Source organism: Mycobacterium sp. NGS67 (assembly GCF_059812185.1).
Map to the genome: position 1 here is coordinate 1 of NZ_JCALCF010000017.1, position 113,670 is coordinate 113,670.

General features: G+C 66.7%; 104 protein-coding genes and 1 pseudogene (1 of these 105 only partly in view). 63 read left to right on the forward strand and 42 right to left on the reverse strand.

The features are described from left to right. Positions 1 to 38: 38 nt before the first annotated feature. Genes AC5Y4D_RS16715 through AC5Y4D_RS16745 form a run of 7 tightly spaced genes read left to right on the forward strand, consistent with a single transcriptional unit; the run spans position 39 to position 6,780 of the window. On the forward strand, positions 39 to 1,004 hold the full coding sequence (locus AC5Y4D_RS16715) for an MlaD family protein (protein ID WP_500037647.1): 966 nt from the start codon (positions 39 to 41) through the stop codon (positions 1,002 to 1,004). Beyond that, a complete protein-coding gene (locus tag AC5Y4D_RS16720; RefSeq protein WP_500037648.1) occupies positions 1,001 to 2,005 on the forward strand; it encodes an MlaD family protein in 1,005 nt (334 codons plus the stop codon). The genes AC5Y4D_RS16715 and AC5Y4D_RS16720 overlap by 4 nt, the downstream gene beginning before the upstream one ends. Next, positions 2,002 to 3,015, forward strand: a complete 1,014-nt coding sequence (locus tag AC5Y4D_RS16725) for an MlaD family protein (RefSeq protein WP_500037649.1) — start codon at positions 2,002 to 2,004, stop codon at positions 3,013 to 3,015. The genes AC5Y4D_RS16720 and AC5Y4D_RS16725 overlap by 4 nt, the downstream gene beginning before the upstream one ends. 1 nt (position 3,016) lies before the next feature. Next, positions 3,017 to 4,144 (forward strand): MlaD family protein, encoded by a 1,128-nt coding sequence (locus AC5Y4D_RS16730; protein WP_500037650.1) that lies wholly within the window; start codon positions 3,017 to 3,019, stop codon positions 4,142 to 4,144. Then, the gene (locus AC5Y4D_RS16735; protein WP_500037651.1) at positions 4,144 to 5,151 is read left to right on the forward strand and encodes an MlaD family protein; all 1,008 of its coding nucleotides are present in this window, start codon (positions 4,144 to 4,146) and stop codon (positions 5,149 to 5,151) included. The genes AC5Y4D_RS16730 and AC5Y4D_RS16735 overlap by 1 nt, the downstream gene beginning before the upstream one ends. Next, positions 5,148 to 6,113: an MlaD family protein gene (locus tag AC5Y4D_RS16740; RefSeq protein ID WP_500037652.1), complete on the forward strand. Its 966-nt coding sequence runs from the start codon at positions 5,148 to 5,150 to the stop codon at positions 6,111 to 6,113. The genes AC5Y4D_RS16735 and AC5Y4D_RS16740 overlap by 4 nt, the downstream gene beginning before the upstream one ends. A gap of 43 nt (positions 6,114 to 6,156) precedes the next feature. After that, a complete protein-coding gene (locus tag AC5Y4D_RS16745; RefSeq protein WP_500037653.1) occupies positions 6,157 to 6,780 on the forward strand; it encodes a hypothetical protein in 624 nt (207 codons plus the stop codon). Between the two features lie 80 nt (positions 6,781 to 6,860). On the opposite strand, the gene AC5Y4D_RS16750 is transcribed toward AC5Y4D_RS16745, so the two are convergent. Further along, positions 6,861 to 7,322, reverse strand: coding sequence for a hypothetical protein (locus AC5Y4D_RS16750; protein ID WP_500037654.1), 462 nt, complete (start codon positions 7,320 to 7,322; stop codon positions 6,861 to 6,863). 108 nt (positions 7,323 to 7,430) lie between these two features. On the opposite strand from AC5Y4D_RS16750, the gene AC5Y4D_RS16755 reads away from it, so the two are divergent. Next, the gene (locus tag AC5Y4D_RS16755; protein ID WP_500037655.1) at positions 7,431 to 8,267 is read left to right on the forward strand and encodes an arylamine N-acetyltransferase family protein; all 837 of its coding nucleotides are present in this window, start codon (positions 7,431 to 7,433) and stop codon (positions 8,265 to 8,267) included. On the opposite strand, the gene AC5Y4D_RS16760 is transcribed toward AC5Y4D_RS16755, so the two are convergent. The 5 genes from AC5Y4D_RS16760 to fadD3 are packed head-to-tail and all read right to left on the reverse strand — an operon-like array spanning position 8,232 to position 13,945. Beyond that, positions 8,232 to 9,398 (reverse strand): pyridoxal phosphate-dependent aminotransferase, encoded by a 1,167-nt coding sequence (locus tag AC5Y4D_RS16760; protein WP_500037656.1) that lies wholly within the window; start codon positions 9,396 to 9,398, stop codon positions 8,232 to 8,234. The two genes, AC5Y4D_RS16755 and AC5Y4D_RS16760, sit on opposite strands and share 36 nt — an antisense overlap. Further along, positions 9,395 to 10,351: an acyl-CoA dehydrogenase IpdE2 gene (ipdE2, locus tag AC5Y4D_RS16765; protein ID WP_500037657.1), complete on the reverse strand. Its 957-nt coding sequence runs from the start codon at positions 10,349 to 10,351 to the stop codon at positions 9,395 to 9,397. The genes AC5Y4D_RS16760 and ipdE2 overlap by 4 nt, the downstream gene beginning before the upstream one ends. Further along, the gene (locus AC5Y4D_RS16770; RefSeq protein ID WP_500037658.1) at positions 10,348 to 11,283 is read right to left on the reverse strand and encodes an acyl-CoA dehydrogenase family protein; all 936 of its coding nucleotides are present in this window, start codon (positions 11,281 to 11,283) and stop codon (positions 10,348 to 10,350) included. The genes ipdE2 and AC5Y4D_RS16770 overlap by 4 nt, the downstream gene beginning before the upstream one ends. Continuing rightward, on the reverse strand, positions 11,283 to 12,416 hold the full coding sequence (locus tag AC5Y4D_RS16775) for an acyl-CoA dehydrogenase family protein (protein WP_499943227.1): 1,134 nt from the start codon (positions 12,414 to 12,416) through the stop codon (positions 11,283 to 11,285). The genes AC5Y4D_RS16770 and AC5Y4D_RS16775 overlap by 1 nt, the downstream gene beginning before the upstream one ends. Continuing rightward, positions 12,416 to 13,945: a 3-((3aS,4S,7aS)-7a-methyl-1,5-dioxo-octahydro-1H-inden-4-yl)propanoate--CoA ligase FadD3 gene (fadD3, locus tag AC5Y4D_RS16780; RefSeq protein ID WP_500037659.1), complete on the reverse strand. Its 1,530-nt coding sequence runs from the start codon at positions 13,943 to 13,945 to the stop codon at positions 12,416 to 12,418. The genes AC5Y4D_RS16775 and fadD3 overlap by 1 nt, the downstream gene beginning before the upstream one ends. Positions 13,946 to 13,993: 48 nt before the next feature. Here fadD3 and ipdE1 point away from each other — a divergent pair, with 48 nt between their 5' ends. Together ipdE1 and ipdF are read left to right on the forward strand one after the other, a co-directional pair. Next, positions 13,994 to 15,142, forward strand: a complete 1,149-nt coding sequence (ipdE1, locus tag AC5Y4D_RS16785) for an acyl-CoA dehydrogenase IpdE1 (RefSeq protein ID WP_500037660.1) — start codon at positions 13,994 to 13,996, stop codon at positions 15,140 to 15,142. Continuing rightward, complete coding sequence (ipdF, locus tag AC5Y4D_RS16790; RefSeq protein WP_500037661.1) at positions 15,139 to 15,927, forward strand: (5R,7aS)-5-hydroxy-7a-methyl-1-oxo-2,3,5,6,7,7a-hexahydro-1H-indene-carboxyl-CoA reductase; 789 nt, start codon at positions 15,139 to 15,141, stop codon at positions 15,925 to 15,927. The genes ipdE1 and ipdF overlap by 4 nt, the downstream gene beginning before the upstream one ends. 16 nt (positions 15,928 to 15,943) lie before the next feature. Here ipdF and AC5Y4D_RS16795 read toward each other — a convergent pair whose 3' ends face one another. Further along, positions 15,944 to 17,650, reverse strand: a complete 1,707-nt coding sequence (locus AC5Y4D_RS16795; protein ID WP_500037662.1) for a PPE family protein — start codon at positions 17,648 to 17,650, stop codon at positions 15,944 to 15,946. A 176-nt stretch (positions 17,651 to 17,826) separates the two neighbouring features. Here AC5Y4D_RS16795 and kstR2 point away from each other — a divergent pair, with 176 nt between their 5' ends. From kstR2 to AC5Y4D_RS16810, 3 genes are all read left to right on the forward strand, one after another. Next, positions 17,827 to 18,429: a TetR family transcriptional regulator KstR2 gene (kstR2, locus tag AC5Y4D_RS16800; RefSeq protein WP_499943223.1), complete on the forward strand. Its 603-nt coding sequence runs from the start codon at positions 17,827 to 17,829 to the stop codon at positions 18,427 to 18,429. A gap of 2 nt (positions 18,430 to 18,431) precedes the next feature. Beyond that, positions 18,432 to 19,592 (forward strand): steroid 3-ketoacyl-CoA thiolase FadA6, encoded by a 1,161-nt coding sequence (gene fadA6, locus AC5Y4D_RS16805; RefSeq protein ID WP_499943222.1) that lies wholly within the window; start codon positions 18,432 to 18,434, stop codon positions 19,590 to 19,592. Positions 19,593 to 19,739: 147 nt separating this feature from the next. Then, positions 19,740 to 20,612: a DUF559 domain-containing protein gene (locus AC5Y4D_RS16810; protein ID WP_499943221.1), complete on the forward strand. Its 873-nt coding sequence runs from the start codon at positions 19,740 to 19,742 to the stop codon at positions 20,610 to 20,612. Positions 20,613 to 20,672: 60 nt separating this feature from the next. Here AC5Y4D_RS16810 and AC5Y4D_RS16815 read toward each other — a convergent pair whose 3' ends face one another. Genes AC5Y4D_RS16815 through echA20 form a run of 5 tightly spaced genes read right to left on the reverse strand, consistent with a single transcriptional unit; the run spans position 20,673 to position 26,167 of the window. Next, positions 20,673 to 22,727 carry a fatty acid desaturase gene (locus AC5Y4D_RS16815; protein WP_499990029.1) on the reverse strand — a complete coding sequence of 685 codons (2,055 nt, stop codon included), beginning with the start codon at positions 22,725 to 22,727 and terminating at the stop codon, positions 20,673 to 20,675. Then, positions 22,724 to 23,791 carry a (3aS,4S,5R,7aS)-5-hydroxy-7a-methyl-1-oxo-octahydro-1H-indene-4-carboxyl-CoA dehydrogenase gene (gene ipdC / locus AC5Y4D_RS16820; RefSeq protein ID WP_499943219.1) on the reverse strand — a complete coding sequence of 356 codons (1,068 nt, stop codon included), beginning with the start codon at positions 23,789 to 23,791 and terminating at the stop codon, positions 22,724 to 22,726. The genes AC5Y4D_RS16815 and ipdC overlap by 4 nt, the downstream gene beginning before the upstream one ends. Next, on the reverse strand, positions 23,788 to 24,534 hold the full coding sequence (gene ipdB, locus AC5Y4D_RS16825) for a cholesterol ring-cleaving hydrolase subunit IpdB (RefSeq protein WP_500037663.1): 747 nt from the start codon (positions 24,532 to 24,534) through the stop codon (positions 23,788 to 23,790). The genes ipdC and ipdB overlap by 4 nt, the downstream gene beginning before the upstream one ends. After that, a complete protein-coding gene (ipdA, locus tag AC5Y4D_RS16830) occupies positions 24,531 to 25,415 on the reverse strand; it encodes a cholesterol ring-cleaving hydrolase subunit IpdA (protein ID WP_499943217.1) in 885 nt (294 codons plus the stop codon). The genes ipdB and ipdA overlap by 4 nt, the downstream gene beginning before the upstream one ends. After that, positions 25,412 to 26,167 (reverse strand): (7aS)-7a-methyl-1,5-dioxo-2,3,5,6,7,7a-hexahydro-1H-indene-carboxyl-CoA hydrolase, encoded by a 756-nt coding sequence (echA20, locus tag AC5Y4D_RS16835; RefSeq protein ID WP_500037664.1) that lies wholly within the window; start codon positions 26,165 to 26,167, stop codon positions 25,412 to 25,414. The genes ipdA and echA20 overlap by 4 nt, the downstream gene beginning before the upstream one ends. Positions 26,168 to 26,224: 57 nt before the next feature. On the opposite strand from echA20, the gene AC5Y4D_RS16840 reads away from it, so the two are divergent. Continuing rightward, positions 26,225 to 27,016, forward strand: coding sequence for an SDR family oxidoreductase (locus AC5Y4D_RS16840; RefSeq protein ID WP_500037665.1), 792 nt, complete (start codon positions 26,225 to 26,227; stop codon positions 27,014 to 27,016). A gap of 17 nt (positions 27,017 to 27,033) precedes the next feature. Then, positions 27,034 to 27,954 (forward strand): SDR family oxidoreductase, encoded by a 921-nt coding sequence (locus tag AC5Y4D_RS16845; RefSeq protein WP_500037666.1) that lies wholly within the window; start codon positions 27,034 to 27,036, stop codon positions 27,952 to 27,954. Here AC5Y4D_RS16845 and AC5Y4D_RS16850 read toward each other — a convergent pair. The 3 genes from AC5Y4D_RS16850 to AC5Y4D_RS16860 are packed head-to-tail and all read right to left on the reverse strand — an operon-like array spanning position 27,951 to position 30,825. Then, a complete protein-coding gene (locus tag AC5Y4D_RS16850) occupies positions 27,951 to 29,174 on the reverse strand; it encodes a class I SAM-dependent methyltransferase (RefSeq protein WP_499943213.1) in 1,224 nt (407 codons plus the stop codon). The genes AC5Y4D_RS16845 and AC5Y4D_RS16850 overlap by 4 nt on opposite strands. A gap of 3 nt (positions 29,175 to 29,177) precedes the next feature. Next, a complete protein-coding gene (locus tag AC5Y4D_RS16855; protein WP_499943212.1) occupies positions 29,178 to 29,630 on the reverse strand; it encodes a nitroreductase family deazaflavin-dependent oxidoreductase in 453 nt (150 codons plus the stop codon). Between the two features lie 31 nt (positions 29,631 to 29,661). Then, the gene (locus AC5Y4D_RS16860) at positions 29,662 to 30,825 is read right to left on the reverse strand and encodes a steroid 3-ketoacyl-CoA thiolase (protein WP_500037667.1); all 1,164 of its coding nucleotides are present in this window, start codon (positions 30,823 to 30,825) and stop codon (positions 29,662 to 29,664) included. Between the two features lie 121 nt (positions 30,826 to 30,946). Between AC5Y4D_RS16860 and AC5Y4D_RS16865 the strand changes: the two genes are divergently transcribed. The 7 genes from AC5Y4D_RS16865 (at position 30,947) to AC5Y4D_RS16895 (ending at position 38,350) form a co-directional block, all read left to right on the forward strand. Then, a complete protein-coding gene (locus tag AC5Y4D_RS16865; RefSeq protein WP_499990038.1) occupies positions 30,947 to 32,185 on the forward strand; it encodes a cytochrome P450 in 1,239 nt (412 codons plus the stop codon). Between the two features lie 7 nt (positions 32,186 to 32,192). Continuing rightward, on the forward strand, positions 32,193 to 33,197 hold the full coding sequence (locus AC5Y4D_RS16870; protein ID WP_500037668.1) for an acyl-CoA dehydrogenase family protein: 1,005 nt from the start codon (positions 32,193 to 32,195) through the stop codon (positions 33,195 to 33,197). Next, on the forward strand, positions 33,197 to 34,360 hold the full coding sequence (gene fadE29 / locus AC5Y4D_RS16875) for an acyl-CoA dehydrogenase FadE29 (RefSeq protein WP_499943208.1): 1,164 nt from the start codon (positions 33,197 to 33,199) through the stop codon (positions 34,358 to 34,360). The genes AC5Y4D_RS16870 and fadE29 overlap by 1 nt, the downstream gene beginning before the upstream one ends. After that, positions 34,357 to 35,301 (forward strand): bifunctional MaoC family dehydratase N-terminal/OB-fold nucleic acid binding domain-containing protein, encoded by a 945-nt coding sequence (locus AC5Y4D_RS16880; protein ID WP_500037669.1) that lies wholly within the window; start codon positions 34,357 to 34,359, stop codon positions 35,299 to 35,301. The genes fadE29 and AC5Y4D_RS16880 overlap by 4 nt, the downstream gene beginning before the upstream one ends. Continuing rightward, complete coding sequence (locus AC5Y4D_RS16885; RefSeq protein WP_499943206.1) at positions 35,298 to 35,699, forward strand: MaoC family dehydratase; 402 nt, start codon at positions 35,298 to 35,300, stop codon at positions 35,697 to 35,699. The genes AC5Y4D_RS16880 and AC5Y4D_RS16885 overlap by 4 nt, the downstream gene beginning before the upstream one ends. After that, positions 35,699 to 36,856, forward strand: a complete 1,158-nt coding sequence (gene ltp2 / locus AC5Y4D_RS16890; protein ID WP_499990041.1) for a 17-hydroxy-3-oxo-4-pregnene-20-carboxyl-CoA lyase — start codon at positions 35,699 to 35,701, stop codon at positions 36,854 to 36,856. The genes AC5Y4D_RS16885 and ltp2 overlap by 1 nt, the downstream gene beginning before the upstream one ends. Positions 36,857 to 37,480: 624 nt before the next feature. Further along, positions 37,481 to 38,350 (forward strand): hypothetical protein, encoded by an 870-nt coding sequence (locus tag AC5Y4D_RS16895; protein WP_500037670.1) that lies wholly within the window; start codon positions 37,481 to 37,483, stop codon positions 38,348 to 38,350. 168 nt (positions 38,351 to 38,518) lie between these two features. Here AC5Y4D_RS16895 and chsH3 read toward each other — a convergent pair whose 3' ends face one another. Both chsH3 and kstD read right to left on the reverse strand, forming a co-directional pair. Beyond that, complete coding sequence (chsH3, locus tag AC5Y4D_RS16900; RefSeq protein WP_500037671.1) at positions 38,519 to 39,379, reverse strand: enoyl-CoA hydratase ChsH3; 861 nt, start codon at positions 39,377 to 39,379, stop codon at positions 38,519 to 38,521. Position 39,380: 1 nt separating this feature from the next. Next, positions 39,381 to 41,063 (reverse strand): 3-oxosteroid 1-dehydrogenase, encoded by a 1,683-nt coding sequence (kstD, locus tag AC5Y4D_RS16905; RefSeq protein ID WP_500037672.1) that lies wholly within the window; start codon positions 41,061 to 41,063, stop codon positions 39,381 to 39,383. 72 nt (positions 41,064 to 41,135) lie between these two features. Here kstD and AC5Y4D_RS16910 point away from each other — a divergent pair, with 72 nt between their 5' ends. From AC5Y4D_RS16910 to AC5Y4D_RS16940, 7 genes are all read left to right on the forward strand, one after another. Next, positions 41,136 to 41,921: a 2-keto-4-pentenoate hydratase gene (locus AC5Y4D_RS16910; protein WP_500037673.1), complete on the forward strand. Its 786-nt coding sequence runs from the start codon at positions 41,136 to 41,138 to the stop codon at positions 41,919 to 41,921. Between the two features lie 21 nt (positions 41,922 to 41,942). Next, complete coding sequence (locus AC5Y4D_RS16915; RefSeq protein ID WP_500037674.1) at positions 41,943 to 42,857, forward strand: acetaldehyde dehydrogenase (acetylating); 915 nt, start codon at positions 41,943 to 41,945, stop codon at positions 42,855 to 42,857. Beyond that, positions 42,854 to 43,897, forward strand: coding sequence for a 4-hydroxy-2-oxovalerate aldolase (gene dmpG / locus AC5Y4D_RS16920; RefSeq protein ID WP_499943199.1), 1,044 nt, complete (start codon positions 42,854 to 42,856; stop codon positions 43,895 to 43,897). Before AC5Y4D_RS16915 ends, dmpG begins: the two co-directional genes overlap by 4 nt. A gap of 51 nt (positions 43,898 to 43,948) precedes the next feature. Beyond that, positions 43,949 to 44,230 (forward strand): hypothetical protein, encoded by a 282-nt coding sequence (locus tag AC5Y4D_RS16925; protein WP_499943198.1) that lies wholly within the window; start codon positions 43,949 to 43,951, stop codon positions 44,228 to 44,230. A gap of 91 nt (positions 44,231 to 44,321) precedes the next feature. After that, positions 44,322 to 45,449, forward strand: a complete 1,128-nt coding sequence (locus tag AC5Y4D_RS16930; RefSeq protein WP_500037675.1) for a hypothetical protein — start codon at positions 44,322 to 44,324, stop codon at positions 45,447 to 45,449. After that, positions 45,446 to 46,228 carry an SDR family oxidoreductase gene (locus tag AC5Y4D_RS16935; protein WP_499943196.1) on the forward strand — a complete coding sequence of 261 codons (783 nt, stop codon included), beginning with the start codon at positions 45,446 to 45,448 and terminating at the stop codon, positions 46,226 to 46,228. The genes AC5Y4D_RS16930 and AC5Y4D_RS16935 overlap by 4 nt, the downstream gene beginning before the upstream one ends. After that, positions 46,228 to 47,373: a sulfotransferase family protein gene (locus AC5Y4D_RS16940; RefSeq protein WP_500037676.1), complete on the forward strand. Its 1,146-nt coding sequence runs from the start codon at positions 46,228 to 46,230 to the stop codon at positions 47,371 to 47,373. The genes AC5Y4D_RS16935 and AC5Y4D_RS16940 overlap by 1 nt, the downstream gene beginning before the upstream one ends. A gap of 16 nt (positions 47,374 to 47,389) precedes the next feature. Here AC5Y4D_RS16940 and AC5Y4D_RS16945 read toward each other — a convergent pair whose 3' ends face one another. Together AC5Y4D_RS16945 and AC5Y4D_RS16950 are read right to left on the reverse strand one after the other, a co-directional pair. Then, on the reverse strand, positions 47,390 to 47,836 hold the full coding sequence (locus tag AC5Y4D_RS16945) for a hypothetical protein (RefSeq protein WP_499943194.1): 447 nt from the start codon (positions 47,834 to 47,836) through the stop codon (positions 47,390 to 47,392). Positions 47,837 to 47,841: 5 nt separating this feature from the next. Then, positions 47,842 to 48,999, reverse strand: a complete 1,158-nt coding sequence (locus tag AC5Y4D_RS16950; protein ID WP_499943193.1) for a 3-ketosteroid-9-alpha-monooxygenase, oxygenase component — start codon at positions 48,997 to 48,999, stop codon at positions 47,842 to 47,844. Between the two features lie 114 nt (positions 49,000 to 49,113). Here AC5Y4D_RS16950 and AC5Y4D_RS16955 point away from each other — a divergent pair, with 114 nt between their 5' ends. Then, the gene (locus AC5Y4D_RS16955) at positions 49,114 to 49,641 is read left to right on the forward strand and encodes a gamma carbonic anhydrase family protein (RefSeq protein WP_500037677.1); all 528 of its coding nucleotides are present in this window, start codon (positions 49,114 to 49,116) and stop codon (positions 49,639 to 49,641) included. A gap of 84 nt (positions 49,642 to 49,725) precedes the next feature. On the opposite strand, the gene AC5Y4D_RS16960 is transcribed toward AC5Y4D_RS16955, so the two are convergent. From AC5Y4D_RS16960 to AC5Y4D_RS16975, 4 genes are read right to left on the reverse strand one after another with little or no spacing between them, the layout of a single operon-like run. Next, positions 49,726 to 50,607, reverse strand: coding sequence for a TIGR03619 family F420-dependent LLM class oxidoreductase (locus AC5Y4D_RS16960; protein WP_500037678.1), 882 nt, complete (start codon positions 50,605 to 50,607; stop codon positions 49,726 to 49,728). An 8-nt stretch (positions 50,608 to 50,615) separates the two neighbouring features. Then, positions 50,616 to 51,794 carry a thiolase family protein gene (locus AC5Y4D_RS16965; protein ID WP_499943190.1) on the reverse strand — a complete coding sequence of 393 codons (1,179 nt, stop codon included), beginning with the start codon at positions 51,792 to 51,794 and terminating at the stop codon, positions 50,616 to 50,618. Continuing rightward, on the reverse strand, positions 51,794 to 52,855 hold the full coding sequence (locus tag AC5Y4D_RS16970) for a thiolase family protein (RefSeq protein WP_500037679.1): 1,062 nt from the start codon (positions 52,853 to 52,855) through the stop codon (positions 51,794 to 51,796). The genes AC5Y4D_RS16965 and AC5Y4D_RS16970 overlap by 1 nt, the downstream gene beginning before the upstream one ends. Before the next feature lie 15 nt (positions 52,856 to 52,870). After that, complete coding sequence (locus AC5Y4D_RS16975; RefSeq protein WP_500037680.1) at positions 52,871 to 53,860, reverse strand: Zn-ribbon domain-containing OB-fold protein; 990 nt, start codon at positions 53,858 to 53,860, stop codon at positions 52,871 to 52,873. Positions 53,861 to 53,921: 61 nt separating this feature from the next. On the opposite strand from AC5Y4D_RS16975, the gene AC5Y4D_RS16980 reads away from it, so the two are divergent. Next, positions 53,922 to 54,953 (forward strand): LLM class F420-dependent oxidoreductase, encoded by a 1,032-nt coding sequence (locus AC5Y4D_RS16980; protein WP_499990059.1) that lies wholly within the window; start codon positions 53,922 to 53,924, stop codon positions 54,951 to 54,953. Between the two features lie 57 nt (positions 54,954 to 55,010). On the opposite strand, the gene AC5Y4D_RS16985 is transcribed toward AC5Y4D_RS16980, so the two are convergent. Next, entirely contained in the window at positions 55,011 to 55,721 is a 711-nt protein-coding gene (locus AC5Y4D_RS16985) for an acetoacetate decarboxylase family protein (protein ID WP_499990061.1), read from the reverse strand. A gap of 45 nt (positions 55,722 to 55,766) precedes the next feature. Between AC5Y4D_RS16985 and AC5Y4D_RS16990 the strand changes: the two genes are divergently transcribed. The 3 genes from AC5Y4D_RS16990 (at position 55,767) to AC5Y4D_RS17000 (ending at position 59,416) form a co-directional block, all read left to right on the forward strand. Continuing rightward, positions 55,767 to 56,984: a cytochrome P450 gene (locus tag AC5Y4D_RS16990; protein WP_500037681.1), complete on the forward strand. Its 1,218-nt coding sequence runs from the start codon at positions 55,767 to 55,769 to the stop codon at positions 56,982 to 56,984. A gap of 87 nt (positions 56,985 to 57,071) precedes the next feature. Continuing rightward, entirely contained in the window at positions 57,072 to 58,721 is a 1,650-nt protein-coding gene (locus AC5Y4D_RS16995) for a serine/threonine-protein kinase PknH/PknJ (RefSeq protein ID WP_500037682.1), read from the forward strand. Continuing rightward, positions 58,718 to 59,416 carry a sensor domain-containing protein gene (locus AC5Y4D_RS17000; RefSeq protein ID WP_500037683.1) on the forward strand — a complete coding sequence of 233 codons (699 nt, stop codon included), beginning with the start codon at positions 58,718 to 58,720 and terminating at the stop codon, positions 59,414 to 59,416. The genes AC5Y4D_RS16995 and AC5Y4D_RS17000 overlap by 4 nt, the downstream gene beginning before the upstream one ends. On the opposite strand, the gene AC5Y4D_RS17005 is transcribed toward AC5Y4D_RS17000, so the two are convergent. After that, on the reverse strand, positions 59,353 to 60,270 hold the full coding sequence (locus AC5Y4D_RS17005; RefSeq protein ID WP_500037684.1) for a type IV toxin-antitoxin system AbiEi family antitoxin: 918 nt from the start codon (positions 60,268 to 60,270) through the stop codon (positions 59,353 to 59,355). The genes AC5Y4D_RS17000 and AC5Y4D_RS17005 overlap by 64 nt on opposite strands. 407 nt (positions 60,271 to 60,677) lie before the next feature. Further along, a complete protein-coding gene (locus AC5Y4D_RS17010; protein ID WP_499943181.1) occupies positions 60,678 to 61,517 on the reverse strand; it encodes a crotonase/enoyl-CoA hydratase family protein in 840 nt (279 codons plus the stop codon). A 4-nt stretch (positions 61,518 to 61,521) separates the two neighbouring features. On the opposite strand from AC5Y4D_RS17010, the gene AC5Y4D_RS17015 reads away from it, so the two are divergent. Genes AC5Y4D_RS17015 through AC5Y4D_RS17030 form a run of 4 tightly spaced genes read left to right on the forward strand, consistent with a single transcriptional unit; the run spans position 61,522 to position 66,365 of the window. Next, positions 61,522 to 63,204 (forward strand): acyl-CoA synthetase, encoded by a 1,683-nt coding sequence (locus AC5Y4D_RS17015; RefSeq protein ID WP_500037713.1) that lies wholly within the window; start codon positions 61,522 to 61,524, stop codon positions 63,202 to 63,204. Beyond that, a complete protein-coding gene (locus tag AC5Y4D_RS17020) occupies positions 63,201 to 63,968 on the forward strand; it encodes a fructosamine kinase family protein (RefSeq protein ID WP_500037685.1) in 768 nt (255 codons plus the stop codon). Before AC5Y4D_RS17015 ends, AC5Y4D_RS17020 begins: the two co-directional genes overlap by 4 nt. Positions 63,969 to 63,981: 13 nt before the next feature. Next, the gene (locus AC5Y4D_RS17025; RefSeq protein ID WP_500037686.1) at positions 63,982 to 64,821 is read left to right on the forward strand and encodes an amidohydrolase family protein; all 840 of its coding nucleotides are present in this window, start codon (positions 63,982 to 63,984) and stop codon (positions 64,819 to 64,821) included. Next, positions 64,818 to 66,365, forward strand: a complete 1,548-nt coding sequence (locus tag AC5Y4D_RS17030) for an acetolactate synthase large subunit (protein WP_500037687.1) — start codon at positions 64,818 to 64,820, stop codon at positions 66,363 to 66,365. Before AC5Y4D_RS17025 ends, AC5Y4D_RS17030 begins: the two co-directional genes overlap by 4 nt. On the opposite strand, the gene AC5Y4D_RS17035 is transcribed toward AC5Y4D_RS17030, so the two are convergent. The 5 genes from AC5Y4D_RS17035 to AC5Y4D_RS17055 all read right to left on the reverse strand — a co-directional run bounded on the left by AC5Y4D_RS17035 (position 66,351) and on the right by AC5Y4D_RS17055 (position 75,305). Then, positions 66,351 to 67,028: a hypothetical protein gene (locus tag AC5Y4D_RS17035; protein WP_500037688.1), complete on the reverse strand. Its 678-nt coding sequence runs from the start codon at positions 67,026 to 67,028 to the stop codon at positions 66,351 to 66,353. The two genes, AC5Y4D_RS17030 and AC5Y4D_RS17035, sit on opposite strands and share 15 nt — an antisense overlap. Then, positions 67,025 to 71,245, reverse strand: a complete 4,221-nt coding sequence (locus tag AC5Y4D_RS17040; protein WP_500037689.1) for a PE family protein — start codon at positions 71,243 to 71,245, stop codon at positions 67,025 to 67,027. Before AC5Y4D_RS17040 ends, AC5Y4D_RS17035 begins: the two co-directional genes overlap by 4 nt. A 165-nt stretch (positions 71,246 to 71,410) precedes the next feature. Then, positions 71,411 to 72,940: a long-chain-fatty-acid--CoA ligase FadD17 gene (fadD17, locus tag AC5Y4D_RS17045; RefSeq protein WP_499943667.1), complete on the reverse strand. Its 1,530-nt coding sequence runs from the start codon at positions 72,938 to 72,940 to the stop codon at positions 71,411 to 71,413. Between the two features lie 62 nt (positions 72,941 to 73,002). Then, positions 73,003 to 74,100 (reverse strand): acyl-CoA dehydrogenase family protein, encoded by a 1,098-nt coding sequence (locus AC5Y4D_RS17050; RefSeq protein ID WP_499943666.1) that lies wholly within the window; start codon positions 74,098 to 74,100, stop codon positions 73,003 to 73,005. 23 nt (positions 74,101 to 74,123) lie between these two features. Continuing rightward, positions 74,124 to 75,305 carry an acyl-CoA dehydrogenase gene (locus AC5Y4D_RS17055; protein ID WP_499943665.1) on the reverse strand — a complete coding sequence of 394 codons (1,182 nt, stop codon included), beginning with the start codon at positions 75,303 to 75,305 and terminating at the stop codon, positions 74,124 to 74,126. Between the two features lie 238 nt (positions 75,306 to 75,543). Here AC5Y4D_RS17055 and AC5Y4D_RS17060 point away from each other — a divergent pair, with 238 nt between their 5' ends. The 12 genes and pseudogenes from AC5Y4D_RS17060 (at position 75,544) to AC5Y4D_RS17115 (ending at position 87,332) form a co-directional block, all read left to right on the forward strand. Continuing rightward, positions 75,544 to 75,735 carry a ferredoxin gene (locus AC5Y4D_RS17060; RefSeq protein ID WP_499943664.1) on the forward strand — a complete coding sequence of 64 codons (192 nt, stop codon included), beginning with the start codon at positions 75,544 to 75,546 and terminating at the stop codon, positions 75,733 to 75,735. Between the two features lie 15 nt (positions 75,736 to 75,750). Beyond that, positions 75,751 to 76,665, forward strand: a complete 915-nt coding sequence (locus AC5Y4D_RS17065) for a 3-oxoacyl-ACP reductase (protein WP_499943686.1) — start codon at positions 75,751 to 75,753, stop codon at positions 76,663 to 76,665. A 196-nt stretch (positions 76,666 to 76,861) separates the two neighbouring features. After that, positions 76,862 to 77,626 (forward strand): MlaE family ABC transporter permease, encoded by a 765-nt coding sequence (locus AC5Y4D_RS17070; RefSeq protein ID WP_500037690.1) that lies wholly within the window; start codon positions 76,862 to 76,864, stop codon positions 77,624 to 77,626. Between the two features lie 54 nt (positions 77,627 to 77,680). Further along, the gene (locus AC5Y4D_RS17075) at positions 77,681 to 78,523 is read left to right on the forward strand and encodes an MlaE family ABC transporter permease (protein ID WP_500037691.1); all 843 of its coding nucleotides are present in this window, start codon (positions 77,681 to 77,683) and stop codon (positions 78,521 to 78,523) included. Positions 78,524 to 78,528: 5 nt separating this feature from the next. Next, positions 78,529 to 79,732: pseudogene (locus AC5Y4D_RS17080) on the forward strand (virulence factor Mce family protein). Then, positions 79,732 to 80,784, forward strand: a complete 1,053-nt coding sequence (locus AC5Y4D_RS17085) for a virulence factor Mce family protein (protein WP_500037692.1) — start codon at positions 79,732 to 79,734, stop codon at positions 80,782 to 80,784. Before AC5Y4D_RS17080 ends, AC5Y4D_RS17085 begins: the two are co-directional and overlap by 1 nt. Further along, entirely contained in the window at positions 80,774 to 81,835 is a 1,062-nt protein-coding gene (locus AC5Y4D_RS17090; protein WP_500037693.1) for an MCE family protein, read from the forward strand. Before AC5Y4D_RS17085 ends, AC5Y4D_RS17090 begins: the two co-directional genes overlap by 11 nt. Next, positions 81,832 to 83,262 carry a virulence factor Mce family protein gene (locus tag AC5Y4D_RS17095; protein WP_500037694.1) on the forward strand — a complete coding sequence of 477 codons (1,431 nt, stop codon included), beginning with the start codon at positions 81,832 to 81,834 and terminating at the stop codon, positions 83,260 to 83,262. Before AC5Y4D_RS17090 ends, AC5Y4D_RS17095 begins: the two co-directional genes overlap by 4 nt. Then, positions 83,259 to 84,416, forward strand: coding sequence for a virulence factor Mce family protein (locus AC5Y4D_RS17100; protein WP_500037695.1), 1,158 nt, complete (start codon positions 83,259 to 83,261; stop codon positions 84,414 to 84,416). The genes AC5Y4D_RS17095 and AC5Y4D_RS17100 overlap by 4 nt, the downstream gene beginning before the upstream one ends. A 12-nt stretch (positions 84,417 to 84,428) precedes the next feature. Then, entirely contained in the window at positions 84,429 to 86,111 is a 1,683-nt protein-coding gene (locus tag AC5Y4D_RS17105; RefSeq protein WP_500037696.1) for a virulence factor Mce family protein, read from the forward strand. A gap of 10 nt (positions 86,112 to 86,121) precedes the next feature. Further along, on the forward strand, positions 86,122 to 86,841 hold the full coding sequence (locus AC5Y4D_RS17110; protein ID WP_500037697.1) for an Rv1363c family protein: 720 nt from the start codon (positions 86,122 to 86,124) through the stop codon (positions 86,839 to 86,841). After that, on the forward strand, positions 86,841 to 87,332 hold the full coding sequence (locus AC5Y4D_RS17115) for a mammalian cell entry protein (RefSeq protein ID WP_499943652.1): 492 nt from the start codon (positions 86,841 to 86,843) through the stop codon (positions 87,330 to 87,332). Before AC5Y4D_RS17110 ends, AC5Y4D_RS17115 begins: the two co-directional genes overlap by 1 nt. Positions 87,333 to 87,339: 7 nt before the next feature. On the opposite strand, the gene AC5Y4D_RS17120 is transcribed toward AC5Y4D_RS17115, so the two are convergent. The 3 genes from AC5Y4D_RS17120 to AC5Y4D_RS17130 form a co-directional block, all read right to left on the reverse strand. Then, a complete protein-coding gene (locus tag AC5Y4D_RS17120; protein WP_500037698.1) occupies positions 87,340 to 87,918 on the reverse strand; it encodes a hypothetical protein in 579 nt (192 codons plus the stop codon). 68 nt (positions 87,919 to 87,986) lie between these two features. Then, positions 87,987 to 89,477, reverse strand: a complete 1,491-nt coding sequence (locus AC5Y4D_RS17125) for an alpha,alpha-trehalose-phosphate synthase (UDP-forming) (RefSeq protein ID WP_499943650.1) — start codon at positions 89,475 to 89,477, stop codon at positions 87,987 to 87,989. Continuing rightward, positions 89,477 to 89,641: a hypothetical protein gene (locus tag AC5Y4D_RS17130; protein ID WP_499943649.1), complete on the reverse strand. Its 165-nt coding sequence runs from the start codon at positions 89,639 to 89,641 to the stop codon at positions 89,477 to 89,479. Before AC5Y4D_RS17130 ends, AC5Y4D_RS17125 begins: the two co-directional genes overlap by 1 nt. A 212-nt stretch (positions 89,642 to 89,853) precedes the next feature. Here AC5Y4D_RS17130 and AC5Y4D_RS17135 point away from each other — a divergent pair, with 212 nt between their 5' ends. Genes AC5Y4D_RS17135 through AC5Y4D_RS17145 form a run of 3 tightly spaced genes read left to right on the forward strand, consistent with a single transcriptional unit; the run spans position 89,854 to position 92,410 of the window. Then, entirely contained in the window at positions 89,854 to 90,789 is a 936-nt protein-coding gene (locus AC5Y4D_RS17135) for an enoyl-CoA hydratase (protein WP_499943647.1), read from the forward strand. Positions 90,790 to 90,808: 19 nt separating this feature from the next. Then, positions 90,809 to 91,642, forward strand: coding sequence for an SDR family oxidoreductase (locus AC5Y4D_RS17140; protein WP_499943646.1), 834 nt, complete (start codon positions 90,809 to 90,811; stop codon positions 91,640 to 91,642). Further along, positions 91,643 to 92,410 carry an SDR family NAD(P)-dependent oxidoreductase gene (locus tag AC5Y4D_RS17145; RefSeq protein ID WP_500037699.1) on the forward strand — a complete coding sequence of 256 codons (768 nt, stop codon included), beginning with the start codon at positions 91,643 to 91,645 and terminating at the stop codon, positions 92,408 to 92,410. A 190-nt stretch (positions 92,411 to 92,600) separates the two neighbouring features. On the opposite strand, the gene AC5Y4D_RS17150 is transcribed toward AC5Y4D_RS17145, so the two are convergent. The 4 genes from AC5Y4D_RS17150 to AC5Y4D_RS17165 all read right to left on the reverse strand — a co-directional run bounded on the left by AC5Y4D_RS17150 (position 92,601) and on the right by AC5Y4D_RS17165 (position 96,553). Then, positions 92,601 to 94,154 (reverse strand): LCP family protein, encoded by a 1,554-nt coding sequence (locus AC5Y4D_RS17150; RefSeq protein ID WP_499943643.1) that lies wholly within the window; start codon positions 94,152 to 94,154, stop codon positions 92,601 to 92,603. Positions 94,155 to 94,404: 250 nt separating this feature from the next. Continuing rightward, positions 94,405 to 94,788, reverse strand: a complete 384-nt coding sequence (locus AC5Y4D_RS17155) for an integrase (RefSeq protein ID WP_500037700.1) — start codon at positions 94,786 to 94,788, stop codon at positions 94,405 to 94,407. Further along, positions 94,785 to 95,024 (reverse strand): hypothetical protein, encoded by a 240-nt coding sequence (locus tag AC5Y4D_RS17160; RefSeq protein ID WP_500037701.1) that lies wholly within the window; start codon positions 95,022 to 95,024, stop codon positions 94,785 to 94,787. Before AC5Y4D_RS17160 ends, AC5Y4D_RS17155 begins: the two co-directional genes overlap by 4 nt. A 128-nt stretch (positions 95,025 to 95,152) precedes the next feature. Then, positions 95,153 to 96,553: an amidohydrolase family protein gene (locus tag AC5Y4D_RS17165; RefSeq protein ID WP_499943640.1), complete on the reverse strand. Its 1,401-nt coding sequence runs from the start codon at positions 96,551 to 96,553 to the stop codon at positions 95,153 to 95,155. A 135-nt stretch (positions 96,554 to 96,688) separates the two neighbouring features. On the opposite strand from AC5Y4D_RS17165, the gene AC5Y4D_RS17170 reads away from it, so the two are divergent. The 6 genes from AC5Y4D_RS17170 to AC5Y4D_RS17195 all read left to right on the forward strand — a co-directional run bounded on the left by AC5Y4D_RS17170 (position 96,689) and on the right by AC5Y4D_RS17195 (position 102,802). After that, positions 96,689 to 97,378 carry a GAP family protein gene (locus tag AC5Y4D_RS17170; RefSeq protein ID WP_499943639.1) on the forward strand — a complete coding sequence of 230 codons (690 nt, stop codon included), beginning with the start codon at positions 96,689 to 96,691 and terminating at the stop codon, positions 97,376 to 97,378. A 148-nt stretch (positions 97,379 to 97,526) separates the two neighbouring features. Continuing rightward, positions 97,527 to 99,770 carry a serine/threonine-protein kinase gene (locus AC5Y4D_RS17175; protein WP_499943638.1) on the forward strand — a complete coding sequence of 748 codons (2,244 nt, stop codon included), beginning with the start codon at positions 97,527 to 97,529 and terminating at the stop codon, positions 99,768 to 99,770. Between the two features lie 86 nt (positions 99,771 to 99,856). After that, positions 99,857 to 100,009 (forward strand): hypothetical protein, encoded by a 153-nt coding sequence (locus AC5Y4D_RS17180; RefSeq protein ID WP_500037702.1) that lies wholly within the window; start codon positions 99,857 to 99,859, stop codon positions 100,007 to 100,009. Positions 100,010 to 100,041: 32 nt separating this feature from the next. After that, complete coding sequence (locus AC5Y4D_RS17185) at positions 100,042 to 100,200, forward strand: hypothetical protein (RefSeq protein WP_499943637.1); 159 nt, start codon at positions 100,042 to 100,044, stop codon at positions 100,198 to 100,200. A 99-nt stretch (positions 100,201 to 100,299) separates the two neighbouring features. Then, positions 100,300 to 101,913: an MFS transporter gene (locus AC5Y4D_RS17190; RefSeq protein WP_500037703.1), complete on the forward strand. Its 1,614-nt coding sequence runs from the start codon at positions 100,300 to 100,302 to the stop codon at positions 101,911 to 101,913. 19 nt (positions 101,914 to 101,932) lie between these two features. After that, positions 101,933 to 102,802: an alpha/beta fold hydrolase gene (locus tag AC5Y4D_RS17195; protein ID WP_500037704.1), complete on the forward strand. Its 870-nt coding sequence runs from the start codon at positions 101,933 to 101,935 to the stop codon at positions 102,800 to 102,802. Positions 102,803 to 102,841: 39 nt separating this feature from the next. On the opposite strand, the gene AC5Y4D_RS17200 is transcribed toward AC5Y4D_RS17195, so the two are convergent. Continuing rightward, positions 102,842 to 103,873, reverse strand: a complete 1,032-nt coding sequence (locus AC5Y4D_RS17200; protein WP_500037705.1) for an MAP_0585 family protein — start codon at positions 103,871 to 103,873, stop codon at positions 102,842 to 102,844. 43 nt (positions 103,874 to 103,916) lie between these two features. Next, entirely contained in the window at positions 103,917 to 104,384 is a 468-nt protein-coding gene (locus AC5Y4D_RS17205) for a lipoprotein LpqH (protein ID WP_499943634.1), read from the reverse strand. Positions 104,385 to 105,048: 664 nt separating this feature from the next. Between AC5Y4D_RS17205 and AC5Y4D_RS17210 the strand changes: the two genes are divergently transcribed. The 3 genes from AC5Y4D_RS17210 to AC5Y4D_RS17220 all read left to right on the forward strand — a co-directional run bounded on the left by AC5Y4D_RS17210 (position 105,049) and on the right by AC5Y4D_RS17220 (position 109,036). Next, positions 105,049 to 106,509, forward strand: coding sequence for a WS/DGAT/MGAT family O-acyltransferase (locus tag AC5Y4D_RS17210; protein ID WP_499943633.1), 1,461 nt, complete (start codon positions 105,049 to 105,051; stop codon positions 106,507 to 106,509). Positions 106,510 to 106,511: 2 nt separating this feature from the next. After that, a complete protein-coding gene (locus AC5Y4D_RS17215) occupies positions 106,512 to 107,270 on the forward strand; it encodes an enoyl-CoA hydratase (RefSeq protein WP_499990105.1) in 759 nt (252 codons plus the stop codon). A 77-nt stretch (positions 107,271 to 107,347) separates the two neighbouring features. Further along, a complete protein-coding gene (locus tag AC5Y4D_RS17220) occupies positions 107,348 to 109,036 on the forward strand; it encodes a PE domain-containing protein (protein ID WP_499990106.1) in 1,689 nt (562 codons plus the stop codon). Between the two features lie 31 nt (positions 109,037 to 109,067). Here the strand turns inward: AC5Y4D_RS17220 and AC5Y4D_RS17225 are convergent, their stop codons facing one another. Then, positions 109,068 to 110,051, reverse strand: coding sequence for an alpha/beta fold hydrolase (locus AC5Y4D_RS17225; protein WP_499990107.1), 984 nt, complete (start codon positions 110,049 to 110,051; stop codon positions 109,068 to 109,070). A gap of 178 nt (positions 110,052 to 110,229) precedes the next feature. Then, positions 110,230 to 112,251 (reverse strand): serine/threonine-protein kinase, encoded by a 2,022-nt coding sequence (locus AC5Y4D_RS17230; RefSeq protein WP_500037706.1) that lies wholly within the window; start codon positions 112,249 to 112,251, stop codon positions 110,230 to 110,232. 338 nt (positions 112,252 to 112,589) lie between these two features. Here AC5Y4D_RS17230 and AC5Y4D_RS17235 point away from each other — a divergent pair, with 338 nt between their 5' ends. After that, positions 112,590 to 113,670, forward strand: the 5' portion of a protein-coding gene (locus AC5Y4D_RS17235) for a cytochrome P450 (protein ID WP_500037707.1). Its footprint extends 134 nt past the window's final position; the window shows 1,081 of its 1,215 coding nt (coding positions 1–1,081); the start codon lies at positions 112,590 to 112,592; its stop codon lies beyond the right edge, outside the window.

Consider the following 113,670-nt stretch of genomic DNA (forward strand, 5'->3'; position numbering starts at 1 on the left):
ACTGTAACAACCCGGGCCTACGGTTGTCGGGTTGACGGATGAGTGGTACGAGAACGCTGCGTATTCGGGGCCTGTTGGTCAGTGTGGTGCTGACCGTGGCGGGGGCCTTGCTGTACCAGACCGCCCGAGGGACCTTCGACGACACATTCGAGTTGACCGTCGTCGCCGACGCGATCGGCGAAGGCATGGCACCGGGGGCCGAGGTCAAGTTCCACGGACTGTCCATCGGTTCGGTCAAGACGCTGGAATCGATCGGCTACAACAGGCAGAAGATGACGGTGGTGCTCGAACCGCGTCAGGCCAGAGCATTGACCACCGACACCAAAGCCAGGTTCACCTCGTCGAACGTATTCGGCACCGCCGCAGTCGAACTCGTCAGCGCGGGTAGCGGGTCGCCGCTGCGGTCCGGCCAGACACTGGTGATGAGCGCCGACGTGCAGGCGGCCTCCATCACCGGGCTGCTGCGCCAGGGCCAGAAGCTGAGCCGAAGCTTCGACACCCCCGATTTCGACCACGTCATCGAGGTGTTGCGCCGCCACGCCGACATCGTCGAGCCGGTGGCCCGGGCCGGTTCCGACCTGGCCAGGATGGTTGCGGACACCGACACAATGCCGGTGGCCCAGTCGCTTTCGGTGTTGGCGACGTTCGTGGGCGGACTGAGCGACGTGCTCCCGGCCGTGGGATCGAGCACCGGGCTGCTCGACGGCCTGAACCCGTTGACGGCGCCCGGCGGCGTGGACCGCACCGACCTGGTGTTCCGCCAGACCGGTCAGCTGCTGGCCGATGTCGGCCAGATCCCGGCCCAGCACCACACCTGGATCGCGCAGTTGGTCAACGCCATCATGAACCTCAGCATCCCCGCTTCGTTCGCCGCCGGCAGCCTCGCCCCCGCCTACGACCGGCTTTCCGGCCTACTCGACCGCGCCGACGGCGCCTTCACCGAGGTGGATGGCCGGTTGCGGCTGCGCACCGAGGTCATTCTGGACGGCGGCACCCGGAGATGAGAGAGCTGTTCCGGCCGCTGTTCTGGCTGACGGTGTTCACCACCGTGGCCACGGTGTGCGCGGTGCTGCTGCTCAGCGCGTTGCGCAGTCCGGTCGACGGCCCGGTGGCGCACTACACGGCCACGTTCACCGACGTGTCCGGACTCGACGTCGGCAACGACGTCCGCATCTCCGGGGTCCAGGTCGGCAAGGTGGCCGGCATCCGACTCGACGGCCGCACCGCCACAGTCGATTTCACCGCACTGGCCGCACACCCCCTGTACCGCAACACCATAGCGGCCGTGCGCTATCAGAACCTGTTGGGCCAGCGCTACGTGGAACTCGTGCAGACCGCGGCCGCGGGTCAACGATTGCCGGCCGGATCCGGCATCCCGGTCGGGCAGACGCTGCCGTCGTTCGACATCACCAAGCTGTTCAACGGATTTCGTCCGGTCTTCCAAACATTGGACGCCGCGCAACTCAACCAGTTCGGCGAGAACCTGCTGCGGCTGATCCAGGGCGAGGAGACCGGAATCGGCCCGCTGCTGCGCGATCTCGACGTCATCACCAAATACGCCGTCAACCGTCAGGCGGTCATCACCGTGCTGCTGCGCAATCTCGGTGAACTCTCCCAGGATCTGGGCGGCAAGTCGCAGCAACTGTTCAACCTCATCGGCGCGCTGAACGACGCCCTGGCGACGTTCACGTCCAAGGCCGAAGAATTCCGGACCTCGATCGACATCGAGCTGCCGATGATGCGCAGCCTCGTCCGGGTACTGCAGACCGCCGAGCAGGGGTTCGACGGGGCGACCTCGCCGCTGTACGGGCTGGCGACGCGACGGTTCCCGCAGACACCGACGGTGATCGCCGGCCTGTCCCTGACTCCCACGTTGATCCAGGGGTTGCGCGACTCCGTGGTCGACGACCAGCGGCCGGCATTCACCTGCTCCAACGGTGAAGTGCACCTTCCCGGAATCGGCGAAGTGTCCTTCGCGCAACAGGGTCTGGTGGTGTGCAGATGACGGCGATCGGGTTCCGCGGCCGCCGCGCGCTCGACGACCGGGGCGAAGCGAGACGGAGCCGGCGACTGGGCATCGTCGGGATGCTGGCGATCGTGGTCGCACTGGTGTGCACCGGCCTGGCCTACGTCAATCCGGCCGGACAGGCCGGTTACACAGCGCATTCGGGCACCTCCGGCGGGCTGCGCAGCGGCGACGAGGTCCGTATCGCCGGCGTGACGGTCGGGAAGGTCACCGGTGTCCGGCTCGACCGGACCCTGGTCGAGATCACTTTCGACGTCAAGCGGTCGGTGCTGGTCGGAACTGATTCCGCGGTGGACATCAGGCTGCTGACGCCGCTGGGCGGCCACTACCTGGCTCTGGACCCGCGGGGCGGTGTTCCGCTGGGCCGCAACGTGATTCCGCCGCAGCGCGTCAAGACGCCGTTCGAAGGCAACGACATCATCCAGTCGGTGACCCCGTTCGTCAGAGAGGTCGACGGCCGGGTCATCCACGACACGTTCACCGAGCTGGCCCACGCCACCAACGAACACCCGAACGCGTTGCGTGAAATCATGCAAGCGGCAAAGGAATTGACCCGCTCGCTCAGCAAGATGAGCGGAGACTTCCACCGCGGTCTGGACTTCGTCGGCGACGCCGCCGGCGCGTTCGCTTCCGGCCGCGGGCAACTGACGTCGTTGCTGGAGCAGTTCGCCCTGGTCGGGCGTCGCTACACAGCCAAATCGGTCGACATCGTCGAGTTCTTCACCCTGCTCGGCGAACTGACCCGCATCGTCGACCGGGTCGTGGTGTTCTACCACCGCGAGTTGGCGCCGTCGGTCAACGGCATCGACGACATCGTGACCGCCTTAGTGGCACACCCCGAACGGGTCGGCAAAGCCGCGGAAGGCCTGAATCAGATCGTCAACGTGCTGCTGCCGATGTTGCAGGGCAAGGGCGTGGTCGTGGATTACGGCAACCGTGCCGGCGCCGTGCCGATCATCTGTCTGCCGAACATGGTGAAGCAGTGCTGATATGAAGAAGTCGATATGGGTCGGTGTGGCGGTGGCCGCCGTCGGTGTCACGGCCGTGACCGGCGCCAAACTGATTACACCGAGACTCGGTGACACCAGGGCGATGTGCGCCGAGTTCGCCGACGCGGTGGGGCTGTACCCGGGCAACAAGGTGCAGTTGCTGGGCATCGAGGTGGGTGCGGTCACGGCGATCGCCAACAAGTCCGATCACGTGCAGGTGGATTTCACCGTGCCCGGGGATCTCGAACTGCCGGCCGACGTCGGGGCACTCACCTATTCGCAGTCGATCGTCGCCGACCGGCACGTCGAACTGACCAAACCCTATGCCGGCGGGCCCAAATTCTCCGGCGCGCACTGCATCAAGCGGGACTCGACCAGGACCCCGATCAGCGTGAGCGAAACCTTCTCTGCGGTAGACAAACTCACCGGCGTCATCTTGGGCTCCGGCCAAGGGCAGGACCCGCAACGGGCACCGGGTGTCCGGGCCATCAACGACAGCCTCGCGGCGTTGAGTCACGCGCTGGAAGGCACCGGGCCCGAAGTCAACCAGACCCTGCGGGATCTGGTCACGTTGGTCGGCGACCCCGGCCACGCCGACGCCGAGTACCGGCAACTGCTGGCCAACAGCGAGATCCTCACTTCCGACCTACTGGCGCACTGGGACACATTCACCGAGGTGATCTCGACGTTGCCGCAGAGCCTGCGGATGATCGAAGGCCTGTCAGCCGGTTTCGGGTCGGCGTTGCACAACCTGGCGCACTCGCTGCCGCTGCTCGTCGACGCGCTGAACCGGTTCGGGCCCCGGGCGTACGACAACATCGGCGGCAAGCTCATCCCCTGGCTCCGAGACGTTCTCACCGCCTACACCCCGCAGATCGTCGGCCTGATCAATGCTCTGCCGCCGGTGACCAACTGGGTCGCGTCCCAGTACCGGCCCGAGTGGGGTAGTCACAACGTCACCTACCTACCACCGCAGCTGTCGGTTTCGCCGTCCCAGGCCGGCGCGATCTGTGCGGTACTGCAACAGCGCGATATTCCCGGCGCGACGGCGGCATGCCGGGATGGTGCGCCATCCGACGCGGTCACGCTGGGACTGACCGATCTGTTGCTCGGGGCGGCGGTGTCATGATGCGGCGCAAGCTTTTCGGCGCACTGCTGGCCGTGCTGGCGATCGGACTGCTAACCGGCTGCTCGCTCGACCCGAGCCGGTTGCCGGTGCCCGGCGCCTACGTCCCGAAGGGCGGATACACCGTCAAGATCGAGTTCTCCAGCGTGCTCAACCTGCCGGCCAGGGCCAAGGCGGATCTGGGCGGCGTTCAGGTGGGCGTGCTGGACCGGGTCCGGCTGGTGGGCAGCACCGCGGTCGCCTACGTCGAGATCGACGCCGACGTCAGGCTGCCGCTAAACACCCACGCCGAACTGCGACAGGCGACGGTGCTGGGCGACATCTACATCGCGTTGCTACCCGCAACGAACCCCGGACCCGGATTCTTGCGCGACGGCGACACGATTCCGTTGCGCGATACCGTTCCGGCCGACAACGTCGAAGACATCCTGCGTTCGGTATCCACACTGGTTTCCGGGGGATCGCTCGGCACGCTGGAAGAGTCGGTGACCAACTTCAACCGGGCGTTCTCCGCAGATCCCGCCGCGCTGGACCGGATGCGCCAGAAGCTTTCCGGTGCATTGCGCGACCTGGCCGCAAACCAGGACACCGTCGACCAGATCCTGGCCCACACCGAGAATGTCAGCACCGAATTACTGGCCGACACCGCAGCGTTCGACCGATTGACCGCGGAAGGCCCGGCCCGGCTCAGGGCGATGGCCGCAGTGCTGCCCAACATCATCGCCCTGCTGGTCTGTGCACAGGACCTCGGCCGCTACGGCGGAGAGTTGTTGGTGCCCAATGCTGCTGACTTCGTGCAGATGTTGTCCTACATCACGCCGACGGTCCGGACCATAGCGTCCGCCGACACCACGCTGCCGGTCATGGCCGACAAGATCGTCGCCCTGGTGCGAGACAAACTGATCCCGTTCTACAGCAACGGCGGCCCGCGGCTCAGCGTCACCGTAAGCCCCGAAACACATGCGGACGCAACAGTTTCGGTGTTACGGACGATGGGGATGCTGCCATGAAATTCAACGCCGCCGTCACCGCGGCGATCCTCGCGGTCGTGGCGCTGCTCACTGCGGGTTACCTGACGTTCGGAGTGCTCGACGTGCATCCCGCGGCGCACCCCACCCGGCTCACACTGTTGCTGGACAACTCCGGGGGCCTGATGCCCACCTCACAGGTGACCATGCGGGGGATCCGGGTGGGCAAAGTGGCGGGAATCCAAACCACCGCCACGGGATTGAAGGTCGCGATCGATCTCGACCGGGACCATCCGATACCCGCCGACAGCGCGATCAGCATCCAGAACCTGTCGCTGGTCGGGGAGCAGTACATAGACTTCAAACCCAAACACATTGCGCCGCCGTACTTCAGCAGCGGCGCCGTGATTCCCGCGGATCGCGTCGCGCCCGCCGTCACGGTGAGCGACCTGCTCAGCAAGGCCAATGCGGTGCTCTCGGCGCTCAACCCGACTTACGTGAACAACATCGTCAGCACCGTCTCGCAAGTCTTCTTCGACAACGATGCCGCACTGGATTCGTTGGCGGCCACGGCGAGTCGGGCGGCCGGCATGGAGCGGGACAACAAGCAGGTCCTGGCGATGCTGATGCGCAATCTGGCGACGTTGACAATCGACATCGCCGCTCAGGACGTCGGCGGCGTGCTGACCGAGAGCGGCAGGATGCTGCCGAGCTCGTTGGCCGCGCTGGCCCGACTGACCCGTGACGTCGACGAGTACGCGCGCACCGGCGACGGGGCCTTCGCGCCCGGCGCACCAGTTACCACCCTGGTCGCCAACCTCAGACAGTACTTCGACATGCTGTCGGGTCCGCTGAGCACCTTCGCGGCGGCATTGGAGCCGGCAACCGCGCCGCTACGCGGATTCAAAGTCGACGCAGGGCATTTCGTCGATATGTGGGAATCAGCCTTCAACGACGCGGGCGCAGTCCGCGTGCAGGTGACCGTACCGGAAGGACACCGATGAGTACTGACACGTTGATCGAGGTGACCGTACCGGAAGGACACCGATGAGTACTGACACGTTGATCGAGGACAGGGTCGACGAGGACGCCGCAGCCGATACGGTCGGCGACAGCGCGGCGCGGCCCAAGAGGTGGCGATGGCTTTATGCCGTCGTCGTCCTGGCGGTGCTCACGGCGGGCTGGGCCGGAATCAACAAGTACCGCAGCGTGTCTGGGGATCTGGCCGGGCTGCGTCAGACCGCGTCCGATCGCGACACCGCGGTCAGAATCGCCAAGGAATACGCGCTGAAGTCGTTGACCTACAGTTTCGAGGATCCCGAGGCGTTCTTCCGCAACGTCGAAGACGGTGTCTCGCAGGCGCTCAAGGACAAGTACGTCAACGCCAGCTCATTGCTCAAGGGCATCATGACGCAGGCGCAGGTCACCTCGTCGGGCGAAGTGTTGGCCACCGACGCGCTCGCGCAGCCCGGCCACGGGTATCAGGTGGTGGTGTCGGCCGCGCAGACCACCCGAAACCTGCAGAACCCCAAGGCGCGGGTGGCGCTGATCCTGCTGCAGATCACCATCGACCGAGTCGGCGACAATTGGCAGGTCTCCGACATCGGCCCCAAGACGGGCAGCCACCCGGACCCCGACCAGCTGGTGCCGCCGCCCGCCGGGGCGCGGTAGCCGGGTCGGAACACGGGGTAACGCTGCTGCGAAAGGAGTTGGAGGGAGTTTCGCAGCAGCGTTACGGGTTCGTGCCGGTCTCAGGTACGCGCTCCGCGGGAGTGGTCGTCGTCGCGGTAGTTCCCTGACTCGGTGCCCCGTCCCCCGTCGGTCACGGTGTCGGCGCCTTCCGCACGGTCCGCGGAATCCACTTTGTCCGTCGGGTGCAGATCTTCGGCACGCTGCCATTGCTCGTCGAGTTTCTCGCGCGAGGTGGCCGCTTCGCTCTGATGCGCTGCGGCGCGGTCCTGCAACCGGGCCGCTTCGGCGGCTTTCGCCTCGGCTTCGGCCTGAGCGGCACGTGCCCTGGCCGCGGTCTCGTCGGCCAGCGCTTCACGGCGTTCGACACGGGCCTGTTCGAGCTTGGCCTGCTCGCGTATCTCTTCGGCCTGTTGAATCCGCTTGCGGCGTTTGCTCCGGTTGGCGAGCATGGCCAGCGCGGCGATCACGGCGAGGACCACCAGCGCGGCGATCACGATCCAGACGACGTTGTCGGTACTCATGATGAGCTCCATCGATTCTTCGGTTTGCGGCTGTGCGGTAGCCGTGTCTGTATCGAGTCCCCACATTCGACAGAGATAAAACAAGCGAGTCGGGTCAGAATGGCTGCTATGGCTCTGGATCTCGGCGCATACTTCGACCGCATCGGCTACCACGGGCCGGTAGAACCGACCCTGGATGTCCTGCAGGCACTGATAACCGCCCACTCTCGGACCATCCCCTTCGAGAACATCGACCCGCTATTGGGCGTGCCCGTCGACGACCTGAGCCCAGAGGGATTGGCCGACAAGCTGATTCACCGACGGCGTGGTGGCTACTGCTACGAACAGAACGGGTTGATGGGTTATGTGCTGGCCGAACTCGGCTTCCAGGTGCGCCGGTTGGCCGGCCGGGTGGTCTGGTCGTTGTCGCCGCAAGCGTCGACACCGGCGGAGACGCACACGGTGCTCGCCGTGACGTTTCCGGGCAGTGCTGGTCCGTATCTGGTCGACGTCGGATTCGGCGGCCAGACACCGACGTCGCCGTTGCGCCTGCAGACCGGCGGCGTGCAGCAGACCGCCCACGAGCGGTATCGCCTGGAGGACCACGGCGACGGGTTGGTCCTGCAAGCCCAGATCCGCGGTGAGTGGCAAGCGCTCTATGAGTTCACCACGGTGACCCGCCCGCAGATCGACCTGACGGTGGGCAGTTGGTATGTCTCGACGCACCCGTCGTCGCACTTCGTCACCGACCTGATGGTGGCACTGGTCACCGAGGACGGGCGGATGAACCTGGCCGGACGCAACCTCGTCATCCACCGCGCCGACGGCAGCGAGAAGGTCGTGCTCAACGACGCGGCCGCGGTGGTCGCCGCCCTCGACGAGCGGTTCGGGATCAACCTGGCTGATGTCGACCGCGCTGCGCTCGAAGCGCTACTGGCGAGGCAGCCAGGCACCGATCCGGCGTAGCGCCTCTTCGATGTCGCCCGTCGGCCCGGCGAACGACAGCCGGACATAGGAGTGGCCGCGCGCGGGGTCGAAGTCGATGCCCGGTGCAATGGCAACGCCGGTGTCGCGCAACAGCTGCGAGCAGAACCCCAGCGAGTCGCTGGTGAAGTCGGAGACGTCGGCGTAGACGTAGAACGCGCCGTCGGTGGGCGCCAGTCGTTCGACGCCGATGCCGCGCAGCCCGTCCAGCAGCAACGCGCGGTTGATCGAATAGTGCTTCAGGTTGGCCTCGGCCTCGGCGGTCGATTCCAGGGTGAACGCCGACACCGCGGCAACCTGCGACAGCACCGGGGGACAGATGGTGAAGTTGCCGGTCAGGCAGTCCACCGCGCGGCGCAACTCGGTGGGCACCACCAGCCAGCCCAGCCGCCAGCCCGTCATCGCGTAGTACTTGGAGAAGCTGTTGACCAGCACCGCGTTTCGCGAGGTCTGCCAGGCGCAGCTGGTCGGCGGCGCTTGGTCGTAGACCAAGCCGTGGTAGACCTCGTCGCTGATCAGCCGCACACCGCTGTCGTCGCACCACTGCGCGATGGCCGCGAGTTCCTCCGGCGGGATGACCGTGCCGGTCGGGTTGGCCGGGCTGGCGACGATGACGCCCTGCACCGGCGGGTCGAGTTCGGCCAGCAGCTGCGCGGTGGGCTGGAACCTGGTCTCCGGGCCGCACGGGATCTCGACCACCTCACATCCCAACGCCGACAGGATGTTCCGGTAACACGGGTAGCCGGGACTGGCCATCGCGACCCGGTCACCCACGTCGAAGCACGCCAGAAATGCCAGCAGAAATCCCCCGGAGGACCCGGTGGTCACGACCACGGCATCGGGTTCGACGGAAATGCCATGCTGGCGTTCATAGTTCGCGGCGATCGCGGCCCGCAGCTCCGGAATGCCCAGTGCCACGGTGTAACCGAGTTCGTTGAGATGCAGCGCCGAAGCGGCGGCGGCGCGCACCGGCTCCGGCGCACCGACGCTCGGCTGGCCCGCCGACAGGTTCACCAGGTCGCCGTGGGTGCGTTGGCGTTCCGCGGCCGCTAGCCAGACATCCATCACATAGAACGGGGGGATGCCTGCGCGCAGTGCGACGTGACCGGTCACGGGGTCGGCAGCACCTCAGCTTCCAGCCGGCGCAGCACGTCTCGGGTGGAGTCGAGCAACTGCGCGCTGCCGTGGGCGCGCTTGAAGTACAGGTGCATGTCGTGTTCCCAGGTGATCGCGATGCCCCCGTGCAGCTGAATAGCCTCGGCCGCAACGACATTCAGCGCTTCGGTGGCGGCCAGTCGCGCAGTGGCGGCATTGACGGGTCCGGGTTGGTCGCACGCGTCGTCGACGACGGCCCGGGCCGCGGCAACTGCGACATACAAATCCGCCATCCGGTGCTTGAGCGCCTGGAAGCTGCCGATGGGGCGGCCGAACTGCACCCGGCTCTTGGCGTACTCGACGGTGAGGTCCAGGCAGCGTTCGGCGGCGCCGATCTGCTCGGCGGCCAACAGAATCGCCGCGAAGTCCGCCAATCCGGGGTCGTCGCCCAACGGTTCGGTGTCCTCGGCGCGGACCCGCGCCAGCCGGCGGGTCAGGTCCATGGCGGCGACGGGCTCGGCGCTGAATCGGGTCCATCTGCTCAGCTGACCGTCGGTGGCAGCCACGACGACGTCGGCGATGTCGCCATTGATCACGTAGTCCGGGTCGAGCACCAGCGCTCCGATCGAGCTGCCTTCGGCCAGAGCCTCCAGTGTGGCGCCGTCGGGTTCGGGTGCGGCCAGCAACGCGAGTTCGGCGAGCGTGGTGCCCAGTAGGGGAGACGGGACCAAACCGCGGCCCAGCTCCCGCAAAACCGTTGCCGCGTCGGCCAGTTCACCGCCGGCTCCGCCGAGCTCCTCGGGTACCACCAGCGCGGCCGCACCGACCTGCTCGCACAGCAGCCGCCACAGCGACTCGTCGTAGCCGCGTTCGGACTCGATCGCCGCACGCACGGCAGCGGGGCCGGCGTGCTTGGTCACCAGCGCTGCCACGCTGTCGCGCAGCATCTCCCGTTCTTCGGTGGACGTCATAGCGCCTCCAGTACTCGTCGCCGATGCTGCTCCGGTGTACCCCAGGCCGAGCGCAGCGCCTGCACCCGCAGCAGCAGCAGCGACAGGTCGTGCTCCTGAGTGAAGCCGATCGCCCCGTGCGTCTGCAACGCAGAACGTGCGGCCAGCAGACCCGCCTCGGCGGCCGCGGCTTTGGCCGCGCTCACATCCCGCGCGTCCAGCGTCAACGCCGCGCCGTACACCAACGGCCGGGCCAGTTCGATCGCGATGTGCACGTCGGCCAGCTTGTGCTTGATCGCCTGGTACGAGCCGATGACCCTGCCGAACTGGGAGCGCTGCTTGGCGTAGTCGACACTGCCGGACAGCAGGGCCTCGGCCGCCCCGACGAGCTGTGCGGCGGTGGCCAGCGCGCCGAACTGGTAGGCGCGCGCGGTGTCGGCCTGCCAGGTGTCCCCGGTTGCCGTCACGTCGAAGAGCCGACGGCTGGGGTCGACGGACTCGCGACGCTCACCCGGGGTTGCCTCGCTGACACCATCCGGACCGGCCAGCAACACCAGTCCGGCGACGTCGGCGTCCAACGCCCGGGGAATGTCCGGCGGTAGCGCGAGGGTGGCGATCAGCTCGCCGGACGCCAGAGCACCGCTACGGTCGTCGTCAGCGAGCAGAACCGGTGCGACGGCGATGGATTCGGTGACCGGGCCGGGCACACACCAGCGACCGAGGCGCTCGAGGGCAACCACCAGATCGACCGGCGAGGCGTCGATGCCGTCGAACTTTTCCGACACCATCAGCGCCGTGACGCCGAGGTCGGCCAGTTGCTCCCACACCTTGCGACCGGGTGCGTTGTCTCCGGCGGCCCAGGCACGAACCGCGCCGGGCAGATCGGCGGCGCCCAGCGCCGCGTCGATACTGGCAGCGAAATCACGCTGCTGTTCGTCTAATGCGAAGTCCATTACCGCTTCTCCCGGGGCAGGCCGAGCAGTCGTTCGGAGATGATGTTGCGCTGAATCTCGTTGGTACCGGCGTAGATCGGTCCGCCCAGCGCGAACAGCAGGCCGTCGGTCCAGGGTCCGGCGAGCTCGCCGTCGGCGCCGCGGATATCCAGCGCGGTCTGGTGCAGTGCCACGTCCAGATCAGACCAGAACACCTTGGTGACCGAGGATTCCGCGCCGAGTTCACCGCCGCCGGCCAGCCGGGTGACGGTGCCGAAGGTCTGCAACCGGTAGGCCTGCGCCTTGATCCAGCCGTCGGCGACCCGGTCGGCGAACTCCGGCGGCGAACCGGCGTCCTTCCAGAGCTGCACCAGCCGCTCGGCGGCGGCCAGGAAACGAGCCGGGCTGCGCAGGGACATGCCGCGCTCGTTGCTTGAGGTGCTCATCGCCGCGCGCCACCCGTCGTTCGGGGCGCCGATCACGTCCTGGTCGGGAACGAAGACGTCGTCGAGGAAGATCTCGCCGAATCCGGTGTCACCGCCGAGCTGGACGATCGGGCGCACCGTGACACCCTTGGCTTTCAGGTCGAACATGAAGTAGGTCAAGCCTTGGTGGCGTTGGGATCCGGGGTCGGAGCGAAACAACCCGAAACCCATTTCGGCGAACGGCGCCCTCGAACTCCATATCTTCTGGCCGTTGAGCAGCCAGCCGCCGTCGGTCTGAGTCGCGGTGGAGCGCAGCGACGCCAGGTCGCTGCCGGACTCCGGTTCCGACCAGGCCTGGGCCCAGATCTGTTCACCGCTGGCCATTTTCGGCAGGATACGGTCCAGCTGCTCCTCGGTACCGTGCGAGAACAGGGTGGGGGCCAGCATCGAGGTGCCGTTGGCGCTGGCCCGACCGGGCGCCCCGGCCCGGAAGTATTCCTCCTCGTAGACCACCCAGTGCAGCAGCGGAGCATCCCGGCCGCCGTACTTCTCCGGCCAGGTGATCACCGACAGACCGGCGTCGAACAGGACCTTGTCCCAGTCACGGTGCTGGGCAAAGCCTTCGGCGTTGTCGTAGGACTTCGTCGGGATCGTGCCCCGGTTGGCTTCGAGGAACTCGCGCACCTCGGACTGGAAGGCCAACGTCTCTTCGTCGAAATGTAGATCCATCAAGCCAACTCTCGCAGTTGTGGTTTGACCACCTTGCCGCCGGGATTGCGCGGCAACGCGTCGACGAACCGCACCGAACGGGGTGCTTTGAAGTTCGCCAAATGCTCACGGGTGTAAGCGATTACCGATTCCTCGTCCAACTCGGCACCGGGCCGGGTGACGACGAACGCGCGGCCCACCTCGCCCAGCCGCTGGTCGGGGACTCCGATCACCGCGGCATCGGCGATTCCGTTCATCCGGGCCAGCACCTGCTCGATTTCGGCGGGGTAGACGTTGAAGCCGCCGCAGATGTACATGTCCTTGAGCCGGTCGGTGATCCGCAGGTTGCCTGCGGCGTCGACGGTGCCGATGTCGCCGGTGTGCAACCATCCGTCGGTGTCGATCGCGGCGGCGGTCGCCTGCGGGTCGTCGAGATAGCCCAACATGACGTTGGGTCCGCGCAGCAGCACCTCACCGTCATCCCCGATGCGCAGTTCGAAGTCGGCGAACGGGCGTCCGCAGGTGGTCGCGACCGTCACCGCGTCGTCTTCGGGCCGGCACGCCGTTCCCATCCCGTTGGCCTCGGTCAGGCCGTAGGCGGTCAGCACGATGTCGATGTCGAGTTCGGACTGCATGCGCTCCACCAGGACCACCGGCACGGTGGCCGCGCCGGTCACCGCGAACCGCAGCGAGCTCAGGTCGTAGTCGCCGCGCGCCGGGTGGTCGAGCAAGGTCTGATAGATGGTTGGCGGCCCGGGCAGCACGGTGATGCGGTGCTGCTCGATGGCCTGCAGCGTGCGCAGCGGGTCGAAGGTCAGGTGCGGGATCAGCGTCGCACCGGTCTGCAGGCAGGCCAGGATGCCGGCCTTGTATCCGAAGTTGTGGAAGAACGGGTTGATGCACAGGTAGCGGTCGTCGCTGGTGATCTTGCCGTTGGCGGCCCAGGCCGCCGACGCGGCCAGCGACTGCCGGTGCGCGCACAGCACGCCTTTGCTGCGGCCGGTGGTGCCGGAGGTGAACAGGATGTCGCTGACGTCGTCGGGGGTGACCGCGGCGGCACGCGCGCGCACGGTCTGGGCGGCCGCGGGATCGTCGCCTCGGGCGATGAACTCGTCCCAGTTCCCGTCGCGTTCGTCGATGCCGATCCGCACGATGTGCCGCAGCGCGGGCAGGGCGGCGCGGTCCAGGTCGGCGGTCCGGTCGGCGCCCAGGAAGCGGCCCGCGGCGAACAGCACCGGGGCATCGGTGCGCGCGATGATGTCCGCGGCTTCGGCTGCGGTATAGCGCGTGTTCAGCGGCACCATGGCCGCGCCGACGTGGTGGATGGCCAGGCACGCGACCACCCAGTGCCAGGTGTTCGGCGACCAGATGGCGACCCGCTGTTGCGGTTCGACGCCGAGGCTGACCAGTGCGGCGGCGGCGCGGTGCACCTCGTCGCGCAGGGTGGCGGCGGTGAAGCTGCGCTCCTCGGTGATCAGGGCGGCGTGATCGGGGTGGCGGCGCGCGAATTGATCCAGCGCCGCGGGAACGGTGCGGGGATCGGTGGTCACGGGGATACTCCTAACAAAGCAAGTGCTTGGTAGGTTAGCCTACAGGTCATGCAGGACGTCGAAGAGTTCCGGGCAGAGGTCCGTCAGTGGCTCGCCGACAATCTGGTCGGCGACTTCGCAGCACTCAAGGGTCTGGGCGGGCCCGGACGCGAGCACGAAGCGTTCGAAGAACGCCGGGCCTGGAACCAGCACCTCGCCAAAGCCGGGCTGACCTGTCTGGGCTGGCCGGTCGAACACGGCGGACGCGGACTTTCCACCGCGCACCGGGTGGCGTTCTACGAGGAATACGCGCTGGCCGACGCCCCGGACAAGGTCAACCACTTCGGCGAGGAGCTACTCGGGCCGACGCTGATCGCTTACGGGACGCCCGAGCAGCAGCAGCGTTTCCTGCCGCGCATCCTCGACGTCACCGAGCTGTGGTGCCAGGGATATTCCGAACCCGGCGCCGGCAGCGACCTCGCCAACGTCTCCACCACCGCCGAGCTGGATGGCGACGAATGGGTAATCAACGGGCAGAAGGTGTGGACGTCGCTGGCGCATTTGTCGCAGTGGTGCTTCGTCGTCGCGCGCACCGAGAAGGGTTCCAAGCGGCACGCCGGATTGTCGTATCTGCTGGTGCCACTGGACCAACCCGGTGTCGAGGTGCGCCCGATCGTCCAGATCACCGGCACCGCGGAGTTCAACGAGGTGTTCTTCGACGACGCCCGTACCGAAGCCTCGCTGGTGGTCGGCCAGCCCGGCGACGGTTGGCGGGTGGCGATGGGAACGCTGACCTTCGAGCGGGGTGTTTCCACGCTGGGGCAGCAGATCGTCTATGCCCGTGAGCTTTCCAACTTGGCCGACCTCGCCCGGCGCACCGGCGCGGCCGAAGACCCGGCCATTCGGGAACGGCTGACCCGAGCGTGGACCGGGTTGCGGGCGATGCGTTCGTATGCGTTGGCGACGATGGATGTCGAGCAGCCGGGCCAGGACAACGTGTCGAAGTTGTTGTGGGCCAACTGGCATCGCAGCCTGGGCGAGCTGGCGATGGATGTGCTGGGCAAGCCGGGACTGACGCTGACCGACGGCGATTTCGACGAATGGCAGCGGTTGTTCCTGTTCACCCGCGCCGACACCATCTACGGCGGATCGAATGAGATCCAGCGCAACATCATCGCCGAGCGGGTGCTCGGCCTGCCTCGGGAGGTCAAGGGATGAGCTTGTCGGAAGCGCCGAAAGAGATTGCCGGACACGGTCTTCTGGACGGCAAGGTGGTGGTGGTGACGGCGGCGGCCGGCACCGGCATCGGTTCGTCCACCGCTCGCAGGGCCCTGGCCGAGGGTGCCGATGTGCTGATGTCCGACCACCACGAACGACGGTTGGGCGAGACGGCTGCGGAGTTGGCGGCGCTCGGACAGGGCCGGGTGGAGAGCGTGGTGTGTGACGTAACTTCCACCGCGCAGGTCGACGCGCTGATATCCACCGCCACAGCACGATTCGGCCGGTTGGACGTGCTGGTCAACAACGCGGGCCTGGGCGGTCAGACGCCGGTTGCCGACATGACCGACGAAGAGTGGGACCGGGTCCTGGACGTGTCGTTGACGTCGGTGTTCCGCGCCACCCGGGCCGCGCTGCGGTACTTCCGGGACGCCCCGCACGGCGGGGTGATCGTCAACAATGCCAGCGTCCTGGGCTGGCGGGCCCAGCACTCGCAGTCGCACTACGCCGCAGCCAAGGCCGGCGTGATGGCGTTGACCCGTTGCAGCGCAATCGAAGCCGCGGAATACGGAGTGCGGATCAACGCTGTGTCACCCAGCATCGCGCGGCACAAATTCCTGGACAAGACGTCGTCTTCGGAGTTGCTGGACCGGCTATCGGCCGGGGAGGCGTTCGGGCGGGCCGCCGAACCGTGGGAGGTGGCGGCCACCATCGCGTTCCTGGCCAGTGACTACTCCAGTTACCTGACCGGTGAAGTGATTTCGGTGTCCAGCCAGCACCCGTAGAGTACTGCGGTGCGTATCACGTCAATTCTTGCAGCAACCGGGCGATGCTGAACAAGCCGGACAATCCGGTGCCGTAGTTCAGTACACCTGAGCTGAGACCGGTGAGACCGGGCGACAAACTAACCGGGACGCCAATGTTGAAAAAGCCTGACTGGAATCCGGATAAATCGACCGGACTGCTGGCACCGCTAGACGAATTGAAGAAACCCGACGTGTAGCCGTTGAGTCCGCTCCCCTCGGTTGGATTGTTGAAGAAGCCTGACGTTATCAAACCGCTATTCCCGAAGCCGGAGCTGGTGGCACCGCTGTCCGTGGTGAATCCGAATCCGGTGTTGAAATTGCCCGAATTGAAGAACCCGGTGTTGCCGATACCGGAATTCCCGTCAAAAGTGTTCCAGCTCCCAGAATTGTTCATACCCGTGTTGGTGGTGCCGCTATTGAAAAATCCGGTGTTGGTGTCGCCGTTATTTCCGATACCGGTGTTCAGTCCGCCCGTGTTACCAAAGCCGAAGTTATTATTGCCGCTGTTGCCCACGCCCATGTTGCCAATACCTGAGTTTCCGACCCCGAGAGTTTGGATTCTACCGAGATCAGCAGGTGACACATTGGCGCCCGAGTTGAAGAGGCCGACGTTACCGTCGCCCGAGTTGAAGAATCCGATGTTGCCCGTGCCGGAGTTGCCAAAGCCTATGTTGCCGGCGCCCGAGTTCAGGCCGTCGAAGTGGAATTGGCCGGCCACGGTGTCGTAGTAAGCGCCGCCCACACCGACCAAATTGTTACCGGTGAGGCCCAAGCCGATGTTGTTGTTACCGGTGTTACCGGCACCATAATTCGCGTTGCCGCTGTTGGCGATGCCGACGTTGTTATTGCCGGCATTGCCCAAGCCGACATTGTTAAACCCCGGGATCTGCGAGATGCCATTATTGCCGAGACCGCTGTTGCCCAGACCGATGTTGCCGTCGCCGCGGTTGCCGACGCCGAAGTTGCCGTTGCCCCAGTTGCCGCTGCCGAAGTTGCTGTTGCCGAGGTTGCCGCCACCGACGTTGCCGTTGCCGAGGTTGCCATCGCCGATATTGCCGCCACCGGTGCCGCTGTTGTTGCCGTTGCCGATGTTGCCGCCGCCGGTATTGCCGACGCCGAAATTGGGATCTCCCGGGGCTGCCGCGCCGACACCCTGGATCAGCTGACCGATCCCGGGCAGGCCCTGCAATGTTTGTTGCCAAGACGACAACTGTGCGGCTGCCGCCGAGGCTCCGGAGTGATATCCGACCAGCGCCTCGACGTCGGCGGCCCAGAACTCGTTGTACAAACCTTCCAGCGAAGCCAGCACGTGGGTGTTCAATCCGAAGATGTTGGTGCGCGCGGCCTGCAGGAAGGCATTGCGGTTGGCGAAGATTGCGGCCGGATTGATTGTGGCCTCGCGGGCTGCCTCGAAGGCGGCGGCCACTGCTCTGGCCCCACCGGAGGCGCTATGAGCGCGGGCGGAGGCGGCCTGGAGGAACGCGGAATACGGGGCCGCTGCGGTGGCCATTGCCCTTGCGGCCGGACCCTGCCAGAACTGGCCGGCTAGGTCTTCGGTCACCGAAGAAAACGATTGCGCCGCCGCCGCCAATTCCTCGCCCAGCCCCGACCAAGAAGCCGCGGCGGCAAGCATGGGCTCCGAACCCGCGCCCGCGAACATCCGCAACGAGTTGATTTCCGGGGGAAGAGTGAAAAAGCTCATGGTGTTAGACCCTCCATCTGCACCAATGCCCGCGAACCTGCGGACTCATGGGGTGGACGCTACGACTAGGATCGGCCCGCGGTGGGGCGTTTCGATGAATTGGATCGGTGACAATCAGCGAGTCGCCCCATCAGCCCACCTTGGCCGAGCAAGCGCTTGGTTGATACCCTGATGCAGTGGACCGAGTGACCGGTCAGGCAAACAGCCGCCGAGACGAGTTGTTGGAACTCGCCGCGGTGATGTTCGCCGAGCGCGGGTTGCGCGCCACGACGGTACGTGACATCGCCGACGGCGCCGGCATCCTGTCGGGCAGCCTGTACCACCACTTCGCGTCCAAAGAGGAGATGGTCGACGAGTTGCTGCGCGGGTTCCTGGACTGGCTCTTCAGCCGCTACCGCGAGATCGTCGACAGTCAAACCAATCCGCTGGAACGGCTCAAGGGCCTGTTCATGACGTCATTCGAGGCCATTGAGCACCGGCACGCGCAAGTCGTCATCTATCAGGATGAGGCGCAACGACTTTCGTCGCAGCCGCGGTTCTCCTACATCGAAGACCTGAACAAGCAGCAGCGGAAAATGTGGGTCGACGTCCTGCACCAGGGCATCGAGGAGGGCTACTTCCGGCCCGATCTGGACGTCGACCTGGTCTACCGCTTCATCCGGGACACCACGTGGGTGTCGGTGCGCTGGTATCAACCCGGCGGACCGCTCACCGCGCACGAGGTCGGTCAGAAATACCTCGCCATCGTGCTGGGCGGGATCGCAAAAGAAGGAGTCTGAAAATGCCGGAAGCGTACGTCATCGACGCTGTGCGGACCGCGGTTGGCAAGCGCGGCGGCGCGCTGGCCGGGGTACATCCCGTCGACCTGGGCGCGCTGGGCTGGCGCGGGTTGTTCGACCGCAACGACGTCGACCCGGGTGCGGTCGACGACGTGATCGCCGGCTGCGTCGACGCCATCGGCGGCCAAGCCGGCAACATCGCCCGGCTGTCGTGGCTGGCCGCCGGCTACCCCGAAGAGGTGCCCGGCGTCACCGTCGACCGGCAGTGCGGCTCCAGCCAACAAGCGGTTTCGTTTGGCGCACAGGCGATCTTGTCGGGAACCGCCGACCTGATTGTGGCCGGCGGCATGCAGAACATGAGTCAGATTCCGATCTCGTCGGCGATGACCGTCGGCGAGCAGTTCGGCTTCACCTCGCCGACCAGCGAATCCAAGCAGTGGCTCCACCGCTACGGCGACCAGGAGATCTCGCAGTTCCGCGGCTCGGAGCTGATCGCCGAGAAGTGGAACCTGTCGCGCGAAGAGATGGAACGCTACTCGCTGACCAGCCATGAGCGCGCCTTCGCCGCCATCCGCGGCGGCAACTTCGACAACGAAATCCTCACCGTGGAAACCGAAACCGGGCCGTTCCGGGTCGATGAGGGGCCGCGCGAATCGTCCCTGGAGAAGATGGCCGGCCTCAAGCCCCTGGTCGAAGGTGGCCGGTTGACGGCGGCGATGGCCAGCCAGATCTCCGACGGAGCGTCGGCGGTGTTGCTGGCCTCCGAGCAGGCGGTCAAGGATCACGGACTGACCCCCCGGGCCCGCATCCATCACATCAGTGCCCGGGCCGCCGACCCGGTGTTCATGCTGACCGGTCCCATTCCGGCCACCCGCTACGCGCTGGAGAAGACCGGCCTGTCCATTGACGACATCGACACCGTGGAGATCAACGAGGCATTCGCACCGGTAGTTCTGGCCTGGCTCAAGGAGATCAAGGCCGACCCGGAGAAGGTCAACCCGTCCGGCGGCGCTATCGCGCTCGGGCATCCGCTGGGCGCCACCGGAGCCAAACTGTTCACCACGATGCTGAACACGTTGGAGCGCACCGGGGGTCGCTATGGTCTGCAGACCATGTGCGAGGGTGGCGGCACCGCCAACGTCACCATCATCGAACGGCTCTGACCCCTCACCGCCGAGCGTGAATCTCCCGACGTCCACGCGGCGTGTCGGGTCGTAAACTTCACACTCGGGCGGGCCCCGCCGGGCGGCGGTTTAGGGGCTGTGGATCAGTGGTGACGAGCCGCCGCACATTGTTGGCAGCATGCCCGCATGGACTGGCCGTTTCTTGGCGCCGAAGCACTGGCCTGCGGGGTGATTCCAGAGCGGGCAATGCGACTGCTCTACGAACCCGTCTATCCCGGGGTGTACAGCCCGGCGGGTATCGAACTGACGGCGGTTCAGCGTGCCGAGGCGGCTTGGCTATGGTCGCGCCGGCGTGCGGTCGTTGCCGGCAACTCGGCGGCGGCACTGCTCGGTACGAAGTGGGTCAGCTCGAAGCTTGATGCGGAATTGGTCCACGACAACCGAAAACCACCGGCCCGCATCACTGTTCATTCGGACAGGTTGGCGCTCCACGAGACGATGACCAGGGCGGGGATTCCGGTGACCAGCCCGGCGCGCACCGCCTTCGATATCGGACGACGAACCACCGTCCGGTTACACGCCGTCCAGCGACTCGACGCGTTGGCGAACGCGACCGACGTCAAGATCGCCGACATCGAAGCCGTGATCTCCGAACATCGCGGTGTGCGCGGGCTGACCAGGCTGCGACGGGTGTTGCCGCTTGTCGACGGGGGTGCGGAATCGCCCCAGGAGACGCGGCTCCGATTGGTGTTAATCGATGCGGGCCTGCCGAAACCGCAGACGCAGATCAGGGTTTACGACGAATACGGGGATTTCGTCGCCCGCGTCGATATGGGCTATCGGGAGTTTCGGGTCGCCGTTGAATACGACGGGCCGCAACACTGGACGGAGCCCGACCAGCAGGCCCGCGATATCGAGCGGCAAGTCGCGTTGACGGAGCTCGGGTGGACAGTCATCAGGGTCAGTCGTGATCTCCTGCGTTACCGGCAGGGCACCATCATCTCCCGCGTCTACCGGGCGATGCACGCCGCCGGATGGCAGGCATCACAACGAGTGTGAACGGCGCGACACCGAATCGGCGTGTCGCGTCGTGTAATTCACGTTCGGCCGGGAAGGAAATCAAGCGTCGAAGTCGACCGCCACGAACGGCGTCGTCGGATGCGACTGGCACGTCAGAATGTAGCCGGCGTCGAGTTCGGCCTGCCCCAGCGCGAAGTTGTGATCCATCTCCACCTGCCCCTCGACCAGCCGCGCCCGGCACGTCCCGCACGCCCCGCCCATGCAGGCGTACGGCGCGTCGTCGCGCACCTGCAGCGTGCCTTCCAGAATCGAGTCGCCGGGGGCCAGGTCGTAGCTGTACTGCTCGCCGGACAGCGTGAAAGTCACTGTCGCCGAGCCGTATTCGTGTTCGGCCGGCGATGCGGTGCCGAAGCCGTGGAACAGTTCGAGGTGGATCCGTTCGGAGTCCACGCAATGCTCGAGCAGCACCTCACGGACCGTCGTCGTCATCTCCATCGGTCCGCAGATGAACCACTCGTCAACGGCATCCGGCTGCAGGTTTCCGGTCAGCCACAGGTTGAGCTTGTCGCGGTCGATGCGGCCGCGCAGTGCGGGCGTGTGCATCGACTCACCCGACAGCACGTGCAGGATCTCCAGCCGGTCGGCATAGCGCGCCTCCAGCCGATCCAGCTCGGCGCGGAACATCGTCGATTCCTTGGTGCGGTTGCCGTAGATCAGCGTGAACCGGCTTTCGGTCTCGACCTCGAGGGTCGTCGCGAGGATGGACAGCACCGGCGTGATCCCGCTGCCGGCCACCAGGCCCACGTAGTGCTTGCGGTGCAACGGATTCAACGCCGTGCCGAACCGCCCGGTGGGTGTCATCAGCTCCAGGACGTCACCGGCCTGCAACCGCTCGGCCACGAACGTCGAGAACGCCCCGCCGCCAATGTGTTTGACCGCGATGCGCAACTGGGCACGGGTCGCGGCGGCGCAGATCGAGTAGTTACGGCGTACCCCCTGACCGCCCAGGTCGGTGCGCACCGTCACGTGCTGGCCCGGCTCGAACCGGAACGCGTCCCGCAATGCTTCCGGCACGGCGAAGGTGACCAGGGTGCTGTCGGCGGTGATCGGATCGACGGAGGCCACCGGGATGCGGTGGAACACCCCGTGCGGAGAGCTGGACCGGCTCGGCATCCGCACCGGCAGCAATTTCGCCAGCCGGCCGTTCAGTTCCTTCCACTCCCGGAACTCGTCCGGATTCAGCTGCTGACCGAAGACCGTGGAGATCGCCGCGTTGCGTTCCAGGTAAGCCTCTTCGTTGCGCTTCCACGTGCGCACGTAGCGGTAGAACGGCACCGACGGGTGCAGGTGGTGCACCAGGTGGTAGTTCTGCGACAGCAGCACCGGGGTGAACAACCATTCGGCGCCGACCCGGTTGCGGGTGGCACGGTAGCGGTTGGTGCGCTGGGTGTCGGCCAGTCCGTGGTGCGGCAGCCAGTCGAACCACCACGCCAGGACGGTGAGCCCGATGCGCTGCGGGATCAGGAAGACGACGGCTAGTGCCCAGAAGTTTCCGGTGACGATCGCGACCACCAGCCCGGTCACGCTCAAAGCCATCATCGCCAGCGTCTCGGCGACCTCGCCGACCGGTCGGCTGCGCGCCCGCGGCAGGTAGTACCGCAGATAGAAGTACTCGACCAGCGACCACCGCAGCGGCAGCTGCCACCACTTGCCGTGCGAAGCGAAGGTGTCCGGGTCCTGGTCGTCGTCGTTGGAGTGCCGGTGATGCTGGATGTGGATGTAGCCGAACGACGGGAAGGCGACCACCGGACCGACGAAGAGCCAAGCGAGTCGTCCCATCAGCCCGTTCACCCAGCGCGTCGAGCTGATCGAGTAGTGCGACGCGTCGTGCACGACGGTGAACATTACGAATGTCACCGCCGCGTTGACTGGGATGGTCACCCACCAGGGCGCCCAGCCGTGCAGATAACCGACGGTCGCCACCACGAACGAGGTCAGTGCGGCGAAAAAGATTCCGACCGTGGGCAGCGCCAGCTTGGGTACCGCTTCACCCGGGTCGGGCAGCGCGTGGTGGGTAGCTTCTGGGGCCGCTGGTTCCATCTCGACGGTCGCCATAGCTGCGATAGCGTAGCCTATTTGACACGCGCCACTCACTCGACCAGCGCAGATGCCTTTTGTAAATGCGTGATCGCGTCGCGCACGATCGTGTCGATCAGCTCCGCACAGGACGGCAGGTCGTCCAAGATCCCGGCCACCTGCCCCGATGCCAGCACCCCGGCTTCCGTGTTGCCCTCGACCAGCCCGGCCTTGAGCAGCATCGGGGTGTTGGCCGCCATCACCACCTGCGACCAGGTCAGTTCCTTGCCGTGGCGCATGGCCAGCCCGTCCTGGATCATCGAGCGCCAGGTCATCTGCGACATCTGCTTGAACTTCCCCGCATTACGCACTGCCGCGGTGAAACCCCTTGCCCGCGAGCCACTTTCCAGCTTCTCGACGAGTCCGGTGCGCAGCACCCGGTGCGGCATGCCGTCGACCCGCGTGGTGACTACGGTGCCGTCCAGCGCTGACTCCAGGTACCGCTGCTTGACGGCGTCGGGCACGGTGGAGTCCGAGGTGAGCAGGAACCGGGTGCCCATGGCAACACCAGCGGCGCCGTAGGAAAGCGCTGCGGCCAGACCGCGTCCGTCGAAGAACCCGCCCGCGGCGATCACCGGTATCCCGCTGTCCTTCACCGCATCCAGCACCGACGGCAGCAGCAGCGTGGTCGCGACGGGACCGGTGTGCCCGCCGCCCTCCCCACCCTGCACGATCATCGCGTCCGCACCCCAGGCGGCGACCTTGCGTGCGTGCTTGGCGGCGCCGATCGACGGAACCACCACGGCGCCGGCTTCTTTCAGCCGGGCGATCAGCTCCTGTTTGGGCGCCAACGCGAACGAGGCCACCTTGACACCTTCGCGGATCATCAGCTCGACCCGATCGCCGGCGTCGGCCGCGTCGGCGCGCATGTTCACCCCGAACGGCTTGTCGGTGGCGGCCTTGACCTTCTTGATGGCCACTGCCAGTTCGTCCAGTGTCATGGTCGCCGACGCCAGGATCCCCAACCCGCCGGCATTGGCCGTCGCAGAGACCAGCCGCGCGCCGGCCACCCAGCCCATCCCGGTCTGCACCACCGGATGCTCGATGCCGACCAGCTCGGTCAGCGGGGTACGCAGCCTCACTGCCGGATCTCTCTGTCGCGCAGCGCTTTCGGGTCGATGACCTCGCGGATCAGGCGAAGTTCGTCGTCGCTCGGCAGCCTGGACTCGCCGGCCTCGTCGAGCCCTTGCACCTCGAACGAGGTCGCCTCCCGGACGTCGTCGGGGGCAACGCCGGGGTGCAGGCTCAACGCGCGCATCGTGCCGTCCGGGCCGCCGAAGTCGAACACGCCGAGGTTGGACACCACGCGGTAGACGTTGACGAACCGGAACGCCGGGTTGCTCGCGTCGACCTTGTCGTAGCCGATGCCGGAGACGACGTCGACCGTATCGGTGAAGACCCGCTTGGAGTGGTTGCCCACCCAGTAGCTGGTCGCGTGGTTGATGGTGTTGCCTGGCGAACCGCGGACGCCGAACATCTGCCGGGTCGGCTGTTGCAGCGGCCCGAACGCCGAGATGTTCTGATTGCCGTACCGGTCAACCTGATTGGCGCCCATCACCACGTGCCGCCGGCCCCAGGCCAGGGTTTCGAAAACCCGGCCGAACGGCATCCAGCCCTCGACGGCTCCCGTCTTGCCCAACGGCGGGGTGTCGGCCAACAGTTGGGCCTCACCGTCGGTGAGCAGGATGTCGGGGGAGAAGGTCAGCCGCGCCAGCCGGGCGCCCACCGACGCCATGTTGGTCATCGGGCTGATCATGATTTCGCCTGCGTCACGGAACAATTCGGCGCACGCGATCGCGCAGACCTCGGCTCGGGTGGTGCTCACTTACCCGCCTCCTCACCGAACTTGCGTACCGCCGCCTGGTAGTCCTCTTCGCTGCCGGACAGGTAGGTCTGCACGAACTGCTGCCAGCCCTCGTCGGTCGAGGCGGCCTCGGCGTAGTGCCGCTGGAACTTCTCGTCCCGTCCGTAATCGGGTGCGGCGGTGGTGAAGTGGGCACCGCCCGGCGCTTCCACGACGCCGTCGACCATCATCCGGTTGATCAACAGTGCCTGCGGCGGAACGGCTTTGACCAGTTCTTCGGTGGACACCACGCGTTCCACCGACAGGAAGCGCTGCTGCGCGGCCATCAGGAACAGGTCGTCGAAGTACGGGTCGATGCCGGTGTAGGCCGCATTGCCCGCTGCGTCACCGAGATTGAGGTGCGCAAAGGCGACGTCCAAGGTCAGCGCGGGCATGGCGATCAGCGTCTCGTGCCCGCTGCCCGCCGACGGATACGGGCTGGTGACGGTCTGGAGTTCACCTTCCCAGAAGTCGAGCACCGAGCTGCCCAACCCGGCGCGAATCGGCAGGAACGGCAGCCGCTGGGCCGCCGCCTGCAGTCCACAACGCAGCATGCCTTCGTCCATCTCGCGGGCCTCGATGGCGCCGGTGGTACGCGCCTTGGCGAACCACGGGTCGTAGAACGGCGGAGAGTCCAGCGAGACGAATCCGTAGTAGACGCGCTTGACCTTGCCGGCCGAGCACAGCAGGCCCAGGTCGGGTCCGCCGTAGGTGACGACGGTGAGGTCGGTGACGTCGGTGCGCAGCAGGGCGCGGACGAAGGCCATCGGCTTGCGCCGGGATCCCCAGCCGGCGATGCCGACGGTCATGCCGCTTTCGACCTGCGCGACGGCCTCGTCCAAGGTGGTGCGCTTGTCGCTCACTTCTTGCCCTTCGCCGTGCCGGCGAACGCGTCGCGGTGCTCGTCGGCGACTCCGGCGAGGTTGAGTTCGAAGGTAAACCCTTGCTCCATGCGGTAACTCGAGTTGACCCGTTGCACGTCGATGAGGTTCAACGCCTCCTTGGCCGCGCGAATGACGCGGGTGTCCTTGGCGGCGATGTCGCGGGCCACCCGTAGCGCGGCTTCGTCCAGCTCGGAGCGCGGCACCACCTCGTGCACCGACCCGAAATGGTGCAGGGTGGCGGCGTCCACGGTGGCCGCGGTGAAGAACAGTCGCCGCATCAGGTGCTGGGGCACCAGGCGGGACAGGTGGGTGGCCGCGCCGAGCGCGCCGCGTTCCACCTCCGGCAGTCCGAAGGTCGCGTCGTCGGAGGCGACGATCACGTCGGAGTTGCCGACCAGGCCGATGCCGCCGCCGACACAGAATCCGTTCACCGCGGCGATCACCGGCACCTCGCATTCGTAGACCGCGCGGAATGCAGCGAAGCAGCCCCGGTTGGCGTCGATAAGCGCGGTGAAACCCTCGGTACGCTGCATTTCCTTGATGTCCACGCCGGCGTTGAAGCCTCGGCCCTCGGCCCGCAGGATCACCGCGTGGGTCTCCAGATCGGCGCCCGCGGCCGTGATCGCGTCGGCCAGTTCGAACCATCCTTTCGACGGGATGGCGTTGACGGGCGGGTAGTCGACCGTGACGGCGACTATGCCCGGTTCGAGGGTAGAAGAGGTGATCGTCATGGCACTTCCTGCTGGGGTCGATTACCTAAGCAAGCACTTGCTTGGTACGCTAGCACAGTGCCCCATCCGCGATCAGCCCCCCCGAACGGCGACGGGATCAATCTCGGCCTGACCGGGCGGGTGGTGCTGGTGACCGGCGGAGTCCGAGGTGTCGGCGCCGGGATCAGCGCGGTTTTCGCCGAGCAGGGCGCGACGGTGATCGCCTGCGCGCGCCGGCCGGTCGAGGGATACCCGCACGAATTCCACAGTTGCGACGTCCGCGACGAGGATTCGGTCAAGCGGCTCGTCGACTCGATAGCCGAGCAACACGGCCGCCTCGATGTCGTGGTCAACAACGCCGGAGGGTCGCCGTACGTGCTGGCGGCCGAAGCTCCGCATAATTTCAGCCGCAAGATCGTCGACCTGAATGTGCTTGCCCCGCTGCTGGTTTCGCAGCACGCCAACGCGCTGATGCAACAGCAGGACGGCGGGGGATCCATCGTGAACGTCTGCAGTGTCAGTGGCCGGCGGCCCACTCCTGGCACGGCGGCCTACGGCATCGCCAAGGCCGGCCTGGAGAACCTCACCACCACCCTGGCGGTGGAGTGGGCGCCCAAGGTCCGGGTCAACGCCGTCGTGGTCGGCATGGTGGAGACCGAGCAGGCCGACCTGTTCTACGGCGATGCCGAGTCGATCGAACGGATCTCGGCCACCGTGCCGCTGGGACGGCTCGCACTCCCGGCCGACGTCGGTTGGGCCGCAGCGTTTTTGGTGTCCAATGTGGCTTCCTACGTCAGCGGTGCCACGCTCGAGGTGCACGGCGGAGGGGAGCCGCCGCAGTACCTGAACACCTCGAGTGCCAACAAATAACGAAAGGTGTAATGGGTATGGGCGTGGTGGACGGCCGGGTTGTCATCGTCACCGGTGCGGGCCGCGGGATCGGTCGCGCGCACGCGTTGGCCTTCGCGGCCGAGGGTGCGCGGGTGGTGGTCAACGACATCGGGGTGGGCCTGGACGGGTCGGCCGGCGAGAGCCCGGCACAACAGGTCGTCGACGAAATCACCGCGGCCGGGGGCGAAGCGGTCGCCAACGGTGACGACGTCGCCGACTGGACGGGCGCGCAGAATCTGATCGACACCGCCGTCGACACCTTCGGTGGCCTGGACGTGCTGGTCAACAATGCCGGCTTCATCCGCGACCGAATGTTGGCCAATACCAGTGAAAGTGAGTGGGACGCGGTGATCCGCGTCCACCTCAAGGGGCACTTTGCGACCCTGCGGCACGCCGCCGGTTACTGGCGCCGCCAGATCAAATCCGGTGCGGTGGGCCCGGACACGCTCAACGCCCGCATCATCAACACCAGTTCGGGCGCCGGTCTGCAGGGCAGCGTGGGGCAGGGCAACTACTCGGCCGCGAAGGCCGGCATCGCCGCGCTGACCCTGGTCGGGGCCGCCGAACTCGGCCGCTACGGGATCACCGTCAACGCGATCGCCCCTGCGGCCCGCACCCGGATGACCGAGGCGGTGTTCGCCGAGACCATGGCGGCTCCCGAGGACGGCGGCTTCGACGCGATGGCCCCGGAGAACGTCTCGCCGCTGGTGGTGTGGTTGGGCAGCGTCGAATCCCGCGACGTCACCGGCAAGGTGTTCGAGGTCGAAGCCGGCCTGATCCGGGTCGCGGAAGGGTGGGCGCACGGCCCGCAGATCGATAAGGGCGCTCGGTGGGATCCGGCTGAGCTGGGGCCCGTCGTCACCGACCTGCTGGCCAAGTCGCGCACGCCGGTACCGGTTTACGGAGCCGGTTCCTAGCGGACCGCTTCCAGGCTCATGTCGACGAAGTCGAGCCGCCACAGCGACTGAAACAGCCCGCGGCCGAACTTCTCGTACAGTTCGAGCTTGATGCTGTCGGTCCCGTCGCCGGCGACGGCGGCCGCGATCTCGCGAATTGTGCGCTGCCCGTTGATGTATTGGACGAATGGCAACTCGGCGGCATTGAGGGTCATGTCCCACTGCGGGCGATGGAGCTCGGCGCCGGTCAAGCGGCAGCTCAGCCGCATCCGCGGCACGTAGTCCAGGGCGTCGGGCGACGAAAAGTCAATGGTGTAGCTCTGTTTCGGCCGGTCGGGGTGCGCGGCGATGAAGAAGTGGCACGAATTGGCCGTCCTGAGTTTTTCCAGCAGAGCCCACATTTGATGCTCCGGCAAAGCGCTCATCGTTGCGAAGAATTCGGTGGCCGGGTTGGACAGGGAATTGAGGTCGTGCGGGTAGTACGGCGCGTTGTGGAACCACCGCTGAAACACCAGTCCGGCCGAGGTGACCAGATCGATGCAGTCTCCGGTGGTGAAGCTGCGGTCGCGGCCGTGCAGACACGTATCGACAAGGCCCGCATCGTAATACAGGTCCGGAGCCGTGTCGCGGTATGCCAGGAACGGATGATTGGGATCGAGCATCGAGATGGTCGCGTTGACCATCCGGATCCCGTCCTCGTCCTGACCCAACCCCAGATCGCGGAAGACCGATTGCAACAACTCGACGCCGACCCGGCCGTAGCGCGCATACAGCATCAGTGCCACGGCGCCGCCGGGCCGCAGGCAATCGGCGAGCGCCTTCATCCCCAGCGCCGGATCGGCCAGGTGGTGCAGCACCCCGGTGGACATGATCAGGTCGAAATCGCGCCCGAGCGTCGACACCTCTTCGATGGGCAGCCGGTGCAACTCCAGGTTGGACAGCCCGTGCCGGTCTTTGAGGTACTGCTCGTGATCCAGTGACCGTTGGCTGACGTCGATCGCCACCACCCTGGCGGAGCGGTTGTTGTAGGCGATGATCGCGGCCTGATTGCTGCCGCAACCGGCGATCAGAATGTCCGAGTCGGGTTGGTACTCACGGTCCGGCCAGAGTTGCAGGTGTGCGTGACTCGGGTCGAACCATTGCCAGCCATCGACAAGCCATTCGGTGATGTCCTGAATGGGTTCGGGATATGTCCACTTCTCGTATTGCGCGGACACGACATCGTTCAACCGATCAGTCATTTGTCACTCGCAGATGACGATGGGGATCGTGCGGTCGGTCCAGGCTTGGTAGTCCTCGTAGGTCGGATACATGTCGACCAGTTTCGGCCAGTACTTGCCGCGCTCCTCGTCGGTGGCGTCGCGAGCGGTCAGGTCCAGCACTTCTTTCTTGATCTGTACTTTCACCTTCGGATTGGCCTTCAGGTTGAGGTACCACATCGGGTTCTTCGCCGACCCGCCCCGCGAAGCCGCCACGACCACCCGGTCACCGTCGCGCAGGAAATACAGCGGACTCACCCGCTCCTCGCCGGTCTTGCGGCCGATGGTGGTCAGCAGCGCGACGGGGATGTTCTGGAAGGTGCCGCCCAGACCTTCACCGCCATTGCGGCGATACATCCAGGTGTTCAGTCGCGACATCCATTTGATGAAAAAAGTGCTGAATGGCGAATTCAGAAACCGTGGCGGTGATTTCGGCATGGGCACATCTTATGGGTGTCGCGCGCAAGTGCTAGATGCGTTCGATGATGGTCCCGGTCGACAGGGCGCCGCCGGCACACATGGTGATCAGCGCGGTGCTCTTGTCGGTGCGCTCCAACTCGTGCAGCGCGGTGGTGATCAGCCGGCTGCCGGTGCTGCCCACCGGGTGACCGAGTGCGATCGCGCCGCCGTTGACGTTGACCCGGTCCATGTCGGGCTCGTGCACCCGCGCCCAGGACAGCACGACCGACGCGAACGCCTCGTTGATCTCGACCAGGTCGATGTCGCCGATCTTCATGCCGGCTTTCTCCAGCACCTTCTCCGTCGACTGCACCGGGCCGTCGAGGTGGTAGTAGGGCTCGGCGCCGACGAGCGCCTGGCTGACGATCCGCGCCCGCGGCTTGAGGCCCAGCGCCTTCGCCTTGTCCTCGTCCATCCACAACACCGCTGCGGCGCCGTCGGAGATCTGCGACGACGTGCCCGCGGTGTGAATGCCGCCGTCCAGCACCGGCTTCAGCGTGCTCAGCCCCGACAGCGACGTCTCCCGCAGCCCCTGGTCGCGGTTGATCGTGACGCGCTCCGCCGTCGGCTGCTTGTTCTCGTCGAGCGCGGGGGCCTCGAGCGGCGAGATCTCGCGATCGAAGCGGCCTTCGGCCCAGGCCTGTTTTGCCTTGGCTTGGGACTGATAGCCGAACTCGTCGAGTTCGTCGCGGGTGATGCCGCGCCGCTTGGCGATCCGCTCGGCGGCGGTGAACTGGTCAGGCAGGTCGATGTCCCACGACGCCGGTCGCAGGATGCTGCGGTCGGGACCGGCGTTGGCGCCCAGGCCGACGCGGCTCATGGCCTCGATGCCGCAGGCGATGCCGATGTCGATGGCGCCGGCCGCGATCAGCCCGGCCACCAGACCGTTGGCCTGCTGGCCGCTGCCGCACTGGCAGTCGACGGTCATGGCGCCGACGTGCTCCGGCAGCCCGGCGACCAGCCAGCTCACCCGGGTGATGTTGTTGGACTGCTCGCCGAATTGCGTCACGCAGCCGCCGACGATCTGTTCGACGTCGCCCGCGTCGATGCCGGCCTTATCCACCAGCGCCTTCTGGGTGGCGCCCAGGAGCTCGGTGGCGTGCAGTCCAGACAGCCATCCATTGCGCTTCCCGATCGGGCTGCGGGTGGCTTCGACGATTACCGGGTTACCCATGGAGCCAGGCTAGAACACGTTTCATTACTATGACAAGCGAGGATGCCGGACCGCCTTTTGTCTGCGGTGGAGCCGTGTTTTACTGGCACTAGAACTCGTTGCAATTTAGGAGAGCACCCGAATGGCACACTCGGAAATTCCGGCGGACTTCGACTTCCTCGACCCCGACATTAACCTTGCCGGGCTTCCCGTCGCGGAACTCGCCCAGCTTCGCGAGTCGGAACCGATCCACTGGGTGGAAGTGCCCGACGGCTGCGCGGGCTTCGAGGACAACGGCTATTGGCTGGTGACCAAGCACGCCGACGTCAAGGAGGTGTCGCGGCGCAGCGACGACTTCTCGAGTTGGGAGAACGGCGCGATCCCGACCTGGCCCAAGGAGATGACCCGCGAGAGCGTCGAGCTGCAGCGCAACGTCATGCTCAACATGGACGCTCCGCATCACACCCGGCTGCGCAAGATCATCTCGCGCGGGTTCACCCCGCGCGCGATCGGACGGCTGGAGGACGAGCTCTCCCGCCGGGCCCAGAGCATCGCCGAGGAGGCGGCAACGGCGGGTTCCGGCGACTTCGTCGAGCAGGTGTCGTGCGAGCTGCCGCTGCAGGCCATCGCCGGGCTGCTGGGCGTGCCGCAGGACGACCGGGACAAGTTGTTCCGCTGGTCCAACGAGATGACCGGCGGAGAGGATCCCGAATACGCCGACATCGACCCCGCGCAGTCGTCGCTGGAGCTGATCACCTACGCCATGGCGATGGCCGCGGAGCGCAACGAGAACCCGACCGACGACATCGTCACCACCTTGATCCAGGCCGACATCGACGGAGAGAAGCTGTCCGACGACGAGTTCGGCTTCTTCGTGATCATGCTGGCGGTGGCCGGCAACGAGACCACCCGTAACTCGATCACGCACGGAATGATCGCCTTCGCGGACAACCCCGACCAGTGGGAGCTTTTCAAGAAGGAACGGCCGTCCACCACGGCCGACGAGATCGTCCGCTGGGCCACGCCGGTGTCGGCATTCCAGCGCACTGCCAATAAAGACTTGGAGCTCAACGGTGTTCAGATCAAGAAGGGCCAGCGGTTGGTGATGTCCTACCGGTCGGCCAACTTCGACGAGGACGTCTTCGACGACCCTCACACGTTCAACATCCTGCGCGACCCCAACCCGCACGTCGGCTTCGGCGGCACCGGAGCGCATTACTGCATCGGTGCCAACCTGGCCCGGATGACGATCAACTTGATCTTCAACGCGATCGCCGACCACATGCCGAACCTCAAGCCGGTCTCCGAGCCCGAGCGGCTGCGGTCCGGCTGGCTCAACGGCATCAAGCACTGGCAGGTCGACTACACCGGCGCCCGGTGATCCTGGCATGGACTTCGATCTCAGTGCAGAGCAAGAGGCCGTCGCCGACGTCGTCACCTCCGTGTTGGACCGCGAATTATCGTGGGAGGCTTTGGTTTCCGGTGGCGTGACGGCGTTGGCGGTGCCGGAACGTCTCGGCGGTGACGGGGTCGGCCTGACCGAGGTGGGCACCGTGCTCACCGAAGTGGGCAGGCATGGCGCGATCACACCGGCGTTGGCCACCTTGGGATTCGGTGTGGTGCCGTTGCTCGAGTTGGCGTCCGACGAGCAGCAGGATCGTTTCCTGGCCGGCGTCGCCAAAGGCGGGGTGTTGACCGCCGCCCTGAACGAACCCGGTCGCGCGCTGCCGGAACGGCCGTCGGTCGCATTCGACGGTGGTCGGCTCTCGGGTGTGAAAGTCGGTGTGGGATACGCAGAATCGGCAGAATGGTTGCTGGTGACCGCCGACAACGCGGTGGTCGTCGTCTCGCCCAAGGCCGAGGGCGTCGGCTTGGTTCGTACGCCCACGTCCAACGACGCCGAGGAATACACCGTGACGTTCGACGACGTCTCGGTCGCTGACGGTGACGTCCTTGCCGGTGCTTCAGCGACACGGGTAAATCAGCTGGCGCTGGCCATGATTGGCGCCTACGCCGACGGGTTGGTGGCCGGCGCGTTGCGGCTGACCGCCGACTATGTCGCCGAACGCAAGCAATTCGGCAAACCGTTGTCGACGTTCCAGACTGTAGCCGCACAGTTGGCCGAGGTCTACATCGCCTCGCGCACCATCGATTTGGCTTCCAAGGCGGTGATCTGGAAGCTCGCCGAAGGGCTGGATGCGGCGTCGGATCTCGATGTGCTTGGCTACTGGCTGGCGTCGCAGGCACCTCCGGTGATGCAGATCTGTCACCATCTGCACGGCGGCATGGGCATGGACGTCACCTATCCCATGCACCGGTACTACTCCACGATCAAGGATCTGACCCGGTTGCTGGGTGGCCCTTCGCATCGTCTCGATCTGGTGGGAGTCTGATGTACATAGACTTGACTCCGGAGCAGCGTCAGCTGCAAGCGGAGCTGCGGGAATACTTTTCCAACCTGATTTCGTCCGACGAAGCCAAAGCGATGGAGTCCGACCGGCACAACGCGGCCTACCGCGCGGTGATCCGCCGGATGGGCAAGGACGGCAAGCTCGGCGTCGGATGGCCGAAAGAGTTCGGCGGCTTGGGTTTCGGGCCGATCGAACAGTCCATCTTCGTCAACGAGGCGCATCGCGCCGACGTGCCGTTGCCGGCGGTGACGTTGCAGACGGTCGGTCCGGTGCTGCAGCAGTTCGGCAGCGAGGAGCAGAAGAAGAAGTTCCTGCCCGCGATCCTGGCCGGCGAGGTGCACTTCGCGATCGGCTACACCGAACCGGATGCGGGCACCGACCTGGCGTCGCTGCGGACCACCGCGGTGCGCCAGGGTGACGAGTACATCGTCAACGGACAGAAGATCTTCACCACCGGCGCCCATGACGCCGACTACATCTGGCTGGCCTGCCGCACCGACCCGGAAGCCGTTAAGCATAAGGGCATTTCGATCCTGATCGCCGATACCAAGGATCCCGGCTACTCGTGGACGCCGATCATCCTGTCCGACGGGGCGCACCACACCAACGCCACCTACTACAACGACGTGCGGGTACCGGCCGACATGCTGGTCGGCGAGGAGAACGGCGGGTGGCGGTTGATCACCACGCAGCTCAACAACGAGCGGGTGATGCTCGGACCGGCCGGCCGCACCGCCGGCATCTACGACCGCGTGCACGCTTGGGCCTCCAAACCCGGCGGCGACGGCGTCACCCCGATAGACCACCATGACGTCAAGCGCGCCCTCGGCGAGATCTATTCGCTTTGGCGGATCAACGAATTGCTGAACTGGCAGGTGGCCGCGGCCGGTGAGGACATCAACGTCGCCGACGCCGCGTCGACGAAAGTCTTTGGCACCGAGAAGATTCAGTACATCGGTCGGCTCGCCGAGGAAATCGTCGGCAAGTACGGCAACCCGGCCGAGCCGGAAACGGCGGAGCTGCTCGAGTGGCTGGACTCCCAGACCAAACGCAATCTGGTGATCACGTTCGGTGGGGGCGTCAACGAGGTGATGCGGGAGATGATCGCGGCTGCCGGTCTGAAGGTGCCGAGGGTGCCTCGATGACCGACCTGAAAGAAGCCGTCGCGGAGGTGATCGCGACGGTCGTCGCCAAGCCGCGCGAAGCGCGGGATCCGGTGAACCAGCCGATCGTGAACAACTGGGTCGAAGCGCTGGGTGACCGCAATCCGATCTATGTGGACGAAGACGCGGCTCGTGCGGCCGGTCATCCCGGAATCGTGGCCCCGCCGGCCATGATTCAGGTGTGGACGATGTTCGGCCAGGGTGGCCAGCGTCCGACCGACGATCCCATGGGTCCGATCATGCAGCTGTTCGACGACGCCGGATACATCGGTGTGGTGGCGACGAACTGTGAGCAGACCTACCACCGTTATCTGCGCCCCGGCGAGCAGGTCAGCATTGTTTCGGAGATGCGCGATGTGGTCGGGCCCAAGCAGACCGCGCTCGGTGAGGGCTACTTCATCAACCAACTCATCACCTGGCGGGTGGGTGACGAAGATGTAGCCGAAATGAATTGGCGCATCCTCAAATTCAAACCCACCGACTCCGCTTCGGCTGTTCCCGAGGACCTCGACGCCGACGCGATGATGCGTCCGGCCTCGTCGCGCGACACCGCGTTCTTCTGGGAAGGCGTCAACGCGCACGAGTTGCGGATCCAGAAGCTGGCCGACGGTTCGTTGCAGCACCCGCCGGTACCGGCCGTGTGGCAGGACCCCGCTGAGCCGGTCGCGTATGCGGTGGCCAGCGGCCGCGGCACCGTGTTCAGTTTCGTGGTGCACCATGCACCTCGGGTCCCGGGCCGGACACTGCCGTTCGTGATCGCGCTGGTGGAACTGGAGGAGGGCGTGCGGATGCTCGGCGAGTTGCGGGGCGTCGACCCGGCGGCCGTCGAGATCGGAATGCCTGTGCGGGCAACGTATATCGATTTCCCGGTCGGCGATTCCGGGCCGTCGTGGACGCTCTACGCGTGGGAGCCGGAAGCATGAGCGCGCCCGCTGTGGAAGTGGGTTTGCAGCTGCCCGAGTTGAAGCTGGAAGGGACCCCGACGTTCATCATCTCGACTGCGTTGGCCACCAGGGATTTTCAGGATGTGCACCACGATCGGGATCTGGCGCAGGCCAAAGGGTCCAAGGACATCTTCGTCAACATCCTGACCGACACCGGGTTGGTGCAGCGTTACGTCACCGACTGGGCGGGGCCGTCGGCGTTGATCAAGTCGATCGGGCTGCGGCTCGGTGTGCCGTGGTACGCCTACGACACGGTGACCTTCTCCGGTGAGGTGACCGCGGTGCAGGACGGCTTGATCACGGTGAAGGTGATCGGCGCCAACAGCCTTGGCAATCATGTGATCGCGACGGTGACGCTGACGATTGGGGACGTGTGATGCTGTCGGGCAAGGCGGCCATTGTCGGGATCGGCGCCACCGACTTCTCCAAGAACTCCGGTCGGTCCGAGCTGCGGCTGGCGGCCGAGGCGGTGCAGGACGCGCTTGACGACGCCGGGCTTTCGCCTGCCGACGTCGACGGTCTCACAACGTTCACGATGGACACCAACACCGAGATCGCGGTGGCGCGGGCGGCTGGGATCGGCGATCTGAAGTTCTTCTCCAAGATCCACTACGGCGGCGGCGCGGCGTGTGCGACGGTGCAGCAGGCGGCAATTGCCGTCGCGACCGGTGTCGCCGACGTCGTCGTCGCGTACCGCGCCTTCAACGAGCGCTCCGGGATGCGGTTCGGCCAGGTGCAGACCCGGTTGACCGAGAACGCCGACTCCACCGGCGTGGACAACTCGTTCTCCTACCCGCACGGGCTCTCGACGCCGGCCGCGCAGGTCGCCATGATCGCCCGGCGTTACATGCACTGGTCGGGTGCTACCAGCCGGGACTTCGGTGCGGTGTCGGTGGCAGACCGTCGACATGCAGCGAAAAATCCCAAGGCGTACTTCTACGAGAAGCCGATAACCATTGAGGATCACCAGAATTCGCGCTGGATCGCCGAACCGCTGCGGTTGCTGGACTGCTGCCAGGAAACCGACGGCGCGGTGGCGATCGTCGTGACGTCGGCGGAGCGGGCACGCGACCTCAAGCACCGGCCCGCGGTGATCGAGGCGGCGGCGCAGGGCTCCAGTCCTGACCAGTACACGATGGTCAGCTATTACCGGTCCGAGCTGGGTCTGCCCGAGATGGGTCTTGTCGGCCAACAACTTTGGGCGCAGTCGGGTCTTACCCCTGCCGATATTCAGACCGCGGTGCTCTACGACCACTTCACGCCGTTCACGCTGATCCAGTTGGAGGAGTTGGGATTCTGCGGTCGGGGTGAGGCCAAGGACTTCGTCGCCGACGGTGCGATCGAGATCGGCGGGCGGTTGCCCATCAACACCCATGGTGGTCAACTCGGTGAGGCCTATATCCACGGCATGAACGGCATCGCGGAGGGTGTGCGTCAGCTGCGGGGGACCTCGGTGAACCCGGTGCCTGACGTCGAGCATGTGCTGGTTACCGCTGGGACGGGTGTGCCGACGTCGGGGTTGATCCTGGGGTAGCCCCCGGGCCCTCGCCTGGCCTGGCCTTCCCTCGCCGCGCCTCACCCCTCGCCTGGCCTGGCCTCGCCGCGCCGCCTCGCCGCGCCTCACCCCTCGCGCCGATCTCTCGCCGAGCGTCACGCTAGCGTGGCCGTCGACGCCGAGCGTCACGCTAGCGTGGCTCGCGACGGGGACCGCCGCGGCTCCGCCATGCCCCCTCGCGCCGATCTCTCGCCGAGCGTCCATGAGCGCCGAGCGTCACGCTAGCGTGACTCGCGACGGGGACCGCCCCGGCGCCGCCATGCCCCCTCTCACCGATCTCTCGCCGAGCGTCCATGAGCGCCGAGCGTCACGCTAGCGTGGCCGTCGACGCCGAGCGTCACGCTAGCGTGGCTCGCGACGGGGACCGCCGCGGCTCCGCCATGCCCCCTCTCACCGATCTCCCGCCGAGCGTCCATGAGCGCCGAGCGTCACGCTAGCGTGGCGGTCGACGCCGAGCGTCACGCTAGCGTGACTCGCGACGGGGACCGCCGCGGCTTCGCCATGCCCCCTCTCACCAGAGCGTCCGAGCGCCGAGCGTCACGCCAGTGTGGCGCTGTGGATGAATGAAGTGACGTTGACGCCGTCGCGTGTCACCTTGCGGCGATGGGTGACCCGTTTATCGGCAGCGAAGCCGTCGCGAGCGAGGATTTGATCAAGAGTGTTCTGCGCACGCGGTACCGGAAGCTGCTCCGTGACGTGTATGTCGACCCGCACGCTGAGCTGACGCCGGAAATGCGGGCCAAAGCGGCATGGCTGTGGTCGAGACGACGAGGAATTGTCGCAGGGTTGACAGCCAGTGCGGTACACGGCGCCAAGTGGGTCGATCCTTGCGGGCCGATGGAGATTCTCCATACCAATCGAAATCCGTTGCCAGGGATCAGAGTTCACGGCGATGCCGTCGGGGCCGACGAGATCGTCCGTCGCGCCGATATACCTGTGACGAGTCCGGCCCGGACGGCACTCGACCTGGGCTGCTGGTACCCGACCGACGATGCCGTTGCGGCGATTGACGCCCTGCTCGCGGCCGGCAATCTGCAGGTTGCCGAGGCAAACGTGCTCGCCGAGCGGTACCCGATGCGGCGCGGAATACGCCGAGCGCGGTCCGCCCTCGCACTGGCAGACGGCGGATCCCAATCACCCAAAGAAACATGGCTTCGCTTGCTGCTGATCAGGGCGGGATTCCCGCGTCCGCAAACACAGATCCCAGTCGTCGACGAGTATGGCGACGAGTTTGCCTATCTGGACATGGGCTGGCAAGACGTCAAGGTCGCTGCCGAGTACGACGGCGAACAGCACCGCACGGATAGGCGGCGATACAAGTGGGACGTCCGCCGACAGGAAAAGGTCGAGCGATGCGGCTGGATCAACATCCGCGTCGTTGCGAGCGATCGACCCGCGGACATCGTCCGACGTGTCGCAGCCGCTCGCGCCAGACGGGGTGTGACGTCCGATCGCCTCCGAATGCCACGCTAGCGTGACGCTCGGCGTCGGCAGTCACGCTAGCGTGACGCTCGGCGAGAAGGGGGCGTGGCGAGAGCTGCGGCGGTCCGTCGCGAGTCACGCTAGCGTGACGCCCGGCGAGGGGGCGTGGCGAGAAGGGGGCGAGGCGAGGCGCGAGGGGCGAGGGGCGAAGCCCCCCACCTAGGCGGGGACGAGCTCCACGCCGGTCAGCACCACCGCATCGTCGCGCGACGGCGCGACCACCCCGGCCAGGAAACGACCGTCCTCTTTCCAGACGTTGACCTGCAACGTCTCGCCGGGAAACGCGACACCCGCGAAGCGGGCGCCGTACGCCCCCACCGCCGACGCGTCCCCGTCCAGCAACGCGTCGGTGATCGCCTTGCAGGTCATGCCGTAGGTGCATAGCCCGTGCAGAATGGGCTTGGGAAAGCCTGCGGCAGAGGCGAATTCGGGATCGGAGTGCAGCGGGTTGCGGTCGCCGCACAGTCGGTACAGCAGCGCCTGCTGCGGCAGCAACGGCAGCGGGATCTGCAGATCGGGCGCACGGTCGGGTGCCGCGTCCGACCCCGAGGGCCCACGCTCGCCACCGAATCCGCCTTCACCGCGGGCGAAGATCGACCGTCGCTGCGTCCACAACAATGTGCCGTCCGGCGCCGTCACCGTTGTCTCGCTCCAGATCACCGCGGCTTTGCCCTTGTCCCAGATGTCGGTGAACCGGGTGACGGCTTTCGCCGAACCCGACGGCGGCAGCGGCGCGGGCACTTCCACCCGCTCGGAGGCGTGCAGCACCTTGGCCAACTCGATGTCGATGCCGGGGAACTGCACGGTGGGGGGCTCCGTCATGTGGAACGACGCGGCCACGTTGCCGAACGTCGGCAACACCTGCGGGGTGTCGTCCACCAGGTAACGCAGTTCGCGCGGATCCATCGGATCGGCGCCCGCGCCCAGACCCAGGTGGTAGAGCTGGATATCGCTACTGGTCCAAGCGAATTCGATCGGGTCCAGCTCGGCGGCCAGTGCGGTCGCTACATCGATCGGCATGTCAGCCCTTTCCGGCGATGTGCAGTGCCGCCAGGTATCCGAACGTCATGGCCGGGCCGATCGTGCCGCCCGGACCCGGGTAGGTGTGACCCATCACCGGCGCACTGACATTGCCTGCGGCATAGAGGCCGTCGATGATGCTGCCGTCGTCGCGCAGGGCACGTCCGTGCACGTCGGTGCGGATGCCGCCCTTGGTGCCCAGGTCACCCGGAACCATCTTGGCGGCGTAATAGGGGGCATGGCTGATCTCGCCCAGGTTCGGATTGGGCTTGTTGGTCGGGTCGCCGTAGTACTTGTCGTAGGCGCTTTCACCGCGGTGGAAGTCCTCGTCGACGCCGGACCGTGCGAAGCCGTTGAAACGCGCCACGGTCTTGCTGAACTCCTCGGCCGGCAGACCGGCCTTGACGGCCAGCTCCTCCAGAGTGTCCGCCTGGATGATCACCCCGGATTCCATCCACTTGCGCGGAATCCGTTGTCCGGCTTGAAGTCCGGCGAAGATGTAGCGGTCGCGGTACTGCTGGTCGAACACCAGCCAGGCCGGAATGTTCTCCCCCGGCCCGGGGCCCTGGCCGTGTTCGCCGCCGTACATGTGGTGGCAGGCCTCGACATAGGGCATCGATTCGTTCATGAACCGCCTGCCGGACATGTTGACGATGATCGAACCCGGCGAGTTGCGCTCGGACAGCGCGAACCACGGCGCACCCACCAGCGGCACCGTCGGACCCCACCAGGCGTCTTCCATCAAATCGAGTGCGGCGCCCAGCTTTTCGCCGGCGACGATGCCGTCACCGGTGTTGGCTTTGGCGCCCACGGTCCACTCCGAGGTGATCGGTGCGCGCTGATACTTGACCCGCATCTGCTCGTTGTGTTCGAAGCCGCCGGAGGCGAGGATCACGCCGCGCCGGGCCCGGATCAGCCGTGGTTCAGCCGATTCCGGCGCCGCGGTGTCCTGCACGTAGATCCCGCGCACCACGCCGTCCTCCACATACAGGTCGGTCAGCGCGGTGTTGAGCACCACCGGGACACCGGCCCGCTGCAACCCGATCCGCAGTGGCGCGATCAACGCGCGACCCATGCCGACCAGGTTTTTGCCGGTCGCCTTGGCCCACATGGTGCGCGCACCGACCTTCAAACTGCGGGCCACCCCCCGGGGGTGCCGCTTGAGCATGTTCAGGCGCACGTAGTCCTGCTGCATCACAACGACATTCAGTGGGACCTTGCCGTACGCCGGTTCCAGTCCGGCCTCGTCGGGACCGAGCTTGCGGGCGTTGAACGGCTTCGGCTCGATGGACCGCCCGTCCGCGCGGCCGCCCGGCGCTTCCGGGTAGTAGTCGGAGTAGCGGGGCACCCAGCACATCTTCAGCGGCGTGTGCTTGAGGACGAACGAGAGCATCTCGGGCCCGCGCTGCAGGTAGGTGTCGATGCGTTCCGGTTCGACGACATCGCCGACGATGCCGTGCAGATACTGCCGAGCCGCCTCGGGTGTGTCGCGCACGCCGTCCCGCTGCAGCACCTCGTTGTTCGGGATCCAGACGCCGCCGCCGGACCGGGCGGTCGATCCGCCGAAGTGCGGAGCCTTCTCGACGACTACTGTCGAGAGGCCGCGGTGCGCGGCGGTGAGGGCAGCCACCATGCCGGCGGCGCCGCTGCCTACCACGACGACGTCGTACTCCTGTGCTGTCATGTAGAACACGTTATAGAATTGCCCGGGTCGGGCGCTACTGGCCCGGTCACAAGCGCGAAGGGAATTCGGTAAATGCTGCATGTTGCGACCCGCGACGAGCTGGCTGCCGACCTCGCACAGGCCGAACGGAGCCGCGTCGGGATAGCCCCGCTGACGTCCGCGTACCCCGACATCGACGTCGTGGACGCCTACGAAATCCAGCTGATCAACATCCGGCAACGGGTGGCCGAGGGCGCCCGGGTGGTCGGGCACAAGGTCGGGCTGTCGTCGAAGGTGATGCAGCAGATGATGGGCGTCGACGAGCCCGACTACGGGCACTTGCTCGACGAGATGGAAGTGTTCGAGTCCACCCCGGTCAAGACCGGCCGGTACCTCTTGCCGAGGGTCGAGGTCGAGGTCGGCTTCATCCTGGGCGAGGACCTGCCCGGAGCGGGCTGCACCGAGGACGACGTGCTGGCCGCCACCGAGGCCGTCGCCCCCGCCATCGAACTGATCGACACCAGGATCCGGGATTGGAAGATCGCGTTGTGCGACACCATCGCCGACAACGCCTCGTCGGCCGGATTCGTGCTGGGCGAGGCCCGGGTGTCGCCTAACGACGTCGACATCACCGCGATCGACGCGAAGCTGACCCGCAACGGGGAGCTGATCGCCGAGGGCCGCAGCGACGCCGTGCTGGGCAATCCCGCCACGGCGGTGGCCTGGCTGGCTCGCAAGGTGGAAAGCTTCGGGGTGCGGTTGAAAAAGGGTGACGTGGTGTTGCCCGGGTCGTGCACCTTTGCGGTCGACGTGCATGCCGGCGACGAGTTCGTCGCCGACTTCGCCGGCCTGGGTGCCGTTCGTTTGTCGTTCGAATAGCTCAAGTAAGAGGAGCGCGTCATGCCAGACAAGGCGAGTGTGGCCATTGTCGGGTCGGGAAACATCAGCACCGACCTGCTCTACAAGCTGCTGCGATCGGACTGGCTGGAACCACGCTGGATGGTCGGCATCGACCCGGACAGCGAAGGTCTGGCGCGGGCCCGCAAGCTGGGACTGGAGACCAGCCACAAGGGCGCCGACTGGTTGCTCGAGCAGTCCGAGAAACCCGACCTGGTGTTCGAGGCCACCAGTGCCTACGTGCACCGCGACGCCGCACCGAAGTACGAGGCCGCCGGCATCCGGGCCATCGACCTCACACCGGCCGCGGTGGGCCCGGCGGTGATCCCGCCGGCGAACCTGCGGGCACACCTCGACGCCCCGAACGTCAACATGATCACCTGCGGGGGACAGGCGACGATCCCGATCGTCTACGCGGTGTCCCGGGTGGTGGATGTTCCGTACGCCGAGATCGTGGCGTCGGTGGCGTCGGTCTCGGCCGGCCCGGGCACCCGGGCCAACATCGACGAGTTCACCAAGACCACCTCGCGCGGCGTGCAGACCATCGGCGGCGCCGCACGGGGCAAGGCGATCATCATCCTGAACCCGGCCGACCCGCCGATGATCATGCGCGACACAATCTTCTGCGCCATCCCCGAGGACGCCGACCGCGACGCCATCGCCCAGTCGATCAAGGACGTGGTCGCCGAAGTGCAGACCTACGTGCCCGGGTACCGGTTGCTCAACGAGCCGCAGTTCGACGAGCCGTCGATCAATTCCGGCGGCCAGGCGCTGGTCACCACGTTCGTCGAGGTCGAAGGCGCTGGCGACTACCTGCCGCCCTACGCCGGCAACCTCGACATCATGACCGCGGCGGCCACCAAGGTCGGCGAGGAGATCGCCAAAGAGACGCTCGCGGTGACGGGAGGCGCACGATGACCGGCCACATTTTCGAGGGTGCGTGGGACGTCCGGATCACCGACACCTCGCTGCGGGACGGCTCGCACCACAAGCGCCACCAGTTCACCAAGGACGAGGTGCGTTCCATCGTGACGGCGCTGGATGCGGCCGGGGTGCCGGTGATCGAGGTGACGCACGGCGACGGCCTGGGCGGGTCGAGCTTCAACTACGGCTTCTCCAAAACCCCCGAGCAGGAACTGATCAAGCTCGCCGCCGAAACCGCGACCGAAGCCAAGATCGCCTTCCTGATGCTCCCGGGTGTGGGCACCAAGGAGGACATCAAGGAAGCGCAGGACAACGGCGGAACGATCTGCCGGATCGCCACGCACTGCACCGAGGCCGACGTCTCGATCCAGCATTTCGGGCTGGCCCGCGAGCTGGGCCTGGAGACCGTCGGGTTCCTGATGATGGCCCACACCATCCCGCCGGAGAAGCTGGCCGCGCAGGCGCGGATCATGGCCGATGCCGGCTGCCAGTGCGTCTATGTCGTCGACTCCGCCGGCGCGTTGGTGCTCGACGGGGTCGCCGACCGGGTCTCGGCCTTGGTCGCCGAGCTCGGCGAGGACGCGCAGGTGGGCTTCCACGGTCATGAGAACCTCGGTCTCGGGGTGGCCAACTCGGTGGAGGCGGTACGCGCCGGCGCCAAGCAGATCGACGGCAGCGTGCGCCGCTTCGGTGCCGGGGCGGGCAACGCGCCGGTCGAGGCGTTGATCGGGGTGTTCGACAAGATCGGCGTCAAAACCGGCATCGACTTCTTCGACATCGCCGACGCAGCCGAGGACGTGGTGCGCCCGGCCATGCCGGCCGAATGCCTGCTGGACCGCAACGCGCTGATCATGGGGTACTCGGGCGTCTACTCGAGCTTCCTCAAGCACGCCATCCGGCAGGGTGAGCGCTACGGCGTGCCGCCGCATGAACTGCTGCACCGCGCCGGGCAGCGCAAGTTGATCGGCGGCCAGGAAGACCAGTTGATCGACATCGCGCTGGAGATCAGGCGCGAGCAGGAAGCGCCGGCCTAGTACCGAAAAGCGGGGCCCCCGGGCCTTGATTTCGCGAGTAACCTCGATCGCATGACCAGCACATCGAGGACCGTCGGCTGGTTTGCCGGCGGCCTGTTCACCGTCATCGCTTCGGCAGCGATCGCGCTGCCGGTCGCCAATGCCGATCCCTGCAACACCACCGTGGGGCAGACGGCGGGCGAACAAGTCAACGGCTATCTGGACCGCCACCCCGACGTGCGGGCTCAGTTGCAAGCCAGGGCGGGGTCCGGCACCGACCTCACCGACTACCTCAACCGGCACCCCGACGTGCGGCAGGCGTTGATCACGCTCGCCAACCAGTGCACGTCCTGAGGTGAGCGGGCTTCGTCCCACTACCGCGCGTATGACGCGCGGAAATGTTAGCGGTTGACTCAAAACAGGAACACGTTCTAGCGTCAGAGTCGTGTTCTCTGACACGCTGACTGCAGCGATCGCCGAAGCCGAGAGTCTGGTCGCAGATGCTCCGTTCATCGAGACCGAAGCCGACCTGCTGGAAGGACTGCAATACCTGGCCGGATGTGTGGCCGGCTGTCTCCACCTGGCGTTCGACTACGAACGCGACCATCCATTTCTGCAGTCGGGAACCGGCCCGTTCACCAAGATGGGCCTGGACAATCCCGACACCCTCTATTTCGGAACGCGGGTGCACGCCAACCGCGACTACGTGGTCCGCGGCGTGCGTGGTACCACCACCGACCTGAGCTTCCAGTTGCTCGGCGGTGAGTACACCGACGACAACGTGCCGGCCAGCCAGGCCGCGTTCGACGACCGCGAACTCGACATCGCCCCCGACGGCAGCTTCGAGTGGCGGGTCCGCCCGACAAGCCCCAGCCAGTTGGTGATCCGCGAGGTGTACGGCGACTGGTCGGCTCGGCGCGGGACGCTGACCATCGAGCGACTCGACACCGCGGGCACCGCACCGCCGCCGCTGACCCGTCAGCTGATCGAAAAACGTTACGCCACAGCGGGAAAGCAATTGGTCAACCGGGTCAAGACCTGGCTGCAGTTCCCGCAGTGGTTCTATCTCGACATCCCGGTCAACACCATGGTGGCGCCGCGGCTGACCCCGGGCGGTCTGTCGACCCAGTACTCCTCGGTCGGGCACTTCGACCTGGATCCGGATCAGGCGCTGGTGATCACCGTGCCCGCCAGCGATGCCCCGTACCTGGGTTTCCAGTTGGGCAGCCTGTGGTACATCTCGCTGGACTACATCAACCACCAGACGTCGCTGAACAACACTCAGGCACAGGCGGATCCGGACGGCAAGGTGCGCATCGTGGTCAGCGACCAGAACCCGGGGGTCACCAACTGGGTGGAGACGCTGAACCACCGACGCGGCTTCCTGCAGTTCCGCTGGCAGCGGGTCTCGCGCGAGTTGACCGAGGCCGACGGGCCCACCGTCGAGTTGGTCGACGTCGACAAGGTGGCGGCCGCGTTGCCGTACTACGACCACAACAAGATTTCCGAGGACGACTGGCGGGCACGAATCACGTTGCGTCAGCAGCAAATTGCGGCAAGGATGCTGGGATGACCGATCTGCTGGACGGCAAGGTAGTGGTGATCAGCGGGGTGGGCCCCGGGTTGGGCACCACCCTGGCGCGTCGATGTGCCCTGGAAGGGGCCGACCTGGTGTTGGCGGCCCGCAGCGCGGACCGGCTCGACGACGTCGCCAAGCAGGTGGTCGACCTGGGCCGCAAAGCGGTGGCAGTGCGCACCGACATCACCGACGACGACCAGGTGAGCAATCTCGTCGACTCGAGCCTGGAGGCCTACGGCAAGGTCGACGTGCTGGTCAACAACGCCTTCCGGGTGCCGTCGATGAAACCGTTGGCCGGCACCACCTTTCAGCACATCCGGGACGCGATCGAGCTCAGTGCGCTGGGGGCATTGCGGCTCATCCAGGGCTTCACACCGGCATTGGCCGAGTCGAACGGTTCGGTCGTCAACGTCAACTCCATGGTGATCCGGCACTCGCAGGCCAAGTACGGGGCCTACAAGATGGCCAAGTCGGCGCTGCTGTCCATGTCGCAGTCCCTGGCCACCGAACTGGGCGAGCAGGGCATCCGCGTCAATTCCGTTGCACCCGGCTACATCTGGGGCGACACGCTGCAGGGCTACTTCAACCACCAGGCGGGTAAGTACGGGACCACCGCCGAGCAGATCTATCAGGCCACCGCGGCGCAGTCCGACCTCAAGCGGCTGCCCACCGAGGACGAGGTGGCGTCGGCGATCCTGTTCATGGCCAGCGATCTGTCCAGCGGCATCACCGGGCAGACCCTGGACGTCAACTGCGGGGAGTACCACACGTAATGACCCAGCGCACCGACATCGCGAGCGTCGACGAATTACACGCGTCGGCAACCAAACTCACCGGCCTGGACGATTTCGGCCCCGACGACGACAACTACCGCGAAGCTCTCGAAGTGCTGCTCGACTCCTACCGCAAGGAGGCGGGCCTGACGGTGTTGGGCAGCAAGATGAATCGGTTCTTCCTGCGCGGCGCGCTGGTTGCCCGGTTGCTGTCCGAGTCGTCGTGGCAACAGAACCCCGCCTACCGGGACGTCGCCATCGAGCGCCCGATCTTCGTGACCGGCTTGGTGCGCACCGGCACGACGGCGCTGCACCGGTTGCTGGGCGCCGACCCGGCCCATCAGGGGCTGCACATGTGGCTGGCGGAGTTCCCGCAACCGCGACCGCCGCGTGACACCTGGGACTCGAACCCGTTGTACCGCAGGCTCGATGACCAGTTCAACCAGCATCACGCCGACAACCCCGGCTACACCGGCCTGCACTTCATGGCCGCCTACGAGCTGGAGGAGTGCTGGCAGCTGTTGCGCCAGTCGCTGCACTCGGTGTCTTACGAGACCCTCGCGCACCTACCGACTTACGCGAAGTGGCTGTCCCAGCAGGACTGGACGCCGTCGTATCAGCGGCACAAGCGCAACCTGCAGTTGATCGGCATGAACGACGCCGACAAGCGCTGGGTGCTGAAGAACCCCAGCCATCTGTTCGCCCTGGACGCGCTGATGGCGACTTATCCTGACGCCCTGGTGATTCAGACCCACCGACCGGTGGAGACGATCATGGCGTCGATGTGCTCGCTGGCCCAGCACACCGCGGAAGGATGGTCGACGACCTACACCGGAGCCCAGATCGGCGCCGACTCGATGGAGACGTGGTCGCGGGGGTTGGAACGGTTCAACACCGCACGCGCCAAATACGATTCGGCGCAGTTCTACGACGTCGACTACAAGGAGTTGATCGCCGACCCGCTGGGCACGGTCGCCGACATCTACCGGCACTTCGGGATCACGCTGACCGACGAGGCCAGGCAGGCGATGGAAGCCAGTCACGCGGCGAGTCAGCAAGGCGATCGGGCGCCGAAACACCGCTACTCCCTTGCTGATTACGGGTTGACGGCCGAAGCGGTCAAGGAGCGGTTCGCCGGGCTGTGACCTGACGGTAGCGGCTCTACTCGGCCGCCTCGTGCTCCAAAATCCCCTCGGCCACCGCGTGCTCGATGCTGTCGGAAAGCCGCGGGCAGGACCGGGTGCGCGCGGTATCCCCGCCGGATGCGCGCACTTCGGCAAAGTGCGCGCAACGCTGCGCGGCGTCGCTATTCCATTGCACCGCAGTGTGACCCGGGCCGAGCCTGCGCACGGTCACCGTGACGTGACAGAACCGACAGTCCACCGGCCGCAATCCGGCGGACAGGTAGCGCTCGCGGTCGGCGCGGCTGGCTTCGGCCACCGAGGCGGCGCGATCGGGGTCGTTGCTGAAATCCCTTGACTTCGACCAGGCCCCGGAACCACCGTTCGTCGACGGCGCCTCGTCATGGTCATGGTGATCGCCGTGCAGTGCCAGCATCGACCGTGCCAAGCGGTCGACGTCGGGAACGGCCGGCTGATCGTCGGACATGTCCGTCAGTTCGCCGGGACCTCGTCGGACTCGGTGTCCCGCGCCTTCAAGTTCTCGGCCACCTCGGCGTTCCAGAACTCGTTGGCGCGCGTCGTGTCGACCTCGATCTCGAAGCGCTCCACCATCTCTGGGGCGACGTCGGCGGCGTCGACGTAGAACTGCTGATACCAGCGGCGCAGCTGATAGACCGCGCCGTCTTCCTCGACCAGCAGCGGATTGTCGATGCGCGTCTTGTGCTTCCAGATCTCCACGTCCTGCAGGAAGCCCTTGCTGACGCCGTCGGTGAACACCCGGGAGAGCTTGTCGGTCATCTTTTCGTCCATGCCCTTGGGCTTTTCGACGATGACGCCCCACTGCAGCACGAACGAATTCTGCGTGACCGGGTAGTGGCAGTTGATCAGGATCGACTCCGCCTTGTACCCGCCGTAGCTGTTGTGCAACCAGTTGATCATGAACGACGGCCCGAAGTAGGACGCTTCGGAATCCAAATGCGCTTCGCCGTAGGTGGTTCCGAGGTCGTCGACGTCGGGGCGGCCCACGTTGTGCAGGTACTGCGAGGCGATGTGACCCTCGAAGACGTTCTTGAAGTACGTCGGCAATCCGTAGTGGATGTAGAAGAAGTGCGCCATGTCGGTGACGTTGTCGATGATGTCACGGCAGTTGGATCCCTCGATCAGGATGCTGTTCCACCGCCACTCGGTCCACTCGTCGCTGGCGGCTTCGGCCAACTCGGGGATGCGCACCGCGGGGTCCGGTGGGTTGCCCTCGTGGTCGTGCCAGACGAACAGCAGCCCACTGCGCACGTCGGTCGTCCAGGACCGGGTGCGGGCCGTCTTCGGGGTGCGCTTGGCGTAGGGCACCAGCTTGCAGCGGCCGTCGCCGCCCCAGCGCCAGTCGTGGAACGGGCAGGCGACCTCGTCGCCCTTGATGGTGCCCTCGGACAGGTCACCGCCCATGTGCCGGCAGTAGCCGTCCAGAACCTTGATGTCCCCGTGTGAGTCGGCGAACACCACCAGCTTCGTGCCGAAAGCCTGCACCGAGTGCGGCTTGCCGTCGAGAAAGTCCTTCGCGACGCCCAGGCAGTGCCAGCCTCGGGCATACCTGGTCGGTAAGGCGCCGGGATCGATTTCCCGAACACCGACGCCGCTTGTGCCGGTACTCACCTTGTTACCTCCAATAATGGGCTGCTAACTAGAACACGTTACAGTTTTGGGGCGGGGGAGCGCAACGACGGGGACCCTAACCACGGCATATGCATGGTGCGGTATATGTAGGCAATGCCGTTGTATTCATTCGAGGGTCGATCGCCGCGGGTCGATCCCACCGCCTTCGTGGCCCCGACCGCGACGCTGATCGGCGACGTCACGGTCCAGGCGGGAGCCTCCGTCTGGTACAACGCAGTCCTGCGCGGCGACTACGCCCCCGTCGTGATCCGGGAAGGCGCCAACGTGCAGGACGGGTCGGTGTTGCACGCCCCGCCGGGTATTCCGGTCGACATCGGCCCCGGGGCTACGGTGGCCCACCTGTGCGTCATCCACGGCGCCCACATCGGATCCGAGGCATTGATCGCCAACCACGCCACGGTGCTCGACGGCTCGGTGATCGGCGCGCGCTGCCTGGTGGCGGCGGGATCGCTGGTCACCGGCGGCACACAGATCCCGGCCGGGATGCTGGTGACCGGCGCGCCGGCCAAGGTGAAGGGGCCGATCGAGGGAACCGGTGCCGAAATGTGGGTCAACGTCAACCCGCAGGCTTATCGCGACCTGGCGCAACGGCACCTCGCCGGCGTGGAACCAGTGGAGTGAGCGCGACGCATCGAGTGTGAAGTGTGCGACGCCGAAACGGCGTGTCGGGTCGTGGAATTCACACTCGACGGATGGACGCGTCGGTCACCCGTCCTGCCAGCCGGAGTGGATGTAAGTGTCGGCGAAGCGCTTCATCGAGTCCCGTTTCTTGTCCAGCGGCGCATCGAAACCCAGACCGTCGAAAATCCACGGAATGGTGATGTAGTCGGTCACCCCGATCTCGACGAGCTCGCGATGACCGTCCACCCCGAACTTGTCCATGCAGACAGCTTGGTACTCGAAAGGATCATCCGCCCGGCCGTTTTCGGCGAGCAGCGCCTTGAGTTTGCCGATGGTCTCGTCCAGCTGTGCATGCGTCATCATCGCGCTGGTCCAGCCGTCGCTGACCCGAGCGGCCCGCTTGAGGGCGACCTCGGTGTGCCCGCCGACGTAGAACGGCACCGGCTCCTTGGGTGCCGGGCTCATCTGCAGGCGGTCGAAATCGTAAAACTCGCCGTGGAATTCGACCATGCCGCCGGCCAGCACCAATTTGATGACTTCGATCATCTCGTCGACGCGCTTGCCGCGACGCTTGAACGGCACCCCGCACCACTCGAATTCCTCCGGCGCCCAGCCGATTCCGACCCCGAAGCCGAACCGGTTGTTGGTCAGGTTGGCCACCGTGCCGACCTGGCGCGCCAGCAGCAGCGGGTTGCGTGAGCCGAGTTTCATCACGTTGGTGTAGAAACGCAGCTTGGAGGTGACCGCGCCCAGCGTCGCGGCCAGGATCAGCGGATCGGCCCACGGCGTGTTCTCGTCGAACATTCGCTTACCGTCGGCGGTGTAGGGATAGTCGACGGACTGCTTCTCGAAATAGAAGATCGAGTCCGGCAGCGCGATCGAATCGAAACCGACTTCCTCTGCGGTCTTGGCGAGTTCGGTCAGCTGGTCCAGCGGACCCATCGCGATGCTCAGGGTGTACTTCATCCGCGTGGTCACGGTTTGTCGCGCCCGACGACCCACATCGAGTAGTACTGCGAGCCGCCACCATAGGCGTGCCCCAACGCTTTTCGCACATTGGGCACCTGGTGGTCACCGCCCTTGTCCATCACCTGGATCGCGGCCTCGGCGAAGCGGATCAGACCCGAGGCGCCGATCGGATTGGACGACAGCACACCGCCGGACGGGTTGACCGGCAACCGGCCGCCGATCGCGGTCTCGCCCGCCTCGGTGAGCTTCCAACCCTCGCCTTCGGGTGCGAAACCCAAGCTCTCCAACCACATCGGCTCGAACCACGAGAACGGCACGTAGATCTCGGCGGCGTCGATCTCGTCGATCGGGCTGGTGATGCCGGCGGCTTTCCACAGTGCGGCCGCCGCGTCCCGACTGGCCTGCGGGCTGACCTGGTCACGTCCGGAGAACTGCAGCGGCTCGGTGCGCAGCGCGGTGGCGTGAATCCAGGCCACCGGATGTCCTTCCGCCAGACGGGCATCGGCGCTGTCCTCGTCGCCGATCACCACCGCGCAGGCGCCGTCGGACGACGGGCAGGTCTCGTCGAACCGGATCGGGTCCCACAGCATCGGCGACTCCATCACCTTCTCGACGGTGATGTCGGGCTGATGCAGGTGTGCCAGCGGGTTCTTCGCACCGTTCAGCCGGTCCTTCACCGCGACGATGGCGCCGATGTTGGTCGGTGCACCGGAGCGGCGGATGTAGGAGCGCACGTGGGGGGCGAAATACCCGCCCGCGCCGGCGCCGACCGGCTTGATGAACGGGATCGGAATCGACAACGCCCACATGGCATTCGACTCAGACTGCTTCTCCCACGCCATCGCCAGCACCCGGCGGTACTTGCCGGACTGCACGAGGCTGGCCGCGACGACTCCGGTGGAGCCGCCGACCGAGCCCGCGGTGTGCACGCGGATCAACGGCTTGCCGGTGGCTCCGACGGCGTCGGCCATGAACAGTTCGGGCATCATGACGCCCTCGAAGAAGTCCGGTGCCTTGCCGACGACGACGGCGTCGATGTCGTCGAACGTGGATCCGGAATCTTGCAGCGCACGGTCGATGGCTTCGCGCACCATGCCGTTCATCGAAACGTCCTTGCGCTTCGCGACGTACTTGGTCTGTCCGGTGCCCAGCACCGCGGCGAGGTTCGCCCCTGCGCCTGCCATCAGTTCTTTCCTTCCATGACCGCGACCAGGTTCTGTTGCAGCGCAGGCCCGCTGGTCGCGTGTGCCAGCACGCGGCCCGCCGAACCGTCCCAGATGTGTTGTGCGGCAAAGCCGATGCGCTCCAGGCCGGCGACGAACATCGGGTTGGCGGCCAGCGCACCGCCGGACGGGTTCACCTTGGTCGACCCGTTCAGTCCGATGGCCTCGGCCAGGATCAGGTGCTGGTGGGTGAACGGCGCGTAGATCTCGGCGACGTCGAATCCGGTGTCGCCACCGGTGGCCGCTGCCGCCGAGGCCGCCGTCGACGCCGAGACGGTGAGATCGCGCGCACCCAGCACCGGAGTCTCGATGCGGTGTTCGATTCCCGTTATCCAGGCGGGCTTTTCGCGAAGTTCACGGGCCCGGTCGTCGGCGGCGAGCACGATCGCGGCCGCGCCGTCGGTGATCGGTGCGATGTCGTGACGGCGCAGCGGGTCGTTGAAGAACGGCCGGGACAGCAGCTCGTCGATGCTCTCGGCCGGTTTCTCGGAATCGGTGCGTTCGGACTGTGCGAACGAGTCGAGGGCGACCTGCGCCATCTGCTCGGGCGTCCACTTGCCGGAGTCCAGACCGATGCGGGCCTGCAACCCGGCCAGCGACACCGAGTCCGGCCACAACGGCGCGACGGTGTACGGGTCGGTCTGCCGGGTCAGGATCTGGCGCAGGATGCCGGCCGAGGACTTGCCGAACCCGTACACCAGCGCGGTGTCGACCTCGCCGGTGAGGATCTTGATGTAGGCCTCGTAAAGTGCCCAGGCGGCGTCCATTTCGACGTGCGACTCGTTGATCGGCGGCACCGCCCCGATCGAGTCGATCGCCGAGATGAAGGAAAACGCCCGTCCGGCAAGGTAATCCGACGAGCCCGAGCACCAGAAGCCGATATCGGCCTTGGTGATGCCCAGGTCTTCGTAGAGCTGGGCGAAGCACGGCATCAACATTTCGACGCCGTTGGTGGTGCCGTCGGTACGGCGCACGTGCGGCGCGTGCGCGAAGCCGACCACCGCGACATTGCGAGTGCTCATTTGTGAGTGGGCCCTTTACAGGTGGTGTTTGTAGGTGTCGTAGTCGGCGTCCGGTTCACCGGTCGGCCGGAAGAATTCGATGTTGTCGATGCCGAACCCCCACTCCTCGCGGGGTTTCCACACCGCCTCCACCCGCATGCCCATCCGCACCTCGTGCGCGTCGACATCGGCGACCAGGTGCAGGAACGGGATGTCGGCGCCGTCGAGCAGCACGTAAGCCGCCACGTACGGCGGTTTGATGCGCTGGCCCTGGAACGGGATGTTGATGATCGCGAACGTCGTGACCGTGCCCTTGTCCGGCAGCTCGACGAAATCGGTGGTGGGCCGGCCGGTGGCGGGGTCGGCGCCGTGCGGCGGGAAGTAGACCTTGCCTTTTTCACCGGTCTTGGCGCCCAGCAACTTTCCCTCGGCGATGGCGCGCAGGTAGGCGCTTTCCTCGTGCGAGGCGGTGTGCTGAATGGTCAACGAGATGGGCGTGACGACCATGCTGACCGGGTCCTGGTCGGACTCCGCGCCTTCGGGTTCGGTCTCCTCGCCCAGTGCGAAGTAGGCGATGTCGGTGATGGCGCCCACCGTCTCGTCGGCCCAGTGCACGTGCACCCGGGCGCCGGTCTCGATCTTGTCCGAGGATCCCGCGTCGACGGCGTGAATGAGTGGGGTGTCGGCGCCGTCCAGCTTGATCAGCGCCCACGCGAACGGACGGTCCAGTGGTTCCCCACCGAGTGGCTCGGGTTGCCAGGTCCACGACACGACGGTCCCGACGCTGGACACGGGTACCATCTCGCCCAGCGGTTCGTAGGTGACCGGGTCGTATTCCGGAGGCGGCACATGCACCCGGCCATCGGAACCGCGTACCCCCAGAACGCGGCGGTCACGTAGCCCGGTGAAGAACTTTCCGAGGGTGGGACCCACCGAACGGGTGTAGTCGAAGGACAACGTCAACGGTGCGGAGAGGGGCGGCTCAGGGTGATCGATCAGGGTCGGGCCGCTCGAACTGGCTGTCACGCCATCGAGTAGAACAGGTTCTAAGTTTGGTTTCAATACTGGCCCCAAGGAGGCGACCATCGTGAAGCTCGGGCTGCAGTTGGGTTATTGGGGCGCTCAGCCGCCGGAGAACCACGCGGAGCTGGTCGCCGCCGCCGAAGAGGTCGGATTCGACGCCGTCTTCACCGCCGAAGCATGGGGTTCGGACGCTTATACCCCGTTGGCCTGGTGGGGGTCCTCGACGCAGCGGGTACGCCTGGGCACTTCGGTGGTGCAGCTGTCGGCGCGCACCCCGACCGCGTGCGCGATGGCGGCGTTGACGCTCGACCACCTGTCCGGCGGTCGGCACATCCTGGGGCTGGGCGTATCCGGGCCGCAGGTGGTCGAGGGCTGGTACGGGGCCCGGTTCCCCAAGCCGCTGGCCCGCACCCGTGAATACATCGACATCGTGCGCCAGGTGTGGGCCCGGCAGGCGCCGGTGACGAGCGACGGACCGCATTATCCGTTGCCGCTGAGCGGTTCTGGGACCACCGGACTTGGCAAGGCACTCAAGCCGATCACCCACCCGCTGCGCGCCGACATCCCGATCATGCTCGGCGCCGAGGGTCCCAAGAACGTCGCGCTGGCCGCCGAGATCTGCGACGGCTGGCTGCCCATCTTCTACTCGCCGCGCATGGCCGACATGTACAACGAGTGGCTCGACGAGGGGTTCGCCCGCCCGGGCGCCCGACGCAGCCGGGAGGACTTCGAGATCTGCGCGACGGCCCAGATCGTCGTCACCGAGGACCGCGCGGCCGCGTTCGAGGGGATCAAACCGTTCCTGGCGCTCTATATGGGCGGCATGGGCGCCGAGGACACCAACTTCCACGCCGACGTCTACCGCCGGATGGGCTACGGCGAGGTGGTCGACGAGGTCACCAAACTGTTCCGGTCCGACCGCAAGGACGAGGCCGGCAAGGCCATCCCGGACGAACTCGTCGACGACGCGATGATCGTCGGCGATCTGGACTACGTGCGTAAGCAGATCGAGGCGTGGGAGGCATCCGGCGTCACCATGATGGTGGTGGGCGCTCGCAGCGTTGAGCAGGTACGAGACCTCGCCGCGCTGACCTGACACGCAGGCTTGCGAGACCGCTAGAACGCGTTCTAGATTGGCCCGATGGGGATGGGCTCAGACGGCGCGTGCGTCGTCGAACGACATCTCCACGTTGCTCACCGACTGCGTCATCAGCGCCCGCTTGGGCAGGCCCAGCGACGCCAGTTCCCTGGCATAGGGGTGATCGCCGAGCCGGATGCGGGCGCCGCCGAGGCGGGTGCGCACCCCGGAGGTGCTCATCTGCGACGAGGTCTCCCGGGTGACGCCGTCGAGGTGGGAGTAGGTCGTCAAGTTCTGTGCCTTCATCGCGGGGTGCGGCAGGCCCCGGCTGAACTCGATACCGGCGATCAGTTGGCCGTCGGCGCTGACGTCGAAGTCGAACTTGCGGCCCTCGCGAACGGTGAAGTCCGCCATGATCTTTGGGTAACCCCAGATGGTGCGCCCCGCTTCGAGGGTGAACTCCTGGTCCACCGGCAGGTGGTGGATGAAGGTGGCCGCGTCGGCCATCGCTCGCAGGCCCCTGGCCGTGGTGCCGGGTTTGTTCACCATGAACGCGGTGCCGTACTCGTGGTACTTGCCCAGATCGCCGTCGATGTAGCGGACCAGCAGCTGCAGCAGGATGGCCCGGCCGGGCAGGTATTCGAAGATCTGCAGGCCGCTGTAGTCGATGAGACGTTGCGCGGCGGCGGCGTCGACGGAGAACATCGCCGAGTGCTGGTCGGCTTTGCGGATGATCACCGGCATGGTGAGGACGGTGCCGGCGATGGTGTGTTGCGAGACAGGCATGGGGCTTACTGTAATGGGCTCGAAACAGAAAACTGGAGGCTGTAGATGACTGCGATCATCCCGGAGACAATCCGCGACATCGATCTGGCGGACGGCAACTTCTATGCCGACGGCGTCGCGGCGCGCGAGGCGTACCGGTGGATGCGCGCCAACCAGCCGGTGTTCCGGGACCGCAACGGATTGGCCGGTGCGACAACGTATCAGGCCATCCTGGACGCCGAGCGCAACCCGGAGTTGTTCTCCAGCACCGGCGGCATCCGGCCGGACCAGCCCGGCATGCCGTACATGATCGACATGGACGACCCCGCACACCTGGTGCGTCGCAAGCTCGTCAACGCCGGCTTCACGCGCAAGCGGGTCAAGGACAAGGAAGCCTCGATCGGCGAATTGTGCGACACCTTGATCGACGCGGTGTGTGAGCGCGGCGAGTGCGACTTCGTCCGCGACATCGCGGCGCCGTTGCCGATGGCGGTGATCGGCGACATGCTCGGCGTGCTGCCCGAGGACCGCAGCATGTTGCTGAAGTGGTCCGACGATCTGGTCTGCGGACTGAGTTCGCACATCGACCCCACCTCGGTGGAATTTCAGACGGTGATGGAGGCGTTCGCCGCCTATACCGCGTTCACCATGGACCTGATCGGGAAGCGTCGCGCGGAGCCGACCGACGACCTCTATTCGATCCTGATCAACGCCGAGGTCGAGGGTCAGCGGATGGCCGACGAAGAGATCGTCATGGAGACGCTGCTGATCCTGATCGGCGGTGACGAAACCACCCGCCACACGCTGAGCGGCGGCACCGAGCAACTGGTGCGCCATCGCGATCAGTGGTCGGATCTGGTGGCCGACCCGGAATTGCTTCCCGGTGCGATCGAGGAGATGCTGCGCTGGACTTCACCGGTGAAGAACATGTGCCGCACGCTGACCGCGGACACCGAGTTCCACGGCACCTCGTTGACCGAGGGCGAGAAGATGATGCTGCTGTTCGAGTCGGCGAACTTCGACGAGTCGGTGTTCGATCAGCCGGAACACTTCGACATCCGCCGAAACCCCAACAGCCACTTGGCATTCGGCTTCGGTACCCATTTCTGCATGGGGAATCAGCTGGCGCGGCTCGAGTTGTCTTTGATGACGTCGCGGGTGTTGCAGCGTCTGCCGGATCTGCGGCTGGCCGATGAGTCCGCCTTGCCGCTGCGGCCGGCGAACTTCGTGTCCGGACTGGAATCGATGCCGGTGGTGTTCACGCCGACCGCGCGGGTGTTTTAGCGCCCGTCCGCGGCAGAGTTTTTGAGTTTCTTCGGTGAATGCTGTGGCCGAACCCTATCGTTACCGCTGCAGGCAACCTAGGGGGAGGTGCACGTGGAAGGGACGCCGTTCGGCCGCTATCGGTTGATCGAGTTGCTGGGGCGCGGCGGCATGGGCGAGGTCTGGCGAGCGTTCGACACAGCCACCGAGCGCGTGGTCGCGCTCAAGGTGCTTCCCGCGCAGTTCGCCGACGATCAGACCTACCAGCAGCGGTTCCGCCGCGAAGCCCGCTCGGCGGCCGGGCTCGACGAACCTCACGTGGTTCCGATCTACGACTTCGGTGAGATCGAGGGACGGCTGTTCGTCACGATGCGCCTCATCCAGGGCCGCGACCTGCAAACCGCATTGACCGAAGGGCCGCTCGAACCCACGCGGATGTTGCACATCATCGGACAGGTGGCTTCGGCATTGCACGCCGCGCACCGGGTCAATCTGGTGCACCGCGACGTCAAACCGTCCAACATCCTGGTGGCCGAGGACGACTTCGCCTATCTGATCGACTTCGGTATCGCGCGCGCGACCGGGCAGACGTCGCTGACCAACACCGGAAGCGTCGTCGGTAGCTGGGCCTATCTGGCGCCCGAACGCTTGACCAGCGACCGCAACGACAACCGCGCCGACATCTATGCGCTGACCTGCGTGATGCACGAGTGCCTGACCGGCAGCCAACCTTTCCCCGGTGACAGCCTCGAGCAACAACTGGGTGGGCATCTGACCCTGCCGCCGCCGCGCCCGTCCACGCTGCGTCCCGGCATTCCACCGCAACTCGACGACGTCGTCGCCAAGGGGATGGCCAAGAACCCCGACGAGCGCTATTCCACCACCAAGGAACTGATCGCGGCGGCACGTGCTGCCATCAACACCCCTAGCACCGGGCCGCAACCTGCGCCGCATCCACAGCCGTCTCGACCCGGCCCGGGACCCGTCGCTCCCGCACCGTGGCAACATTCGCCGGCCACCCCGCCGCCCTGGCCGCAACCGGCGGCCTTCGTCGCACCGGCACCCGCGTTCTCCGCGCCGCGCCCCGGCCCCGAGCGACCAGGACAAGAGTCGCGATGGAAGCGGCATGCCGTTGCCATCACCGCGGTTTGTGCGGTCGCCGCCGTGGCGATCGCGTTGCCGATCATCTTCATGACTACCGGGTCGTCGCAGGCGTCCGGACCGTCGCTGTTGTCGGTGCAGGAAGTCAACGAGGTGATGGGTGAAACGAATTACCGACTTATCGACTCGACGACGAAACTGACCGAGCCCGGTTTCACCGTCACGCCCCAACAGTGCGCAGCCATCCAGTCAATCGACCTCAAATCGGCCTTCGCTGCCGTCGGCGTCAACTCGATCCAATCGGAGACGCTGCACGCCACCGGCAATGACATCCGCGGCAGCGTCGACCAGTATGTCGCGACAGCGCCGTCGACCGCCGCGGCGAATCGCTTTATGCAACAACGCTTGCAAGCCTGGCGGGGCTGCAATAAACAGCAATACTCGGCCGGCGGGGTCAAGATGACCGCGACGATCGTCGCGGATGGCCGCGACAAGATCTCCGCCCAGTACCGTTTCGCCGCCGACGACAGCTTCCTCTGCCAACAGGACGTCACAACCGCCGGCACCGCGATCGCTAGCGTCATCGTCTGTGACGACCGGTCGGGAGTCGCGACCAAGACAGACACCATCGCTGCCAAGATCATGGACGCCTCGTGAACCGAAAAGTGCTGGCGTGCATACTCATCGCGTTGACCGCCGTCGCAGTGATCGTCACGACCGCCGTCCTGCGTGCCGCCGGTGGCGGCGAGACCAGAAAGCTGACCGATCAGCCGCTGGCCGCGGGCCTGACGTCGTCGACGCTCACCGAGGCCGAGGTGCGATCGGCGGTCAGCGACAACAACTTCGTGACATCGAGTCGCTTCACCAGGCTTTCGAAGGATCCGGTCAAGGTCGATCCCACCACCTGCATCGGCGTCTCGATGATTCTGCCGCCCACCTCGTTGTCCGGCGTCGACTGGCAGGCGCTCAGGGGGGCCGTGGGATCGTCACCGCAAGGGGAACATTCGCACTATGTCGCGCAGGGGATCGCTGCGCTCGATACGCCCGACGCGGCGCGCAGCTACCTGAAAACCGCGGCCCAGGCCTGGCAACAGTGCAACGGCAAGTCTTACTCCGCCGATGCCAGCGGCAGCGTCGGGCACTGGGTGATGAAGTCGTTCGAGCAGACGGGCACCACGCTGACGGCCGGCATCAACCAGGAGAACGCGCGATACCTCTGCCAGCATGTGCTGACCATCCACACCAAGTACGTCATCGACGTGGTGGCGTGCGGTTACGACATCGTCGATCAGGCGCAGGTGGTGGCCAACCGGATCACCGGCAAGTTGGTCGACAATCTCGAAAATCCTTGAGTCGTGGGCGGCGGCATTCCGCGCCGCGCCCAGGCCGACCCCAGCCGTCCCAGGATGCCGCCGTCGGTGTCGCGGCTGGTGACCCGGATGGTGATCCAGTCCAGATCGGTGTTCATCGTTTCGTAGCGGGCGATGTCTTGGCCGAACCGGTCGGGCGTGCGATGGTGTGCCCCCTCGTACTCCAGTGCGAGTTTCAGTTGCTCCCAACCCATGTCGACGATCCCGACCAGCTCCCCGTATAAGCCGTACACCGGTATCTGGGTCTGCGGTGGCGGGTAGCCGGCACTGATGACCAGCAACCGGAGCCGGGTCTCTTGCGGGGACTCCGCGCCCGGATCGACGAGGGCGAGAGCCTGTCGCGCCCGCCTGATGTTGCGGTGGCCGCTATGGCGCTTCGCCAGCGACTCGATGTCGGCGGTGTCGAGTCTGGTTGCGCGGGCGAGCGCGTCGATGGCGGCGACCGCTTTGTCCAGTGGATACCGGCAGGCGAGGTCGAAGGCGGTGCGGGCCGGCGTGGTTGTCGGTATGCCCCGGATGAGCTGGGTCTCGTCCGGCGTGATGCGGTCTGACCAGGTGATGACGCCCCGCGGGGGACGGCGGCAGTCGTAGAGCAGCTGTGCAGGCTGCTCGTCGTCAACCCACTTTGCGCGGTGCAGCGCTGCGGCGGATTGGCCGGCAACGACACCGCGCCGCTTCGACCACAGCCAGGCGGCATGCGCGCGTTGTGTCGCGGTCAGTTCGGTGTGGACCGGGAGGTAGATGTCCCGGTGCACCGCGGTGTAGCGGCTACGCAGCTGGTAGGGCGTGATCACGCCGGACGCTATTGCTTCGCTGCCGACAAATGGCTCGACCATGAGCGCAGTGTGCCGACCGGGGCGGACAGGTTCGCCGAGCGTGTCGCTGTTGCGAAATTTCGGCCCGGATTTGGCAGTGGTTACACGCTCGGCGAAGGGGGCGGACAGGTTCGGCGTCCGGGGCGGACAGGTTCGCCGAGCGTGTCGCTGTTGCGAAATTTCGGCCTGGATTTGGCAGTGGTTACACGCTCGGCGAAGGGGGCGGACAGGTTCGCCGAGCGGGACTGACAGGTTCGCCGAGCGTGTCGCTGTTGCGAAATTTCGGCCTGGATTTGGCAGTGGTTACACGTTCGGCGAAGGGGGCGGACAGGTTCGCCGAAGGGGGCCGGACAGGTTCGCCGAGCGTGTCGCTGTTGCGAAATTTCGGCCTGGATTTGGCAGTGGTTACACGCTCGGCGAAGGGGCGCTTACTTGTTCTGGAACTGCGGCTTGCGCTTCTCGGCGAACGCCCGCGGACCCTCTTTCGCGTCGTCGGAGAGGAACACCTTGATCCCGACCTGCGTGTCGGTCTTGAAGGCCTCGTTCTCGTGCATGCCCTCGGTCTCGCGGATGGTCTTCAGGATCGCCTGGACGGCCAGCGGACCGTTGTTCTCGATGATCTCCGCGAGTTCCAGCGCCTTCGCCAGTGCCTGACCGTCCGGGACGACGTGACCGATCAGCCCCATCTCCTTGGCCTCGGCCGCTGTGATGTGCCGTCCGGTCAGCAGCAGGTCACACGCCACCGTGTAGGGAATCTGGCGCACCAGGCGCACCGCCGAACCACCCATCGGGTACAGACTCCACTTGGCCTCGGAGATGCCGAACTTGGCGCTCTCGCCGGCGATGCGGATGTCGGTGCCCTGCAGGATCTCGGTACCGCCGGCGATCGCCGGACCCTCGACGGCCGCGATCAGGGGTTTGGTCAGCCGGCGACCCTTGAGGAGCGCGTCGATGCGCGACGGGTCGTAGCTGCCGTCCTTGAAAGAATCGCCCGGTGGCTTCGCGGTTGCCGCTTTGAGGTCCATCCCGGCGCAGAAGTAGCCACCGGCACCGGTGAGGATGCAACAGCGGATGTCGGGATCGTTGTCGACGCGGTCCCACGCCTGCACCATGATCTCCATCATTTCGGTGCTCAGGGCGTTGCGACGGTGCGGGCGGTTCATCGTGACGATCAACGTGTGACCGCGCTGCTCGACCAGGGCGTCCGGTTCGGATTCGTTTGCTGGAGTCTCGGTCACCGTGACCGCCTTTCGCGCGACGTTGGGCATCAGCTTGTCAAGAAATGTAACACGTTCTAATTTAGGGTCCGTGGCCTTGAATATTGCTGACCTCGCCGAGCACGCCATCGACGCTGTGCCCGACCGTGTAGCCCTCATCTGCGGTGACGAGCAGTTGACCTACGCCGAACTGGAAGAGAAGGCCAACCGCCTGGGGCACTACCTGATCGACCAAGGAGTGCAGAAGGGCGACAAGGTCGGTCTGTACTGCCGCAACCGCATCGAGATCGTGATCGCGATGCTCGGCATCATCAAAGCCGGCGCGATCCTGGTCAACGTCAACTTCCGCTACGTCGAGGGCGAGCTGCGCTACCTGTTCGAGAACTCCGACATGGTCGCGCTGGTGCACGAGCGGCAGTACTCCGACCGGGTCGCCAACGTGCTGCCGGAGACGCCGAACGTCAAGACCGTGTTGGTGGTCGAGGACGGTAGCGACAACGACTACCAGCGCTACGGGGGCGTCGAGTTCTACGCCGCCATCGCCGACAGCTCGCCCGACCGTGACTTCGGCGAGCGCAGCGCCGACGACATCTACCTGCTGTATACGGGTGGCACAACGGGCTTCCCGAAGGGCGTGATGTGGCGCCACGAAGACATCTACCGGGTGTTGTTCGGCGGAACCGACTTCGCCACAGGCGAATTCGTCAAGGACGAGTACGACCTGGCCAAGGCCGCCGCCGCGAACCCGCCGATGATCCGGTACCCGATCCCGCCGATGATCCACGGCGCCACCCAATCCGCCACCTGGATGTCGCTGTTCTCCGGCCAAACCACCGTCCTGGCACCGGAATTCAACGCCGACCAGGTGTGGCGCACCATCCACGACCACAAGGTGAACCTGCTGTTCTTCACCGGCGACGCGATGGCTCGTCCGTTGCTCGATGCGCTGCTGGCGCATCAGGACGCGGGTAACGAGTACGACCTCTCGTCGCTGTTCCTGCTGGCCAGCACGGCGGCCCTGTTCTCGCCGAGCATCAAGGAGAAACTCCTGGAGTTGCTGCCGAATCGGGTGATCACCGACTCGATCGGCTCCTCGGAGACCGGTTTCGGTGGCACCAGCATCGTGGCCAAGGACGCGCCGCACAGCGGTGGCCCGCGGGTCACCATCGACCACCGCACCGTCGTCCTCGACGAAGAAGGCAACGAGGTCAAGCCCGGCTCCGGGGTGCGCGGCTTCATCGCCAAGAAGGGCAACATCCCCGTCGGTTACTACAAGGACGAGAAGAAGACCGCCGAGACGTTCAAGACGATCAACGGTGTGCGCTACGCGATTCCGGGCGACTGGGCGCTGGTCGAAGAGGACGGGTCCGTGACGATGCTGGGCCGCGGTTCGGTGTCGATCAACAGCGGCGGGGAGAAGATCTACCCCGAAGAAGTCGAAGCGGCACTGAAGGGTCATCCCGACGTCTTCGACGCACTGGTGGTCGGTGTGCCCGACCCGCGTTACGGTCAGCACGTCGCGGCCGTGGTGCAGGCGCGTCAGGGGGCACGGCCGACGCTGGCGGAACTGGACAGCTTCGTGCGCTCGGAGATCGCGGGATACAAAGTGCCGCGCAGTCTTTGGTTCGTCGACGAGGTGAAGCGTTCACCGGCCGGCAAGCCGGACTACCGCTGGGCCAAGGAGCAGACCGAGGCTCGCCAGGCCGACGATGTGCATGCCGCTCACGTAACCGCTTGAGCGACTTCGTCAAACAGCGACGGGGCGCCCCGGCAGGATTCTTCGCCTGCGAGGCCGCCGGGCTGCGGTGGCTGGGCGGAGTCGAGGGCGGCGTCCCCTGCGCGCGGGTGGTCGCTGTCGACGCGACCAGTCTGACGTTGGGCCGACTCGACCCGGTAGCTCCCGACCCCGAAGCGGCGCGTGTCTTCGGTACCCGACTGGCGGTCACGCACGACGCGGGCGCGGTGGCCTTCGGCGCGGGACCCGACGGGTGGGACGGGCCCGGATTCTTCGGACCGTTGTCGCAGCCGTTGCCCATGTCGTTGCGGCACCACCGTCGCTGGGGCGAGTTTTACGCCGACGAGCGGCTGGTCCCGATGACTGACCGCGCGGCGGCCCGACTCGATGCCGCGACCCGCACCGCTCTCGATGCGGTCATGACACGCTGCCGGGCCGGTGACTACGACGACGACGACCCGCCGGCGCGCCTGCACGGGGACTTGTGGAGCGGCAACGTGATGTGGACCCGGAACGGGGTGGTGCTGATCGACCCCGCCGCCCACGGCGGTCACCGGGAGACCGACCTGGCCATGCTGGCGCTGTTCGGCTGCCCGCATTACGAATCCGTCCTGGACGGCTACCAGCGGGTGCATCGGCTGAAACCCGGCTGGCGCGACCGGGTCGGACTGCACCAGCTCTTCCCGCTGCTGGCACACGTGGTGCTGTTCGGCGGCGGGTACGCGCGGCAGACATACGCTGCCGCCCGCGCCGCACTCGACGTCTAGAGTCGAAGCCGCGATGACGATCGATGTGTGGATGCAGCACCCGACCTTACGGTTCCTGCGCAGCGACATGCTCGCCTCGCTGCGGCGCTGGACCGGCGGGTCGATCCCGGACGCCGACCTCCCGATCGAAGCGACGGTGGCTTCGATGGACGCGGCGGGCGTCGAGTTCGGCCTGCTGAGCGCGTGGCTGGGTCCGGGCGACCAGGACCTGGTGTCCAACGATGAAGTCGCACAATGGGTTTCATCGCATCCGGACAGGTTTGCCGGATTGGCCGCCGTCGACCTGAACCGTCCGATGGTCGCGGTTCGCGAACTGCGCCAACGGGTTGCCGACGGGTTCGTCGGCCTGCGGGTGGTGCCGTGGTTGTGGGATGCGCCGCCCACCGATCGCCGTTACTATCCGCTGCTCGCGCAATGCGTGGAGTCGGGGGTGCCGTTCTGCACCCAGGTCGGGCATACCGGCCCGCTGAGACCGTCGGAGACCGGGCGCCCGATTCCCTACATCGACCAGGTGGCGCTGGACTTCCCGGAATTGGTGATCGTGTGCGGGCACGTCGGCTATCCCTGGACCGAGGAGATGGTCGCGGTAGCCCGCAAACACGAGAATGTCTACATCGACACCTCTGCCTACACCGTCAAGCGGTTGCCCAACGAGCTCGTACGCTTCATGAAAACCGGTACCGGGCAACGCAAAGTGCTGTTCGGCACCAACTATCCGATGATCGCCCACACCCACGCCCTGGCAGGTCTCGACGAACTCGGACTCGGCGACGAGACCCGTCGGGACTTCCTGCGGCGCAATGCCGAACGGGTCTTCAAGCTGCCGGAACTGCACGGAAAGGTGGACAGATGAACGGTGCTCAGGCGCTGATCAACACATTGGTCGACGGCGGTATCGACGTGTGCTTCGCCAATCCCGGTACCTCCGAGATGCATTTCGTGGCGGCGTTGGACACGGTGGCCGAGATGCGGGGTGTGCTAACGCTTTTCGAGGGGGTGGCCACTGGCGCCGCCGACGGCTACGCCCGCATCGCCGGCCGCCCGGCCGCGGTGTTGCTGCATCTGGGCCCGGGTCTTGGGAACGGGCTGGCCAACCTGCACAACGCGCGGCGCGCCAAGGTGCCGATGGTGGTGGTCGTCGGCGACCACGCCACCTATCACAAGAAGTACGACGCCCCACTGGAATCCGACATCGACGCGGTTGCCGGCACCGTCTCGGGATGGGTGCGCCGCAGTTCGACCGCCGGTGAGGTCGCAGCCGACACCGCCGAGGCAATCGCGGCCAGCGTGTCCGGGGCACACGTCGCGACGCTGATCCTGCCCGCCGACGCCTCCTGGTCGGAGGGGGCCGAACCCGCGCGAGCGGTCGCGACGTCGTGGTCGGGTGCCAGGATCGACGACGGTTCGGTTGCCGCGGTGCTGCGTTCCGGCGAGCCGACGACGATCCTGATCGGGGGAGACGCCACTTATGGAGAAGGGTTGGCCGCGGCGGCGCGCATCGCCGAGGCCACCGGTGCACGCTTGTTGTGTGAGACGTTCCCGACGCGGCTGGAGCGCGGCGCCGGCGTGCCCGCCGTCGAACGGCTCGGCTACTTCGCCGAGGCCGCGGCCGCGCAGCTGAGCGGCGCCAAGCACCTGGTGCTGGCCGGGGCCAAGTCGCCGGTGTCGTTCTTCGCCTACCCCGATATGCCGAGCGATCTGGTGCCGGCGGGGTGTCAGGTGCACGTGTTGGCCGAAAGCCGCGGCGCGGGACTGGCTTTGGTGGCGTTGGCCGAGGAGCTGGCCCCGGGGACGACGGCGCCGGTAGCGGCGCCGTCGCGTCCGCAGCTGCCGTCGGGCTCGTTGACGGCGGCGTCGGCGGCCGACGTGATCGGTGCGCTGCTACCCGAACGGGCGATCGTCGTCGACGAATCCAACACCTCGGGTCCGCTGCTGCCGCAGGCCACCGCCGGTGCGCCGGCACATGATTGGCTGACGCTGACCGGGGGAGCGATCGGCTACGGCATCCCGGCCGCCGTGGGTGCCGCGGTGGCGGCCCCGGATCGCCCGGTGCTGTGCCTGGAGTCCGACGGGTCGGCGATGTACACGATCTCGGGGCTGTGGACGCAGGCCCGGGAGAACCTCGACGTCACCACCGTCATCTACAACAACGGCGCCTACGACATCCTGCGCCTCGAGTTGCAACGGGTCGGAGCCGGGTCCGCGCCGGGACCGAAGGCGGTGGACCTGCTCGACATATCGCGTCCGACAATGGATTTCGTGAAGATGGCCGAAGGCATGGGGATACCTGCGCGGCGGGTGAACACAGCCGAGGACTTGGCCGACGCGCTGCGCGACGCGTTCGCGGAACCGGGCCCACATCTGATCGACGCGGTGGTGCCGTCACTGCTGGGATAGTTGGTCGTACAGCCAGTCCGCGAGCTGGTTGACGACAGTCGTTGCGGCCTCGAACGTTTCGGCCTCGGCGGCTAGGGCCACGCCCAGATGGTCTGCTGCCGCAGGCACAATGCCGAACTGGCGGGCCAGGTATCCGGATTTCTGACCGGGTCCCCAACCACCTTTGGCGGGAATGCCTTTGGCGGCCAGACCCCATCGCTGTTCGGGAATCAGGCGGTGCATGAGTTCGATGACGATGGTGGCCTCCGGGACGCTGCTCATGTTCGCCGCGAACAGCGCCTGCCGGTCGAGCGGCCAGACCGTTTGGCCGAATGCGGTGAATCCCGTTCGGAGGCGCTGAGATTCGACGATGGTCGACGAATCTCCGGCGGCGGCCAGAACAGCTTGAACCCGCCCCGCCGCCTCGACCGGTTCGCCGAGTTGCGACCACAACTGCTCGGAGGCGGGATTGTCGGATTCGGTGATGGCCTTGACTACCAGGGGCTCCGCGCTGCGGCGGTCAGCCTGCAGCGCTGCGATGGCCAGCGGGACTTTGATCGTGGACCACGCCACGCCGGTCGACCAGCTGCCCCAGGAGAAGTGCCGGATACCCGAGACGGCGATGCCGCATGTTGCCGGGTCGAGCGCCGGAGCACCGTGAAAACCGTTGAGGGGCAACGTCAAGCGATGCCGCCGGCGCCCGCGGTGCCGCCCGCGCCGCCGCCGCCACCCGTGCCGCCACCGGTGATGGTGCCGGCGTTCCCGGTTTGTGCTGCGCCCCCGGCGCCGCCCGTGCCAAACGGATTGCCGTTGCCGGCCTGGCCGCCCGATCCGCCCTGACCGCCGGCGCCACTGGTGCCACCGGTGCCGCCCGTGCCGCCGGTGCCGGACGACGAGCCGGTTCCGGCCGCGCCGCCGTCACCGCCCTTGCCGCCGTCGCCACCCTCGCCGCCGACGCCGCCCGCACCACCGTTGCCCGCGGTGCCGCCGTTGCTTCCCGCTGCACCGCCCTGGCCGCCGTTGCCGCCCACGCCGCCCGCCGCGCCGATGGCACCGGTGCCGCCGCCGCCGCCATTGCCGCCGACGCCGCCCAAGCCCGTCGAGCCAGCACCGACGGTGGTGAAGCCACCGTTGCCGCCGGCGCCGCCTTTACCGCCGACGGCACCGTCACCGCCGGCACCGCCGGCGCCGCCGGCACCGCCGGTGCCACCGCTGCCACCGTTGCTGCCGCCGGCACCTGCCGCACCGCCGAGCCCACCGTTGCCGCCGATGCCGGCATTGACCGTCCCGTGGTCGCCGCTGCCCCCGTTGCCACCCTTGCCGCCGAAGGCCTGCCCGTTGGTAGCGACGGTGGCGTTTCCGCCGTTGCCGCCGGCTCCGCCGTCGGCGCCGTTGCTGACCGCCTTGCTCGAGATGATGACGGGATTGGCGTCGCCACCGTTGCCGCCGTTTCCGCCGGTAGCCTTCCCGGCATCGCCGGTCACGGTGGCATTGCCGCCCGTTCCGCCCTTGCCGCCGTCACCGCCATTCCCGTCTCCGCCGTTGCCCCCGATTCCGGCTGCGGCAATTCCGGAAGTGCCGTTTTCGGTGGCAGCGCCACCCGTTCCGCCGTTGCCGCCGGGTCCGCCGAACAGACTGCCGTCGCCGCCCTGGCCGCCCTTGCCGCCGGTCGCGGTGCCGCCTGCGGCAGCGTTGACTCCGGCGCCGCCGTTGCCACCGTTACCGCCCTGCTGAACCTGACCATTCGGAGAACCACTGCTGGGGCTGCCGGCTGTACCGGTGCCGGCATCACCGCCGGTCGCAGTGGTGCCGTCCGGACTGCCGTTGCCGCCGGCAGTGGCCTGCGCCACCGTCGTGGGTATCGGCGTGTTGAGACCGTTGGCGCCACTGCCGCCCTTGCCCCCGGCGCCGCCGTTGCCGCCGTCACCGCCCTTGCCCAGATTGCCGAAGCCGCCGGCGCCGCCGGGAGCCCCACCGGCGCCGGGGTTGCCACCCTTGCTGCCGATGCCGCCGCCACCCCCGTCGCCACCGGAGGCGGTGGCGTCGTAAGTGGCCGTGAAGGTCTGCGAACCGTCGGCACCGTCGGCACCGGTGCCACCGTTGGCGCCGTGACCGCCGTTGCCACCGTTGCCGCCCTGGCCACCGGTCAGACCCACGCCGCCGGTGCCGCCGGCGCCGCCGCCACCGGCATCGCCGGCATTTCCGCCAGCGCCGCCGTCGCCGGCGGTGGTGCTGCCAGAGCCCTTGGTGTTACCGCCGGCAACACCCTTACCGCCGTCTCCACCGGCACCTGCGTTCCCACCGTTGCCGCCTAGGCCGCCGCTGCCCGCGGGCGCCTTGGTGGCGCCGGCGCCCCCGGTGCCCCCAGTACCACCGATGCCGGCGCTACCGCCTTGACCACCCTGACCCCCGGATCCGGCTGCCGCGCCAGCGCTGTTGCTGGTGCCGCCGACCGCCCCGTTACCGCCAAGGCCGCCCTTGCCGCCGTTGCCGCTGTTGCCCCCGGTGCCGCCGGTCCCGCCGATACCACCGACGCCGGCCGCACCACCGGTGCCACCTTGGCCGCCTTTACCGCCTTGCCCGCCGGTGCCGCCCTGGCCGCCATCCGGCGCGTCCACCACGCCGGCATTGGGTTGCACCGCATTGCCGCCGGTGCCGCCGTCGCCCGCGTTGCCGGCCGTGCCACCGGTGCCGCCTTTGCCGCCACTGCCACCTGGTCCGCCGGCGTCACCACCGCCGCCCCCCGCGCCGCCACTGGCGCCGGTACCGCCGGAGCCGCCCGCGCCTCCCGCGGGAGCCGCAGCCGTGCCGCTTATGCCGCCGCCGCCGTTACCGCCGTTGCCGCCAGTGCCGCCCATACCGCCGTCGCCACCGTCGCCACCAAGACCACCGTTGGCGCCTGCGGCCCCGCCGGCACCGCCTTTGCCGCCGTCGCCACCCACGATGCCGTTTCCGCCGGGCAGGCCGTTGTTGGAGCCCTGGTTGCCGCCGCCGCCACCCTTGCTGCCGTTGCCGCCGTCGCCGCCGTCGCCGCCGTTGCCGCCGACGCCCAGCGCACCCGCGGTGCCACCGTTGGCCGCGCCGCCAGCCCCGGCCGCGCCTCCGGCCCCGCCGGCGCCGCCCTTGCCGCCGGTGACCTGGAGGGTGTTGCTAACGGAGGTGTTGCTGCCGCCGTTGCCACCGTCGGCGCCGTTCCCACCATGACCACCGGTGCCCCCGGTGCCGCCCGTGCCGCCGGCCCCACCGCCGGCACCGCCATTGCCACCCGCTCCGCCGTCAGCGCCGTCCCCAGGGCTGGCGTTAAAGATGAAGGTGTTCTTGCCGTTGGACCCGACGCTGCCCTTGGCTCCGTTGCCGCCGTTGCCGCCGTCGCCGCCGGCTCCGAGAGCGCCGGCCTTTCCGCCACCTCCAGTGCCCGCCGCACCGCCGAGCCCGGCCGCGCCGCCCATGCCGCCGTCCCCGCCTTTGCCACCCGCATTGCCGTTGCCGACGGCGTCCGCGCCGTTGCCGCCCAGACCGCCGGTGCCGCCCGCCCCGCCGGTGCCACCGGTACCGGCGACACCGCCCGGCACCGCCGCCCCGCCCTGGCCGCCGCCGCCACCTTTGCCGCCTGCGAACCCATTGGTGCCGTTGGTACCGGGGACAGAGGCGTTGGTGCCGCCCGCGCCCTTGCCGCCGTCGCCGCCGTTGCCTCCGGTGCCGCCGGCACCGACACCCCCACCGAGCCCGCCGTTGGAGAGGAAGCCGGATACCCCGGCGGACCCGCCAGGTCCGGCGGCTCCACCGGTGCCTCCGGTGCCTCCGGTACCCCCGATGCCGACGGAGCTGTCGGCGCCCAACCCTCCGGTGCCGCCGGTCCCGCCCTGGCCACCGAGGCCGCCGGCACCGCCGTGGCCGAACAACACCGGTCCGGCGCCGCCTTGCCCGCCGGCACCACCGTTACCGCCCAGCCCGCCGGAGCCACCTACCACGGCGGGGTTCAAAGAGTCGATGCCGGGACCGCCATTGCCACCCTGGCCGCCGGCTCCGCCGACACCGCCGTTCATGAACAACCCGCCCGCCCCGCCGTTGCCGCCGGTGCCGCCGTCGCCTGCCATGCCACCGCCGAGCGCGCCGGGCGCACCGAAGCCGCCGGCCCCACCGTTGCCACCCGCCCCTAGCAGGAAGCCGGCGTTGCCGCCGTCGCCGCCGTGACCGCCGGTGCCACCGCCCGCGCCGCCCTGGCCGCCTTGACCGCCGAAGCCGCCGTTGCCGATCAGCAGCCCGCCGTTGCCGCCGTGTCCGCCCAGCCCGCCGAGACCGGCGGCGGCCCCCACGCCGCCGAGTCCGCCGGCGCCCCCGACACCGAACAGCAGACCGCCGTTGCCGCCGGCGCCACCCGGCGCGCCGCCGCTGCCACCGGCACCGCCGATGCCCCCGTTACCCCACAGCCCGGCGGAGCCACCCGTACCGCCGGCCTGGCCTGCCGCCCCCGCGGCCCCGTTGCCGCCGTTTCCGAACAGCCACCCGCCGTCACCGCCGGGGGCGCCCGGGGCCGTCGCATTGACGCCGTTGCCGATGATCGGACGAGACAGCAGCGCCTGGATGGGGTCGGTCGCCGCGGCGGCGGCCAATCGCAGGTTGACCGCCTCGGCGGCGGCATAGGATCCGGCGCCGGAAGTCACCGCCTGCACGAACTGAGCGTGGAACGCCGCGGCCTGCCCGGCGAGGGTCTGATAGCCCTGCGCATGCTGGGAGAACAACTGGGTGACGGCCGCCGACACCTCGTCCGCGGCGGCCGACAACAGACCGGTGGTCGGCGCTGCAGCAGCAGCTGAGGCCGCGGTGATCGTCGATCCGATACTGGCCAGATTCGTGGCTACCGCCGTCATCGTCTCGGGCACTACGAGCAGGTATGACATCCGGCACCTCGCACTGGTTCAAAACGGCCCGACGCGGTCGGGTACGCAATGCTGCAAGCGGTTAGGCGCGGATCGTATCGCGTCTCGGCGGCGGGTTGTTGGATTCGCGCGTAATAGCGGGATCTGTTCCCGCCGATGCGCGTTTGCGCTGGCCAACGGGGTCGATCAGCGGCCAATGGCGAAGACGGGCTCGCCGCAGTCGACGCCCTCGGCCGACAGCTGCCGTTTGAGCACTTTGAACGTCACCGTCCCCGGCAACCCGGCGCTGATCCGCACCTGCGACGGCCATTGTTTGGGCCCCAGGTCGGGTTGTGCGGCCAGGAACGCGCGGAACTCGTCGGCGTCGAATTGCGCGCCGGGCGACAGCACCAGCGCGGCCATCACCTGGTCGCCGACCACCGGGTCGGGCACCGGGTACACCGCGGCTTCCACCACCGCCGGGTGGCGCAGCAGCACCCGCTCGATCGGGGCGGTGCCCAGGTTCTCGCCGTCGACGCGCATCCAGTCGCCGAGCCGCCCGGCGAAATAGGCATAGCCGGCTTCGTCGCGGTAGGCGAGGTCGCCGCTGTGGTAGATGCCGCCGGCCATTCTCTCGGCCTCGGCGACGGCGTCGTTGTAGTAGCCCTCGAACCGTCCCGGCCCGGCGGTGTTGACCACTTCGCCGACCACCCCGGGCGGGCAGGGCTCTCCGGTATCAGGGTCGACGATGGCGATCCCCTCCGGCAGCGGGCCCAGCGAGCCGGGCGGGGTGTCGGGGGTGCGGGCGATCGCCACGCCGCCTTCGGTGGAGCCGAACCCGTCCTGCACCAGACAGCCGAACCGGGCGCTGAAGCGTTCGATGTCGGCGGGTACGCCTTCGTTGCCGTAGACCGCACGCAACGGGTTGTCGGCGTCGTCGGGCTGCTCGGGGGTGGCGAGCACATACGACAGCGGCTTGCCCACGTAGTTGGCGTAGGTCGCGCCGTAGCGACGGACATCAGGCAGAAACTGCGAGGCGGAGAACTTGCGCCGCAACGCCAGCGAACCCTGGCAGGCCGCGGCCACCGCCCAGCCGACCAGGACCGCGTTGGAATGGAACAGCGGCATCGACACGTAGCAGACGTCGTCGGGGCCCAGCGCGAAACGCTGCGCCATGCGTTGCCCGGCGCTGGCCACTTTGCCGTGGCTGCACTTCACCGCCTTGGGTTCACCGCTGGTGCCCGAGGTGAAGATCAGCATGAAAAGGTCCGTGGGACAGGCGGATCGGAACACCGGTAGGGAATCCCGATGGGCGGTCACCTGGTCGGCCCAGGCGTGCGAGTCGACGTCCATGTGGTCGATGCCGTCCAACGTCTCGGCCGATCCGCTGTCGGCCAGCACCAGCTGGCAGTCGGCGTGCTCGATGTCGCGGGCCAGCGCCGCGCCGCGGCGCACCGGGTTCAGCCCGACCGGCACGATGCCGGTCATCGCTGCGGCCACCAGCATCGCCGAGAAGAACGGCGTGTTCTGCAGGAGCACGCCGACGTGCGGCGGACGCGCCGGATCCAGTCGGGCGCGCAGCGCGGCCGCTATGGCAGCGCCGTGCCGAAGGTGTGCACGCCAACTGGTGAAGGAGTCCTCGAAGTAGACGCCGCGGTCGTCGATCTCGGCCAGCGGGACCAGCAGTTCGGTGACCGTGGGGTCGGCGCTCAACTCAAAACCCTCTCGAGTGTGCATCCAGCGTCACGCTCGGCGTCGAATGTGCGTCCAGCCTCACGCTCGGCGCCGAGGGGCAATGGCTAGACCGGGGTTTCGGCCAATTCGCGACCGATCTGGCGCAGCTGCCCGGTGGCACCGCCCAGCGCGAACTCGGTCTCCTTGGCGGACAGGAAATAACGGTGCACCGGGTGGTCGGTGTCGACGCCGACGCCGCCGTGTACGTGCACGATGCTGTGCGCAACCCGGTGCCCGGCATCGGCGGCCCAGAACGCCGCGGACGCGACGTCGATCTCGGCGGGAATGTCCTCGGCCACCTTCCAGGCGGCCTGCGTCAACGTCAACCGCAGACCCTTGACGTCGATGTAGCCGTCGGCGAGCCGTTGACCCACCGCCTGGAAGCTGCCGATCGGGCGGTCGAATTGCTCACGGGTGCGGGCATATTCGGCTGTCAGCTGCAGACCGCGCTCCAGTACCCCGAGTTGGTAGGCACTGCGGCCGAGGGTTGCCAGGGTGCGCAACCAGGCGACGACGACGGCGTCACCAACCTTGCGGCTGGCGGGCACCTCGGTGCCGTCCAGCGCCAGATGTCCCGCGCTGCCCAGTCCGGTGGTCTGCAACGGGGTGACCGTCACACCCGGGTCGTCCGCGGCGACCAGGAAAACGACTGTGCCGGAATCGGTTTCGGCTGGAACCAGGAACGCGTCGGCGGTCGGGCCGAAGCTCACCTGGGTGCGGGTGCCGGTCAACCGAATGCCATCACCATGGCCGGAGGCCCGCACCGGACCTTCGCCCATCTCGCCGTCCAGCGCCACTGTCAGGATCTTCTCACCGCTCACCGCGGGGGCGCCCCAATCACGTTGCAGCTCTTCGGAACCGAACCGGGCCAGGGCGCCGGCGGCCAGCACGATCGAGTCCAGGTACGGCACCGCCGCCAGCTGGTGCCCGAGCGCCACCAGGATCGCGACCTGCTCGAGCACCCCGAAGCCGTCGCCGCCGACCTGGGTCGGGGCTGCACTGGTCAGGATGTCGCTGTCGATCAGCTTGCGCCACAGCTCGCGGTCGAACCGGTGCTCGAGGCCGTCGAGCTCACGCTGACGCTCGGGTGTGCACACCGCGTCGACGATGCTGTCGACCAGGCCACCGAGGTCCTGGGCTGCTTCGGTCGTCGAGAAATCCATGAAATGTCCCGTTCTGTGAAGGGTCAGCGGCTGGCGCGGGGCAGGCCCAGGGCGACCATGCCGATGATGTCGCGCTGGACTTCGTTGGTGCCGCCGCCGAAGGTCAGGATCAGGCACGCCCGGTGCATCCGCTCGACCCGGCCGCGCAGCAGGGCGCCGGGGGAGTCCTGCCGCAGCGTGGCTCCGGTGCCCAGCACCTCCATCAACAGCCGGTAGGCCTCGGTGGCCAGCTCGGTGCCGTACACCTTGGCCGCCGAGGCGTCCGCCGGATTCAACGACGCGGCATCGGCAGAAGCCAGCTCCCAGTTGATCAGCTTGAGCACCTCGGCCTTGGCGTGCACGCGGGCCAAATTGATCTGCACCCACTCCGAGTCGATCAGCCGCGCCCCGCCGTCGTCCTTGGTGTTCTGCGCCCACTCGCGGACCTCCCGCAGGGCCATGAAAATCGGCGCCGACGAGACCAGCGCGACGCGCTCGTGGTTGAGCTGGTTGGTGACCAGCTTCCAGCCCGCGTTCTCCTCGCCGATCAGGTTGGTCACCGGAACCCGCACGTCGGTGTAGTAGGTAGCGCTGGTGTCCGGGCCGGCCATGGTGTGCACCGGGGTCCAGGAAAAACCTTCCGCGGTGGTGGGCACCACCAGCATCGAGATGCCGCGGTGTTTCTTGGCTTCGGTGTTGGTGCGCACGGCCAGCCACACCCAGTCGGCGTAGGCGATCAGGCTCGTCCACATCTTCTGACCGTTGATCACGTAGTCGTCGCCGTCGCGCACCGCGGTGGTACGCAGGTTGGCCAGGTCAGTGCCGGCACCCGGCTCGGAATAGCCGATCGAAAAGTGCAGGTCCCCGGCGGCGATCTTGGGCAGGAAGAACTTCTTCTGCTCGTCGGTGCCGAACGCCATGATCGTGGGCGCCACGCTGTTGATGGTCAGGAACGGCACCGGAGCGCCAGCGATGGCGGCCTCGTCGGTGAAGATCAGCGAGTCCATCGGCGAGCGGTCCTGACCGCCGTACTCCTTCGGCCAGTTCAGGGTGAGCCACCCGTCCTTGCCCATCTGCGCGACGGTCTCGCGGTACACGTTGCCGGTGCCGTACTCGCCCTGTACCGAACTCAGCGCCTCGCGACGCTCCGGAGTCATCAGACCGGCGAAGTACGAGCGCAGCTCGCGACGCAGCTCCTCCTGTTCGGGGGTGTAACTGATGTGCATTCCCGCCGCCTCCGATCAAGCGATCGCGTCAATTCCAGGTACCGGCGCAGCCGCCGTCATCGACACCAGCGGATACCCATCGGCCACCCCGGTTGTAACACGTTCTAGTCTCTGAATCCAGCGACCGTTCCCTGATGCGGACCGGAGCCCTATGGTGGTGCTAGACAGATGCTAGACAAAGACCGAGTTCGAATAACGCGTATTCCCTAACTCCCAGCCCAGGTTCCAGGAGGATGCCGTGCGAGTGAAAGTGGACCGTGACCGGTGCGAAGGTAACGCCGTGTGCTTAGGCATTGCCCCGGATATCTTCGACCTGGACGACGAGGACTATGCCGTGGTGAAGACCGATCCCATTCCCAGTGACCAGGAGGATCTGGCCGAGCAGTCGATCGCCGAATGCCCGCGCGCAGCCCTGTTACGGGAAGACTGACCAGAAACTAGAGGTATTCATAAATTGAGCAGCAACAACGCGACTGATCTGTCCGGCAAGGTCGCGGTGGTGACCGGTGCCGCCGCCGGCCTGGGCCGCGCCGAGGCGATCGGCCTGGCCCGGTTGGGCGCCACCGTCGTCGTCAACGACATCGCCGCCGCGCTGGATTCCTCGGATGTCTTGGACGAGATCGGCACGGCCGGATCCAAGGGGGTCGCGGTCGCCGGGGACATCAGCGCCCGCGAAACCGCCGACGAACTGCTGACCACCGCCGACGGACTGGGCGGGCTGGACATCGTCGTCAACAACGCCGGCATCACCCGCGACCGGATGCTGTTCAACATGACCGACGAGGACTGGGACCAGGTCATCGCCGTGCACCTGCGCGGCCACTTTCTGCTCACCCGCAACGCCGCAACGTACTGGCGCGCCAAGGCGAAAGAAGCCAAGGAAGGCCGCGTCTACGGCCGCATCGTCAACACGTCCTCGGAGGCCGGACTGGTCGGCCCGGTCGGGCAGGCGAACTACGGCGCCGCCAAGGCGGGCATCATCTCGCTGACGCTGACCGCTGCCCGCGCGCTGAGCCGCTACGGGGTGTGCGCCAACGCGATCGCCCCGCGCGCCCGCACCGCGATGACGGCCGACGTGTTCGGTGCCGCGCCGGAAGACGGCGAGATCGACCCGCTCTCACCCGAACACGTGGTGACCCTGGTCGGGTTCCTGTCCTCCCCGGCGGCGGCCGAGGTCAACGGGCAGGTGTTCATCGTCTACGGCCCGAAGGTGACGCTGGTTGCCGCGCCGACGGTGGAGCACCAGTTCGATGCCGGCGCCGCGGCCTGGGAGCCCGCTGAGCTGAGCACGACTATGCAGGGCTACTTCGCCGGCCGGGACCCGGATCGCAACTTCGCCGCCACCGCGCTGATGGACTGATCCCGAAAGACGACCCGCAAGTCGACAGTGCCGAAGTACCAGGTGTGCATCTTCGCTGCAAAAAATTGCGGGGTTCATCGACACCCAGAACTTGTTCTAGTTAATATGAGCCCGCTCACACCAAGCAACGAGTCATCCAACGGTGTGTTTCCGGTCAAGAAAAATCGCCGCGAGCCGCAGATTGGAGGACCCGGTTTTGTTGCAGAAGCTTGCCGTGCCGGCCCGAGGCGTCGGTGGTTTCTTCGAGATGTCGATAGACACTGCCCGTGCCGCCTTCCGGCGGCCATTTCAATTCGGGGAGTTCCTCGACCAGACCTGGATGATCGCGCGGGTGTCCCTGGTCCCGACGTTGCTGGTCTCCATCCCGTTCACCGTGCTGGTCGCCTTCACCCTGAACATCCTGCTCCGCGAGATCGGTGCCGCTGACTTGTCCGGTGCCGGAACGGCATTCGGCACCATCACCCAGCTGGGCCCGATCGTCACCGTGCTCGTCGTCGCCGGCGCCGGGGCCACCGCCATCTGTGCGGACCTGGGCGCACGCACCATCCGCGAGGAGATCGACGCGATGCGGGTGCTCGGCATCGACCCGATCCAGCGACTGGTGGTGCCCAGAGTGTTGGCCTCCATGTTGGTAGCGGTGCTGCTCAACGGCCTGGTATGCCTGATCGGACTGTCCGGTGGCTACGCCTTCTCGGTCTTTTTGCAGGGCGTGAATCCGGGTTCGTTCATCAACGGTCTGACCGTGCTGACCGGGCTGCGCGAGCTGATCCTCGCCGAAGTCAAGGCATTGTTGTTCGGCGTGATGGCCGGCCTGGTCGGGTGCTATCGCGGTCTGACCGTCAAAGGCGGACCCAAGGGCGTCGGGAACGCCGTCAACGAAACCGTCGTCTACGCGTTCATCTGTCTGTTCGTGATCAACGTGGTGTTGACCGCCATCGGCGTCAGAATCTCGGCTAAGTAGGCGACTGGGGGGCGGGGTAACAAATGACGACGGACGAGCGATGGTGAGTGTGCGATGAGCTACGACGTCACCTTTCGCCTACGCAATTTCTTGTCGAAGTTCGCTGAACCGGTCGACAGCTTCGGCGAGCAGGCGTTGTTCTACGGGGAGACCTTCCGCTACGTGCCCAACGCCCTCACCCGCTATCGCAAGGAGACCATCCGGCTGATCGCCGAGATGACGCTGGGCGCGGGCGCACTGATCATGATCGGCGGCACGGTCGGGGTCGCGGCATTCCTGACGCTGGCTTCGGGCGGCGTGATCGCGGTGCAGGGTTACTCGTCGCTGGGCAACATCGGCATCGAGGCGCTCACCGGTTTCCTCTCGGCCTTTCTCAACGTCCGCGTCGTCGCGCCGGTGATCGCCGGCATCGCATTGGCTGCCACGATCGGCGCCGGCGCCACCGCCCAGCTAGGGGCTATGCGGGTGTCGGAGGAGATCGACGCCGTCGAATGCATGGCGGTGCACTCGGTTTCGTATCTGGTGTCGACACGTTTGCTCGCGGGCCTGGTGGCGATCGTTCCGCTCTACTCGTTGTCGGTGCTGGCGGCGTTCTTCGCCGCTCGCTTCACCACGGTGTTCATCAACGGGCAGTCCGCCGGCCTCTACGACCACTACTTCAATACTTTCCTCATCCCGTCCGACCTGCTGTGGTCGTTCGCACAGGCGATCGCGATGTCGATCGCCGTGATGCTGGTACACACCTATTACGGCTACAACGCCAGCGGGGGATCGGTTGGTGTCGGCATCGCTGTCGGGCAAGCGGTACGCACCTCGCTGATCGTGGTGGTGGTCATCACCCTGCTCATCTCGCTCGCCGTTTACGGCGCGACCGGCAACTTCAACCTCTCGGGGTAACGGGCATGTCAGATACCGGATCACGACGGACCGCAGGCCGGGTGGCCGCGGCGGTGTTGGGTGTCCTGCTGGTGGCGTCGGCGGTCCTGACCTACCTGTCCTACACCGCGGCGTTCACGTCGACAGAGACGGTCACCGTGTCCTCCCAACGTGCCGGTCTGGTCATGGAGAAAGGCGCCAAGGTCAAGTATCGAGGCATTCAGGTCGGCAAAGTCGAGGACATCAGTTACAGCGGTGACCAGGCACGGCTGACGCTGGCCATCACCAGCGACGACATGCGTTACATCCCGTCCAACGCGACGGTGCACATCGCCGGCAACACCATCTTCGGCGGCCAAGTCAGTGGAATTCATCCCGCCCCAGGCGCCGGCGCCCACCTCGTTGCGCCCGGGCGCCCACGTCGAAGCCAAAGCCGTTCAGCTGGAAGTCAACACCCTCTTCGAGTCGCTGATGAACGTGCTGCACAAGGTCGATCCGGTCGAGCTGAACGGAACGCTGAGTGCGCTGTCGGAAGGGCTGCGTGGCCACGGCGACGACCTCGGTGGGACGCTGACGGGACTGAACACCCTTACCCGCCAGGCGAATCCGAAACTGCCTGCGTTGCAGGAAGATTTCCGGCAGGCGGGGCTCGCCCTCGGCTATTACGGTGACGCCGCACCCGACCTGAACACGGTGTTGGGCAACTTGCCGACCCTCAGCAGGACGGTCGTGGATCAGCAGAACAACCTCAACACCACTTTGTTGGCCACGATCGGGTTGGCCAACAACGGCTACGAGACGCTGGCTCCGGCCGAAGAGAATCTGATCGCCACCGTCAACAGGCTGCGGGCCCCGCTGAAGGTGGCGGCGGACTACTCGCCGGAATTCGGCTGCCTACTGGCCGGCATCGACCGCGGCGTCAAGGAGTTCGCCCCGTTGCTCGGAGTCAAGAAAGCCGGTCTGTTCACGTCCTCGAGTTTCGTGCTGGGCGCGCCTGCCTACACCTATCCAGAGAGCCTCCCGATCGTCAACGCCTCCGGCGGGCCGAACTGCCGCGGATTGCCTGACATTCCGACCAAGCAGACCGGCGGCTCGTTCTACCGGGCACCGTTCCTGGTCACCGACAATGCGCTCATCCCCTACGAGCCGTTCACCGAAGTGCAGTTCGACGCCCCGTCGACCCTGCAATTCCTGTTTCACGGCGCCTTCGCAGAACGGGACGACTTCTGATGGCGGCCGGCGGCATGCCATCGCACCGGTCGATGGTCATCAAGGTCAGCATCTTCGCGGTGGTGATGCTCCTGGTCAGTGCGGCGCTCCTGGTGGTGTTCGGCGACTTCCGGTTCGGCTCGGAAAGCACGTATCACGCCACGTTCATCGACGCTTCCAAGTTGAAGGGCGGCCAGAAGGTGCGCATCGCCGGCGTGCCGGTCGGTGCGGTTTCCGGGGTCAAACTCAACACCGACAACACCGTCGACGTGGAATTCGGTGTCGACAGCCGCTACACGCTGTACTCGTCCACCCGGGCGGTGATCCGGTACGAAAATCTGGTCGGCGACCGGTTCTTGGAGATCACTTCCGGGCCTGGCGAGCTGCGCAAGCTGCCGTCCGGTGGCACCATCGACTCCGCGCACACGCAGCCCGCGCTGGATCTCGACGCGCTGCTGGGCGGGTTGAAGCCGGTGCTGAAAGGCCTGGACGCCGACAAGATCAACACGATCAGCAGCGCCGTCATCGAGTTGTTGCAGGGCCAGGGCGGGGCGTTGGCCAACGTGTTGAGTGACACCAGCGCGTTCTCGTCGACACTGGGCAAACGCGATCAGCTCATCGGCGACGTGATCTCCAACCTCAACACCGTGCTGGGCACCATCGACCAGCGCAGCGCGCAATTCTCCAGCAGCGTCGACCAGCTGCAACAGCTGATCGACGGGTTGGCCAAGAATCGGGATCCGATCGCCGGTGCCATTCCGCCGCTGGCCTCGACCACCACGGACCTGACGGATCTGCTGCGGAACTCGCGCCGACCGCTGCAGGGTGTGCTGGAAAACGCCCGGCCCTTCGCGACCGAACTGGACACCCGCAAAGCCGAGCTCAACAACGACATCGAGCAACTCGGCGAGGACTACCTCCGGCTCTCCGCGCTGGGCACCTACGGATCGTTCTTCAACATCTATTTCTGCTCGGTCACCATCAAGATCAACGGTCCGGCCGGTTCCGACATCCGACTGGGTCTGGGCGGCTCGGTCGATCCGAGTAAAGGGAGGTGCTCCTTTGCCAAGTAGCTCGCGCGACCGTGACCCGCTGCGCACCGGAGTAATCGGCCTGGTCGTCGTGGTGTCGGTCATGCTCGTCGCCTTCGGTTACTCCAAGTTGCCCTTCTGGCCGCAGGGCAGGAGCTATCAGGCCTATTTCAGCGATGCGGGCGGGATAAGTCCCGGAAACAGCGTCCTGATCTCCGGCGTCAAGGTCGGCAAGGTGACCGAGGTGACGTTGGCCGGCGACAGCGCCAAGATCGTGTTCGACGTGGAGCGCCACATCAACGTCGGTGACCAGTCGCTCGCGGCGATCCGCACCGACACCATCCTCGGCGAGCGCTCGATAGCGGTGAGTCCCGCCGGGTCCGGGCGTGCGGCAACGATCCCGTTGAGCCGCACGACCACGCCCTACACCCTGGCGGGCGCACTCGAGGATCTGGGCCAGAACGCCAGCAACCTGAACAAGCCCCAATTCGAGCAGGCGTTGCGGGCACTCACCGACACGCTGCACGACGCCACTCCGGGACTGCGCGGCGCGCTGGACGGCGTGACGACGCTGTCGCGCACGTTGAACAGCCGGGACGACGCGTTGCAGACCTTGATGGCGCACGCGAAGTCGGTGACGGCGGTCTTGGCGCAACGGGCCGGGCAGGTCAAGAGCCTGGTCGACGAGGGCAACCAGCTGTTTGCGGAACTCGACGAGCGCCGCGCTTCGCTGAGCGCCCTGATCGCCGGCATCGACGACGTCTCCGCGCAGCTGTCCGGTTTCGTCAACGACAACCGCAAGGAGTTCGGCCCGGCGCTGACCAAGGTCAACCAGGTGCTGGCCAACCTCAACGAGCGCCGCGACTACATCACCGAGGCGCTGAAGCGGCTGCCCACCTACGCGACCACGCTCGGCGAGGTGGTCAGCTCGGGACCCGGATTCAACGTCAACGTCTTCGGCGCGATCCCGGCGCCGTTGGTGGCGACGATGTTCGACTTCGTCTTCCAGCCGAACAAGCTTCCGGACAGCCTCGCTGACTATCTGCGCGGCATGATCCAGGAGCGCTGGACGATCAGGCCCAAGTCACCATGACGACCAAGCAACGCTTCGGCAGCAAAGGGCTGCGGGCCATCACCATCGTCGCGCTGGTCGCGTCGCTGGTCGGTGGCGCGTACGTGTTGTTCTCCGCGACCGGCGGTGGCCGCAAGCTGACCGCCTACTTCAGCTCCTCGGTCGGGCTATACCCGGGAGACGAGGTGCGCATCCTGGGCGTTCCGGTGGGCGAGATCGAGTCGATCGAACCTCGCGCATCGGACGTCAGAATCGTCATGAACGTGTCCGAGGACATCAAGATTCCGGCCGATGCCAAGGCCGTGATCATGTCGCCGAACCTGGTGGCGGCCAGGTTCATTCAGCTCTCGCCGGCCTATACCGGCGGTCCCGCGCTTCCCGACGGTGCCAGCATCGATCTGTCCCGAACTGCTGTCCCTGTGGAGTGGGACGAGATCAAGGAAGCCCTGACCCAGTTGTCGGTTCAGCTCAGTCCCGCCGCGGGCGAGCTGCAAGGCCCGCTGGGTTCGGCGATCAACCAGGCCGCGGACACCCTCAACGGCAACGGCGACTCGTTCCACAGCGCGCTACTGGAACTGTCGCAAGTCGCCGGGCGCCTCGGCGATTCGCGCGGCGACCTTTTCGGCACCGTCAAGAACCTGCAGATCCTCGTCGAGGCGCTGTCGCAGAGCAACGAGCAGATCGTTCAATTCGCCGGGCACGTGGCGTCGGTGTCGCAGGTGCTCGCCGACAGTTCGCGGAATCTGGACACCACCCTGGGCACGCTCAACCAGGCGCTGACGGACGTCAAAGGGTTCCTGCACGAGCACCATTCGACATTGATCGAAACGGTCGATCAGCTCAAGGACTTCACCCAGACGTTGAACAGCGAGAGCGACAACATCGAGCAGGTCTTACATGTAGCGGGACCCGGCATCACGAACTTCTACAACATCTACGACCCGGCCCAGGGCACCCTCAACGGGTTGCTTTCGCTGCCCAACTTCACCAACCCCGTGCAGTTCATCTGCGGCGGATCCTTCGACACCCAGGGCGGACCGTCGGGACCGGATTACTTCCGGCGCTCCGAGCTCTGCCGCGAGCGACTGGGCCCGGTACTGCGCCGGCTGACCGCGAACTACCCGCCGGTCATGTTCCACCCGCTCAACAACATCACGGCCTACAAGGGTCAGATCATCTACGACACCCCCGCGACCCAGGCCAAAGCCGAGACACCGGTGCCGGAGTTCACCTGGATTCCGGCCAAGGGATCAGGGACGCAGCCCGGGGCACCGGGGGCCGCCACCGATCTGCAGAGCTTGTTCGTCCCGACGGCTCCCGGGCCTCCGCCGGGCTATGGTCCCGCGCCGGGTCCGGCGTCCGCACCGGGTCCGGCGTCCGCCCCGGGACCGGCCTCGGCGCCGGCGCTGCCGGGCCCGCTGCCCGCCGAGCAAGGAGCTGGCCGATGAGGCGGATCTGGTTGCGTGGCACCGTGATACTGGCCAGCAGCACAGTGCTGGCCGGGTGTTCCTTCGGCGGGTTGAATTCGCTGTCGATGCCGGGCACCGCCGGTCACGGCGGTGGTGCGTATTCGATCACCGTCGAGCTGCCGGATGTGGCTACGCTGCCGCAGAATTCGCCGGTCATGGTCGACGACGTCACCGTCGGAAGCGTGGCCGGGATTGCGGCCCAGCAGCGTGCCGACGGATCCTTCTACGCTGCGGTCAAATTGGCGCTGGACAAGAACGTGGTGTTGCCGGCGAACGCGACCGCCAAGGTTGCCCAGACTTCGCTGCTGGGTTCGCAGCACGTCGAGCTGGCAAAACCGACCGACCAGCCCCCAGCGAAGGACAAGCTGCGCGACGGGTCCCGCATCCCGGAGTCGCGCACCGGCCGCTTCCCGACGACCGAGGAGGTGTTGTCGGCGCTGGGTGTGGTGGTCAACAAGGGCAACGTCGGGGCGCTGGAAGAGATCACCGACGAGACTTATCGAGCCGTCGCCGGTCGTCAAGGCCAGTTCCGCGACCTGATGCCCAGACTTGCGGAGCTGGCGTCCGGACTCCGCAGGCAGGTCGACGACATCATCGCTGCCGTGGAAGGGCTGGACCGGTTCTCGGCCATACTGGCGCGCGACAAGGACAATCTGGGCCGGGCGCTGGACACCCTGCCGGAGGCGCTGCGCGTGCTCAACAAGAATCGGGACCACATCGTCGAAGCGTTCTCCTCGCTGCGCAAACTCGCGATGGTCACGTCGAATGTGTTGTCCAAGACCAAGACCGACTTCGCAGCGGACCTCAAGGACCTCTATTCGGTCATCAAGGCGCTCAACGACAGCCGCAAGAACTTCGTCACCGCGCTGCAGATCATGCTGACCTTCCCGTTCCCCAACTTCGGCATCAAGCAAGCGGTCCGAGGGGACTACCTCAACGTGTTCACCACGTTTGACCTGACGCTGCGTCGCCTCGGTGAGACCTTCTTCACCACGTCCTACGCGCTGGACCCGAACATGATGCATATGGACGAAGTCCTCAACCCGCCCAACTTCCTGATGGGCGAACTGGCCAACCTGTCCGGACAAGCGGCCGACCCGTTCAAGATTCCGCCCGGCACGGCGACACAGTAGAGGCGGGCAACGATGATCGACAGACTCACCAAGATTCAGCTGTCCGTGTTTGCGGCCATCACCGTGATGACGCTCGTCGTGATGGCGATTTTCTACCTGCGGTTGCCGGCCACGTTCGGCATCGGAACCTACGGTGTGAGTGCTGATTTCGTGGCGGGCGGCGGTCTCTACAAGAACGCCAACGTCACCTACCGCGGTGTTGCGGTGGGGCGGGTCGAGTCGGTGGAACTCAACCCCAACGGCGTCACCGCCGAGATGCGGCTCAACAGTGAAACTCCGATTCCGGCCAATGTCACGGCCATGGTCAAGAGCGTGTCGGCGATCGGTGAGCAGTACATCGAGTTGACGCCGCCCAAGAACCCGGCGTCGGACAAGTTGCGCAACGGATCGAAGATCGACCGGAACAACACGCGTATCGGCCAGGACGTCGCCGACCTGTTGAAGAAGGCCGAAAACTTGGTCGGCAGTCTGGGCAACACGCGGTTGCGCGAGGTACTGCACGAGGCGTTCGTCGCGACCAACGGCACCGGCCCGGAGATGGCCAGGCTGATCGAATCGGCCCGGCTGCTGGTGGATGAGGCGAACACCAACTATCCCCAGGTTTCGCAGCTGATCGATCAGGCCGGTCCGTTCCTGCAGGCCCAGGTGCGCGCCGGCGCCGATATCAGGACACTGTCGGATGGTTTGGCGCGGCTGACCTCCGAAGTCCGGCGCGCCGACCCGCAGTTGCGCGACACCCTGTCCACCGCACCGGACGCGATCGACCAGGCCAACGAGACGTTCACCGGCATCCGACCGTCGTTCCCGGCGCTGGCGGCCAACATGGCCAATCTGGGCCGGGTGGGCGTCATCTACCACAAGACGATCGAGCAGCTACTGGTGGTTTTTCCGGCGCTGTTTGCCGCGATCACCACGGCGGCCGGCGGTCAACCCCAGGATGAGGGCGCCAAGCTGGACTTCAAGCTCGATCTCAACGACCCGCCGCAGTGCAACACCGGCTTCATACCCGCACCGCTGATCCGCACGCCCGCCGACGAAACAGTCCGCGAGATACCACGCGACCTGTACTGCAAGACCGCCCAGAACGACCCCAGCGCGGTGCGCGGTGCGCGCAACTATCCGTGTCAGGAATTCCCCGGGAAACGGGCACCCACCGTGCAGCTGTGCCGGGACCCCCGCGGTTACGTGCCGGTCGGCACCAACCCGTGGCGCGGACCCCCGATCCCGTACGGGACCCCGGTGACCAACGGGCTGAATATCCTGCCGCCCAACCACTTTCCGTACGTACCGCCAGGAGCCGACCCGGATCCGGGTATCCCGATCGTCGGGCCGCCCCCGCCCGGGGTGATACCGGGCCCGGGCCCGGCGCCACACCAACCGGCCTACGACCCGCCGCCTCCCAACAACAGCGGGCCGCCGCCGGGCAACCCGTCGTACATGCCGCCGAACTATCCGCCGGTGCCACCTCAGCTTCCGTACCCGAAGTACCTCGAGCCGCCCGGGCCACCCCTGGGTACCGGTCCGGCGCCGGGTGCCGAGCCACAGGCCGCCGGTGCGGCCTACACCACCTATGACCCGGCCACCGGCCGGTTCAACGACCCCGCGGGCGGCACTGGTATCTTCGCGTCCGGCGTGACGGGCACGTCCGGCGCGGAGAATTGGGTGGACCTGATGCTTGCGCCCAAAGCGCTTTGACGAATTGCAGTTGGATTTGGTGTTGACAGATGACCAGTTGACGGCGCCGCGGGTGCGCCGCAAGGCCTCGCGCGCCGCGGGGCCCCCGAAAGCCGAATCGAACGGCACGGACCCGACCGAAGCCGCTGCCGAGACGGTCGTCGCCGAGCCCAGGGTCGAACGCTCGGTCAAGCTGAGCAAGCCCGCGGGCAAGCTCGGCCCGCCGCGGCGCCGACCGGCCCATACCCGGCTCGTCGGCTGGATCTCGTTCGCGGCCGCGTTGCTGGCGATCGCCGTCCTGGCTTCGGGCGTCGCGGTCCTGTTTGTGCAGCACGGGCACGCCGAGGCGCGGCAGGCCCGTGAGCAGCGGTTCGTCGACGCCGGCGCGCAGACCGTGGTCAACATGTACAGCTACACGCCGGACACCATCGACGAGTCGGTGAACCGGTTCGTCAACGGCACCAGCGGCCCGCTACGGAGCAAGTTCGGCAGCGAGAACATCGAGTTCCTCAAGAGCCTGTACCGCAAGACCAATGCGACGTCGGAAGCTGTCGTCAACGGCGCCGCGCTCGAAGCCATCGACGAGGTCAGCGGCAACGCGTCGGTGCTGGTGTCGGTGCGGGTGACCGTCGCCGACATCGACGGCGTCAACAAACCGTCCGAGCCCTACCGGTTGCGGGTCGTCGTGCACGAGGACGACGCCGGCCGGATGACCGGCTACGACCTGATGTACCCCAACGGGGGCAACTGATGCGATGGCTGCGGCGGCTGTTCACAGCCGCCGCGATCCTGGCGATCGCAGTGGTGGTGGGGTTGTCGGCGGTCGGCGGCTGGTTCTACTGGGATCGGGTCGAGGCGCGCGGCGCGCAGGCCGCCCGTGAGACCCTGCCGAAGCTGGCCGAGAAGGAGATCCCGCAGGTCTTCGGTTATGACTTCCAGACCGTCGAGCGCACCCTGACCGACGCGTTCCCACTGTTGACTCCCGCCTACCGACAGGAGTTCAAGAAGGGCGTCAACGAGAAGATCATCCCGGAGGCCAAGAAACGCGAAGTCGTGGTGCAGGCCAGCGTTGTGGGCGTGGGAGTCATTGCTGCTCAACGGAATTCGGCTACGGTCATGGTGTACATGAACCGCATCGTGACCGACAAGACGCGCCAGCCCATCTACGACGGCAGCCGGCTACGGGTGGAGTTTCAGCGGATCGACGGCAAGTGGCTGATCGCTCATATCGCACCGATCTGAGTCGATCTCAGAAACAAATTGCAATTTCGTTGCACCGCAAGGGGTAACGCTCGACGGGGCTGGGCGCCGGTCCGGTCAACGCCAGCGAGAACGGTTCCTTGCGCATACCCGGCTGGAGGCCGCACACCGCGTCGTTGAGGATCGTGTGGGTGCCGCTCATGGTCTCGTCGCTGAACGCGTAAGTTTCGTTGGTTGCGGCGAATCCGCCGCCCGGGCACGCAATGCCTTCCGATTTCTTCACATCGAAGCTCCACAGCATGCTGCTCATCCGGGCCCGCCCGCTGAAGTTCTGGATATGCTCGGCGCGGGTGTTGTTCGCCGGAGTCGTGGCGACCACGTTCAGTGCGCAGTTCATCGCTATCACGATCGGGTCCGAATAGTCGTTCATATTGCGGGTTCCCGACGGCTGAGCGCACAACGTCGTGATCGCCCAGACAGCACCGGACACCCCGGCCTCGTTGAGGGCATAGTTACCGTCGGCCGGCGGCCCGAGCGCGTAGGCAGGGCTGTCGGAATCCAACGCCATTCCTACTGCGACAGTCGCGCTGGCGACGGCGCCGACGGCAAGTCCGCGACGGATTCTCACATCAAACTCCTCTACCGTGCTCTTGCTGCATCTGAGTATCACAGCGTTTCGGCGGCAACACCATGGGTTCAGTCAGAGCCGTCGGGACGCGATTCGGTCAGTGCGTCCAGAAACGCCCTGGCCCAGCGGTCCACGTCGTGGGCGAGCACCTGGCGCCGCAGTGCCCGCATCCGGCGCCGACCCTCTTCCTCGGACTGGTTGAGTGCCGCCTCGATCGCATCCTTGACGCGTTCGAGGTCGTGCGGGTTGACCAGATAAGCCTGCCGCAATTCGGCTGCGGCACCGGTGAATTCCGACAGCACCAGGGCGCCGCCCAGGTCGCTGCGGCAGGCGACGTACTCCTTGGCGACCAGGTTCATGCCGTCGCGCAACGGGGTGACCAGCATGACGTCGCTGGCCACGAAGAACGCGACGAGTTCATCACGCGGGACCGGCCGGTGCAGGTAGTGCACCACCGGATGGCCGACTTCGGCGTACTCGCCGTTGATGTGGCCGACCTGACGCTCGATGTCGTTGCGCAGAATCTGGTAGCTCTCCACGCGCTCGCGGCTGGGTGTGGCCAGCTGGATCAGCACGGTGTCGTCGCGTTTTGCGCGCCCTTCGGCGAGCAACTCGTCGAGCGCCTTGAGCCGCACGTCGATGCCCTTGGTGTAGTCCAGCCGGTCCACACCCAGCAAGATCTTGCGGGGGTTGCCCAGCTCGGCCCGGATCTCGCGGGCGCGGCGTTTGATGTTGCGGTCGCGCGCGGCCTGGTCCAGCGCGCCGGAGTCGATGGAGATGGGGAAGGCGCCTACCCGGATGTTGCGGTTCTCGAACTGCACTTCACCGAAACGGGAGCGCACCCCGACAGCGCCGCGTGAGGTCTCGGCCCCCATCAACCGCCGCGACAGGATCAGGAAGTTCTGGGCACCGCCGGCCAGGTGGAAGCCCACCAGGTCGGCCCCCAGCAGCCCTTCGATGATCTCGGTGCGCCAGGGCAACTGCATGAACAATTCCACCGGCGGGAACGGAATGTGGAGGAAGAAACCGATCGTCAGATCCGGGCGCAGTTCGCGCAGCATCTTGGGCACCAGCTGCAGCTGGTAGTCCTGCACCCAGACGGTGCCGCCCTTGGCGGCGGCCCGGGAAGTGGCTTCGGCGAACCGGCGGTTGACGTCGACATAGCGTTCCCACCAGGTGCGGTGGTAGATCGGCTTGACGATGACGTCGTGGTACAGCGGCCACAGGGTGGCGTTGGAAAAGCCTTCGTAGTAGTCCGCGACGTCCTCGGCGCTCAGCCGGACCGGATAGAGCTGAAGGTCGTCCTGGACGATCGGAGCATCCTGGGTATCGATATCGGAATCCACCACGCCGGGCCAGCCGATCCAGGCGCCGCGCCGTTTGCGCAGCAACGGCTCCAAGGCGGTGACCAGGCCGCCCGGGCTGCGTTTCCAGCTGGTGGTGCCGTCGGGGAGCCGTTCCTGATCGACCGGCAGGCGGTTGGCGACGACGACGAAGTCAGAGTCGCCGTAGCCGGCGGAGGGGGGCGCTTTGGAGGTACGGCCGCCTCTGGCAGCCATTAGCCGTCGAGCTTCGCCGGCCCAATACCGAGCATGGACAAGAAGACGCGGCACTCGTCGGCGTCGTTGGCGTAGGCGGCGACAACGCGTCGGGCCTGGCTCGCGGTGCTGTCGGCCAGCGGTTCCACGTCGCCGATTTCGCCATGGTCGGTCTTAGTAGGCATCCCACAACTGTAAGGGACGTCACGTTGCAGCTCGCCATGAGCATCCGTTGTCTGCTTCCGGTGAGGGTGCACAGATGTCCGCGGACAGGCCGGACGGGCCGGCATTCTGCGCACGCTCGGCCGCTCGACGTCACGTTGGCCCCAGCGATGGTCCGCTACAGACTGTCCGTAATGTGTAAACACCTAGCCCGTGACAATGTGAGGTGGGCCCAATGACACTCTCCGATCAGGACAGCGCCGAAGCACAGGCCTACGAGCCCCCCGAGCTGGTGGCCTACGAAACCCTCGACGAGGGACGCATCGCGCGGATCTGGTTGAACCGGCCCGCCGAACACAACGCGCAGAACCGCACCCTGCTGGTCCAGCTGGACGAGGCTTTCCTGCGCGCCGAGGCCGACGACACGGTGCGGGTGATCATCCTGGGTGCGCGCGGGCGCAACTTCTCCGCCGGTCACGATCTGGGTTCTGAGGCGGCGCTGGCCGAGCGCAAACCGGGACCGACGCAGCACCCCACGTTCCGCGCCTACGGCGCCACCCTGGAGCCGATCGTGGAGAAGCTGTATCACCAGGAATGGCACTTCTTCTTCGAGAACACCACCCGCTGGCGCGATCTGCGCAAGATCACCATCGCCCAGGTGCAGGGCAACGCGATCTCGGCGGGGCTGATGCTGATCTGGGCCTGCGATCTGATCGTCGCGGCCGACAACGCGAAGTTCAGCGACGTGGTCGCGGTGCGTCTGGGTATGCCGGGCGTCGAATACTATGCCCACCCTTGGGAATTCGGGGCGCGTAAGGCCAAAGAGCTGCTGCTGACCGGTGATTCGCTGGACGCCGACGAAGCCTACCGACTGGGCATGGTGTCCAAGGTCTTCCCGGTCGACGAACTCGACGAGAAGACACTGGAATTCGCGCGGCGCATCGCCGAGCGGCCGACGATGGCCTCGCTACTGGTGAAGGCGTCGGTCAACGCGGCGTCGGACGCAATGGGATTCACCGAGGCGCTGCGGCACGCGTTCCACATCCATGAGCTCGGTCACGCGCACTGGGCCGCCCACAACGAGAACAGAGCGCCTGTCGGTCTGCCGCCCGACGTCGAGGATTGGCGCACCGCTCGACCGACCCAGGTCGCGCGCCGCGATCAGCCGTAACTCACCGAAAGGGATCTCAGTGCAGCTTTCTTTTCAGGACCGGACGTATCTGGTCACCGGCGGGGGAAGCGGTATCGGCAAGGCGGTAGCGACCGGACTGGTGGACGGTGGGGCGTCCGTGCTGATCGTGGGCCGCAGCGCCGACCGGCTGGCCGAAGCCGTCGAGGAGATCGAGGGGCTGCAACTGCCCGGCTCGATCCGCTACGAACCCGCCGATGTCACCAACGAAGACGAGGTCACCCGGGCGGTCGACGCCGCGACGGCCTGGCACGGCCGGCTGCACGGCGCCGTGCACAGCGCTGGCGGTTCGCTGACCATCGGGCCCCTCACCCACACCGACTCGGAGGCCTGGCGCCGCACGGTCGACCTGAACGTCAACGGCACCATGTACGTGCTCAAGCACGTCGCGCGGGAGTTGGTGCGCGGCGGGGGCGGGTCGTTCGTGGCGATCTCGTCCATCGCCGCCAGCAACACCCACCGCTGGTTCGGGCCGTACGGCGTCACCAAGTCGGCCATCGACCACATGATGCAGCTGGCCGCCGACGAACTCGGGGCGTCGTGGGTGCGCGCGAACAGCATCCGTCCCGGCCTGATCCGTACCGATCTGGTCGACGCCAGCGTCATCCAGTCACCGGAGATCAGCGGCGACTATGCGCTGTGTACACCGCTGCCGCGGGTCGGTGAGGTCGAGGACGTGGCGAACCTGGCCATGTTCCTGCTCAGCGATGCCGCCAGCTTCATCACCGGGCAGTGCATCAACGTCGACGGCGGACACATGGTGCGTCGCGGTCCGGACTACTCGTCGATGATGGAACAGATGTTCGGCGCCGACGCGCTGCGCGGCGTGGTCTGAATGCAGCGCCTGGACGGCCGACGGATCCTGGTGACCGGCGCCGGGTCGGGCATCGGCCGGGCCACGGCGTCCCGGCTTCTCGACGAGGGCGCGCTGGTGGTAGGCGCCGACATCGCCACCGAGGGGCTGGGGGCCCTGTCCAGCGACCGTCTCACCGTGCTCGAGATGAACGTCGCCGACGAGCGCTCGGTGGTCGACGGGGTGCGTTCGGCCGTCGAGACGCTCGGCGGCCTGGACTCCGTGGTCAACGCGGCCGGGATTCTGCGCGCCGCCCACACCCACCAGACCGGCCTCGATCTGTGGCACCAAATCCTCGCCGTCAACCTGACGGGAACGTTCCTGGTGGTCCGCGAAGCGCTGCCGGCGCTGCTGGAGAACGCCCGCAGCTCCGTGGTGAACTTCAGCTCCACCTCGGCGACCTTCGCCCATCCGTACATGGCGGCCTACGCCGCCAGCAAGGGCGGCGTGCAGGCGTTCACCCACTCGCTGGCGCTGGAGTACGCCGCCGCCGGGCTGCGCGCGGTGTGTGTTGCGCCGGGCAGCATCAAAACCGGCATCACCGACGCCACCGGCGGCTACATCCCCAAGGACGCCAACTGGTCGTTGTTCGGCAGGCTGCTGCCGATCCTGCCCACCACGGAAACCTCCAGCGGCACCGGTATGGCCGACCCGGCCGTCGTCGCCGGGGTCATCGCGATGCTGGTCTCCGAGGACGGCGCGTTCATCAGCGGTACCGAGATCCGCATCGACGGCGGCACGCACGCTTAGCTCGCTTCGCCGAGCGTCACGCCAGCGTGGCGTTGAGCGCCGAGCGTCACGCCAGAGTGGCGTTGAGCGTCGAGCGTCGAGCGTCGAGCGTTGAGTGTCGAGCGTCACGCCAGAGTGGCGTTGAGCGTCGAGCGTCACGCCAGAGTGGCGTTGAGCGCCGAGCGTCACGCCAGCGTGACCGGAAACGCGGCTAGTTGACGCAGGGCACGCCGCCGCCGTCGATCGGCTTGCCGCGATCCGGCGTGGGGTAAGGAGTGAAAGCGCCGTTGTAGTAATAGCCGCTGGACGTGGTCGTCGTGGTGGACGTGGTCGACGCAGAGGCGGTGGTCTCTTCGGCGGCCGGCAGCGAGAAGTTGGTGTCCACGGTCACCCGGACGTGACCCGGTGCGACGCTGGTGTCCGGCTGTTTGGCGGCGTCGACGCCCAGCAGCGTGGCCAGACTCTGCGCCTCGGCTTCCGCACCGCTGCCGTACTGGATTGTGGTGGTCGTCGGGTCCCCCGCCTGGCGGTCGCGGACCTGCCCCGCGGTGAAGCCGCGCTTCTTCAACGCGCTGGACAGCTGAGTGGCCATGCCGCTGATGGCGCCGGCGTTGACCACGTCGACGACGGTCGACGGATTGGGTTTGGCGCTGGTGGTGACCGGAGCGGCGGACGGGGCCGGCGCGGTCCCGATCGCCGCGGCGATCTCCGCTTTGATCGCGGCCGGGTCGATGATGTTGACGTCGGCACCGTCGATGTTGTCGTAGCGCACCACCGGCAGCGTCCGGAACTCGACGTTGCCGCCGGCAAGTTCGCCCATGCGGCGGAACAGGCTCTCGTCCCAGCCGGCGGACAGCACCACGTCCTTGCGGGCCACCGCCATCAGGCTGTTCAGCCGATCGAGGTCGGTGAATGTGCCCGAACTCTGCAGATCGTGCATGACCGAGGACAAAAACGCCTGCTGACGGTGCGTGCGGTCCAGGTCCCCGTTTTCCAGGCCGTGCCGTTGCCGGACGAACGACAACGCCTGGGAAGCGTCGAGACGCTGCCGCCCGGCCGGGAAGTCGGCCCCGGAGTACGAGTCGTAGACGGGATGGTTCAGGCATACGTCGACGCCGCCCAGCGTCTGGGCCAGGTCGTAGAAGCCGGCCAGGTTGATCTCGGCGAAATAATCGATCGGGACGCCGGTCAGGCTGCGCACCGCGCGCAGGGTTGCCGCACGGCCCGCTTCTCGGCCACGGGCCTCGAGTTCGCGCTGCGAGATCGAGCCCTGGTTGGCGAGCTGGTTGGCGACGTACTGCTTGGTCAGCCCGTACGCCTCCTTGATCTTGATGTGGTTGTATCCCGGAACGCCGTTGAAGGCCACCCAGTCGTCCCGGGGGATCGAGAAGGCGACGACTTTTCCGTCCGCGCTGACGTGCACCAGGATCAGCGTGTTGGTGTTGTAGCCGCCCTGGTCGGAGTCGCCGGCATGCAGATGTTTGAGGATCGACCAGGGCAGGTCGTTGCCTTCCTGGTCTTTGCGGGAGTCCAGCCCGATCAACAGGATGTTCATGTTGTTGCCGGTGGACCGCGGGTCCTCGGCGGTCAGCGCCCGCGAAATCGTGATGCCGCCCAGCGCGCCGTGGGCCACCCAGTAGCCCGCCCCGGTCATCCCCACGGCTATCGCCGAGGCGAGGGTCATCAAGGTCCGCGACAGCCGTCTGCGGATTTTCGACGGCTGCTTGACGGCACGGTGCCGGTGCGCACCGCCGGAACGCGCCACTACCGCCCTCGACCAACCACCAGCCAACCGGCTGGCCCCCGGCCAGCGGTTTGCGGTGCAGTCGTCAAAGGCATGACGTCCAGTATGCGGCAGATTGCTGCGGAGCTCCCACTCCAGTTGTAACGATGTGGGCAGACTCACCCGCTTACCAGGTCAGAAGCGTCTCGGCGGCAATTTTCGGCCAGCCGTACGTTCTGGCTGCAATTCGCCAAACCCGGCTCGGCCGGATGCAGTTCGCCGCGCAGGTGAGTCAGCAGTACTGATAGTCGATGTGCCAGCGGCCGTTGACGTAGTCGGCCACGAAATGGCCGCCCAGGCCCGGATTGCTGTCGTTGATGTTTCCGGCACCCCCGGTGTTGGGTGTGAAGCCGGGCGGATCCCAGGTGACCGACCGCGGATCTGCCGGTGAGTCCGGGGTGCAACCGGCCTGCTTGGCGACATAGCCGTCGATGATCCGGCGCTCCGCGGTGGCCTGGTCGCCGCCGTCGGCTGGGGGATCGGCCGGGCACAGGTAGCTTGCTCCGCAGAAGTTCTCGCTGGTGGTCACCAGGGCCACGTCGGGTACCGGTACTGCCGCCAGGGAGCCACCGAGCATCATCGCCACCGCGACCAGCCCCGCGATACGTGCGTTCATCGGGCCCTCTCGATCTCCTCGCCGGAGGTGTAATACACCGGGATATCGACTCCGGTCATGACCTCGATCATGAATACCCCGAACGGTTCGACTTCGTAGTAGTAATGCACGCCGCCCTCAGCGTCCACCGCGGTGGCGCAGATGCGCCCCGGCGCACCGCAGCGCTGCTTGATCGGCATGGCCAGCGCCGCGATCACCACCACCGCGACGATCCCGATCACCAGCGACGCTCTCATCCGAACGCGGACCTCGCTTCGCCCAGGGTGTGCACTTCACGCAGTCTAGTGATTCCGGCGCGGCCTTGACGGGTGTCTGTCACCAGCTCCCGCGAGGTCTACGAGCGTCAGGCAGCCGACAGGTCCCGTCACTCCAGCCGTCGTCCCTGCACATACGTCCCCGCGATCGACGTCTCGCGAATCCCCATCAGCAACCCGAACAGCGTCTGGTCCCGCGCCATGACCGGATCGTCGGCCCGCACCCCATGACTCAGCGAGGCTTCCAGCGCCGGCGTACGGCGCGGGTCGACCACCACGAAGTCGGCTTCTTTGCCGACGTCGAAGTTGCCGAAGCGGTCCTCCATGTCCAGTGCCCGCGCACCGCCGAAGGTTCCCAGGAACAGCATTTGCGCCGGATGCATCGACACACCCGCGTCGCCCGGCTCGGAGATGTGCACCTTGAACGCCGCCCCGACCACCTGGGGAATGAGCCACTCGTCGCCGCCGCCGAAGTCCGTCCCGGCGGAGATGTTCACGCCCGACGCAACCGTCCGCAGCCACGGCATCGTGCCCGATCCCAGGAACTGCTGGGAGATCGGGCAGTGCGCGATCGAGGTGCCGGTCTCGGCCATCCGCGCCAGTTCGACGTCCTGACAGTGCACCGCGTGCGCCATGATGCTGCGTCGCCCGAGCATGCTCGACCCGCCGACGGCCGACCCCGGCAGGAACCTGCCGTCGTAGGTGTCCAGGTAGGAGTGGACCTGATAGGCGTCCTTGGTCTCGTCGACCTCGCCGGTGCCGGGACGGTTGTTCTCGTTGAGGTGGCTGTGGAAGTACACACCGTCGTCGCGCACCGAGTCATACAGTTCGCCGAGGCTTTTCAACGTTCGTGTGCTGACCGCCAGGGAGAACCTCGGAACGATGGCGACGTGCAGGCGCGCGGTGCGCACGTCCCCGGTGTCGGCCGCGTGCCACTTGTCGATCTCGGCTCTGGTCAGCCGGATGGCGTCGTCTTCCGACGTGATCAGCGCAGCGGCCGCCGCGGGACCGCCGGTCTGGATGCCGCGTCCGCTGACGATCCGCAGACCGCGGCGCGCGGTCTCCTCGAACAGCGCGTCCTGGGCGTGCGGGAACGCGGATCCGAACACCATCGCCGCCGTCGTGCCCACCGCGATGCGGCGGTCGCAGAACTCGGCCGCCGCCCGTCGCGCGAAAGCCGGATCGGCGTAACGGGATTCGGACGGGTACATGCACAGCGTCAGCCACTCCAACAGCTGACCGCCGCCGTAGGAGGCGCCGGCGTAGGTCTGCGGGAAGTGCACATGGGTGTCCACGAAACCCGGCAGCAGGAACCCGGGCCGATGATCGGACACCGGCCCGGTCCGATACCGATCCGGGATGTCCTCTCGTTCTCCGCAGAACGCAACACGGCCGTCGTCGCCAATCACCAACGCGCCGTCGGGAATCGACACCAGAGCGGCGGCCGCATCGGTCACCAGCGGCGCACCGGAGAGATGGAAAATGTGCCCGAGATGCACCTGACTTGCCACGTGAATCCTCCTCCGCCGGAGCTTTGCCGGAGCAGAAAGCCCACCGTGCCGGATCATCGCACGCGGCGCTCCCGGATCGGACGTTTGCGGCGGCGACACTCATCCGCGCCCGTTCGGTGCCGGTCCGGAGGTTCAATGCGAAGATTGCTGCCCGTGACAGGAATCTGGACGTCATTGCTTGCCAAGCTCGTCCCGCTGGCCCTGGTCATCGCGGTCTCGCCGTTGACGATCATCCCCGCGGTGCTGGTTTTGCACGCCCCGCGGCCGCGACCGACGGCTCTGGCGTTCCTCGGCGGCTGGGTGTTGGGCCTGGCGGCGCTGACCGGGATTTTCGTCACCGGCTCCGGTCTTTTCGCCGGCCTGCACAAAGCGCCGCCGACCTGGGCTTCCTGGTTGCGGGTGGTGCTGGGCTCGGTGCTGATCCTGTTCGGCGTCTACCGCTGGCTGACCCGAAACCGGGAATCCGCGACGCCGCGGTGGATGCGGGCGTTCGACACCATCAGCCCCAGGCGTGCCGGCATCGTCGCCCTGGTGCTGACCGTGGTGCGGCTCGAGGTGTCGCTGCTGTGCCTGGCGGGCGGGCTGGCCATCGGAACCAGCCCGCTGGATGTCGGCGGAAAGTGGTTCTTCGCCGCGGTCTTCGTCGTTCTCTCGGCCTCGACGGTCGCCATCCCCATCGTGGGCTACCTCAGCGCCGGCGACCGTCTGGACGACAAGCTCACCCGGCTCAAGGACTGGATGGAGACCAACCACGCCGCAATGCTGGCCGTCGTCCTGGTGTTGATCGGTGCCATGGTGCTGCACAACGGAATCAGCGCGCTGTAATCGCGGCGCGAGGTCCCGCCGCCGCGGGTTTCAGCAGGCGGACGAGCTATCCCGCGTTCCCCATTTCGTGCTTAGCTAAGTAACCAGTGGGCGCGCCGGCCCGCGCGGCTCTACTGTTGACCTACCAAAGTTCGCTTGAGGGGGCGGAGTGCAGGGCACGACCTTCGGCCGCTACCGGTTCATCGAGCTGCTGGGCCGCGGCGGCATGGGCGAGGTCTGGCGCGCCTACGACACTGAGACCCAGCGCGTCGTTGCCGTGAAAGTGCTGCCCGCCAATCTGGCCAACGACCCCACCTTCGAACAGCGTTTCCGCCGGGAAGCGCTGGCGGCGGCAGGCCTCAACGACCCGCACGTGGTGCCGATCCACCATTTCGGCGAGATCGAGGGTCGTCTCTATGTCGACATGCGCCTCGTCGTCGGCCGAGATCTGCAGGCGATCATCGCCGAAGGGGCGCTCGAACCAGAACGTGCGGTCAACATCATCGAGCAGATCGCCTCCGCGCTGCGTTCCGCGCACCGGATCGGGTTGGTGCACCGCGACGTCAAGCCGTCCAACATCCTGGTCACCGAAGACGACTTCGCCTATCTGATCGATTTCGGCATCGCCCGCTCGGCGGGGGATTCGCACATGACCGGCACCGGCAACGTGATCGGTACCTGGGCCTATATGGCACCGGAGCGGGTGACCAGCGGCCAGACCGATCCACGTGGCGACACCTACGCACTCGGATGCGTACTGCACGAGTGCCTGACGGGCGAGCAGCCGTTCCCCGGGAACAGCCTGGAACAACAGATCGGCGGCCATCTGAGTCTGCCGCCGCCGAGGCCGTCGACCATGCGTCGCGGTATCCCCGAAGAGCTGGACAACGTGGTGGCCACCGCGATGGCCAAAAGCCCTGATCAGCGCTACCCGACGGTGACCGAGATGGCGGCGGCGGCGCGGGAGGCGGTCACCGGGACCCGGCCCATTCCGCTGCGCCGGCCCGAACCGGTGCAGCAACGGACCCAGCTGGCCCCACCGCCGCCCGGTCCGCCGCGGCAGCCGCCACCGGGCCGTGGACCCGGACGCGTCGACCAGGGGCAGCGACGTCCCCCGCCGGACCAGCGCCGCCCGCCTGGTGGGCCTGCCCCGTACCGGCCGCCGAGTGACCCGAACCAGTACCGCCCGGCCGGCCCCGGCCCCGACCCCGGCCACCAGCGGCCGGCCCCCGCGCAGCGGCCGGGCCCGGATCCGAGTCTGCGCCGGCCCCCCACCGATCCGACCCAGCGCCGCCCGGCCGCCGATCCGGTCCCGTATGTCCCGAGCAGCGACGACGCCACTCAGTACCGTGCGACAAGTGAGCCGGCCACGCCGGTCCCGTTTCAGGCGGTGCCCGAGGAGAAGGCCGGCCCCGACAAGCCGCCCCCGAAACGGCGCCGTACGCCGCTGATCCTGGCCGGTGCGGGGGTGCTGCTGACCGTCATCGTTGTCGTCGCCGCGGTCGTGTTGACCGGCGGTGGCGGCAGCACCGGCAGCTCCGGGCACACCACCGAGCATTCCGGCGCCGCCCAACCGACCCAGCTCACCGACAGCGGCCCGTTCACCGGCACCTACACCGCGGACTTCGGTCCCAAGGTCTCGTTGGCCGGCAAGGAGGTGCCCAACTCCGAGCCGCCGGGCCAGGAGACCTGGCTGCTGCGTTCGGCGTGCAACGCCAACGGGACCGAGTGCGTCGCCACCGCGCAACGAACCGACGGACTCTACAACCACACGCCGAAACTGATCTTCGACGACGTTCGGGGCCGCTGGATCGCTGTCGCCCTGGAAGGTGGCAAATGCAACGACAAGAGCATCGAGAAGTGGAACTACGTCTGGCTGCAGCCACATGCCGACGGGACGATGGTCGGTGAATGGATCACCGACTCGCTGGATTGCTACAGCAAACGAACGGTGACGTTCACCCGCAGCGGCGACGCGGATCTGTCCAGCCTGGCCAACCCCGCTGAGCTGCCGGCCAGGGTGGTGTCCCCAGGTCAGGCACTGCACGGCTTCTACCACCTGCTGACCACCTACACCGGCCCGAACGCCCCGAAACCGCAGGAAGCCGACTACAACGTGGACACCTTCTGTCTGCGCACCGGCGACCGGTGTAACAGCCGATTCGTCCGGAACGGGTCCAGCGGGACCCAGCTGCTGCTGTTCGCCGATAACGCCTGGATCCGGGACGACGAATACGATGCCGCCTGTCCGGCCGGCGGCACCTCGCACGTGCGGATCAAGGGCGACTTCCCGCTCCCGGAGCCGGCTCAGGATCCGATCACGCTGCTTACCGGTAGCGGTACCAAAGATGAATCCGGCAGCTCCTGTAAGGGCGGCCCGTACGACATGAAGTTCACCCGCACCGGCGGATGAGATGACGGCGGATGAGACGCCGGTTACCTCTGTTTTGAAACGCACCTGACGCGGGTAGGCAAACCTGGCGAAGGGAGGTGTGGTCAGTGACCGACGAACCCCAGACACCCGAGCGGGGCACGCCGCAAGAGACACCCGAACGGATCACGCCCGCGGAAACGCCGGAGAGGTTGAGGCCGGCCGAGTCCCCGGAGCGACTGACGCCACAAGATCCGCCCGAGCGTTTGACGCCGGGCTAGGTCGATACGAACGAGAACGGAGGCATTGGTAGATGCGCGCTGAAGAAGGCGACGAAACGGTCAAGGATTACGCCGCGGAGGGCGAGCAGACCCTGAACAGGATCAAGGATTCCCAGCGCTCGTCGGGTAATCCGGTGAGCAGGATCGTTCGGTGGCTGAGGGATCGAGTGCCCGGCGGTTCACGAACCTGATCTGTTTCCGCGAGTAGTCGGGCGGGTACTGAGACTACTAGTCTCGTTCAGAGACTGACAGTCTTGTTTAGCTCCTGTCCAACAAGAGGAAGCGGGCCGATGACTGATTTCGCGGTCAGAACCCTGAACCGGTCCGAACAATCACCCCCCGACGCGTTCACGCAAGGTTCCCGCGGGCGCCGAAGCTGGACATTGTTCATCGCGTGCACGGGCGTCGCGCTCGTCATCGCGTCGATGGTTTCGCTGAACACCGCGCTCAGCGACATCGCGTTGGCGACCGCGGCCACCCAGACGCAGCTGACCTGGATAGTGGACAGTTACACGCTGTTGCTGGCGTGCCTGCTGCTGCCTGCCGGGGCCATCGGCGACAGGTACGGCCGGCGCAGCGCCCTACTGGTCGGCGTGGCGATCTTCGCGATCGCATCGGCCGCGCCGCTGGTCTTCGACAGTCCGGTGCAGATCATCGCCGCGCGCGGGCTGGCCGGAGCGGGAGCGGCGTTCGTCATGCCGGCGACGTTGTCGTTGTTGACCGTCGCCTACCCGCCGGAAGCGCGCACCAAGGCGGTGGGAATCTGGGCCGGGGTCGCCGGGACGGCGGGTCTGTTCGGTTTGATCGGTACCGGGTTGCTGATCGAGTTCTTCGACTGGCGGTCGATCTTCTGGACGCTGGCCATCGGCGGACTGGTGGTTTTCGCGGCGACCCTGACGATCGCCGAGTCCCGCGATGCCCACGCCCCGCGCTTGGACGTGCCAGGTGCGCTGACCATCGGGGCGGCGGTGGCGGTATTCGTGTTCGGCATCCTGCAGGCACCCGCACACGGTTGGAGCGATCCGCGGGTCTTCGGTTGTCTGATCGCCGGATCGGTGCTTGCGGTCGTGTTCGGCTGGATCGAGCTCCGGCGGCCCCAGCCGCTGCTCGACATCCGGTTGTTCGGCAACCCGAACTTCGGCACCGGCGCGGCCGCCATCACGGTCGTGTTCATGGCCACCTTCGCGCTCTTCTTCCTGGTGGTGCAGTACCTGCAGCAGGTCAAGGGTTACTCCGCGCTGGTGGCCGCGATTGCCTTGAGCCCCATGGGTTTACCGTTGCTGACGCTCTCGGCGCTGTCGTCGTGGTACGTCCCCAAGCTGGGACTACGGGTGGTGGTGTTCGCCAGCATGGTGCTGGTCTCGGTCGGCTTCCTGTGTATGTGCATGCTGGACGCCGACTCGTCGTATCTGCAGGTGTGCTGGCCGCTCATGGTGATTGCGACCGGGTTCGGATTGGCAACGGCGCCAACGACTTCGGCGATAATGTCGGCCGCGCCGGACCAGAAACAGGGCGTGGCGTCCGCGGTCAACGACGCGACCCGCGAGGTGGGCGGTGCGCTGGGTATCGCGCTGGCCGGTTCCATCCTCGCGGGGAGCTACAGCCACCACATCGCGACCGCCCTCGGCGACTATCCCGACCAACTGCGCGGGCCGGCATCGGATTCGCTGTCCAAGGCGCTGGCCGTCGCCCAGCAACTGGGACCGCACGGGCTTCAGCTCGCCGAGCGCAGCAGGGAGGCGTTCGTGTCGGCGAGCAGTTCGTCCTACGCCGTCCTGGCCCTCATCGTCGCCGTCGCGGCGGTCGTCATCCCGCTGTTCGCACCGGGACGCGACGGGGAACGGCTGGGTATCGTGCGCCGACTGCAGGATCGGCGGGCACGTACTGTAACGCGTTCCAGTTAGGGCGTCTTACCATTCGTTGATGGCGACGGCAGCGCAACCGTTTGTTACCCACGGACCGGGTGGTGTTCGCATCGTCTCCGACCGCCAAGGCGACCCGCGGGCGCGTGCCGTGGTGTTCTTGCACGGCGGCGGGCAGACCCGACGTTCGTGGGGCCGGGCGGCGGCAGCCGTGGCACAGCGCGGATTTCAGGCCGTCACGGTCGACCTGCGGGGCCACGGTGAGTCGGACTGGTCCGAGGAAGGCGACTACCGCGTGGTCACCTTCGCCGCCGACGTCGTCGAGGTGCTGCGCGATCTGCCGCCGGATCCGGTGTTGGTCGGCGCTTCGCTGGGCGGGTTCACCTCGATGCTGCTGGCCGGCGAGATCGCCCCGGGTATCGCCAGTGCCGTGGTGCTCGTCGACATCGTGCCGAACATGGAGCAATCGGGGGCGGACCGCATACACGCCTTCATGTCCGACCGGGTGGAATCGGGATTCGCCTCACTCGAGGAGGTCGCCGACGCCATCGCCGAGTACAACCCGCACCGCCCTCGACCTACCGACCTGGACGGGCTGACCACCAATCTGCGCCGCCGCGGCGACCGCTGGTACTGGCACTGGGATCCCCAGTTCATCAGCGGCACAGCGGCTTTCCCGCCCTTCGAGGTCACCGACGCCGACCGCATGCATGCCGCTGTGGAAGCGATCTTGCGCACCGGTCTGCCAATGCTGCTGGTGCGCGGGCAGGTGAGCGATTTGGTCAGCCAAGAGCGCGCCGACGAGTTCCTCGCACGTTTCCCGCAGGTCGAATTCACCGACGTGCGGGGTGCGGGACACATGGTCGCCGGCGACCGCAATGACGTGTTCGCGGGGGCTGTTCTGGACTTCCTCGCCCGGCACGTCCGATGACCGGACACCCCGCCAGCGGCGTCCCGTCACCCCGTTCAATCAGTACAGCGGCACCCACAAGCCCATGAACCAGTAACCCCAACCACCGTATTGCCAGTTGAAGACCGGAACGACGCTATACGAGTTGTAGTTGAACGGCGCGAAATACTGCTGGCCATAGCCGACGTCACGCGTCGGCCCCTCCCACGGGCGATTCCAACCGCCGGGAGGCGGCGCGCCGTCCCAGCCATTCGAGGGCGCCGGTCCTTCCCAATTGGGCGGCGGGTGGCCGGGCGCCGGACCGTTGTTCCATCCGTAGCCGCTCTGTCGCGGCGGTGGTGGTGCTCCGCGGCCTGGGACGTAGAACCCGACCGGCAGGTCGATAGGGCCGCCAATCTGCACCGTGCCACGTGGGATTTCGCCGCGCGGCGGAATATACGGCGGGTGCGCCGGCTGAGTGGTCGGTGCGTCGAGCACCGGGCGAGTGGTGGACGGATAGGAGGACCGATCACCGCCCTGAGTCGTCGAGCCCCACGGACCAGACGTGGTGGGCGCCGGCGATCCACTCCACGGGCTCCCCGTGGTCGTCGGAGCCGGTGTCCCGTTCCACGGGCTCCCCGTGGTGGTAGGAGCCGGTGTCCCGTTCCACGGACTCGTGGTGGTAGGAGCCGGTGTCCCGTTCCACGGACTGGTGGTGGTCGTGGGTGCCGGTGTCCCGTTCCACGGGCTCGTGGTGGTCGTGGGCGGCGGCGAACTCCAAGGCGTGGTGCTGGGTTGGTTCGTCGTGCTCGCCGGCGGCGCCGTGGTGCGGGGTGTGGTGCCCGGCGGCTTGGTGGTCGTCGGCCGAGGAGTGCCGGCACCCGGCACGGACGATCCCGGCGGCGGCACGGATCCGCCGCCCCCGTAACCCGGTCCCGGGTTGGGGCTGGGGGCGGGGGTCGAGTTGCGGCTCTGACAGGCTCTGTCCCAATTAGGGCACGGGTCTTGCGGAGCCGAGCTGGCGAAACCCGCATTGAATGCCGTCGCGGTCATACCGAGACCCGCCGCGACTGCCGCAGCTGCGGCCACTCGTTTGATGGACATTAGCTGCATCCCCTCTCGGGCTTCGGCCCGCACGATGTCTGGTAGGTCCGCGCTACGGGCAGGTCACGTCCAACTCGAATGACTTCGTGAGCGTCTTCGGCTGCGCTGGGTTGCTGACGTCCGCGCCGGTCGCAGTGCCCTTGATCTGGTAATACTTGCCGCTCACCGCGGCCCCTGCGGAGCCGCCCTGGCCTGGGGCTGCATCGGAATAACCGAGCACCACGCCGTTGACGGCGCCCAGCCCCACCGCGTGGACGATGGGCGGATTGTCTTTGCTGACCACCGCACCGATCCCATTGGCCGCGTCGCCGATGCCGATGTTGATGTTGTTCCCGGCCGGCGTGCAGGTGATCGCGCCACTGACATTCTGGCTCTGACCGTCGACGATTACCTGAGGGCCGGCCGGGGCCGCTGGTGCGGTGTTGGGCGCACCCTTATCGGATTTGTTGCTGGAACATCCTGCGCAACTCACAGCAACTATGGCAACACCGGCTACTCCGACGAGGACTCCACGCTTCACCGCTGTTCTCCTTCGTGCCCCGGGAGCCCGCTCGTACTGGAGGGCCCCCCGCTGGCAAATTTACCGCTATTTGCCATCAACTCATAGAGTTTTCACAAATAAGACAGGCATCCACCCCGTTCAGCGATTTCGTAAACCCGGAAGTTTCGGGTCGTCTCAATGCGGGCTGCCTGCGCATCGGCAGAGAAACCTGTCCGGGCCGGACCGCTATCCCGGTCTGCTCGTTCAGCAGCCGATGCCGGGTAAATCGGTGGCGAAGATTTTGCGGGGCAGTCACTTTGGCAATCGACCTGGCCTGACGGTCCAAGCAGGGGTATCGCACACCCTTTGCCCGCAGCGGTGGATTCATCCCCACCATGGCCACCCGGATCCACCAGACCTGCTGGCACAACGAATCCAGCTGCGCCGCAACGTCTTCTGTCAGTGGCCGAGGGTGTCCCGGACACCCATGCCGCACGGGAAGTTGCGACAGCTCAGCCATCGAGGCGCGCGGCGAACAGCGTCCCGCTGGGCTCGGGATAGACACATGCCCCGGGGGTCTCCTGCTGACCCCGAAGCCTGCTGCCCTGCCTTCGGTTTGTAGCCGTGAATAAGAGCTAGGGTCAACCGAACTCATTTGGACTACGGTCACAAGCGGGAGCCTGTTCATCCAAAGGAGTGGTGCGTGAGCAAGACGGCCAGGCGGCTAGGGCCGCAAGACATGTTGTTCCTCTACGGCGAAACCGCGAGCACGATGATGCACGTCGGTGGACTGATGCCGTTCACCCCGCCCCCGGATGCGCCGAACGACTTCTTGCGTCAGTTGGTCGACGAGAGCAAGGCCAACGAGGTGGTCGAGCCGTGGAATCTGAAACTGAGCCATCCTGACCTGCTGCGCAGCCCGATTCAATCCTGGGTCCACGACGACAAGTTCGACCTCGACTACCACGTGCGACGTTCGGCGTTGGCCAGCCCCGGTGATGAACGCGAACTCGGAATCCTGGTGTCGCGGTTGCACAGTAACGCCCTCGACATGCGCCGGCCTCCTTGGGAGATGCATTTCATCGAGGGACTCGAAGACGGACGGTTCGCCATCTACGTCAAGATGCACCACGCGTTGGTCGACGGCTACACCGGCCAGAAGATGTTGGCGCGCAGCCTGTCTACCGACCCCCACGACACCACGCATCCCCTCTTCTTCAACATCCCCACGCCCGGACGGGTGCCCGCGGCGAAGGACGAATCCGGCAACGGCCTGACCAGCAGCGTGCTGGGCACCCTGGGCGGTCTGGTCACCAATTTGGGTGGCGTGGTGAGCGGGGTGGGTGGTGTGCTCGGGTCCGTCGCAGGTGCGGGACGCTCCACGCTGGATCTGACCAAGGCCATCGTGAACACCCAACTGCGCAACGACAACGAGTACCGCAACCTGATCGGTTCGGCGCAGGCACCGCGGTCCATCCTGAACACGCGGATCAGCCGCAACCGCCGTTTCGCCACCCAGCATTACCAGCTGGATCGGCTGAAAAGCATTGGGAAGCAGAATGACTCGACGGTCAACGACGTCGCGTTGACGATCGTCGGGGGCAGCCTGCGCAGGTTTCTCGACGAGTTGGGCGAGCTCCCGGACAAACCGTTGATCGCGATGTTGCCGGTCAACGTGCGACCCAAGGACGACGAGGGGGGCGGCAACGCCGTCGCGGCAATCCTGGGCACGCTGGGCACCGACATCGCAGACCCGATCGAGCGTCTGCACACCATCACCGCCACCACCCGGGTAGCCAAGGCCGAATTGTCGAAGATGAACAAGGACGCGATCCTGGCGTACACCACTGCCCTGTTGGCCCCGTTCGTGCTGCAGGTGGCCGGTTCGCTCACCAAGGTCAAGACGCCTTGGCCCGACACGTTCAACCTCTGTGTCAGCAACGTGCCGGGACCTCAGGATCCGCTCTACCTCCGGGGCTGTCGGATGGAGGCGTCGTTCCCGGTTTCGTTGGTGGGGCACAGCCAGGCGCTCAACATCACCCTGCAGAGCTATGCCAGCACGATGAACTTCGGGTTCATCGGGTGTCGCGACACCCTGCCCCATCTGCAGCGACTGGCCGTCTACACCGGCGAGGCACTCGACGAGTTGGAGAGCGCCTCCTGAGCATGGGCGACACCCTCGTCGAATACGGCACTGACGGCGGTGTGGCCACCATCGGGCTGATCAACTCCAAGCCGCTGAATATCATTGGCAGTCAAGCGATCTCGGAACTCACCGATGCATTCCGTGCGGTCGGTGACGACGTGCGGGTGGTCGTGCTGCGCGGCTCGGGGGACAAGGCGTTCATCGGCGGCGCCGACATCAACGAGATGGTCACCCTCGAACCGTCCAGCGCCGAGGTGTTCATCCGCCGACTCGCGGGTCTGTGCGAGGCGATCCGGGAATGTCCCGTCCCGGTCATCGCCCGGCTGGCGGGCTGGTGCCTCGGCGGAGGGTTGGAAGTCGCGGCGTCGTGCGACCTGCGCGTCGCCGAATCCGGCGCCGGATTCGGGATGCCGGAGGTGGCCGTCGGAATACCGTCGGTGATCCACGCGGCGCTGCTGCCGGCATTGATCGGGGCGTCGCATTCGTCGTGGCTGTTGCTGACGGGCGAGACGATCGACGCCGACACGGCCGCCACCTGGGGTCTGGTGCACGAAGTCGTCGCACCGTCGGCACTGGACACCCGCATCGGCGAACTCGCTTCGAGACTGGCCGGTTTCGGTCCGCACGCCGTCCGCCAGCAGAAGCGCTTGCTCAACAAGTGGTTCGACATGTCGGTGCACGCGGCGATCGAGGACAGCGTCGAACAGTTCGGTCAGGCGTTCCTGACGGGGGAGCCGCAACACCATATGCGGGCCTTCCTATCCCGTAAGAGCAAATAGCGAATTCTTCGATATCCCCGTCTTTTCCCGGCCTGCGCGCGATCATGTCTAATACGCGATACCAACGGGGGTAGGCGATGTCATTTGTGCTTGTCGCGCCGGACATGCTGGCCGCAGCCGCGGCCGACGCCGCTCATCTCTCGGCCGCAGCGGCTCTCCCGACCACCGAGGTAGTGGCCGCGGCCGCCGACGAAGTTTCGACCGCCGTCGCATCGTTGTTCGGCACGCACGCCCAGTCGTATCAGGCGGCCGCGGCGCAGGCCGCCACGTATTACGAGCAGTTCACCGGTGCGCTCAATACGGCGGCGGCGGCCTACGCCGGCGCGGAGGCGCAGATCGTCACGTCGTTGCGCGTCGCCGCGGCCGACGCGTTCCAGACGGCGGTCTACGGCCCGGTCCGCGCGGCCGGACAGGCGTGGATCGGCAGCCCGTTCGGCCAGGCGCTGGATCCAATTGTGAACGCGCCCACCAACATGCTGCTCGGGCGCCCGCTGATCGGCAACGGCGCTGCGGGGACGGCGACCGCACCCACCGGCGGCGCCGGGGGACTGCTGTTCGGCGACGGCGGGGCCGGTTATTCACCCACCGCAGGTGTCGCGGTCGGCGGCAACGGCGGGCACGCCGGGCTGGTCGGCAACGGCGGTGCCGGCGGTGCCGGCTTCGGCGGCGCAACCGGCGGTGCGGGCGGCTTCGGCGGCTGGCTGATGGGTAACGGCGGTGCGGGCGGTGCCGGTGGCACCGGCGGCGCGGGCGGGCAGGCCTTCTTCTTCGGCAACGGCGGCCCCGGCGCAGCTGGCGCCCCCGTCGGCCGCGCGGGGTTGTTCATCGGCACCGGGTCTTTCGGCGATCCCGCCGGCGGCCAGTCGATCGTCATCGATCTGGTGCGGCACGGACAGACCTCGGCCAACCTGGAAGGCTGGATCGACACGGCCATCCCGGGGGTATCCCTCACCGCCCTCGGTCAACAGCAGGCCACGGCCGTCGCAAACATCCTGGCACCGAACGCCCCCTACGCCGGCATCTTCGCGTCGCAGCTGACCAGGACTCAGGAAACCGCGGCGGCGCTGGCCGGCATGCTCCCGGGGTCGAACGTGCAAGTGCTGCCCGGACTCAACGAGATCAGCGCCGGAGTGTTCGACGGCTTACCGCAGATCAGTCCCGCCGGCCTGCTCTATCTGGCCAGCCCGATCGCCTGGATGTTCGGATTCCCGTTGATGCCGATGCTCGCGCCGGGTTCCTCCGACTTCAACGGGATCGTCTTCAACCAGCACTTCACCGGCGCGCTGGAAACGATCTACAACCATGCCCTGACGCCCCCGATTCAGGTGGCCGCGGACGGCAACATCACGTCGGCGGCCTACACCAGCGCGTTCACCATGGCCGTCGGGACGATGATGAACGTGAACAATCCCGATTTCCTGCTCATGCTCACCCACTTCCCCGAGAACACCGGCACCGTGGTGGTGCAGGGTGATCCGCGAGGCGGCTGGACGCTGGTGAGTTGGGAAGGCATCCCGGTCGGGCCCGCGAACCTGCCGACCGCACTCTTCGTCGACTGGCGCAACCTGATCACCGCGCCGCAGTACGCGGCCTGGGACATCGGGATGTCGCTGCTCTCCGGCGATCCCACGGCGATCGTCACGGCGGTTCGCGACGGTATCGACGAAGTCGCCACGGCCACCATCGGTTTCCCGTTCGCGGTGGTCGAGGATGTGGTCGACGCGTTGCAGGGCGACATCCCCCTGCTGCCCGTCCTGGTCCCCTGACCGCGGCGAAATCCGTTCCACCGCAGCGGGTTCAGCTGGCTGCTGGCACCGCCTGCAGGTGTCGGCGCGAGCGACGACGGCCGATGCGTTGCATCACCGCGCGGGAGCGCAGGCCGCCGCGTCGCGAGTCGGCCGCCGCCGACCAGTCGGCCAGGGACACGGCCGCGCTGGTGTAGTCGCCGTTCGCGTCGATGAAGTCGTCGATGAGACCCGCCACGGTGTCGGTCTGCTCGGTCTGCGGGTGGTGGAAGACACCCGGGATGATGTGCAGCCGGCTGTGCGGCATTGCTTCGTGGGCCGCGTAGGCGTGCGAGACGGGGATCACGCGATCCTGGTCGCCGCTGATGATCAGCACCGGCACGTTGGCGTTGAAGTGCAGCTTGCTCAGCGCGCAGACGAACTGGCCGCGACGGTCGACGACGGCGCGCAACGTGCGCAGCAGCGCCAGCCGGTTCTCCCGGTTCGACAACGCGGCGTGCGCTTCCCAGTGCTCGCCCAGCCGGGACTTGTGCTCGTCGCTGGACCGCAGCGCCGAAAACGCTTTGCGCGCAGCGATCATCGGCCGCGACGAGGCCAGCTGCAACACGATCTCGGATCCGGGCAGCGAGATCAGCCGCAGGGTTCGGTTCACTTCGGCGCCCAGACCGCCGCTGCTGATCAGGATCAGCCGCTCGCAGTAGTCGCGGTGCTGGTGGGTGAATTGCATTGCGATGCCGCCGCCGAGCGAGTGACCGATGACCGTGACGCGGGGGATCCCCAACGCGTCGAGGAAGTCACGCAACCACACCGCGAACGCGCCCAGTGAGTAGTCGCCGCGCGGCTTGTCGGTCTGACCGTGCCCCAGCAGATCCGGTGCGATGACGCGAAACTTCTTGGACAGCGTCGGGATGATCGCGTTCCAGTTCTTCGAGCTGCCGCCGATACCGTGGATCAGCAGCAGCACTTCGCCCGCGCCTTCGTCGCGGTAGGCGACGCGGTCGCCGTGAAGGAACATCGTCTGGATGTCGTTGCTCATGTTGGCCTGCTTGGTCACTTCGGTGTGAACGGATAGGGGTGTAACTGTTGAAGTGAAGTCTGCGGACCGCGCCTTGTGAGTTTCTTGGGACTTTCTAAAGGGGTTTGCGGTGTCGGCGCGCGACGAGTTCTGTCGTCGTTCGTGTCGACTGGTGGCGGGGTGAATCCCCGCGGCCGGCTCAGTCCCTGATGCGGGTGAAGACCTGATCGTAGGGGCCACCCTTGCAGGTGCTGCCCGAAGCCTCTTCCATGCCGTGTCCGGACAGCGTCTGTATCGGGTCGGCGGCCCCCTTGGCCAACGGGAACACGCCCGTGACCCGCACATGGCTCGTCCCGCCGGCCGAGCAGGGCACATCTTCCTCGGAGTTCTCCGTCCAAGCGTTGTTGGCGAAGATGAACAGCTGGTGGTCACTGAAATCGGTCAGCACGAAACGGCTCAGGCAGCGGTCGCCGGCGCGCAGGCAGAAGGTGTCGACGCTGAAGTCCTGGTCGCCCGGTCTGGCCTGGCCGGCCGCCGTGCTGAATTTCGAGCGATAGAACCCGTGCAGCCCCAGTGCCGGGGATTTCACGCGTGCCGGCAGGGTGACCGGGTCGGGCAAGCTGGAGATGTCCGCGTCACCGGTCTTGGTGAACGTCACGCTCCGTTTGCTGTAGCACCTGACGGAATCGTCGATCCATTCGCCGGACATGCTGCCGTCCGGCCGGGGCCGCAAGTAAACCCAATGCCACTCTTCGATGTCCTCGTTACCGCACCGTTCGGTGTCCAGGGTGACGGCGACCCAGCGTCCGCTGATGTCGTCGAATGTCAGAGTCGTCGGGTGCTTGAGGTTTCCGCTGCTTCTCGCAGCGGTAGCCACGCAGCCTTTGTCGCCGCACACCGACCGCAACTTCCAGGTCTCCTTGCCGGCCGGTTCGCTGCCTTGCTGCTCCCTACCGGCAATGTCGATGCTCGGGCCGAACGTCAGGGTGTAGGTGCCGGTCAGCGGGCCGGTATTCGCCGGCTGTGCCGTCGCGGCGCCACCACCGCCCGAACCGCCGCCCTTGGTCATCAAGAAGCCGGCGACCAGGGCGACAACCAGGACGACGGCCGCGATGCTGCCCGCCAGGATGAGGCGACGACGCTTGGGGTCCGGTTTGGTGGTCTGCCCGCTCTGCGCCGATCCGCCGCCGGATTGGCTGGGACTGGACGGACCGTACTGGCCGCCCCGATTGTCGGTCGGGCCGTATGAGCGGTACTGGGTCGCGTCGGTGTTGGACGGGCCGCGGTTCGGAGTCGGCGGATAGTAGTTCCGCTGCTGACTCGGGGCGCCCGGCGCGATCGGCACCCGCTGCGTTTCCGATTGGCCCGGGTCGGTATTCCGCGGAGGAGGGGGCAGCACCGTCGGCTGGGTGATCGCTGCCTTGGCCGCCGCAGCCATCTCGGTGGGAGTCGAATAGCGCTGCTCGGGATTCTTGGCCATCCCGATCGCAATGACCCCGTCGAGTTGCACCGGCAGGCCGTGCCGCAGCGCCGACGGCCGGGGCGCCGGCAAACCCAAATGGCCGCCGATCTGCTGTTCCAGGCTGTTGCCCGGGAACGGCTGGCTGCCCGTCAGGCACTCGTGCAACACACACGCGAGGGCATAGGTGTCGCTGCGGGGATCGGCCTGGCCTTTGCTCAGCCGCTCCGGCGCCATGTAGGCCCAGGTGCCGATCACGCTGCCGGTGTTGGTCATCCGCGATTCCCCGGCCACGCTGGCGATACCGAAATCGATCAGGTAGGCGAAGTCGTTCGGCGTGACCAGAATGTTGGAGGGTTTGACGTCGCGGTGTACCAACCCGATCTGGTGGGCGTCGTGCAGTGCCGAGGCGATCTGCTCGATGATCATCACCGCGCGGGCCGGCTCCATCACTCCTTCGGCGATGATGGTCTGCAGGTCGCGGCCTTTGATCAGCCGCATGTCGACGTAGAGGCGGCCGTCGATCTCGCCGAAGTGGTGGATCGGTATGACGTGCGGGTCGTTGAGTCCCGCGGCGGCCAGTGCCTCCCGGCGGAACCGTTGCACGAAGGTCGGGTCGGAAACCAGGTTCTCGGGCAGCACCTTGACGGCGACGATCCGTGAGGTCTCGGTGTCGTACGCCCGCCACACCTCGCCCATGCCGCCGCGACCGATGAGCTCGATCAACCGGTACCGGCCGAACGGCGTCCCGTCCTGGTCCACCCAACCCCCTATGTACGCAACTGGTAAATCGTCAACCCACTGATTCAACCGGCAATGTCAAGCCCAGCACAGGACGAGGATAGGGAACTCAAATAAAGGTCATATGTTTCACACGTATTTCGGTCGTGCTGCGTACTTCCGTGTACGGGGCCGCCGAGATCGAGTAGTGCACTACGCAACTCACCTTCACGCACGGGGGCGACAGTTTTCTGGTGGGGCACCAATTGACCGATGCGGCCTGTTTCGAATCCTGCGGTACATCGATACCGACGCCGCCATCGGTGCGCCTACCGAAGCTCGTACAAGGTGCGGCATTTGCATTCTTCCGCCGGCGGGCGATGCACCACTGGATTCGGCGGCACGGACGCATTTTCGAGATCAATGTCCCATTCTTCGGCCGGTCGGTGGTCGTCTCCGACCCGGCTCTCGCGCGCGCTGTGTACACCGCGGATCCCGAACAGATGATCAACGTGCAACCGAACCTCAGCAACTGGTTCGGGCCGGGATCGAGTTTCGGGATCGAGGGCAGACGGCACCGCGACCGCCGCCGGCAACTGGCGCCGGCGTTTCACGGCCGATGCCTGAGGGACTACGAACAGCTCATCGAGGCCGAGACGCTGCGTGAAACCGCGAATTGGCAAGAGAATGAGGAATTTCGGACCCTCGAACCCATGAACCGGATCACGTTGAGCGTGATCCTGCGAACCGTCTTCGGCGCCGACGGTCCGGAACTCGAACGGTTGCGCGAGGTCGTCCCGCCGTATATCAAACTCGGGCAGCTCGTGGCGTTCGCGCCCGCACCACCGGCCTGGGCGCGACGTCACAGCCCGTGGGGCAGGCTCGACCGGCTCCGAAAAGTATTCGACGAGAACGTGTTCAGCCTCATCGACAGGGCGCAGCGCGATCCGCATCGCGGCGAGCGCAACGACATCCTGGCAGCGTTGCTGCGCGTCCGGCACGACGACGGAACCGGGATGTCCCGGACGGACATGTGCGACGAACTGTTGGCCTTCGTCGTGGCGGGACACGAAACCACCGCATCTGCGCTGGGTTGGGCAATCGAGCGATTGCGGCGTCACCCAGAGGTTTTGGCTGATCTGGTCCGCGAGGTCGATGCGGGAGGCAGTGAGTTTCGTCGGGCCACGATCCTGGAGTTGTTGCGCGTGCGGACCGTGCTCGATGTGGCGGGTCGCCGTGTCGTGGCGCCGCATTTCGACCTCGGCGCCTGGCGGATTCCGCACGGGCGCACGGTGCTGGTGCGGATCGCCGATCTCCAGCGAAACCCGGAGATCTTCCCCGACCCGGAACGGTTCGATCCGCGCAGGTTCTCGGGCACCCGGCCGGCGGCTTCAGCATGGCTGGCTTTCGGCGGTGGCGAGCGACGTTGCCCCGGAGCTGATTTCGCGATCACCGAAATGG

Bases quoted from the DNA above. Each gene is read 5' to 3' on its own strand.
- AC5Y4D_RS16720 (WP_500037648.1), top strand. From the start codon at position 1,001: ATGAGAGAGCTGTTCCGGCCGCTGTTCTGGCTGACGGTGTTCACCACC.
- AC5Y4D_RS17040 (WP_500037689.1), bottom strand. From the start codon at position 71,245: ATGTCATACCTGCTCGTAGTGCCCGAGACGATGACGGCGGTAGCCACG.
- AC5Y4D_RS16960 (WP_500037678.1), bottom strand. From the start codon at position 50,607: ATGAAGTACACCCTGAGCATCGCGATGGGTCCGCTGGACCAGCTGACC.
- AC5Y4D_RS17050 (WP_499943666.1), bottom strand. From the start codon at position 74,100: ATGGATTTCTCGACGACCGAAGCAGCCCAGGACCTCGGTGGCCTGGTC.
- AC5Y4D_RS16755 (WP_500037655.1), top strand. From the start codon at position 7,431: ATGGCTCTGGATCTCGGCGCATACTTCGACCGCATCGGCTACCACGGG.
- AC5Y4D_RS17095 (WP_500037694.1), top strand. From the start codon at position 81,832: ATGACGACCAAGCAACGCTTCGGCAGCAAAGGGCTGCGGGCCATCACC.
- fadE29 (WP_499943208.1), top strand. From the start codon at position 33,197: ATGTACATAGACTTGACTCCGGAGCAGCGTCAGCTGCAAGCGGAGCTG.
- AC5Y4D_RS17135 (WP_499943647.1), top strand. From the start codon at position 89,854: ATGACACTCTCCGATCAGGACAGCGCCGAAGCACAGGCCTACGAGCCC.
- AC5Y4D_RS16775 (WP_499943227.1), bottom strand. From the start codon at position 12,416: ATGGATCTACATTTCGACGAAGAGACGTTGGCCTTCCAGTCCGAGGTG.
- AC5Y4D_RS16910 (WP_500037673.1), top strand. From the start codon at position 41,136: ATGCTGCATGTTGCGACCCGCGACGAGCTGGCTGCCGACCTCGCACAG.
- AC5Y4D_RS17100 (WP_500037695.1), top strand. From the start codon at position 83,259: ATGAGGCGGATCTGGTTGCGTGGCACCGTGATACTGGCCAGCAGCACA.
- AC5Y4D_RS17115 (WP_499943652.1), top strand. From the start codon at position 86,841: ATGCGATGGCTGCGGCGGCTGTTCACAGCCGCCGCGATCCTGGCGATC.
- AC5Y4D_RS16770 (WP_500037658.1), bottom strand. From the start codon at position 11,283: ATGGACTTCGCATTAGACGAACAGCAGCGTGATTTCGCTGCCAGTATC.
- AC5Y4D_RS17030 (WP_500037687.1), top strand. From the start codon at position 64,818: ATGAACGGTGCTCAGGCGCTGATCAACACATTGGTCGACGGCGGTATC.
- AC5Y4D_RS16750 (WP_500037654.1), bottom strand. From the start codon at position 7,322: ATGAGTACCGACAACGTCGTCTGGATCGTGATCGCCGCGCTGGTGGTC.
- AC5Y4D_RS17105 (WP_500037696.1), top strand. From the start codon at position 84,429: ATGATCGACAGACTCACCAAGATTCAGCTGTCCGTGTTTGCGGCCATC.
- AC5Y4D_RS17055 (WP_499943665.1), bottom strand. From the start codon at position 75,305: ATGCACATCAGTTACACCCCCGAACAGGAGGAGCTGCGTCGCGAGCTG.
- AC5Y4D_RS17185 (WP_499943637.1), top strand. From the start codon at position 100,042: ATGCGCGCTGAAGAAGGCGACGAAACGGTCAAGGATTACGCCGCGGAG.
- AC5Y4D_RS16990 (WP_500037681.1), top strand. From the start codon at position 55,767: ATGACTGCGATCATCCCGGAGACAATCCGCGACATCGATCTGGCGGAC.
- AC5Y4D_RS17005 (WP_500037684.1), bottom strand. From the start codon at position 60,270: ATGGTCGAGCCATTTGTCGGCAGCGAAGCAATAGCGTCCGGCGTGATC.
- AC5Y4D_RS17220 (WP_499990106.1), top strand. From the start codon at position 107,348: ATGTCATTTGTGCTTGTCGCGCCGGACATGCTGGCCGCAGCCGCGGCC.
- AC5Y4D_RS17215 (WP_499990105.1), top strand. From the start codon at position 106,512: ATGGGCGACACCCTCGTCGAATACGGCACTGACGGCGGTGTGGCCACC.
- AC5Y4D_RS17160 (WP_500037701.1), bottom strand. From the start codon at position 95,024: ATGAGAGCGTCGCTGGTGATCGGGATCGTCGCGGTGGTGGTGATCGCG.
- AC5Y4D_RS16740 (WP_500037652.1), top strand. From the start codon at position 5,148: ATGAAATTCAACGCCGCCGTCACCGCGGCGATCCTCGCGGTCGTGGCG.
- AC5Y4D_RS16715 (WP_500037647.1), top strand. From the start codon at position 39: ATGAGTGGTACGAGAACGCTGCGTATTCGGGGCCTGTTGGTCAGTGTG.
- AC5Y4D_RS16730 (WP_500037650.1), top strand. From the start codon at position 3,017: ATGAAGAAGTCGATATGGGTCGGTGTGGCGGTGGCCGCCGTCGGTGTC.
- AC5Y4D_RS16965 (WP_499943190.1), bottom strand. From the start codon at position 51,794: ATGGCAGGCGCAGGGGCGAACCTCGCCGCGGTGCTGGGCACCGGACAG.
- AC5Y4D_RS16915 (WP_500037674.1), top strand. From the start codon at position 41,943: ATGCCAGACAAGGCGAGTGTGGCCATTGTCGGGTCGGGAAACATCAGC.
- AC5Y4D_RS16885 (WP_499943206.1), top strand. From the start codon at position 35,298: ATGAGCGCGCCCGCTGTGGAAGTGGGTTTGCAGCTGCCCGAGTTGAAG.
- AC5Y4D_RS17130 (WP_499943649.1), bottom strand. From the start codon at position 89,641: ATGCCTACTAAGACCGACCATGGCGAAATCGGCGACGTGGAACCGCTG.
- AC5Y4D_RS16895 (WP_500037670.1), top strand. From the start codon at position 37,481: ATGGGTGACCCGTTTATCGGCAGCGAAGCCGTCGCGAGCGAGGATTTG.
- AC5Y4D_RS16955 (WP_500037677.1), top strand. From the start codon at position 49,114: ATGCCGTTGTATTCATTCGAGGGTCGATCGCCGCGGGTCGATCCCACC.
- AC5Y4D_RS17190 (WP_500037703.1), top strand. From the start codon at position 100,300: ATGACTGATTTCGCGGTCAGAACCCTGAACCGGTCCGAACAATCACCC.
- AC5Y4D_RS16735 (WP_500037651.1), top strand. From the start codon at position 4,144: ATGCGGCGCAAGCTTTTCGGCGCACTGCTGGCCGTGCTGGCGATCGGA.
- AC5Y4D_RS17225 (WP_499990107.1), bottom strand. From the start codon at position 110,051: ATGAGCAACGACATCCAGACGATGTTCCTTCACGGCGACCGCGTCGCC.
- echA20 (WP_500037664.1), bottom strand. From the start codon at position 26,167: ATGACGATCACCTCTTCTACCCTCGAACCGGGCATAGTCGCCGTCACG.
- AC5Y4D_RS16880 (WP_500037669.1), top strand. From the start codon at position 34,357: ATGACCGACCTGAAAGAAGCCGTCGCGGAGGTGATCGCGACGGTCGTC.
- AC5Y4D_RS16845 (WP_500037666.1), top strand. From the start codon at position 27,034: ATGGGCGTGGTGGACGGCCGGGTTGTCATCGTCACCGGTGCGGGCCGC.
- AC5Y4D_RS16795 (WP_500037662.1), bottom strand. From the start codon at position 17,650: ATGAGCTTTTTCACTCTTCCCCCGGAAATCAACTCGTTGCGGATGTTC.
- ipdE2 (WP_500037657.1), bottom strand. From the start codon at position 10,351: ATGACGTCCACCGAAGAACGGGAGATGCTGCGCGACAGCGTGGCAGCG.
- AC5Y4D_RS16940 (WP_500037676.1), top strand. From the start codon at position 46,228: ATGACCCAGCGCACCGACATCGCGAGCGTCGACGAATTACACGCGTCG.
- AC5Y4D_RS17075 (WP_500037691.1), top strand. From the start codon at position 77,681: ATGAGCTACGACGTCACCTTTCGCCTACGCAATTTCTTGTCGAAGTTC.
- AC5Y4D_RS17195 (WP_500037704.1), top strand. From the start codon at position 101,933: ATGGCGACGGCAGCGCAACCGTTTGTTACCCACGGACCGGGTGGTGTT.
- AC5Y4D_RS16945 (WP_499943194.1), bottom strand. From the start codon at position 47,836: ATGTCCGACGATCAGCCGGCCGTTCCCGACGTCGACCGCTTGGCACGG.
- ipdF (WP_500037661.1), top strand. From the start codon at position 15,139: ATGAGCTTGTCGGAAGCGCCGAAAGAGATTGCCGGACACGGTCTTCTG.
- ipdE1 (WP_500037660.1), top strand. From the start codon at position 13,994: ATGCAGGACGTCGAAGAGTTCCGGGCAGAGGTCCGTCAGTGGCTCGCC.
- AC5Y4D_RS16985 (WP_499990061.1), bottom strand. From the start codon at position 55,721: ATGCCTGTCTCGCAACACACCATCGCCGGCACCGTCCTCACCATGCCG.
- AC5Y4D_RS17010 (WP_499943181.1), bottom strand. From the start codon at position 61,517: ATGCCCAACGTCGCGCGAAAGGCGGTCACGGTGACCGAGACTCCAGCA.
- fadD17 (WP_499943667.1), bottom strand. From the start codon at position 72,940: ATGCACACTCGAGAGGGTTTTGAGTTGAGCGCCGACCCCACGGTCACC.
- AC5Y4D_RS17155 (WP_500037700.1), bottom strand. From the start codon at position 94,788: ATGAACGCACGTATCGCGGGGCTGGTCGCGGTGGCGATGATGCTCGGT.
- AC5Y4D_RS17170 (WP_499943639.1), top strand. From the start codon at position 96,689: ATGCGAAGATTGCTGCCCGTGACAGGAATCTGGACGTCATTGCTTGCC.
- AC5Y4D_RS17125 (WP_499943650.1), bottom strand. From the start codon at position 89,477: ATGGCTGCCAGAGGCGGCCGTACCTCCAAAGCGCCCCCCTCCGCCGGC.
- AC5Y4D_RS17085 (WP_500037692.1), top strand. From the start codon at position 79,732: ATGGCGGCCGGCGGCATGCCATCGCACCGGTCGATGGTCATCAAGGTC.
- AC5Y4D_RS16850 (WP_499943213.1), bottom strand. From the start codon at position 29,174: ATGACTGATCGGTTGAACGATGTCGTGTCCGCGCAATACGAGAAGTGG.
- AC5Y4D_RS16810 (WP_499943221.1), top strand. From the start codon at position 19,740: ATGGACTGGCCGTTTCTTGGCGCCGAAGCACTGGCCTGCGGGGTGATT.
- AC5Y4D_RS17025 (WP_500037686.1), top strand. From the start codon at position 63,982: ATGACGATCGATGTGTGGATGCAGCACCCGACCTTACGGTTCCTGCGC.
- AC5Y4D_RS16935 (WP_499943196.1), top strand. From the start codon at position 45,446: ATGACCGATCTGCTGGACGGCAAGGTAGTGGTGATCAGCGGGGTGGGC.
- AC5Y4D_RS16860 (WP_500037667.1), bottom strand. From the start codon at position 30,825: ATGGGTAACCCGGTAATCGTCGAAGCCACCCGCAGCCCGATCGGGAAG.
- AC5Y4D_RS16855 (WP_499943212.1), bottom strand. From the start codon at position 29,630: ATGCCGAAATCACCGCCACGGTTTCTGAATTCGCCATTCAGCACTTTT.
- AC5Y4D_RS16745 (WP_500037653.1), top strand. From the start codon at position 6,157: ATGAGTACTGACACGTTGATCGAGGACAGGGTCGACGAGGACGCCGCA.
- AC5Y4D_RS16925 (WP_499943198.1), top strand. From the start codon at position 43,949: ATGACCAGCACATCGAGGACCGTCGGCTGGTTTGCCGGCGGCCTGTTC.
- AC5Y4D_RS16970 (WP_500037679.1), bottom strand. From the start codon at position 52,855: ATGAGCACTCGCAATGTCGCGGTGGTCGGCTTCGCGCACGCGCCGCAC.
- fadA6 (WP_499943222.1), top strand. From the start codon at position 18,432: ATGCCGGAAGCGTACGTCATCGACGCTGTGCGGACCGCGGTTGGCAAG.
- AC5Y4D_RS16870 (WP_500037668.1), top strand. From the start codon at position 32,193: ATGGACTTCGATCTCAGTGCAGAGCAAGAGGCCGTCGCCGACGTCGTC.
- kstD (WP_500037672.1), bottom strand. From the start codon at position 41,063: ATGACAGCACAGGAGTACGACGTCGTCGTGGTAGGCAGCGGCGCCGCC.
- AC5Y4D_RS16865 (WP_499990038.1), top strand. From the start codon at position 30,947: ATGGCACACTCGGAAATTCCGGCGGACTTCGACTTCCTCGACCCCGAC.
- AC5Y4D_RS16725 (WP_500037649.1), top strand. From the start codon at position 2,002: ATGACGGCGATCGGGTTCCGCGGCCGCCGCGCGCTCGACGACCGGGGC.
- ltp2 (WP_499990041.1), top strand. From the start codon at position 35,699: ATGCTGTCGGGCAAGGCGGCCATTGTCGGGATCGGCGCCACCGACTTC.
- dmpG (WP_499943199.1), top strand. From the start codon at position 42,854: ATGACCGGCCACATTTTCGAGGGTGCGTGGGACGTCCGGATCACCGAC.
- chsH3 (WP_500037671.1), bottom strand. From the start codon at position 39,379: ATGCCGATCGATGTAGCGACCGCACTGGCCGCCGAGCTGGACCCGATC.
- AC5Y4D_RS17145 (WP_500037699.1), top strand. From the start codon at position 91,643: ATGCAGCGCCTGGACGGCCGACGGATCCTGGTGACCGGCGCCGGGTCG.
- AC5Y4D_RS17200 (WP_500037705.1), bottom strand. From the start codon at position 103,873: ATGCAGCTAATGTCCATCAAACGAGTGGCCGCAGCTGCGGCAGTCGCG.